At 37.8% G+C, this 115,343-nt stretch carries 88 protein-coding genes, 1 other RNA gene and 1 pseudogene (2 of these 90 cut by a window edge); 39 read left to right on the top strand and 51 right to left on the bottom strand.

Going from position 1 to position 115,343, the window contains the following annotated elements; all coding sequences use genetic code 11:
* The 6 genes from B9O19_RS10935 to B9O19_RS10910 all read right to left on the bottom strand — a co-directional run.
* On the bottom strand, positions 1–69 hold the 5' end (the start) of the coding sequence (locus B9O19_RS10935) for an HD domain-containing protein (RefSeq protein WP_353964140.1). Its footprint begins 555 nt before the window's first position; only the first 69 of its 624 coding nucleotides appear in the window; the start codon lies at positions 67–69; the stop codon falls past the left edge of the window.
* 148 nt (positions 70–217) lie between these two features.
* Positions 218–1,594: a thioether cross-link-forming SCIFF peptide maturase gene (gene scfB, locus B9O19_RS10930; RefSeq protein ID WP_102366447.1), complete on the bottom strand. Its 1,377-nt coding sequence runs from the start codon at positions 1,592–1,594 to the stop codon at positions 218–220.
* Between the two features lie 120 nt (positions 1,595–1,714).
* Positions 1,715–1,861: a six-cysteine ranthipeptide SCIFF gene (gene scfA, locus B9O19_RS10925; RefSeq protein ID WP_102366446.1), complete on the bottom strand. Its 147-nt coding sequence runs from the start codon at positions 1,859–1,861 to the stop codon at positions 1,715–1,717.
* Between the two features lie 59 nt (positions 1,862–1,920).
* The gene (locus B9O19_RS10920; RefSeq protein ID WP_102366445.1) at positions 1,921–2,400 is read right to left on the bottom strand and encodes a TIGR04086 family membrane protein; all 480 of its coding nucleotides are present in this window, start codon (positions 2,398–2,400) and stop codon (positions 1,921–1,923) included.
* A 79-nt stretch (positions 2,401–2,479) separates the two neighbouring features.
* Positions 2,480–2,818 carry a preprotein translocase subunit YajC gene (yajC, locus tag B9O19_RS10915; RefSeq protein WP_245862931.1) on the bottom strand — a complete coding sequence of 113 codons (339 nt, stop codon included), beginning with the start codon at positions 2,816–2,818 and terminating at the stop codon, positions 2,480–2,482.
* Positions 2,819–2,953: 135 nt separating this feature from the next.
* Positions 2,954–4,123: an iron-containing alcohol dehydrogenase gene (locus B9O19_RS10910; protein ID WP_102366444.1), complete on the bottom strand. Its 1,170-nt coding sequence runs from the start codon at positions 4,121–4,123 to the stop codon at positions 2,954–2,956.
* A gap of 399 nt (positions 4,124–4,522) precedes the next feature.
* Here B9O19_RS10910 and B9O19_RS10905 point away from each other — a divergent pair, with 399 nt between their 5' ends.
* Genes B9O19_RS10905 through B9O19_RS10885 form a run of 5 tightly spaced genes read left to right on the top strand, consistent with a single transcriptional unit; the run spans position 4,523 to position 11,261 of the window.
* Positions 4,523–5,011 carry a MarR family winged helix-turn-helix transcriptional regulator gene (locus tag B9O19_RS10905; RefSeq protein WP_102366443.1) on the top strand — a complete coding sequence of 163 codons (489 nt, stop codon included), beginning with the start codon at positions 4,523–4,525 and terminating at the stop codon, positions 5,009–5,011.
* A 12-nt stretch (positions 5,012–5,023) separates the two neighbouring features.
* Complete coding sequence (locus B9O19_RS10900; RefSeq protein ID WP_102366442.1) at positions 5,024–7,012, top strand: efflux RND transporter periplasmic adaptor subunit; 1,989 nt, start codon at positions 5,024–5,026, stop codon at positions 7,010–7,012.
* Positions 7,012–7,764: an ABC transporter ATP-binding protein gene (locus B9O19_RS10895; protein ID WP_102366441.1), complete on the top strand. Its 753-nt coding sequence runs from the start codon at positions 7,012–7,014 to the stop codon at positions 7,762–7,764. The genes B9O19_RS10900 and B9O19_RS10895 overlap by 1 nt, the downstream gene beginning before the upstream one ends.
* Positions 7,754–8,932, top strand: coding sequence for an ABC transporter permease (locus B9O19_RS10890; RefSeq protein WP_102366440.1), 1,179 nt, complete (start codon positions 7,754–7,756; stop codon positions 8,930–8,932). Before B9O19_RS10895 ends, B9O19_RS10890 begins: the two co-directional genes overlap by 11 nt.
* A 28-nt stretch (positions 8,933–8,960) precedes the next feature.
* Entirely contained in the window at positions 8,961–11,261 is a 2,301-nt protein-coding gene (locus B9O19_RS10885) for an S-layer homology domain-containing protein (protein ID WP_158648992.1), read from the top strand.
* Between the two features lie 64 nt (positions 11,262–11,325).
* Here the strand turns inward: B9O19_RS10885 and B9O19_RS10880 are convergent, their stop codons facing one another.
* Positions 11,326–12,006: an ATP-binding protein gene (locus B9O19_RS10880; RefSeq protein WP_102366438.1), complete on the bottom strand. Its 681-nt coding sequence runs from the start codon at positions 12,004–12,006 to the stop codon at positions 11,326–11,328.
* Between the two features lie 185 nt (positions 12,007–12,191).
* Here B9O19_RS10880 and B9O19_RS10875 point away from each other — a divergent pair, with 185 nt between their 5' ends.
* Both B9O19_RS10875 and B9O19_RS10870 read left to right on the top strand, forming a co-directional pair.
* Positions 12,192–12,857 carry a Crp/Fnr family transcriptional regulator gene (locus tag B9O19_RS10875; RefSeq protein WP_102366437.1) on the top strand — a complete coding sequence of 222 codons (666 nt, stop codon included), beginning with the start codon at positions 12,192–12,194 and terminating at the stop codon, positions 12,855–12,857.
* A 98-nt stretch (positions 12,858–12,955) separates the two neighbouring features.
* Positions 12,956–13,513 carry a manganese efflux pump MntP gene (locus B9O19_RS10870; RefSeq protein WP_102366436.1) on the top strand — a complete coding sequence of 186 codons (558 nt, stop codon included), beginning with the start codon at positions 12,956–12,958 and terminating at the stop codon, positions 13,511–13,513.
* Here the strand turns inward: B9O19_RS10870 and B9O19_RS10865 are convergent.
* Positions 13,510–14,292: an amidohydrolase family protein gene (locus B9O19_RS10865; RefSeq protein WP_102366435.1), complete on the bottom strand. Its 783-nt coding sequence runs from the start codon at positions 14,290–14,292 to the stop codon at positions 13,510–13,512. The two genes, B9O19_RS10870 and B9O19_RS10865, sit on opposite strands and share 4 nt — an antisense overlap.
* A gap of 459 nt (positions 14,293–14,751) precedes the next feature.
* Here B9O19_RS10865 and B9O19_RS10860 point away from each other — a divergent pair, with 459 nt between their 5' ends.
* Complete coding sequence (locus tag B9O19_RS10860; RefSeq protein ID WP_245862930.1) at positions 14,752–16,032, top strand: HlyC/CorC family transporter; 1,281 nt, start codon at positions 14,752–14,754, stop codon at positions 16,030–16,032.
* Positions 16,033–16,116: 84 nt separating this feature from the next.
* Entirely contained in the window at positions 16,117–17,604 is a 1,488-nt protein-coding gene (locus B9O19_RS10855; RefSeq protein ID WP_102366434.1) for an L-fucose/L-arabinose isomerase family protein, read from the top strand.
* Between the two features lie 187 nt (positions 17,605–17,791).
* Here B9O19_RS10855 and B9O19_RS10850 read toward each other — a convergent pair whose 3' ends face one another.
* Together B9O19_RS10850 and B9O19_RS10845 are read right to left on the bottom strand one after the other, a co-directional pair.
* Positions 17,792–21,229 carry a pectate lyase family protein gene (locus B9O19_RS10850; protein WP_102366433.1) on the bottom strand — a complete coding sequence of 1,146 codons (3,438 nt, stop codon included), beginning with the start codon at positions 21,227–21,229 and terminating at the stop codon, positions 17,792–17,794.
* A 1,162-nt stretch (positions 21,230–22,391) separates the two neighbouring features.
* On the bottom strand, positions 22,392–22,739 hold the full coding sequence (locus B9O19_RS10845) for a helix-turn-helix domain-containing protein (RefSeq protein WP_102366432.1): 348 nt from the start codon (positions 22,737–22,739) through the stop codon (positions 22,392–22,394).
* A 320-nt stretch (positions 22,740–23,059) separates the two neighbouring features.
* On the opposite strand from B9O19_RS10845, the gene B9O19_RS10840 reads away from it, so the two are divergent.
* The gene (locus B9O19_RS10840; protein ID WP_102366431.1) at positions 23,060–23,383 is read left to right on the top strand and encodes a helix-turn-helix domain-containing protein; all 324 of its coding nucleotides are present in this window, start codon (positions 23,060–23,062) and stop codon (positions 23,381–23,383) included.
* A 547-nt stretch (positions 23,384–23,930) separates the two neighbouring features.
* Here the strand turns inward: B9O19_RS10840 and B9O19_RS10835 are convergent.
* The 10 genes from B9O19_RS10835 to B9O19_RS10790 all read right to left on the bottom strand — a co-directional run bounded on the left by B9O19_RS10835 (position 23,931) and on the right by B9O19_RS10790 (position 32,213).
* A complete protein-coding gene (locus tag B9O19_RS10835) occupies positions 23,931–25,673 on the bottom strand; it encodes an NADH-dependent [FeFe] hydrogenase, group A6 (RefSeq protein WP_102366430.1) in 1,743 nt (580 codons plus the stop codon).
* A gap of 12 nt (positions 25,674–25,685) precedes the next feature.
* Positions 25,686–27,482, bottom strand: a complete 1,797-nt coding sequence (gene nuoF / locus B9O19_RS10830; RefSeq protein ID WP_102366429.1) for an NADH-quinone oxidoreductase subunit NuoF — start codon at positions 27,480–27,482, stop codon at positions 25,686–25,688.
* A gap of 3 nt (positions 27,483–27,485) precedes the next feature.
* A complete protein-coding gene (locus tag B9O19_RS10825; RefSeq protein WP_102366428.1) occupies positions 27,486–27,866 on the bottom strand; it encodes a (2Fe-2S) ferredoxin domain-containing protein in 381 nt (126 codons plus the stop codon).
* A 42-nt stretch (positions 27,867–27,908) separates the two neighbouring features.
* A complete protein-coding gene (locus B9O19_RS10820) occupies positions 27,909–28,469 on the bottom strand; it encodes an ATP-binding protein (protein ID WP_102366427.1) in 561 nt (186 codons plus the stop codon).
* Positions 28,470–28,505: 36 nt separating this feature from the next.
* A complete protein-coding gene (locus B9O19_RS10815) occupies positions 28,506–29,201 on the bottom strand; it encodes a PHP domain-containing protein (RefSeq protein WP_102366426.1) in 696 nt (231 codons plus the stop codon).
* Positions 29,194–29,535 (bottom strand): DRTGG domain-containing protein, encoded by a 342-nt coding sequence (locus B9O19_RS10810; RefSeq protein ID WP_102366425.1) that lies wholly within the window; start codon positions 29,533–29,535, stop codon positions 29,194–29,196. The genes B9O19_RS10815 and B9O19_RS10810 overlap by 8 nt, the downstream gene beginning before the upstream one ends.
* Before the next feature lie 4 nt (positions 29,536–29,539).
* Positions 29,540–30,832 (bottom strand): [Fe-Fe] hydrogenase large subunit C-terminal domain-containing protein, encoded by a 1,293-nt coding sequence (locus tag B9O19_RS10805; RefSeq protein WP_102366424.1) that lies wholly within the window; start codon positions 30,830–30,832, stop codon positions 29,540–29,542.
* 9 nt (positions 30,833–30,841) lie between these two features.
* Positions 30,842–31,252 carry an ATP-binding protein gene (locus B9O19_RS10800; RefSeq protein WP_102366423.1) on the bottom strand — a complete coding sequence of 137 codons (411 nt, stop codon included), beginning with the start codon at positions 31,250–31,252 and terminating at the stop codon, positions 30,842–30,844.
* Positions 31,236–31,604 carry a hypothetical protein gene (locus B9O19_RS10795; RefSeq protein WP_102366422.1) on the bottom strand — a complete coding sequence of 123 codons (369 nt, stop codon included), beginning with the start codon at positions 31,602–31,604 and terminating at the stop codon, positions 31,236–31,238. Before B9O19_RS10795 ends, B9O19_RS10800 begins: the two co-directional genes overlap by 17 nt.
* A 129-nt stretch (positions 31,605–31,733) precedes the next feature.
* The gene (locus B9O19_RS10790; RefSeq protein ID WP_102366421.1) at positions 31,734–32,213 is read right to left on the bottom strand and encodes an NADH-quinone oxidoreductase subunit NuoE family protein; all 480 of its coding nucleotides are present in this window, start codon (positions 32,211–32,213) and stop codon (positions 31,734–31,736) included.
* Positions 32,214–32,504: 291 nt separating this feature from the next.
* Between B9O19_RS10790 and B9O19_RS10785 the strand changes: the two genes are divergently transcribed.
* The gene (locus B9O19_RS10785; protein WP_102366420.1) at positions 32,505–32,909 is read left to right on the top strand and encodes a hypothetical protein; all 405 of its coding nucleotides are present in this window, start codon (positions 32,505–32,507) and stop codon (positions 32,907–32,909) included.
* Positions 32,910–33,135: 226 nt separating this feature from the next.
* Here the strand turns inward: B9O19_RS10785 and B9O19_RS10780 are convergent, their stop codons facing one another.
* Both B9O19_RS10780 and adhE read right to left on the bottom strand, forming a co-directional pair.
* Positions 33,136–33,885: a phosphotransferase gene (locus tag B9O19_RS10780; RefSeq protein WP_102366419.1), complete on the bottom strand. Its 750-nt coding sequence runs from the start codon at positions 33,883–33,885 to the stop codon at positions 33,136–33,138.
* A gap of 278 nt (positions 33,886–34,163) precedes the next feature.
* On the bottom strand, positions 34,164–36,746 hold the full coding sequence (gene adhE, locus B9O19_RS10775; protein WP_102366418.1) for a bifunctional acetaldehyde-CoA/alcohol dehydrogenase: 2,583 nt from the start codon (positions 36,744–36,746) through the stop codon (positions 34,164–34,166).
* A gap of 980 nt (positions 36,747–37,726) precedes the next feature.
* Here adhE and B9O19_RS10770 point away from each other — a divergent pair.
* The 5 genes from B9O19_RS10770 (at position 37,727) to B9O19_RS10750 (ending at position 45,367) form a co-directional block, all read left to right on the top strand.
* Positions 37,727–38,245 (top strand): hypothetical protein, encoded by a 519-nt coding sequence (locus B9O19_RS10770; protein WP_102366417.1) that lies wholly within the window; start codon positions 37,727–37,729, stop codon positions 38,243–38,245.
* A gap of 23 nt (positions 38,246–38,268) precedes the next feature.
* On the top strand, positions 38,269–39,693 hold the full coding sequence (locus tag B9O19_RS10765) for a hypothetical protein (RefSeq protein ID WP_102366416.1): 1,425 nt from the start codon (positions 38,269–38,271) through the stop codon (positions 39,691–39,693).
* A gap of 85 nt (positions 39,694–39,778) precedes the next feature.
* Positions 39,779–40,795: an MraY family glycosyltransferase gene (locus tag B9O19_RS10760; RefSeq protein WP_102366415.1), complete on the top strand. Its 1,017-nt coding sequence runs from the start codon at positions 39,779–39,781 to the stop codon at positions 40,793–40,795.
* A gap of 604 nt (positions 40,796–41,399) precedes the next feature.
* Entirely contained in the window at positions 41,400–44,519 is a 3,120-nt protein-coding gene (gene ileS, locus B9O19_RS10755; RefSeq protein WP_102366414.1) for an isoleucine--tRNA ligase, read from the top strand.
* A gap of 86 nt (positions 44,520–44,605) precedes the next feature.
* A complete protein-coding gene (locus tag B9O19_RS10750) occupies positions 44,606–45,367 on the top strand; it encodes an SDR family NAD(P)-dependent oxidoreductase (RefSeq protein ID WP_102366413.1) in 762 nt (253 codons plus the stop codon).
* Between the two features lie 288 nt (positions 45,368–45,655).
* Here the strand turns inward: B9O19_RS10750 and B9O19_RS10745 are convergent, their stop codons facing one another.
* From B9O19_RS10745 to B9O19_RS10700, 11 genes are all read right to left on the bottom strand, one after another.
* Complete coding sequence (locus B9O19_RS10745) at positions 45,656–46,060, bottom strand: secondary thiamine-phosphate synthase enzyme YjbQ (RefSeq protein ID WP_102366412.1); 405 nt, start codon at positions 46,058–46,060, stop codon at positions 45,656–45,658.
* 107 nt (positions 46,061–46,167) lie between these two features.
* Complete coding sequence (locus B9O19_RS10740; RefSeq protein ID WP_102366411.1) at positions 46,168–48,255, bottom strand: polyribonucleotide nucleotidyltransferase; 2,088 nt, start codon at positions 48,253–48,255, stop codon at positions 46,168–46,170.
* 169 nt (positions 48,256–48,424) lie between these two features.
* On the bottom strand, positions 48,425–48,688 hold the full coding sequence (rpsO, locus tag B9O19_RS10735; protein WP_102366410.1) for a 30S ribosomal protein S15: 264 nt from the start codon (positions 48,686–48,688) through the stop codon (positions 48,425–48,427).
* A 106-nt stretch (positions 48,689–48,794) separates the two neighbouring features.
* Positions 48,795–50,795, bottom strand: coding sequence for an NAD-dependent DNA ligase LigA (ligA, locus tag B9O19_RS10730; protein WP_102366409.1), 2,001 nt, complete (start codon positions 50,793–50,795; stop codon positions 48,795–48,797).
* A 124-nt stretch (positions 50,796–50,919) separates the two neighbouring features.
* Positions 50,920–51,783, bottom strand: a complete 864-nt coding sequence (locus B9O19_RS10725; protein WP_102366408.1) for a YitT family protein — start codon at positions 51,781–51,783, stop codon at positions 50,920–50,922.
* 103 nt (positions 51,784–51,886) lie between these two features.
* On the bottom strand, positions 51,887–52,288 hold the full coding sequence (locus tag B9O19_RS10720; RefSeq protein WP_102366407.1) for a Mini-ribonuclease 3: 402 nt from the start codon (positions 52,286–52,288) through the stop codon (positions 51,887–51,889).
* 287 nt (positions 52,289–52,575) lie between these two features.
* Positions 52,576–53,979 (bottom strand): cysteine--tRNA ligase, encoded by a 1,404-nt coding sequence (gene cysS / locus B9O19_RS10715; RefSeq protein ID WP_102366406.1) that lies wholly within the window; start codon positions 53,977–53,979, stop codon positions 52,576–52,578.
* A gap of 37 nt (positions 53,980–54,016) precedes the next feature.
* Positions 54,017–54,700 (bottom strand): serine O-acetyltransferase EpsC, encoded by a 684-nt coding sequence (gene epsC / locus B9O19_RS10710; RefSeq protein ID WP_169925284.1) that lies wholly within the window; start codon positions 54,698–54,700, stop codon positions 54,017–54,019.
* Between the two features lie 677 nt (positions 54,701–55,377).
* Complete coding sequence (locus B9O19_RS10705; protein ID WP_102365211.1) at positions 55,378–56,550, bottom strand: IS110 family RNA-guided transposase; 1,173 nt, start codon at positions 56,548–56,550, stop codon at positions 55,378–55,380.
* Between the two features lie 934 nt (positions 56,551–57,484).
* A complete protein-coding gene (locus tag B9O19_RS12130; protein WP_281254327.1) occupies positions 57,485–57,619 on the bottom strand; it encodes a hypothetical protein in 135 nt (44 codons plus the stop codon).
* Positions 57,620–57,719: 100 nt separating this feature from the next.
* Positions 57,720–57,935 carry a helix-turn-helix transcriptional regulator gene (locus B9O19_RS10700; RefSeq protein ID WP_158648991.1) on the bottom strand — a complete coding sequence of 72 codons (216 nt, stop codon included), beginning with the start codon at positions 57,933–57,935 and terminating at the stop codon, positions 57,720–57,722.
* Between the two features lie 152 nt (positions 57,936–58,087).
* On the opposite strand from B9O19_RS10700, the gene B9O19_RS10695 reads away from it, so the two are divergent.
* The 12 genes and pseudogenes from B9O19_RS10695 (at position 58,088) to B9O19_RS10635 (ending at position 78,402) form a co-directional block, all read left to right on the top strand.
* Complete coding sequence (locus B9O19_RS10695) at positions 58,088–58,450, top strand: helix-turn-helix domain-containing protein (RefSeq protein WP_102366403.1); 363 nt, start codon at positions 58,088–58,090, stop codon at positions 58,448–58,450.
* Positions 58,443–59,108 carry an ImmA/IrrE family metallo-endopeptidase gene (locus B9O19_RS10690; RefSeq protein ID WP_158648990.1) on the top strand — a complete coding sequence of 222 codons (666 nt, stop codon included), beginning with the start codon at positions 58,443–58,445 and terminating at the stop codon, positions 59,106–59,108. The genes B9O19_RS10695 and B9O19_RS10690 overlap by 8 nt, the downstream gene beginning before the upstream one ends.
* 69 nt (positions 59,109–59,177) lie before the next feature.
* Positions 59,178–59,795, top strand: coding sequence for an ImmA/IrrE family metallo-endopeptidase (locus B9O19_RS10685; RefSeq protein WP_102366401.1), 618 nt, complete (start codon positions 59,178–59,180; stop codon positions 59,793–59,795).
* 835 nt (positions 59,796–60,630) lie between these two features.
* Complete coding sequence (locus tag B9O19_RS10680; protein ID WP_102366400.1) at positions 60,631–61,704, top strand: DNA adenine methylase; 1,074 nt, start codon at positions 60,631–60,633, stop codon at positions 61,702–61,704.
* 12 nt (positions 61,705–61,716) lie between these two features.
* Complete coding sequence (locus B9O19_RS10675; RefSeq protein WP_102366399.1) at positions 61,717–62,580, top strand: type II restriction endonuclease; 864 nt, start codon at positions 61,717–61,719, stop codon at positions 62,578–62,580.
* Positions 62,580–63,329 carry a TRM11 family SAM-dependent methyltransferase gene (locus B9O19_RS10670; protein ID WP_102366398.1) on the top strand — a complete coding sequence of 250 codons (750 nt, stop codon included), beginning with the start codon at positions 62,580–62,582 and terminating at the stop codon, positions 63,327–63,329. The genes B9O19_RS10675 and B9O19_RS10670 overlap by 1 nt, the downstream gene beginning before the upstream one ends.
* Before the next feature lie 928 nt (positions 63,330–64,257).
* The gene (locus B9O19_RS11765; protein ID WP_158648989.1) at positions 64,258–64,584 is read left to right on the top strand and encodes a hypothetical protein; all 327 of its coding nucleotides are present in this window, start codon (positions 64,258–64,260) and stop codon (positions 64,582–64,584) included.
* Between the two features lie 580 nt (positions 64,585–65,164).
* A complete protein-coding gene (locus tag B9O19_RS10660; protein WP_102366396.1) occupies positions 65,165–68,965 on the top strand; it encodes an RCC1 domain-containing protein in 3,801 nt (1,266 codons plus the stop codon).
* A gap of 1,707 nt (positions 68,966–70,672) precedes the next feature.
* Positions 70,673–74,395: an RCC1 domain-containing protein gene (locus tag B9O19_RS10655; protein WP_102366395.1), complete on the top strand. Its 3,723-nt coding sequence runs from the start codon at positions 70,673–70,675 to the stop codon at positions 74,393–74,395.
* Positions 74,396–74,760: 365 nt separating this feature from the next.
* Positions 74,761–75,462: pseudogene (locus B9O19_RS12065) on the top strand (IS3 family transposase); the annotation flags it as partial.
* 284 nt (positions 75,463–75,746) lie between these two features.
* Positions 75,747–77,399: a S8 family peptidase gene (locus B9O19_RS10640; RefSeq protein ID WP_102366392.1), complete on the top strand. Its 1,653-nt coding sequence runs from the start codon at positions 75,747–75,749 to the stop codon at positions 77,397–77,399.
* Positions 77,400–77,496: 97 nt separating this feature from the next.
* Complete coding sequence (locus B9O19_RS10635) at positions 77,497–78,402, top strand: polysaccharide deacetylase family protein (RefSeq protein WP_102366391.1); 906 nt, start codon at positions 77,497–77,499, stop codon at positions 78,400–78,402.
* A gap of 720 nt (positions 78,403–79,122) precedes the next feature.
* On the opposite strand, the gene prmC is transcribed toward B9O19_RS10635, so the two are convergent.
* From prmC to B9O19_RS10605, 6 genes are all read right to left on the bottom strand, one after another.
* A complete protein-coding gene (gene prmC, locus B9O19_RS10630; RefSeq protein ID WP_102366390.1) occupies positions 79,123–79,971 on the bottom strand; it encodes a peptide chain release factor N(5)-glutamine methyltransferase in 849 nt (282 codons plus the stop codon).
* A 35-nt stretch (positions 79,972–80,006) separates the two neighbouring features.
* Complete coding sequence (locus B9O19_RS10625) at positions 80,007–81,116, bottom strand: DUF1385 domain-containing protein (RefSeq protein WP_306560509.1); 1,110 nt, start codon at positions 81,114–81,116, stop codon at positions 80,007–80,009.
* A gap of 88 nt (positions 81,117–81,204) precedes the next feature.
* Positions 81,205–81,921, bottom strand: a complete 717-nt coding sequence (locus tag B9O19_RS10620; protein WP_102366389.1) for a YoaK family protein — start codon at positions 81,919–81,921, stop codon at positions 81,205–81,207.
* 5 nt (positions 81,922–81,926) lie between these two features.
* Positions 81,927–83,033 carry a S1C family serine protease gene (locus tag B9O19_RS10615; RefSeq protein ID WP_102366388.1) on the bottom strand — a complete coding sequence of 369 codons (1,107 nt, stop codon included), beginning with the start codon at positions 83,031–83,033 and terminating at the stop codon, positions 81,927–81,929.
* Positions 83,034–83,042: 9 nt separating this feature from the next.
* Positions 83,043–84,044: a biotin--[acetyl-CoA-carboxylase] ligase gene (locus B9O19_RS10610; protein WP_158648988.1), complete on the bottom strand. Its 1,002-nt coding sequence runs from the start codon at positions 84,042–84,044 to the stop codon at positions 83,043–83,045.
* Positions 84,045–84,080: 36 nt separating this feature from the next.
* Positions 84,081–87,584, bottom strand: coding sequence for a DNA polymerase III subunit alpha (locus B9O19_RS10605; protein WP_102366386.1), 3,504 nt, complete (start codon positions 87,582–87,584; stop codon positions 84,081–84,083).
* Between the two features lie 350 nt (positions 87,585–87,934).
* Between B9O19_RS10605 and serC the strand changes: the two genes are divergently transcribed.
* From serC to B9O19_RS10580, 5 genes are all read left to right on the top strand, one after another.
* A complete protein-coding gene (serC, locus tag B9O19_RS10600) occupies positions 87,935–89,017 on the top strand; it encodes a 3-phosphoserine/phosphohydroxythreonine transaminase (protein WP_102366385.1) in 1,083 nt (360 codons plus the stop codon).
* Entirely contained in the window at positions 89,017–90,177 is a 1,161-nt protein-coding gene (locus B9O19_RS10595; RefSeq protein ID WP_102366384.1) for a phosphoglycerate dehydrogenase, read from the top strand. Before serC ends, B9O19_RS10595 begins: the two co-directional genes overlap by 1 nt.
* A gap of 26 nt (positions 90,178–90,203) precedes the next feature.
* An RNA gene (rnpB, locus tag B9O19_RS10590) (RNase P RNA component class A) lies at positions 90,204–90,541 on the top strand.
* 117 nt (positions 90,542–90,658) lie between these two features.
* Positions 90,659–92,599, top strand: a complete 1,941-nt coding sequence (locus tag B9O19_RS10585; protein ID WP_102366383.1) for an RCC1 domain-containing protein — start codon at positions 90,659–90,661, stop codon at positions 92,597–92,599.
* 313 nt (positions 92,600–92,912) lie between these two features.
* Positions 92,913–94,187: a hemolysin family protein gene (locus tag B9O19_RS10580; RefSeq protein WP_245862929.1), complete on the top strand. Its 1,275-nt coding sequence runs from the start codon at positions 92,913–92,915 to the stop codon at positions 94,185–94,187.
* Between the two features lie 172 nt (positions 94,188–94,359).
* On the opposite strand, the gene B9O19_RS10575 is transcribed toward B9O19_RS10580, so the two are convergent.
* Positions 94,360–94,602, bottom strand: coding sequence for an AbrB/MazE/SpoVT family DNA-binding domain-containing protein (locus B9O19_RS10575; protein WP_102366381.1), 243 nt, complete (start codon positions 94,600–94,602; stop codon positions 94,360–94,362).
* 165 nt (positions 94,603–94,767) lie between these two features.
* Here B9O19_RS10575 and B9O19_RS10570 point away from each other — a divergent pair, with 165 nt between their 5' ends.
* Complete coding sequence (locus B9O19_RS10570; RefSeq protein ID WP_102366380.1) at positions 94,768–95,103, top strand: hypothetical protein; 336 nt, start codon at positions 94,768–94,770, stop codon at positions 95,101–95,103.
* 56 nt (positions 95,104–95,159) lie between these two features.
* On the opposite strand, the gene B9O19_RS10565 is transcribed toward B9O19_RS10570, so the two are convergent.
* Positions 95,160–95,405, bottom strand: a complete 246-nt coding sequence (locus B9O19_RS10565) for an AbrB/MazE/SpoVT family DNA-binding domain-containing protein (protein ID WP_154058662.1) — start codon at positions 95,403–95,405, stop codon at positions 95,160–95,162.
* A 120-nt stretch (positions 95,406–95,525) separates the two neighbouring features.
* Between B9O19_RS10565 and B9O19_RS10560 the strand changes: the two genes are divergently transcribed.
* Positions 95,526–95,738, top strand: coding sequence for a helix-turn-helix domain-containing protein (locus B9O19_RS10560; protein WP_102366378.1), 213 nt, complete (start codon positions 95,526–95,528; stop codon positions 95,736–95,738).
* Between the two features lie 961 nt (positions 95,739–96,699).
* Here B9O19_RS10560 and B9O19_RS10550 read toward each other — a convergent pair.
* The 8 genes from B9O19_RS10550 to B9O19_RS10515 form a co-directional block, all read right to left on the bottom strand.
* Complete coding sequence (locus B9O19_RS10550) at positions 96,700–97,617, bottom strand: RluA family pseudouridine synthase (protein ID WP_102366376.1); 918 nt, start codon at positions 97,615–97,617, stop codon at positions 96,700–96,702.
* Positions 97,604–98,329 carry a tRNA threonylcarbamoyladenosine dehydratase gene (locus tag B9O19_RS10545; RefSeq protein ID WP_102366668.1) on the bottom strand — a complete coding sequence of 242 codons (726 nt, stop codon included), beginning with the start codon at positions 98,327–98,329 and terminating at the stop codon, positions 97,604–97,606. The genes B9O19_RS10550 and B9O19_RS10545 overlap by 14 nt, the downstream gene beginning before the upstream one ends.
* A gap of 146 nt (positions 98,330–98,475) precedes the next feature.
* Positions 98,476–99,870, bottom strand: coding sequence for an MATE family efflux transporter (locus tag B9O19_RS10540; protein ID WP_245863050.1), 1,395 nt, complete (start codon positions 99,868–99,870; stop codon positions 98,476–98,478).
* Between the two features lie 194 nt (positions 99,871–100,064).
* Positions 100,065–101,249, bottom strand: coding sequence for a coproporphyrinogen dehydrogenase HemZ (gene hemZ / locus B9O19_RS10535; protein ID WP_102366374.1), 1,185 nt, complete (start codon positions 101,247–101,249; stop codon positions 100,065–100,067).
* Between the two features lie 15 nt (positions 101,250–101,264).
* Complete coding sequence (locus tag B9O19_RS10530) at positions 101,265–101,888, bottom strand: MBL fold metallo-hydrolase (RefSeq protein WP_102366373.1); 624 nt, start codon at positions 101,886–101,888, stop codon at positions 101,265–101,267.
* Positions 101,889–101,911: 23 nt separating this feature from the next.
* On the bottom strand, positions 101,912–104,101 hold the full coding sequence (locus tag B9O19_RS10525; protein ID WP_102366372.1) for a RelA/SpoT family protein: 2,190 nt from the start codon (positions 104,099–104,101) through the stop codon (positions 101,912–101,914).
* Between the two features lie 118 nt (positions 104,102–104,219).
* Positions 104,220–105,932, bottom strand: coding sequence for a single-stranded-DNA-specific exonuclease RecJ (recJ, locus tag B9O19_RS10520; protein ID WP_102366371.1), 1,713 nt, complete (start codon positions 105,930–105,932; stop codon positions 104,220–104,222).
* Positions 105,933–106,094: 162 nt separating this feature from the next.
* On the bottom strand, positions 106,095–108,464 hold the full coding sequence (locus tag B9O19_RS10515) for an endonuclease MutS2 (RefSeq protein ID WP_102366370.1): 2,370 nt from the start codon (positions 108,462–108,464) through the stop codon (positions 106,095–106,097).
* 637 nt (positions 108,465–109,101) lie between these two features.
* On the opposite strand from B9O19_RS10515, the gene B9O19_RS10510 reads away from it, so the two are divergent.
* Positions 109,102–110,529 (top strand): glutamate synthase-related protein, encoded by a 1,428-nt coding sequence (locus tag B9O19_RS10510; RefSeq protein WP_102366369.1) that lies wholly within the window; start codon positions 109,102–109,104, stop codon positions 110,527–110,529.
* Positions 110,530–111,289: 760 nt separating this feature from the next.
* On the opposite strand, the gene B9O19_RS10505 is transcribed toward B9O19_RS10510, so the two are convergent.
* Positions 111,290–111,601, bottom strand: coding sequence for a helix-turn-helix domain-containing protein (locus B9O19_RS10505; protein WP_102366368.1), 312 nt, complete (start codon positions 111,599–111,601; stop codon positions 111,290–111,292).
* A 108-nt stretch (positions 111,602–111,709) separates the two neighbouring features.
* On the bottom strand, positions 111,710–112,018 hold the full coding sequence (locus tag B9O19_RS10500) for a helix-turn-helix domain-containing protein (protein ID WP_102366367.1): 309 nt from the start codon (positions 112,016–112,018) through the stop codon (positions 111,710–111,712).
* A gap of 159 nt (positions 112,019–112,177) precedes the next feature.
* Here B9O19_RS10500 and B9O19_RS10495 point away from each other — a divergent pair, with 159 nt between their 5' ends.
* The 3 genes from B9O19_RS10495 to B9O19_RS10485 all read left to right on the top strand — a co-directional run.
* On the top strand, positions 112,178–113,317 hold the full coding sequence (locus tag B9O19_RS10495) for an MBL fold metallo-hydrolase (protein ID WP_158648987.1): 1,140 nt from the start codon (positions 112,178–112,180) through the stop codon (positions 113,315–113,317).
* Positions 113,318–113,408: 91 nt separating this feature from the next.
* Positions 113,409–113,732, top strand: coding sequence for a hypothetical protein (locus tag B9O19_RS10490; protein ID WP_158648986.1), 324 nt, complete (start codon positions 113,409–113,411; stop codon positions 113,730–113,732).
* A 1,240-nt stretch (positions 113,733–114,972) separates the two neighbouring features.
* A protein-coding gene (locus B9O19_RS10485) for a MarR family winged helix-turn-helix transcriptional regulator (protein ID WP_102366364.1) crosses the window boundary here: on the top strand, positions 114,973–115,343 show its 5' portion. It continues 166 nt past the right edge of the window; only the first 371 of its 537 coding nucleotides appear in the window; its start codon is at positions 114,973–114,975; its stop codon lies beyond the right edge, outside the window.

Raw genomic sequence — 115,343 nt, 5'->3', positions numbered from 1 at the left:
CGCTACTCTTTGAGCGTGAAGCAGTGAATGGTTTGTGTATCCTAAAGTTCCTAGATATTTATCTCCCATTTCAAGATATGTCTTTATTTCTTTATCCTTAACAATATCCTGAAACGTAATCAAATGTTCTTCTTCCTGTATATTCTTTAGATTATTGTTTATATTTTCATTTTGACCTGACACACCCATTCACCTCATTCTCAAATTTATTTTAATATCAATCCGCCAGTGCCGCCTTAGCATATAAACTGCATTCAACTCTCTTTTTCATCATTTCACAGCTTAATTTATGAGGCTTATTCATATCACCGTTAATCAAACAAGCGTTAGCAATACATCCTCCGCTGCAGAAAAATTTAGCAAAACAACTGTCACAGTCAGGTTTTGTATAAACATTGCATTTTTCAAAAGTCGAACGCAGTTCTTTATTTAGCCCGTTGGAATCGTAGAGACTTCCCATCTTATATTCCTCGCTGCCAACAAACTGATGACAGGGATAAACATCTCCGTTCGGCGCCACAGCTAGGTATTCACAGCCGCAGCCACAGCCTGACAGCCTCTTTATAATACAAGGGCCTTCTTCAAGGTCAATCATAAAGTGGAAAAAGTTAAATCCATTTCCTTCCTTTATTCTCTTTACATATTCTTTTACTAAACTTTCATACTCATTAAAGATTTTCGGCAAATCTTCTTCTCTTAAAGAATAATCAGTCTCTTCGCCGCAAACAACAGGTTCTATAGAAATCTGCTTAAAGCCCAAGTCAGCTAAATGAATTACGTCTTTTGAAAAATCCAGGTTTTCTCTGGTAAAAGTTCCTCTGACATAATAATTATCCTGGTTTCTGCTTTCAGCAACTTTCTGAAAAATAGGAACTATTTTATCATATGAACCGCTTCCGTCAGCCCGGTATCTCATTCGGTCATTTACTTCTTTTCTTCCGTCAATACTGAGTACTATGTTTGACATATTTTCATTAATATATTCAAGTTTTTTCTCATCAAGAAGTATTCCGTTAGTTGTTACTGTAAAACGAAAAACCTTGTTATGCTTTTTCTCCAATTCCCTGGCATATTCCACAACTTCTTTTACAACCTCAAAGTTCATTAAAGGCTCTCCGCCAAAAAAATCAACTTCCAAATTCCTCCGGTGCCCGGAATGCTCAACCAAATAATCCATAGCGCGTTTTCCGGTCTCTGCAGTCATAAGTTCACGTTTTTCAGTGTGATATTTACCCTCGTCGGCAAAACAATATTTGCATCTTAAATTACAGTCATGGCTGACATGAAGACACATCGCTTTTACCGGTGCATTTTCTTTTAGATTTGAAGCGATTTCAAAATCGTCCTTTGCCCACAGCATACCGTTTTCATATAATTCAGCAATATCTGCAAGTGCGTCACTGATTTCACCGCGGTCGTAATCATATTTCAAGTCGTCAATCAGCTTAAACTTTGCTTCTGAAGAAGTTGGAGCAAAATTCTTCACATTCAAAAAATTAATTATATCATAAGAAAGTTTGTCCATATCGTGAACACAACCGCTGTTAACATCAAGAGCTATATATTTGTCAAACATTTTAAAAGTATGTACCATAATAATCTCCTTGTAAATAAACGTAAATCGGACGTCCTATGTTAAACAAGGACGCCCGCAATGCTATCTTTATTTGATAATTCAGAATATCGGCAAATACTAGACTTGCCTATTTATATCCTATTTATTATCGTTCTCGCATTTTTGGTTGGCAACTGTACAAGATGTCTTGCAAGCTGATTGGCAAGATGTCTGGCATTCGCCGCAGCCGCCCTTGCATGCGCTGTTTTTCAGTGAAGCACTGTTTAATGTCTTTATTCTCTTCATTAGTAACCTCTCCTTTATATAAACTAAAATTATTAATTTACTATTATAACTTGTATGTATCAGCGTTTGCGTTTTTTCTTGGTATATCTGTTTATACCAACAACTCCGCCTAAACCGCTGACAGCTCCCCCTACCGCAAAGTTAGCGATAGCCTCGGGGGAAAACGAAATACTTTTAAATCCCAGCCAGCCAATCAAATATACGATTACCGCATAGACTACACCGGCTATCACACCTATTAAAAGACCGTTTTTACCATTATACCCGGCGGCTTTAAAGCCAACCATAAATAGGCAGATAAGAGATACAGCAATAACAATATAGTTTAAAACAAATTCCGGAATATCATAAAATGAAGCCGCAACCGAAGTCAGAAACAGCAAAATTAAAGCCGCTCCAAAACCTATGCAGATACTTTTTATGAGAGAAGAAATTGTTTTATCTCCTCCTGACGTTTCACCGCCGGATTGCTCACGCTTAAATCCCCCGGGAGAAAATCCTCCCTGCCTCTCGCTTTTTTGAAAAGCACCGCTTGTCATACAGCACACACCCTTTGCAATAATTTAAAGTTATTAAACTATATGCAAAGAGTGAATACTAAATGTCAAATTTTAAAAACTACTCGGCATCAGCAGCTTCTTCCAAAGGAGCGACATCGCTTTCCTTGGATGTTCCTTCGCTGATAAGACGCGCTATAGCGCTTTTCTCAATAGTAACATAAGACTTTGTTGTTCCAACGCCTGTCTCCAAAATGAAAAGATTGTCTTTAACTCTGTTAATCTTTCCATGGATACCGCCGATTGATGCAACTTCATCTCCAACTTTTAATGAAGAAATCATGTCCTTCAATGCCTTTTCCTTCTTCTTCTGCGGTCTAATCAAAATGAAATAGAACACAACAAGAATCAAGGCCATCATAAGAAACGGATAAAAGTTCTGTAATTGACTTGCGTCCATTGCTTAACCTCCTATTAAAGTATAATGACGTTATTATAACCTTATCAAAATCAATTTGCAATAGTTTTTTAAAAATTTATCAAAAATGTAACAAACTGGATTAAAATATATGTCTAAAACCTTACAACTTTGTCTTTATTTCGCCATTCTTAATATTTCAAGTATATCGTTCTCTTTTAATTCAACAAAATTTCCCTGTTTGCCTCCGCCTATTTCAACAGCTTGTTTTGCCATAAGCTCAAACTTTTCATCTCCAATATTCACTTCCGATAAAGTTTTCGGCAGACCTAAAGACTGCAAAAACCTCTCATAAGCTTCTATTCCGTTCATAGCAGTTTTGGTCGGATTAAAAACATCGTTTTCAACATTAAATACTCTTGTCGCAAACTGAACAAATCTGCTTACATCATGTTTAAGCACATATTTCATCCATGCCGGAAATACAATCGCAAGCCCTGCACCGTGAGCAATATCATAGTGAGCGCTCAGCTCATGTTCAATGTTGTGTGAACCCCAGTCTCCCACTCTGCCGGTGTTTAATAGATTATTGTGTGCAATAGTTCCGGCCCAAACGACCTGTGCCCATGTGTCATAATCTTTGCTTCCGTCAACCATTGCTTTCGCATTATTTATCACTGTCTTCATTGCAGCTTCAATCATTCTGTCCGTAAACTCAACGCCTTTTGTATTAGTAAAATACCTCTCAGCCAAGTGTGCGAATATATCTGAACAGCCGTTTGCTATCTGCGTCTTCGGCAATGTATACATAAGTTCAGGATTGATAATTGAAAATGTCGGATACATACAGCCGCTGTGAAGCCCTCTCTTTATCCACCCATCCTCATTGGTTATAACGCTTCCGTCACTGGACTCGCTGCCTGCCGCCGGAATAGTCAGAACTGTACCTACCGGAAGCATTCTTTCAGGAATAGCCTTACGCGCATGAAAGTCCCAAGGGTCACCGTCATACAACGCACCTAATCCGATAGCTTTTGCAGAGTCAATTACGCTGCCGCCACCAACAGCTAAAATTGCTTCAACATTTTCACGCTTACAAATATCGACTCCTTTTTTTACAAGACTTAATCTGGGGTTCGGCTGAACTCCGCCTAGTTCAATATACTCTACGCCGGCAGAATTAAGAGAAAAAATTATTTTATCATACAAACCGCTTTTCTTTATACTTCCGCCCCCATAGTGGAGTAAAATTTTACTGCCGTATTTCTTGATTTCTTCGCCGACGGTTTCTTCCGTCTTTTTACCAAATATTATTTTAGTATAATTATCAAATACAAAATTATCCATATACTTTAGTCTCCTTACAAATTATTTCTATGTAACAGTCATTATATCATAATGTTAATAAATATCAAGTATATATTTATATTTAAGGCTTATCAATATAGGTTTAGGTTTATTTATCAATGAAATTATTAAAGTCAGTTATGCGAGTGAAAATATAAAATTAACGCTTTATAACTTGTAAAAACTTTTAACAATAGTTTTATTCATGCCTTTAACCCACGCTGTTGCAGCATCTTCTGCTATTATTTATTACGGTTATTCAAAATGTCAATAAATATCTAGTATATTTTGGGGCTTTTATATATAAATTACATTGACACCCTTTTTTAGCTCTGCTATAATGTTTGTTAAGTTGCTTAACCATTAAGCCGCTGTTAAATTTTAAGGAGATAGGAGTATATGTCTAAAATTGGCTCAAACCCAAAAATAAGCCAGGATACATATGTAAAAAAGACACAGATATTAATCTTAAAGATAAAAGAAGCGCTTAATTGTCTTTTATCTGTATTGCCGATATCCAACAGAGAATATTTTATCTTAAAAACAATAGACGAAAGTATGTCTGAAGGAAATAAAATAACTTCCAGTGATATCAGCAGACAATTCGGCGTCTCACGCGCGGCGGTCTCACAATATATCTCTTCTTTAGAATCTGAAGGGTATATTCTCAGGTATAACAGTGAAAACGATAGACGCAGAACTTATCTTATCACCACCGAAAAAGCTAAAGACATAACTAGAAAAATAGATTCTTATCTTAATAAAAATTGCATCACAGTTAAAGACACCATGGGTGAAGAAAAATTCCGAACAATGCTTGAATTAATTGAAGAATCCATAGTTATTATAAAAAATATTTCAGAAAAAGACAAAGACATTTTCAGTTAAGAGGCTCAGAACATGAACAAATTTATTTTAGTACGTAATAAAATCAAAGATTTCACTTTTTTCATCGGAGGCAAACTTAAAATATTTTTTGCCGCCTTATGGAAACTGATGAAAAACCATAAAATTTGGAGCGCTGTCATCTGTATTGTATTAGCGCTTGTATTATTTATTGGGATAAGTACAGTCAGGCTAGGGAAAAAATTAGAAGACAGCAATCTTTTAATTAAAGTTGAAAAGCGAGATATTGAAGAAAAAATAAATGACAGTACTGTTGTTGAACCGAATAACGAGTATTCAATCACAGCAAATGTAACAGGTGAAATTTTGGATGACCCTTTCGAAGAAGGCGACACTGTTCAAAAAGGCGATTTAATGTACACAATTGACGCCAGTACTATCGAAAACAGTATTCAAAGCGCCGATATAGCTATAGCTAAAGCCAAAAAGAACTATGACGACGCAATAAATGAAAATTCTAAAACTGTACGCGATACAGCTACCAGCGCCAGTTCCGTTGAAAGCGCCAGAATTGCCGTTGATAAAGCACAGCAAGCGTATAATGACGCACTGAAAGCAAGAGATGATTTGTCTCTCAAATCAAACCACACAGGCATAGTTACAGAGATTCACATCTCTGAGGGGGACACCATTGCTGCCGGTACAAAAATTGCTGATATAATTGATAATTCAAAACTAAAGATAAAAGTTCCGTTTAATACAGCTGATGCGGATAATGTGCATGTCGGCGAAGCGGCAGATCTTACTTTAACTAAAAACGGCTCGTCTGTACGCGGAGTTGTCACCGAAATCGGCGCTTTAGTTGAAAGCGGAAGCGGTTTTACTTCATATAAAAAGGTCACTATTGAAGTAGATAATCCGGGAGCCATATCATCTGGAGATACTGCTACAGCTATGGTTGGAGATATAGCTTGTAACGATGCCGGAACTTTTGAAAACCTTACCGAAGATAGCATTACAGCTTCGTCAGGCGGCAAAATAAGCTCTCTGTACATATCGGAAAACAGTCATGTTTATAATGGTGAAAAAATTGCTATGCTGGATTCTGACTCTGTTGAATCACAAATCTCATCCGCACTGTTGTCTTTAAATGACGCAAACCAGGCTCTTGAACGCGCTAAGATTCAGCAGAATACTTCAAACGCAACTACAAGTCTCGGCGATGACAAACTGAATTCCGCTGTTAAAACTGCGAAAATGACGTACGATGATGCTGTTCTGTCAAAAGAAAAGCTTCTGAAACAGCTTGAAGACTACACCATTAAAGCGCCGATATCAGGAACAGTTGTTACCAAAAACAAAAAGAAAGGCGACAATCTCGGAAGCGGTTCATCTTCTACTTCTTCTTACAGCTCATCGGGAAGCAGTTCATCGTCCTCTCAGTTGACTTCTGCCAGCGCTTCCAGTTCAGCTATGGCGGTAATTTATGATATGAGTGAACTTAAATGCACTTTAAACGTTGATGAACTTGATGTTAAAAATGTTAAAACCGGTCAGAAAGTTACAATCACTACCGACGTCACAGATAAAGAATATACCGGAGTCGTAGAAAATATAAGCGTTAACGGAACTGCAGGTTCAAACGGAGTAACCACATACCCTGTCAAAGTAAATATTATCGACTTTGATGACGCGCTTCTCCCCGGAATGAACGTTGAAGCCAACATTATTATATCCAGTGTTCATAATGTTTTGGCTATACCTGTCAGCAATCTTAACCGTGGAAACACTGTATATGTTAAGGGTGACAAAACTGAAGAAAACGATAAAGCTCCTGAAGGTTATAAGACTGTTTCAGTAACCACAGGTTCCAGCGACGGCGAATATATACAAGTGTTCAGCGGGGTTGAAGAGGGTGAAATTCTATACTCCACGGCAGGAACCGGAAATTCTATGGAAGAAATGATGCAGCAGAGCCACGAAAGAATGAAAGACAGCGCCGGCGGCGGTTCAGGCGGCGGACCCGGCGGAGGTGGAATGTAATGGAAACGCCTCTTATAGAATTTCAAAATATTTACAAAATCTATATTGTGGGAGATTCAGAAGTTCATGCTCTTGACGGAGTTTCGATGAAAATATATAAAGGTGAATTTGTCGCTATCGTAGGTCAGTCAGGAAGCGGCAAATCTACATGTATGAATATTATAGGATGTCTTGACGTTCCAAGCAGAGGAAAATATTTTCTCCGCGGAACTGACGTCAGCACCATGAAAGATGATGAACAGGCTGAAATAAGAAATAAAGAACTTGGATTTATATTCCAGCAGTATAATCTTATCCCCAAAATCAATGTTCAGCAAAACGTTGAACTACCTCTGATGTATGCCGGACTTTCTGAAAAAGAGCAGGAACGCCGCGCTCTCATTTCACTTGACAGGGTTGGGCTGAAAGCAAAAGCCAAAAATATGCCTCAGCAGCTGTCAGGAGGACAGCAGCAGCGTGTGTCAATTGCAAGAGCCCTGGCCGGCGACCCGTCCATAATACTGGCCGACGAGCCGACCGGCGCTCTTGACTCAAAAACCGGTAAAGAGGTATTGAAGTTTCTGAAAAAGATTCACAGCGAAGGCAATACAATCGTGCTTATCACTCATGATAATACAATTGCCGCCCAAGCCGAGCGAGTTATCCGGATACAGGACGGGCGCATAACATACGACGGCGCGCCTGAAATAGAAAAATTTGCAACAGTAGCCCATGCCGGAGATGACGAGGAGGACGACAACAATGACGCTTAAAAAATCTTTCGGGCTTGCCTTCTCTAATCTTATGTTTGATAAAATGCGTTCACTCCTTACAATGCTCGGTATAATAATAGGAGTTGGAGCAGTTATTATACTTATCAGCCTCATGGACGGAATGATGGGAATGATGACAGATCAATTTTCAAAGCTGGGAACAGACACAATAACTGTCAGCGTTCAGGACAGGGGCGGAAGCCGAACAATTGACGAAAATGACATGTATACTTTTGTTGACCAAAACCCTGAGTTTTTTAAGGCTGTCAGCCCTAGCGTTATGGTTGCTTCCGCTAAAGTTAAAGTTGGGCGCGATGATTTATCTACCTCCGCAACAGGAGTTGACGAGAGCTACTGCAGTATAAAACAGCTGGAGCTTGAACAAGGCAGGTTCTTACAATTTGTAGATGTAGAGAAAAAACAAAAAGTTTGCGTTATCGGTACATATATTGAAAAAGAAATGTTCGGACGCGGAAACGGACTGGGACAAAAGCTTAAAATAAACGGAGATACTTTTTCCGTTATAGGAGTGCTGACAGAAGAAGGCGATTCAACCAGCGGAGGACAGGATGAGGTAATCTATATACCTTATACCACCGCTGTATCAATGTCCAACAGTTCATTTATCAGTTCCTACACTGTTCAGACAAACAGCGTTGATATAGTAGATGATGCAATGACAAAAGTAAAGCAGTTTTTGGCTAACAAAATTGGTGACAGCGATTACTATAATGTTACAAGCATAAAGCAGATAATGGATATGGCAAGCACCATGACAAGCACTATGAGTACTCTTTTGGTTTGTATTGCCGGTATTTCTCTTTTAGTCGGTGGTATTGGAATAATGAATATAATGCTTGTGTCAGTAACTGAAAGAACTCGAGAAATTGGTATACGTAAGTCTTTGGGCGCCAAATCAAGGGATATAAAATCTCAGTTTGTTATTGAAGCTGCAACCGTAAGCGGTGTTGGAGGTCTTATTGGAATTGTGGTCGGGTCAATCCTCGCCGTTTTATTTGGACGGCTCTTAGGTTTGACCGCGCTACCCTCACTGACAGCAATAGGAGTTTCATTCGGCGTTTCTGTAGGTATCGGAATCATGTTCGGTTATCTGCCTGCTAAAAATGCCGCTAACCTTAATCCTATTGACGCTCTTAGACATGAATAAGATAAAACCACAGAGATTGGAGGAAATTATGAACTATAAATCTGAAAAAAATTTTAGGCCTATACTTTCACTTTTTTTAGCTATATGCCTTGCTGCTTCTGCTTTTTCAATAACGGTTTTCGGCAGTGATAATTCTCAGCAGGATGTTTTGGGATTATTATCTGAACTTAAAATTATGAACGGCGACCCTGACGGGAACTTTAGACTGGATGACTTTGTAACAAGAGCGGAATTCACAAAAATAGCTGTAGCGTCTTCTGATTACCGCAACAGCGTAGCGTCAAACCTTGCAATTTCTCCGTTTTATGATGTTCCATATTCAAACTGGTCTGCTCCATACGTTCGTGTTGGAGTTACAAACAATCTTGTATCAGGATACCCTGACGCTTCTTTTAAGCCTGATGATATAGTTACTTTTGAAGAGGCTGTAACAATTATGCTCAGGGTTTTAGGATATTCGGACAGCGATTTTGGCGTAGCCTGGCCAAGCGGTCAAATAGGAATGGCTGATAGTCTTGATATGACAGATAACCTAACAGATATCAGTATCGGTTCCAGCATGACAAGAAAAGACGTTTCTACATTAGTATATAATACATTAAGAACCAAAAAGAAAGATTCATCCTCAAAACTTATATCTATTTTCGACGTCGCTTTTGTTGAAGATGTGACGCTGATTTCCACTTCAAAGGAGGACAGTTCTATCCCCGGCGATGAGGTTTTCACCGACAACGGTACATATAAAATAAGGTCTGATTTTAATTATTCATATGTTGGAATGAAAGGAGATATAGCTTTAAAGGACAACAAAACTGTTATAGGCTTCTTTCCTAAGGCGGACAGCTCTCCCAACGAAAAATACGTAGTATATTCTGTACTGAACGACAACATAGTGGTATACAAAGGCGGCAATATGACAACTTTGGATATTCCTGCCGGCACCGTCGCTTATGACGGAACAACTAAAACCACCTACGGAGCTATAAAAACATCTTTTGAAATGGGAGATGTTCTTAATATTAAAAAGACTAATGGAAATATAGATTACATAGTATACAAAAAAGGTAATATGCAAGGTCCTTACACAATAAACTCAGAGAATAACTGGGCTGAAACTCTCGGAATTAATTCATCTACTACTATCATGAGAGGCGGAGTTGCCTGCACAATTTCAGATATAAAAACCTACGACATACTCTACTATATACCTGAACTTAATATGGCCTTTGCGTATACTACCAAAGTCACAGGTGTGTATGACAAAGCAAACCCAAATAAAGATAACCCTACTGAAATTGTTGTCTCAGGTGTAACATATAAAGTTGAGGGAGCAAATGCTTTTAATAAGCTGTCTTCAAGCGGAAACCTCGCACTGGGAGAAACGATAACTTTGCTTTTGGGAAAAACAAATGAAGTTGCAGACGTTGTTACCTCAACAGTAACTGATTCGGAAATAGTCGGATATGTATTTGAAACGGGAACCAAGACTTATACATCAGAGGACCTAAAGGATTATTCAAATTATTATATCAAAGTAGCTGCGGCAAACGGTGAAACCTACGATTATACGTGCAGCCAAAATTATGAGGATTATAAAAATTCTGTAGTCACGGTTAGTATAAATGAGGGAATAGCTAAAATTTCCAGAACGGACAGCGCAAAGGTCAGCGGTTATTTCCGTTGGGACACAAAACGTTTCGGCGACGATTATTTGGCAAGCGATGTAGAAATTTTGGACGTGGGAACAACAAATAAAAATGACCCGTCATTATATAAAAAGATTTATCCTACCCGTCTTAATAATGTGAATATTAATTCAAACAAAATTCTATATTGCCACAAAAATTCAAGCGGAGAAATAGATAAGCTTATTTTAAATGATGTAACCGGAGATTCTTATACGTTTGGAGTAATGACCTCAGCACAGAATATGAGCTTTGGAACATCTGTCAGCGGCTCATATTCATATATAGTAAACGGCAGCAGTTATTCATTTACAAGTCCGTCAACAATATATTCAGTGAACAGCGGTCAGGGAGTAAGGCTTTCATCCGCAAGCAATCCGTCAATAATGTCACCTCTGAGCGAAGTAAAGGGCACAGTAACAGTTACAAGTGCCGGAAGTCTTACAGCTGACGTAAAGTGCTATGATATATCTGCTGACGTTCAAGTATATGAAAAGGAATACTCCTCTTCTACTTTATATAGGCTGAAGCCAATCAGCGACATTATAGGCAGTGACAATTATACACTGTATGCGTACTACGATAAACTGCCCTCAAGCGGCGGACGGATACGTATAATAGTAGCAGTAAAGAAGACTGTATAAACAAAAAAACTGAAGGGTTTTGCCCTTCAGTTTTTTTATGTCACATTTTATTGTATAAGACGTTTTACATCACATGTCCGTCAACCGAAATTGTAATAACTTTTAAAGATATATCTTTATCGGAGTTTGACAGAGCTACCTTAACAGCATTCTCCAATCCTCCGCAGCATGGTACCTCCATTCTTACCACAGTTACACTCTTTATTTGATTCGCTTTAAAAATCTCGCCAAGCTTTTCGGAGTATTCAGTCATATCAAGCTTAGGACAGCCTATTAATGTCACCTTATCTCCCATAAATTCCTGATTAAAATTTGCATGTGCATATGCGGCGCAGTCTGCGGCAACTAAAATGTCAGCGTCATTAAAATATGGTGCGTTGACCGGAACTAATTTAATTTGTACAGGCCACTGCTTTAATTTGGACTCATAATCAGATTCGGAATAATTACTCTCACTGCGCGCAAATTCTTTTAATGCGCTGCCCGGACATCCGCCTGTATGTACCGGCTTTTCCATGTTCTTTTTAACCAATTCTTCATTATATTCTGCCGCTTCTCTCTTCTCAATTGTTATCGCGTCAACCGGACATACAGGCAGACAATCACCTAAACCATCGCAATAGTCATCACGTATTAATCTAGCTTTACCTTTAATCAGTTCTATAGCTCCCTCATGACATGCTGAAACACAAAGTCCGCAGCCATTACATTTATCTTCATCAATTTTTACAATATTCCTTATCATTATATCTTCCTCCTATATTTTTTGCATAATTCTACATATAAAAAGATTATCATTGAATTTCAAACATATTTTAATTTATTTCGTATTCAAACTATATCATTTTTTTAAATGTATGTATGTTGCGATTGCAACAAATAATAAACTGTGTTAAAATATTTATAGTTTAATTAACGGAGGACGATTTTATGGAAATCACTCAATACACAACTGAGCTTCCACTGTTTGAAGGAATAAAAAAAGATGAAATAAGTTCGGTTTTAGTCTGTGTAGGAGCATATAAAAAGACTTTTAAGAAGGACAATATTATAATGGCTCAGGGTGATAACGCTTGTCTTGTAACAGTTTTAAGCGGCACAATACATATGACAATGTGTGATATTAATGGCAATCACACTCTAATAAGCGTACTTTATAAAGGCGACTTTTTTGGTGAAAACAGTCTTTGCTCAAACAGTTTTTCTGATTCTATCTCATTCTACAGTGAAACTGACTGCGAAGTCTTGTTTCTCCCATTTGCAAAAGTATTAAATTCCTGCTCAGCTGCGTGCGAATTTCACCACCGATTAATAGAAAACGCTGTAAAACTTATGGCGTCTAAAAATATTGAGCTTGTTCAAAAACTTGAGATAATATCTAAAAAAACTTTGCGTGAAAAGATTCTAACCTATCTATCAATTATTGCAAATAACTCCGGAAGCTATTTTAAAACTGATATGAACCGTTCTGATCTCGCTGATTATCTCTGTGCTGACAGAAGCGCTCTTTCAAGAGAACTTTCAAAGATGAAACAAGACGGGTTAATAGATTTTGATAAAAATACCTTTCGGCTGCTTAAAAAGAATATAAATTAAATTTACTTAATTACATTTTTAAGACAAAACACACTAAAACCAAAATTCGGCATATCCTGATACTAACAGCAGAACTTTTTGTTGGGAGGTATCATGATATGCTGTTTTGTTTTTTGCTTGCGTTTATACTTAGTTTCGATTCCCTGGGCATTGGAGTTGCCTATGGTGTAAAAAAAATATATGTACCTAAGACAATCCGTCTGATAATAAGCTTAGCGTCTTTCACATTATCCTTCATATCCACAGCGGTGTCCCGTTTGGCTATTTCAGTAATATTTTCGCCATTTGTCTCCGACTTAATTGGAGCCATAATATTTTTTGTTATTGGAATTTATATGCTTTTGTCGCTGAACAAATCTGATCTTAGCTTCGGCGACACGGATAATTCACTTGATATTGACAGAAAAGAAGCTCTGTGCATAGGAATCGCGGTTTCTATGGATTCATCGGCAACTGGGCTTGGACTTGGCACAAACGCCTCGTTCTGGTTTCCTGTAGCAATATTTTGTATGCAGTATCTTATGCTTAGCCTCGGAATCTTTTTAGGCGGAACAGTCAAAAAATTTCCAAAGATAAATGATAAGTTTCTCACTGCAATACCCGGAATAATACTTATAACTTTAGGACTTTTGAGACTGTTTAATATAATATTTTAAATACCTAAAATTCTTTCAGTGTTTTTATGAAGTATAAGTTCTCTTTCTTCATTTGTTAAATCAAGTTTCTCTATGTATTCAAGTTCGGTTCCAGCATCCCACATCGGATAATCGGAACCGAAGAGTACATGATCCGTTCCATACTGTCTTATCAGCTCATTAATATGTTCAGGAGGCACACTATACATAGTGCTGGACGTATCAACATAAATATTTTTTCCTTTAAAAACTCTTGCCGCGTCGTCCCATTCAGACCAGCCGCCAAAATGTGCTCCTATCACTGTCATTGCCGGAAATTCATCCATCACTTTTGCCATTCTTTCAGGTTTGCTCCATTGGTATCTAAAATCACCCGTATGCACTAAAAGAGGCAATCGTCCTGAAATTGCTTCGTATATACAAAATGCTTTATGATCGTCGATATGAAACCTTTGAAAATCCGGATGCAGCTTAACGCCTTTTAATCCCATAGAGATACATCGCTCAACTTCATCATTTATATTCTCAAAGTCTGGATGCAAAGTCATAAATCCTATAACTCTGTCGGGATATTTTTGGGTACAGTCATATATAAAATTATTCACTGATTGAACCTGATGAGGAGTTGTTGCAGGAGAATGAATAACAACTTTATTCACTCCGGCTTTGTCTGACAGTTCCAGCAGTCTTTCTATTGTCCCGTTATTAGGCACGTCTATGTTATAAAAATCTTCTATTCCCTGTGACGCTTTTTCTGCAATTTTATTCGGAAATACATGCGCGTGTATATCTATTATCATTTTTTATCCCCTATCTGTTATTGTTAATGTTTCAGATAAAATTATAGCATTATCTATTTTAAATGTCCAGTCACTTATTTGTTATCAATAAAATAATTTTACAGTTTTAAATAGAGTATTATAATTATATTATTTTATTTATGAAAACTCTGTCATGAGCAAAATAAAATTATATTATAAAAAAACAAAATAATATGCAAAATTTATATAAATTTCAAATAAAATCACCCGTTAATCAGGTGTTCTATAACTATCTCATAATTCATATTACTGTACAATAAGAACATCGGTAATAAAAAACATTCTCAGCCGAGTTTTTATTTTGCTGATTTAGTCAATATTAAACTTATTAAAGATTTATTCCCCATTTTGCTATTGCTTTTTATTGCCAATTATGATATACTATTTAGGATTATTCTTATGTAACAATTATTATATTTTTTATCAAGGAAAGGAGTTGTGCCGAAGGCAAAAGCCTCCGCGCACAAAAAAATTATGGACAGTTCTTTTGGACTTGTTATTATTCTTGTACTACTTATTGGCTGCTCGGCTTTTTTCTCTGCCACTGAAACAGCCTATTCTTCTCTGAACCGTATCCGAATCAAAAATCTTGCAAAAGAGGGCAATAAAAAAGCTCTTTTAGTCGAACGTTTATCCCTGGATTATGACAAACTTTTATCTACAATTCTAATAGGAAATAATATTGTTAATATACTCGCGTCTTCTTTGGCGACAGTTCTTTTCGTCCAATATTTCGGAAACGCCGGAGTTACTATATCCACTATTGTTATGACAATATTAGTCCTTATATTTGGCGAAATATCACCAAAAAGCCTTGCAAAAGAACAGCCTGAAGGCTACGCGATTGCTGTTTCCAAAATAGTTGTGGTTCTGCAGTTTATTCTAACTCCAATAAATTATTTGTTTGGATTGTGGAAAAAACTTCTTGGCAAGCTTTTTAAATCAAAAAATGACAGCGGTATTACCGAGGAAGAACTTTTGACTATAGTCGACGAAGCCCAAAGCGGCGGTGAAATTGACGCTGATGAAAGCGACCTTATAAAAAGTGCTATTGAATTTAACGATTTGGAAGCCGGAGATATTTTAACCCCGCGTATTGATGTGTGCGCGCTTGAACTAAATACGTCAACTGAAGAGATTATTGAAATGTTTTTGGAATCCGGATTTTCAAGACTTCCTGTTTACCGGGATACAATAGATAATATTATAGGTGTTGTTCATCAAAAAGACCTGTTTCATCTAATACAAAAAAACAGCGGCGGAAATATTGAAGAAATAATTTCACCGGTTATATATGTTTCCCCTTCTATAAGCATTTCCGAATTAATCAGGGTTCTGCAGAATTCAAAAAGTCATTTTGCTGTAGTAATTGACGAGTATGGCGGAACAGACGGAATTCTTACCTTGGAAGATATACTTGAAGAGCTTGTAGGAGAAATATGGGATGAGCATGACAAGGTTGTAGAAAACATTTCTGAACTGTCTGACGGGATTTATGAAATACTCGGAGGTACTGATTTGGATGACTTCCTTAAACTGATGGACGAAAAACCTGGTGACGACGACCCAAATACTGTTTCGGGCTGGGTTATGGAGAAACTCGGGAAAATGCCGGAACTCGGGGACACTTTTGAATATAACGGACATCATATTTATGTCATAGAAATGGAAAACCGGCGTGTAGCTAAGATAAAAGTGAAAATATTGCAAAATAAATAATTTTTATGTTGACGGCGCTGTGTTTTTATATTAAAATAGTCTATGGAAATTGAATTTTATATTATAAATGTGGAGGTATTATAAATGTTTAACAACATCCCGGAAGTTAAGCTGGGTATCGTTGCGGTGAGCCGTGACTGTTTCCCTATTGAGCTTAGCAAGAAAAGACGTATAAATGTGGTAAAAGCTTGTGCGGACAAGAATATTGACATATATGAAGCACAGACTATTGTTGAAAATGAAACAGACATGCTTGAAGCTATTGACGAAGTAAATAAGGCAGGAGTTAACGCTCTTGTTGTATATCTTGGCAACTTTGGTCCTGAGGGTCCTGAAACTTATCTTTGCAAGAATTTTGACGGTCCCTGCATGTATGTTGCAGCCGCTGAAGAAACACAGGAAGATTTAATAGACGGCAGAGGCGACGCATACTGTGGAGTTCTTAACGCTTCCTACAACTTAGGCCTAAAGAACTTAAAAGCATACATACCTGAATATCCTGTTGGTCTGCCTGATGAAGTTGCAGATATGATTGCTGAGTTTGAAAATATTGCTCGTGCCATTATTGGTGTAAAGAGCTTAAAAATAATTGGATTTGGTCCGCGTCCTTATGACTTCCTTGCATGTAACGCTCCAATTAAACCATTGTTTGACCTTGGTGTTAATGTTCAGGAAAATTCTGAACTTGATTTACTGGCTTCATTTAATGAACATGAAGGCGATCCTAGGATAGAAGCTGTTGCTAAAGAAATGGCAGACGAACTTGGTTCAGGAAACAACTATCCTTCACTGCTTACTAGACTTGCTCAATATGAAATTACTTTGCTCGATTGGGCTGAAGCTAACAAAGGAGCTTCTAAATATGTTGCGTTTGCTAACAAGTGCTGGCCTGCATTCCAAACTCAGTTTGGATTCTGTCCTTGTTACGTTAATTCCCGTCTTACATCAAAAGGTATTCCTGTTGCTTGTGAAACAGATATATATGGAGCATTAACTGAATTTATTATTGCCTGCACAACCGGCATAGCTCCTACTTTGCTTGATATTAACAACTCTGTTCCAAAAGATATGTTTGAAGATAATTCAGATAAATTCAGCGGTTATACATTAAAGGACACATTCATGGGCTTCCACTGCGGAAATACTGCTTGTGATTTATTGACCGATTATGCTTTAAAATATCAGTTGATACAAAAGAGAAATCTAGAGCCTGAACTTCCTGAGCCTAATGTATCAAGAGGAACATTAGAGGGTAATATTCGTCCCGGAGACGTAACTTTATTCAGACTTCAAAGCACAGCCGGCGGTCAGCTCAGAAGCTACATTGCCAATGCTGAGATAATAGACGTTGACCCGAAATCATTCGGAAGCATTGCAGTATTTGCTGTAAATGAGATGGGTAGATTCTACCGCAACGTTTTAATCAATAAACAGTATCCTCACCACGCAGGTATAGCATTCAAACACGCCGCTAAAGACTTGTTTGAAGTAGTAAAATATTTGGGCGTTACTGATATAGAATGGAACCGTCCTGCAGGATGTTATTACGAGGGCGAAAACCCATTTGCTTAAATTATTACTGCTTTGTAATTAAAAATTGCTATTGTTATATATTTAAAGACTGGATTCGTGATAGTAACGAGTCCAGTCTTATTTTTATTTAATCAAGATAGTATCTTAATATACATTATATAAAAAAGCCAAAAGTCACCAATAGGTGACTTTTGACTTATAAACAATTTAAAATATAACTAAACTCTTATTCTGCTGTAAGATTAAACACAGAACAATAAGGATTTAAATTTTCGTCCCATACAAACACTTTTGCTCCATCCTGTAATAATCCGTCAAAAGTAATTGTTTGCTCTGCTCCGCCGTCTAACACTGCGGTTTTCGTCTTAGCATTTTTAATAATTTTACCATTCGCTTCATACTGAGCGACAAACACCTGAACAGATTTCGGCTCATTAGAATTGTTCTTTAAGTTAACCGAACCGGTTCCATCAACAATTTTCTGGTACCCATTTACAATTACGTCTCCTGCCAATTTTGTCTCTACTGCCATATTTGCAAAATAAGGCTGAGCACTTCTGGCAATCAGACGAATTTGCTTTAATCCGGAATCAATTCCGTCTATAGCGGGCATTGAAGTATTTACTACTTCCTCTCCCGCCGCATTTTTAATTATAACTGTAATAAAGTTATCAGATGTGCTTTCTTTAGTATAATCCAAAGTGATGTCAATATTGAACCACCCTGCCTGTTCATTTGAAAAGTCATAGACAGCATTTGCGGCTCCCATAGCAGGACCTACGCACAAAGAACCATTTGAGGAATTTAAAACCTCTGCAAACACTCCGCCTAAACTATTTGAACTATCCTGATAATTCTTTGCTTTATCATTTTCAAGATATATTCTGAATCCATTTTTATCAGACGAACTGAGATACATATCAGTATTAAAAGTTACTATATCAGAATTTTTCACTTCGCTGAGAGCTGTATAAATATTTCTGCTGTTAATTTTTACAGCCGTTTTACCTTCATACTCAATTTGTACAGCGTCTCCGTCAGTTCCCGCTGCACTAACCTGACCAACATTCCAATCAGGATAATCGGTGAGACCTGCGTCAGGAGTCGGAACCGGCTCATCTGTAGCGCCCGGGTCAAAATTCGACTGGTTTTCAAGCTTTAAATTACTGAATTTCGCCATCGAGTAATATGCCTGCGGCGATGCGTCAGACTGTCCCTGCTGTGAATCAATAGCAACCCCGACATAAAGTTTATTTGCCAAACCGCTTATTTTCATTGTATACGGCTGTCTGGCATTATCTTTCCAGTCAGTTCCGCTGTCCGAAACTGAGAACAAAAGATTATCTCCGCTTCTTTGTATTCTCAGATAGTTTGGCAAATGATATTTTCCGTTTTCAGCTGTATCATAAGGGTGTTCACCCAAAATGTTACCGGAAACTATCTCGCCTTCCTTGCCTCTCATAAATATTCCCATTTTATTATCAGTAGAATTGGAGTTTTCACTATCGGTGGCTATATTGGCGTTTTTAGTAGTGCGGGCAACAATACGGTCATTTCTGCCATATTTTATCCAGCCGTCTACCAAAGCAGCCATTCTTGAACCGGCATCAAGAGATTCGCGGAGCATCAGTCCCAAAACTGCTCCATTCTCATTTGCCATTATATCTTCCATTTTTAAAGATATGTCAAAGTCGCCTGTAACCTCTTTATACATAAAATCAAGCTTATCAGACTTTCCGCCTATCTTACCGCTGCCGCCCATAGTATAAATATCTGTATCAGCATCATATGAAACTATTCCTTTTCCCGAATATGCAGGCGGCCCGATTTGTTTCTGAGTCCAGCCCTCAGGCTTGTTTGTGCCTGTTACATAAACAATTGAAATAGTGCTTCTAGTCTTCTCACCTTTATCATTATGCGCAACGCATGACAGATAATGTGTGCCTATACCGAGAGGAAGTGAATCATCTATTGAAGAAACTCCGTCATATGTTTTAATCAATGACTCGTCATCGTAAAGTTCCATTTTTGTTATATTTGTTCCGTCAGCAGCTTTTGCAGACGCTTTATAACTTAATGTATCCGTGTCTTTTATAACAGTCCAGTTTCCCTTTTGAACAGTCTGACCATCAACGGTGCTGTTTATAGAAGCGATAACCGGGCTTGTAACAACTATTTCAGGATTTGTCGGAGCCTGAGCGCTTTGCTGCTCAGTCCAATCATTGACATAAGCTTCAACCCATGTATATCCTGCCCATACACCGCTTGTCACTATATCAGCTTCAGCGGCGCCGGCTCCCATACCATTTGCAGCTTTCCAATCTGCAGGGATTTCAAAGGTTCTCTGTGAACTTTCGATATCGGAGAGTCCTCCGACCTCCTCTTCATTGTTAATAATTCTTCCGGTCTGATTTAAAACATCGGCAATAACACGAGCGTCAGTTGCGTCTCTTTTTGGAAGATTAGCTCCAACGTCAGGCAAAAGATTTGACATTACGTCTTTTCCCAGCAATATATTTCCTTCTGTAATATTCAAATCCGGATACAAATCATCGCCTAAAGAAAATGGCGTGTCAACCTTTTCCACCTGGTCAGCCGCACTGTTGGTGCCGTCGTTAGACCAGTTATTATTAGTAACCGTTGAGCTTCCAACCACATAGTTATCAGTCATATAGAATTTGCTTTTATAAGTCACTCCGTCAATAACTTTAGCCATCTTTGCAAAATCATATATACGGTATCTCTTGCCTGAAACTGTACTCGGACCGTACTTATAATAATTATTTGAATAATTAACCTTTGACGGATTTATAACCTTATTATGCGGTGAAGTAGGCTCACCGCCATAGGCTGAGTTGGTTACACCCCAGTTATAGACAACATTATTTCTAAAGTCTGTGTTTTGCAGAACTCTGTCAAGTCTCGGCGAACGGCTGTCGTGATGAGCAAACAAGTTGCGGTAATATGTGGCGTTGGTTCCTCCAATAATTGCGCCATAACCGTGTGCGCCTTTAAAATGCCCCGACATTCTCATACTTTCAGATGTGATAGTATTTTGAACAGTCAAACGCTTTCCCTGCTCATATGTATCAGATTCAGCCGAACCTGCATAAAGGGTTAATCCCTCGTCAACACACCAGCTTGTTGAGCAATGGTCAATAATAATATCCGAGTTCCATTGACCGCCTAAGCCGTCAACTTCCTGACCATTTTTATTCGTCGGTCTAACACGCATATATCTAATAATAACATTTTTCACGCCATTGCCTATACGCAAATCACCGCCTGTAAGTGTGATTCCATCACCAGGGGCTGTCTGACCCAGGATAGTTATGTTATCGTTATTGATATAAACGGTACTAGGAACGTCTATAACTCCGCCCACATCAAACACAACAATTCTTCCTGACTGGCTTATTGCGTCAGTAAACGAACCTGGACCCTCGCTGTTTAAATTTGTAACATGATAAACCTCTAATTTACCTTCACCGCTATCCAATACGCCGCGTGCGCCTTTTGTAAACTTACCGCCGCCCTCTGCTCCGGGAAAGGCTGGCAAAGCGTTACCCTGCAGTTCCGCATTATCCGCAAAAACGGACACACTGACGAAACAAACAGACAGAACCATACAGATTGCTACTGCAAATGATAATATCCTTTTCATAAAAATTCTCCTTGCTCCAAAAATTTAAGAACTTAATATTATACCGTCAACTGTTATTCCCCTCTATAAAAACAGCACCTCCAATATAATTTGTATGCCGGTACAATTAAAATCATATAGATATATTACCATAAACAAATGTTTTTTTCAACAAGAATTATTGCTATTTTACATAGATAAATGACTATTTTTAAGCTAAAAGGTTAATTATTGGCAATATAACAGTATGTTGCGCAATTAATCTGTATAATATTTCCGTATATTAAAATAAAATAATGTCATCCATTGACATAATATTTTGATATGAAAACATAAGGGATTTATAAATATTGCCTGGGTCAGGCTTGATTGGAATTATAAATAAATAGAATTTTGAAATATATAATGTATGCTTTTGTGCTCTAATATACATCATCTATTGACCGAGATTTACATATATATCTCTTATTTAAGACATTAATTATGATTCATAAAATTATTGATTTTGCGCCATTCTCTATTACAAGTTTATATCAAACTCAAATTTTTATAACAAATATACTCTATTTATCGACAATTGTTAATTAAAATATTATTTATTATACTATGTATATAACCCCATATAATATTTATATTTTACTTATTGAAAAAACTGAGTTTTCCTTTTAAATTAATATATAAAAATGTGGTTTTCAGTGAACTTCGGTAGGCTTGTGTTAACAAGCGCGTTAGGTGAGCTATCATCTGAACACGCAGTGTTCATTATATAAAGAAAACATTCATTAAAATCAACTTTGTATATGACCCCATATAATATTTATTATTTTACTTATAATAGGTGTTTGAAACATTTCTTTTTCTCGTAAGAAAAAGAAACGCTTCACCAAAGAAAAAGTACTGCTCGCTTAGGTCGCCTACGGCTCCAATGGGCGCTCGCCCACGCTCATTTCACCATGAAGCATGGCTTCATGATGAAAAAAGCCCTACTACTTTCCCGTTGACTTTGTGTGCTACCGTGAAAAAAGATTTTTCGAGTTCATATTAATTTAATGCATAAAAAGCAGAGTTTTTAGCGAACATCGGTAGGGCAAACATAGTTTGCCGCGTTAGGTGAGCTATCATCTGAACACGCAGTGTTCAATATATTAATTACCTGTTTTTATAACAGTATAAAATATAGTTTTTATTCAGCATCATATTTTTGCTCTTTATTTACAAATTCATTTTGTATTTTTAGAAGTTCTTTGATAATACACAATAAATGTTGTTGAGTCTCTGTTGTTAACTTGCTGAATATTTTAACAAACTCTTGTTCATATGGAGAAGAAATAAACATCTCTCCTTCTCCTGTGCGCAACCACGTTTCATTGACATTATATGCCAGACAAATAACTTTGATATGTCTGTTTGATAAAGGATTTATTCCATTTTCAATCATTGAATACGCCGTTTGAGTTATCCCTATTTGTTTCGCAAAGTTTGTTTGATTCATTTTAAGAGATTTACGTAATTCTTTAAGACGTTCTGACATTTTATCACCTCGTTTTATTTTTATATATTATCATATTTTAAATAAACTATCAATAAATAATATTATTTTTTTAATAAAACACACTAAATTTTTATCAAATTATAATATTACCACAAATTGATATTCAGATTATAAAGTAAATTTATATTGAAGAAACAACTAATATTTTCAGACAATTATCAATTGAAAATCAAAAACATATTTTATATTTTTAAAAATATTAAAAAATAATGAAAAAAATTAGAAAATGAATCAAATATACATCAAATTATTATGAATAAATTTTATAATATATATAATATATAGGAAAGGGAATATAAATGTTTGAAGATTTTGTAAGAAAAAGAATAACAGAATTGCGAATGAGAAAAAACATATCAGAAAGATGTATGAGTTTAGATATGGGACGTTCGGAAGGATATATAAATCATATATCATCAGGAAAAGCAATGCCGTCCATGAGCGAATTTTTTGAAATATGCAGATATTTTGGAATAACGCCATATGAATATTTTAATGAAAATATGAAGTATCCTGAAAAAATACATAAAATAATAAAAGGAATAAATAAACTAAATGAAAAAGATACAGAACTGATAATTAATCTTATAGAAAGCTATAAAGAAAATAATAAAAGATATTAACAATTCCGCTACTGCGCACCTCACGCGCTTGCTATCGCAAGCCTACCGATGTTCACTGAAAAACCTTCTTTTTTAGTAAATTAAATAAATAGAAACTCAGAATATCTATTTTCACGGTAGTACACAAAGTCAACGGGAAAGTAGTAGGGCTTTTTTCATCATGAAGCCATGCTTCATGATGAAATGAGCGGGGTGCGAGCGCCCCTTGGAGCCGCAGGCGACCTAAGCGAGCAGCACTTTTTCTTTGGTGAAGCGTTTCTTTTTCTTGCGAGAAAAAGAAATGGTTCAAACACCCTATTATGTAATAATAAATTTTTTATATGGGGTCATATACATAGTATATAATTTTATTATTTTAAAAATTAATAAATATAAAAACATTATAATATACACGCAAAACAAAATAAAATTTTTATTATAAAAAACTCAATTATACAGTATATATAACTTTCCACTTTAATTAAATTATTATAATATAGCCATATTAATAAAAACAATAATCCAACAAAAATGCCCTTCTGAATTCAGAAGGGCATTTTTATAATAATTAAAATCTCCCGCGCTCTTTGTACGTCGTGTGCAGCAGCTCATGCGCAAGATGTGAACCCGGTTTTTCAAAAAAGTCCTCATACAGCAATGTCATATCAGGATTTTCATGGCTCTTTCTAATCTTGCTGTCTCTGTCTTCCGAATATAACGCTTTTGCGCGCTCCGTTCTGACATCAATATCCATTTTCAGTCTCGACGGAACTATAGGCTGTCCTCCGCCATTTACACAGCCGCCCGAACAGGCCATTATCTCAATAAAGTGATAATCCGCCTTGCCTTCACGAATATTGTTTAAAAGCTTTCTAGCGTTTCCTAAGCCATGAGCAACAGCAACCTTAACATCAATACCGCCCATATTTACTGTGGCCTCTTTTATTCCTTCAACGCCTCTTACGTCATTATATTCAATCTCTTCAACAGATTTTCCGCCTAACGTATCTGCCGCCGTTCTCAGCGCCGCTTCCATAACTCCGCCGGTTGCGCCGAATATAACTCCGGCTCCGCTGGCACGTTCAAACGGAACATCAAATTCCTCATCAGGCAGTCTGTCAAACATTATACCAGCCTGCTTTATCATTCTCGCAAGCTCTCGAGTTGAAATAACCGCATCAACATCTCTAAGTCCGTCAGACTCCATCTCAGGACGTCCTGCTTCAAACTTTTTAGCCACACAAGGCATTACTGATACAACAAAAATCTTTTTAGGGTCTATATTGTTTTTCTTTGCGTAATAAGATTTTATAACTGCGCCGAACATCTCATGCGGTGATTTGCATGATGATAAATTATCCAAAAAGTCCGGGAAGTTATGCTCACAAAACTTTATCCAGCCGGGACTGCACGACGTTATCATCGGCAGCTTTCCTCCGTTTTGTATGCGCTCTAAAAGCTCGTTTGCCTCTTCCATTATTGTCAAGTCCGCACCGGTATCTGTATCAAACGTCTTGTCAAATCCCAAACGCCTTAGTGCGGCTGCCATTTTTCCTGTCACCGGAGTGCCTATCGGGAATCCGAACTCTTCGCCGAGACCGGCTCTCACAGCCGGAGCTGTCTGAACAACAACATATTTGTCATCGTCCGCAATTGCGTCCCATATTTCTTGTGTATTATCTTTCTCTCTCAAAGCCCCGGTTGGACATGACACTATACACTGGCCGCAGTTTACACAGGCCGTATCTGACAGCGCCTTTTCAAAAGCTGTGCCAACCCTGGTATTAAATCCGCGCTGCATGGTGTCAATAACTGCAACAGTCTGTACGTCTTTGCACATATTAACACAGCGGCGGCATAGAATACATTTATTATTATCCCTCACAATTGACGGTGACACGTCGTCTATTTCAAAACTGTTCATATCGCCTTCAAACTCTATTGAATCTACTCCCAGCTCTTCTGACAACGACTGCAGTTCACAGCTTTTGTTCCTTATACAGCTGAGACATTTTTTCTCGTGAGTTGACAACAAAAGTTCAAGTGTGACGCGTCTTTGGTCTCTGACCTTTTTAGTGTTTGTCATAACCTCAAGCCCTTCCGACACCGGATAAACACATGCCGCCTGAAGAGCCCTTGCACCTTTAATCTCAACAATACACATTCTGCAAGAACCGGTTTTGCTGATGTCTTTCAAATAGCACAGAGTAGGTATATCAATGCCATTTTCACGTGCCGCTTCAAGAACCGTATAGTCGGCAGGAACAGATAGTTCTATTCCGTTAATTTTTATATTTACATTATCTGCCATCTCTATCTCCTCCTATTTGGTTATTGCCTTAAAGGGACACTTCTCAAGACAAGCGCCGCACTTAATGCATTTTTCACTGTCGATTTTAAAAGGATTTTTAACCTGTCCTGAAATTGCTCCCACCGGACACTGTCTAGCGCAAAGCCCGCAGCCCTTACACTTTTCAGGGTCAATTTCATATTTGGCAAGCCCCTTACAGACATGCGCTGGGCAAGTCTTATCAATAATATGAGCCTCATACTCGTCTCTGAAATACTTCAAAGTTGAAAGCACCGGATTTGGCGCCGTCTGTCCGAGACCGCACAGCGAACCGGCTTTAATAGCTTCAGCCAGGCTTTCAAGACGATCTAAATCTTCCATTGTTCCGTTGCCGTCTGTAATCTTAGTCAAAATTTCAAGCAGTCTCTTGGTTCCGACACGGCACGGAGTACATTTACCGCAGGATTCGTCAACTGTAAACTCAAGGAAAAACTTAGCTATATCAACCATACAGTTGTCCTCATCCATAACGATAAGTCCGCCCGATCCCATCATTGAACCAATAGCTATCAGAGAATCATAGTCGATTGGAGTATCAATCAATTCTGCCGGAATACATCCGCCGGATGGTCCGCCGGTCTGTGCCGCCTTGAATTTCTTACCGTTTGGAATTCCACCGCCAATATCTTCAACAATTTCACGCAGTGTTGTGCCCATAGGCACCTCAACCAATCCTGTATTATTGATTTTTCCGCCCAGAGCAAACACTTTTGTGCCCTTGCTCTTCTCGGTACCAATTTTTGAGAACCAGTCTGCGCCTTTTAATATAATTCTCGGTATATTAGCGTACGTCTCAACATTGTTAAGTATAGTAGGCTTTCCGAACAAACCTTTAACGGCCGGGAACGGAGGACGGGGACGCGGCTCGCCTCGATGACCCTCGATTGAAGTCATCAGAGCAGTTTCCTCACCGCAGACAAAAGCTCCGGCGCCCAATCTAATTTCTATATCAAAATCAAAGCCGCTGTCAAATATATTCTTTCCAAGCAGCCCATATTCACGGGCTTGTTTTATGGCTATATTAAGTCTCTGAACCGCAATCGGGTATTCGGCTCTGATATATATGTATCCCTGGTTTGAGCCTATCGCATAGCCGGCTATAGCCATAGCCTCCAAAACCGCATGGGGGTCTCCCTCCAAAACGCTTCTGTCCATGAATGCACCCGGGTCGCCTTCATCGGCATTACAACAGACATATTTCTGCTCGTTTACCGAGTTAGCCGCAAACTGCCACTTCAGCCCGGTCGGAAATCCGCCGCCGCCTCTGCCGCGAAGTCCGGAATCTTTTATAGTATCGATAACTTCCTGAGGCTTCATCTCGGTAAGCGCTTTACCCAGAGCTTCATATCCGTCTCTTGCTATGTATTCATCTATATTTTCAGGATTGATGACGCCGCAGTTTCTCAAAGTTATACGGTGCTGTTTTTTATAAAAATCAACTTCATTCAGCGACTTTATTTCGTCAGTGCCCTCATGTACAGACTCATCATACAAAAGTCTTTGCACTATTCTACCTTTTAAGAGATGCTCTTCAACAATCTCTTTTACATCTTCCTTTTTTACCATGCTGTAAAATGCGCCTTCAGGATAGACAATAACTATTGGTCCCAGCGCGCACAAACCAAAACATCCTGTCTTAACAACTTTTACCTCATCATATAAGCCGTTTTCTTTCAGCTGTTTTTCAAACTCGTCTATTAGCAGTGCACTGCCTGAAGAAGTACAGCCGGTACCTCCGCAGACAAGCACTTGCGATCTATATATGTTCATTGGTTATTTACCTCCAGTCTGTGCCGCACCAATAGTATATTCCATGACCGGCCTGCCGTTTACTATATGTTCTGTCACTACCTTAGCCACCTTATCCGGCGTCATTTTAACATATGTGACCTTCTCCTCGCCGGGTTTAAATATTTCAACAATCGGCTCAAGTCTGCACATACCGATACAACCCGTTTGGGTAACGGTAACGCCGCTTAATCCGCGCTTGTTTATTTCCTGCAAAAATTCATTCAGCACCGGTCTGGCTCCTGCTGCGATTCCGCAGGTTGCCATACCAATAACAATCCTGGTATCATTATCATTGTCATTACGCATATCCATCTGGTTTTGAACCCTGTCACGGATTGCTTTCAATTCTTCCAAACTCTTCATTTTTTGACCTCCTACTGTCAATAAATCTATATATGGAATTTATTATTTACTTATTTGTTTGTCTTCTCTTATCTTTCCGAGACCCTCTGTAATATAATCCATTATCCAAGACAGAACCTCTGTTGAATCCAGTGGAACATCGCCTAAAATTTCTTTTATTTCCTGGGTGTCAAACACAAACTCCGAATTATTTACCCTATGTATATAAATAAAATTAATCTCCGGATTAACAGACACTAAAGTAACCATTGTTCCTGCCATATCGCCGACAGGCGCTCTGTCGATATGATTATACTGAAATCTGGCAGTGACACAGGTGCCAACGCCCTCGTCGGAAGTAATCTCAAGGCTTCCGCCTGCCTGCTGTGCGGCAAGTTCAAAAAGCGGTATTCCCATACCAACCCTTCGTGTAGTTCTTGTCGTTGTAAACGGGTCTCTGACACGGCTTAAAAACTCAGGACTCATTCCGCATCCGTTATCAGACACAACAATCGTCAGTTTATCATCATCAATATTTTCATCAATAATTATTTCAATCAATGTCGCTTCCGCTTTTACTGAATTCTGAACAATATCCAAAATATTAAGAGATAGTTCTTTCAATCAGCTCACCACCAATCAATTATTTATCAAATAGTTCTATTTATTAAACAGTTCATCAACACTGTTAAGTTCAAGAAAATTCTTTTGTCCCGGCATGCTCTCAAGATAGTGAGCGTCCGAGTTTCTAAGTATTTTATACTTTTTTAGATCGGGACGTATACTCAGATAGGCTTCCAAATCCTCGACATTCTTTGAAACTTCTATCCACTCCACAGGTATGTCTTCCGGGATAAATCCCAGGTTAGACAGCACGCTATATGAATCCCTATCGACATGGGCCGGCGAAAACAATCCGCCCGCTTCATTAACAATATAAAAAAGCTCGCTTATAGATATAGAAGCCGACGATATGAGCAGTTTTTTCTCATAGTCAATAATATTGTCGTTTTCATCCATATAAGCCTGAATTCCAAAAATCTCCGGCTTATTTTCTATATCCGGAAGCCGGCTGTATACAAAATTCGAAACTTCCCTAGCACGCTCCATATTCGGATACAGAGTAAGCACATGAACACCCTCGGAAGTTTCCACCTCCATACCCGGAACAACAGATACGCCTATACTTTTTCCTGCCTTCATAACAGCTTCAGCATTTCCAATAGTGTTATGGTCAGTTACAGCTATGGCGTCAATCTCTAAAAGCTTAGCCATATTAACTATATTGCCCGGAGTCATATCCATACTGCCGCAGGGCGACAATGCCGAATGAATATGAAAATCATAGCTAAACATTTTTACTGCTTAATTTATAATAATCAACAGCCGCTTCATAACTCGTTTTTGCTGTCTTCAAAATAACAACGTTTTGGGAATTGGCCTTATCTATAATTCCGCTTTCAACATCCACATCCTCGGCAAGAACAATACATGAAGCGTCTGACAATGTGGCAACAGCAACAATATTTATATTGCTCATAACTGTAATCCACATATCTCCGCTGTTAGCTCTGCCCATTACCCAGCTAAGCAAATCACCTATATAACAGCCTGTGATTTCTTTATCCTCATAGTCAGGATTGGTTAAAATCTCATACTCGCCAAATTTAACTAAATCTGATATTTTCATAGAGTTACTCCTCCTCTTCACGGTTATCTTTATCTGACGCCAAAAGCTCAGTAGCAAGTTCCTGAACCTTAGCTTTCATATTTACTATACAAAAACTCTCATCGGCAAAACCTCTCACTATATCCTCGGCCAAAGCTTTACAGGACGGAGCGCCGCATGATCCGCAGTCCAGCTGAGGCAGAGAATCATATATTTTCTCAAGCTCATCCATCATTTCCATAGCCTTGTCAAAATCATCATCCAGTTCCATAACCGGCTCATACTCCAGCTTTTTTGAACATGACAGAGAACCCAAATCTATATCTTTTGTTTCGCATGGTCTGTTGTGTAAAGTTTTTGATATATTCTTTATATGATTTTTAGCTACATAGCTATTGACAACATTCAAAACGCCGCCCACACATCCGCCGAGACAAGCTGACAGTTCAATAAAGTCAATACCGGAAACCTTATCGTCTTCGATTTCCTCAAGTATTTTAATAACATTTTCAATTCCGTCAACAGCTATATAATTTTCTATAGCCGCGCCGTCCGCTTCCCCTCCGCTTCTGGACCAATATACTCCGCTCAGGGAAGATTTCATAAGAGCTTTTGGCTCCTTTATATCTCCTATAATCGGAAAAAGCTTTGCAAACACATCATTAACTGATATTGCCCCGCTTATTTCAGATTTATCCAAAGTCAACGGAGATTTTATACTGGTCATTTTGGCTGGACATGGGGTTATAAAAAACACCCCAATTTCTTCATTTTTAAGTCCGGTCTTTTGGACGGCTTCTTTCCTTGCTAAACGGCCGGCAGTTTCCATTGGTGAAATAAGGTCAATAATGCTGTCAATCAGATTAGGGAATCTGACCCTGATAAGCCTTATAACAGCCGGACACGCGCTGCTTATAAACGGCTTTGAACCGCTCCGGTTTTTATATATCTCTTTCGTCGCCGCGCTTATATACTCAGCGCCCCTGGCAACCTCAAAAACATCGTCAAATCCTATTTTTAAAAGGCCGGTGAGTATAACGTTTATATCGCTTATGTCGCTGAACTGTCCGTATAAAGAAGGCGCAGGCAAGGCGATATTATATTTATAATTTTTCAGTTCCTCAAAATCATCTGTTACCGCCCGTTTTGCATGGTATGGGCAAACCCTAATACATTCGCCGCAGTCGATACAGCGGCCTTTTATTATCTTGGCTTTTCCGCCTCTGACTCTGATAGCTTCAGTAGGGCAGCGCTTTATACAATTTGTACAGCCCCTGCACTTATCTTTATCAAGTGTGACGGAATGAAAGTATGACATACCCTCACCTCATATATTTATAATAAGTTCTACCGTTGTACCTACCCCAACTTTTGAATCTATATTCATGCCGTCCGTATATTTTTTTATATTAGGAAGCCCCATTCCGGCGCCGAAACCCATTTCACGAATTTGGTCGCTGGCGGTTGAATACCCTTCCTGCATGGCTAAATCTATATCTTTAATTCCGGGACCATGGTCTCTGAAAGTAATCGTAATTCTGTCCTTTGACACCTCGGCGTCGCATATTCCGCCGCCGCCGTGTATTATTGTATTTATTTCAGCTTCATACATCGCTATGGCAACTCGGCGTATAACCTCAGGCGCTATACCCAGCTTCTTAAGATAACTTTTAAAATTGCTGGAAGCTTCCCCTGCTATCGAAAAATCATGGCCGTCTACATCATAATGTTTCTGCATCTTTCCTGCCCTCCAAACCCTTTCTGTAAAGTCTGCCGCATGCGGTATACATAGGCAGCTTTGTGCTCAGAAGGACTATTCCCTGCTCTTTCGCAAGCTCAATAAGACTTTCGGGCGGAGTTTTTCCTCTAACAAAACATATAGCTATGATATCCATCATCTCTGCAGTTCTAACGACCTGTGGATTAACAAGCCCGGTAAGCAAGAGACTTTGGTCTTTAACAAAAGCCAACACGTCGCTCATCAAATCACTGCCGCAAGCGTTATGTATATCAACCGCTCCAAGGCTTTCATCATTTTCTCCGGTCAAGACCTGAGCATTTATTTCCGCTTTAACATCAGATAATAGCATAAGCCACCCCTTTATACTTGGTTATAAACAGAGTTCAAAAATTTGAACAAATATATTAACTTAATGCACAACTCACAACTCATAATTCATATATAAAAATGAATTATAAATTATGCATTAACTTTTATTCTACTGATACTGTTTTAATATATCCTCAACCTGGTCGGCGGTCAATCTGCCGTGAACATCGTCACCAATAGTAATAACAGGAGCTAAGCCGCACGCTCCTATACACCTGGTAGCGTCCAATGAGAACTTGCCGTCAGCTGTGCATTCTCCAACATCTATGCCTAATATTTCCTTCATTTTATCAAGTATTTCTCCGCTGCCCTTGACATAACAGGCTGTTCCAAGACAGACTCCTATAGGATAAACCCCTTTAGGATTAAGAGAAAATTGGGTATAAAAAGTAACGATTCCATATATTTCTGCAAGAGGCACGTCAAGACCCTCAGAAATCATTTCCTGAACCTCAATAGGAAGATAGCCATATATCTCCTGGGCTTCGTGAAGCACCGGAATAGTGGCACCTTTCTCTCCCTTATGAGATTCAATCACCGCTTTCAGCTGTTCCTCTTGTTCCTTTGTTCCCTTAAATGGTATAGCCATTTTATGAGACCTCCCGTATGTAATATTTACTGTATTTCCTATATTTAGAATGGTCTGAAAACCACATTCACAACATAGCCCAGACTTTATAAGTGTATCACAAAAAATTACCTTTTGCAACACTGATTTTTAATTATATGTTATATATTTAACACATTACTTTTTATAAATTAAAATAATATATATACCTTCAATACAAATAATATAACTAAAATATAATTAAGGTTGACAAGCTTTTGCCTTGATGTTAAAATAATCTCACATGATGTATTATGAAATGGAGAAAACAAAATGGAAACAAGATATAAATCACATTTATACGTATATTTAATAATCTGCGGAGCATTGTACGTAGTCTTTTCTACTCTCAGAAGCGGCGGAGATTTACAAGGATGGTTTAAAGGCGTTTATTTCTTTTTATCATTAATGGTAATGGTGTTTGCATATTTTGACATCGCAAAAAAAGGGGATAAATACATAAAGACTTATCATCACGACCTATATGACAGATATTATAACGTTCTTGTCACCGGAAAGAAAGAAGTTAAACGTCCTATTTTCATTGGTCTTCAAACTTTATTTAATACGGATTATGAAAACGACCCAAACTTAAAGGCAATACGAAAAGAAGCTAAATTATATATCTGTGCTTTGATAATAATATTTATACTAACGTTAATGAATGTTGCACTGTAACAAAAAATATTATTGAATCTGTTATTATATTAAAAAATATAATAAATTAAAAAGAACCAAACAGAATATAAAAAGACTATAATCAGATTGTCATACAGCACAATAAAATATATAAATAATAAAAAACCATTGTATTTAGACAATAAAAGTCTTTTTACAATGGTTTTTATTGTTTTTCTTAAAAATGACTTTTTACAGTCCTTTTAGAGTTTCCAAAACTTATTTCTTATTCGTACTCTACCACGTTAACCCATCTGTCTAAAAATTCCTTTTCTTCAGGCTTGCCCTTTACAGACTGCGATGCCGCAACAACAGGCATCCATTTCTGAACATACTGTTTTGCTGTGTCGCTCTTTTTGCAGAACAAATCAAGATATTTGTCAGCAAGCTCCTCTTTGCCGTCTAAACAAAACAGCAAGTATGTTCTTGCAACATCAGCGCTGGCATTTCCTTGTGTAGCGTGTGACCAGTCAAGAATATATGGGGTTCCGTTATCGGTGACAATAATATTGCTCGGGTTAAAATCACCATGGCAAAGCTTTGTATGCTTTGGCATACTCTCAAGGCGGGTGTGCAGCTCATATCTCGTAGTAGCGTCGTACCCGGACTCGCTTATTTTTCTGTTCATCTTATCTTTTAACTTGTTCAAAAGAGGAACAGTCTCCTTATTCATTTCCAGCTGCAAATCAACAAATAAGTTAAGATATTCATCAAGTTTCTCAGGATTCTCATCCATTAACTGGGCAAGCGTTTTTCCTTCAATAAATTTTGTGGAAATAACCCACTGTCCGTCAATCATTGTAACCTGGTTCAGCGCAGGTATATTTAATCCAGTTTCCTCAACTCTGGCCTGATTCAACGCTTCGTTCAATATATCTGCTTTAGAATAATTGGAATTAAAAACTTTTAAAGCATTTTCGCCGTCTTTATAAATAACCTTATCGGGTCTCTCGGCAAGAATTTTTTCGTACTTCATAATTGTTTGCTCCTTTCAGAATCAACGTGACCTATTGTTAACAATATCAAATAATGGGTTTTGCCCTTTATCCAATGTATCAGCGGCGGTTTGCGGCGCTGAAAATTTAAGCGGAGCTGCCAACGGCAGGATACTCTTAAATTAATTCAATAAGGGGTTTTGCCCCGTTATTCAATGTTTCAGCGGCGAATTTTCGACGCTGAAAATTTAAGCGGAGCCCGCCAACGGCGGGATTCTCTTAAATTAATTATAACAAACCAACAACGGTTAATCAATATTTATTTGCCGTAGTAAGCCCTTAAATACATCTCTTTAATTTCTTTCATAAGCGGATATCTCGGATTTGCTCCGGTGCACTGATCATCGAATGCCTGCTCTACCATTTCGTCAAGCGTATCCAAAAATACTTTTTCGTCCACTCCATAATCTTTTATTGTCTTCTTGATTCCTATTTTCTCTTTCAGTTCATTTATGCCTTTGATAAGATTCTCAAGTTTTTCTTCATCAGTCTTTCCGCCAAATCCCAGATAATCAGCAACTTCTGCATATCTTGCCAAAGTATGAGGGTGGTCATACTGCGAGAACGTTCCCATCTTTGTAGGAACTTCACTAGCATTAAATCTCATAATCTCTTCAAGCATCAATGCGTTTGCAACACCGTGCGGCAGATGATGGAAGGCTCCAAGCTTATGCGCCATAGAGTGACAGATACCTAAGAAAGCATTAGCAAACGCCATACCTGCCATAGTAGCGGCATTTCCCATTTTTTCACGCGCTACCGGGTCATTTGGACCATTATCATAGGCTCTCGGCAAATATTCAAATATCATTTTAAGACTGCGCAGAGCCAAACCGTCAGTATAATCAGTTGCCATAACCGAAGCATAAGCTTCAAGAGCATGTGAAACAGCGTCAATACCTGACGCGCTCGTTAAACCTTTGGGCGCATTCATCATCATATCAGCATCAACAATAGCCATATTCGGCATAAGCTCGTAATCAGCAAGCGGATACTTAACACCGCTGTCGCCGTCGGTTATTACTGCAAAAGGAGTAACTTCACTTCCGGTACCGGCAGATGTCGGAACTGCTACAAACATAGCCTTTTCTCCCATTTTCGGGAATGTGTACACACGCTTGCGAATATCTATAAATCTCATTGCCATATCCATAAAGTCAGCCTCAGGATGTTCATACAGAACCCACATAATTTTACCAGCGTCCATTGCGCTTCCGCCTCCGATTGCTATAATACAATCAGGCTCAAACGCCGTCATAGCTTTGGCGCCGTCGATAGCGCAGGCAAGGGTCGGGTCAGGCGCTACATCTGAAAATACGCTGTATTTAATCCCCATTTCATCCAACTTGTTTGTAACCGGGTCGGTATAACCATTGCTGTACAGAAAACTGTCAGTAACAATAAACGCCTTTTTCTTACCCATAACGCCTAACTCTTCAAGAGCTACCGGCAGACAGCCTTTCTTAAAGTAAACCTTCTCAGGAGCCCTGAACCAAAGCATATTCTCTCTCCTCTCAGCAACAGTTTTTATATTAATAAGATGCTTAACTCCTACATTTTCGGACACAGAGTTGCCGCCCCATGAACCGCATCCCAACGTTAGTGACGGGTTTAAATCAAAGTTATACAGGTCTCCTATACCTCCGTGAGATGACGGGGTATTAACCAATATACGGCAGGTTTTCATAGCGGCCTGGAACTTGTTGAGTTTATCTTTTTCAGTAACCGCATTCAGATAAACGCTTGAGGTGTGTCCATATCCGCCGTCAGCAATCAAATGCTCCGCCTTTCCTATCGCTTCATCAAAATCTTTCGCTTTATACATCGCAAGAACAGGAGACAGTTTCTCATGCGCAAACTCTTCGCTGAGTTCAACACTGCTGACCTCACCAATTAATATCTTAGCAGTTTCAGGAACATCAACTCCTGAAAGTTTCGCTATTGTATAAGCAGACTGACCAACAATCTTTGAGTTAAGCGCTCCATTTATCAAAATGGTCTTTCTAACCTTGTCAATCTCATTCTTTTTGAGGAAATAACATCCTCTGTCGGCAAACTCTTTTTTAACCTTTGAATATACGGAATCAAGTACGATAACCGACTGCTCAGAAGCACAAATCATACCATTGTCAAAAGTCTTTGAATGAATTATTGAGCTAACTGCCAAAAGAATGTCGGCAGTATCATCTATAATCGCAGGTGTGTTTCCGGCTCCGACACCGAGCGCCGGCTTTCCTGATGAATATGCGGCCTTAACCATTCCAGGACCACCGGTTGCCAAAATAGTATCAGCTTCTCCCATAAGCATGTTTGTGAGCTCAAGCGACGGAACATCTATCCATGAAATAATATTTTCAGGCGCACCCGCTTTTACAGCGGCTTCATATACAATTCTCGCCGCGTCAATAGTACATTGCTTTGCTCTGGGATGAGGGCTTATGATAATACCGTTTCTTGTCTTTAAAGAAATCAAAGTCTTAAAAATAGCTGTTGAAGTCGGGTTAGTAGTCGGTATTACTGCAGCTATTACGCCTATTGGTTCAGCTATTCTCTTTGTACCATAAGCGGAATCTTCTTCAATAACACCGCATGTTTTTGTGTTCTTGTATTTATTGTAAATATACTCGGCTGCATAGTTGTTTTTTATTACTTTATCCTCAACTACTCCCATTCCGGTTTCTGCAACCGCCTGCTTTGCAAGCGGCAGTCTTTGTTTATTGGCGGCTATAGCAGCAGCCTTAAATATTTCATCAACCTGTTTCTGTGAGAACTTCGCAAACTCCTGCTGAGCTTTCCTTACCTTTTTTATTTCCTGCTCAAGTTCCTGAACTGTACTTACCATAAGTTCTTACTCCTCTCAGATATATAAATTAATTAATTTTCTTAGTGAAGCCTAAATTAGGCCTAATAACAATTATATCCATAATATGCTAATCATAAATCACTTTTCTGTAAATATTATAAAAACTTAACTTTTACTATAAATAATTAATGAGATTCACAGACTAAAGTGTTTTGCTTTTATTCTTTATTACGGAATAAATTGTTAAATATTTATCAATCTCTTTACAATACACATTATACACACTTGTTAAATATTTGTCAATCCAATTTAAAAAACATTTTTCACAAAAAATAATTATGACAAATCAGCCGCTTTGTTAAACTTTTATCTAACTTATTGTTTAGATAAACTATCTTATAAATTCTGAAATTTAACAATAGATGACATATGTTTTTATGATATAGAAGTTAACTATAATTAAAATAATTCCCGTTACCACTCATCTTTCACGACACTTATCAATTTCTTTTAAATACGCAGTGCGAAAGCAGTTTGCTGCGTAAAGTACTCAATATCGGAAAAATTTATTAGTAAAAATATTTATAACAAATAGTTTTAAATATTTTCACGCTAAGCGTGATATTATAGCTCACCTAACGAGGTGTGCTTACGCACACCCTGCCGATGTTCACTAAAAACACCTTCTGATACTAATCTTTCGTTTTAAATTTAATATAATTGAAAAAGTATTGTATTTATACAAGCATTGTCAGATCAAAATTGTTTGTCGCAGTTGAAATGTAAACAATTTTTTCTAATATAAAACTTTATAAAACATCTACCGCCGCTTCTTTCTGTAATCGGAATGATAAAATCTTCAAATAAATCATATAAAGATTTTAAAATTCTATCTTAAATAATATTAGTAAATATTTTGTAATATTAAAACTAAAAATATGGATTGAAAAAAATATCAAAAAGCGATATAATATATAATGTATTAATGTGGCAATTTAAACATATATAGGAGATAAATTATGCTTTCGAAAAAAATAATCTGGAAATTAAATATAATAGATATCTTGCTGCTTGCAATCATTATTCTCAGCGTCGCCGCTCTTATATACAAATCAGCTTGGGGCAGGGGAAACAATAAATATGAAACCTACACTATTACCTATGTATGTGAAAGCTCGCCAATCGACCTGTTAAACAAAGTTGAATACGGCGACATTTGCATTGACGGAAGCTATGGTAATGAAATAGGTGTGCTTGATAATATAAATCTTACTCCAATAACTGAAAATTATTCCGTAGCCGCAATATCAAACGGGAGCGCTGAAAATAATGAAAACGATGATGAAGACCAGCCGTCTCCCACACCTTTTCCAACGCCTGAGCCTGTTCGGGCTAAAGCAGAATTTGTTACAACGGTTGAATGTATGAAGACAGACCACGGTATAAAAATTGATAAAAACATTTATTTGATGGGTCAATCTGCTCAAATCATTATTGGTGACGTAATTTTTGATGTCTATATCAGCGATATTCGTTAATGAGATTTTTGGAGGATATAAATGTGAGACAAGAGATAATAGACATATATAAAAACAGTTTTTTATATGAGATAATTATGTGGATCACAAATATTCTGATTCCGCGTCTGAAATACGATTTTATTCATAGTAAGACTTTAGCAATTATAACTTGGTTTGAAAAAAAAATTATGAATAATAAGTATCTTGAAATATTTTTTAATACTAAAGTTGTCGGCGAAGCCTGGTATGCAAGTGCGTTTTACAGATATACCACAATAGGCATACGCCGGTTTGCTTTTTATATTCCCCGTTCAAGGCTCAAGTTTCATCCTATATATATAGGTGTGTTTCTGCTGTTTGTGCTTTTATTCCCATCATCTCTATGGGATAATTTTTATATGGTCCCGGCTTTCATGCTCGTATCGCTGATTTATATTTCTCATAACTCCACTCAGCGCACAGGCGTTATATTTATTCTGATAAACATAATTATATTCATGTTTATAGCTATGATGAGCATGTCAATACCGATTGCGGCTTGCAAATCCCTTTCATACTTTTTATTGGCTGTTGATTTATTTTTTCTGATATCATTCACAGTCAGAACTCAGGATGATTTAGAATTAATTTTAATGTCTCTTTTCCTGGCAATGGTCGTTTTGTGTATAACCGGGATAGTTCAGGCTTATCATGCCGACAATCCGAGCATAGCTATACAAGGCGTTTACGGGGATTCGACAATTTTTGCCGAAATATTGGTGCTGCTTTTTCCTTTCGCATTTGTTTATCCCATAACTTTAGAATCTAAAATCAGACGGTTTATATATTCAATACTGGTTATGGGAGTATCTTTTTGGGTTATCTCGGCCACACAGTCTAAAGCCGCGTTCATTGCTTATTTTATTGAGCTTGTTATCGTAATCATTTTGACTGACAGACGTTATATACCAATGATTCTGTTTTTGACGCCGTTCTTTTCAGGACGCGTACTCAACAACATTATATTAATGTGGCAAAACGGCAGCAATAACGGAAATATTATTGAAAACATTGTCTATACTTTGAGAAATTTCTGGACAAATGGATTTGGAGTGAGTACAGACAACTTTGTCAACATATATAATTCCACAGCTCAGCATTACGGGGAAGGCGGCACTTTGATAAACATACCCAACCTTCACATCAGCGCTGTGTACTTTAACATTCTCATAGATGTCGGCGCTGTATTTATGATTGGATTTATGTATTATATTTTAAGAATTGCACACTCTTCCATAACATGTATGTTCAGAGCCACACCGCGCCAAAAAATTATATTTGCCGCCGGACTTGCCGCTCTGCTTGGAATTTCTATTTCTTCACTGCTGGATTCTAACTTGTTTGAACCTCGTATTCTTATAATGTATTGGGCTATGCTGGGGCTCCTTCGCTCCGGAAGAATTATAAAACTTGGGGTATTAGACTAAAAACCGACAAAATTTCTAATTATGTATTGACGAAACAAGTTATTTTTATTATAATAAAACATACGTAGGCAAGGAGGGTTAACGAATGAAAACAGAAAAGCTTTTCATAACAGCTTTGCAGAAAGTTAGTTTTAAAGCATTTGCGATTGCTGCCTATATTTTATTGTTTATCTCACAGCGCTTGCCGATGTTTGGAATAAATTCGATTGAACTGAATGATGTAACTGAAGGGTTCAGCATTTCATCAATCGCTTTTGGTATGGTTTCAAAGTTTTTTGACTTTTTTGGTGTGACTACTCCGCCTGAAATACAGCTTTTGATGATAGGCTGTATAGTGCTCCTCGTCTTTGGTCTTGCTGCTCTTATAATGTCTTTATTTGGATTTAGACTTATTCAGGTTATAAACTTTTGTGTATCGGCCGTTGGAACACTTTTGAGCATAGGATTTTCTGTATTGGTTACACTTGGTATTTCAAGCATAAATTCATCTGAAATTGGTGAAATTTTAGAGTTTCAGCCATATGCGTCAATTTGGCTGCCACCGATATTTTTCTTAATCGGAACGCTGTTTACATATGCTTTTGCCAAAATGCCTGACTACGCTTTGGCTGAGGGAAGATTTTTCAGAACTATCGGCGCCGCTCTGAATCCTAAATACTTTTTGAGAACTTTTAAAAAGGATGATAACACAGAAGCATTATTCCGTGCCAAAACTCCTTTAAAAAAGAAAAAGTATGTTACTGTCTCGGAGCCAAAAATCTTGAAAAAAGCTAAAAAAGCTGAAAAAGCCGTAAAGAAAAAAAAGAGAAAGAAAAAAACTGAGCCTGTTACAATAACACCGCCGACAAAAAAGCTAACAGCTTTAGAGCTTGCTTTAGCCAAACGAGAACATGCTGAAGCGCTTGCAAATATGCAGGCGGATGAGGAGAACAAGGCGTTATTTTCAAAAAGAAATGCTGCTCCAGATTATAGCAAAACATATTCAAGTAAAAATCAAATTCAAAACAGAAAGCAAGTTAAAAATAAAAGAGCGCTGGAACTGGCAAAGTTAAAAGCCTCCCACGCTGAAGAGATTGCAAGCAGAAACGAAGATTTATTTTAATCAAAAGCACCGAACTATATATGTTCCGGTGCTTTTAATTTATATATTCAATTCAAAATTATTATATCTATATTTTAATTTCTAAAAAGATACGTAAAAAGTTTAAGTCAGACAATAATAACACCTTCATCTTAAGTGTATTATATACACTAATTTTCTTATATTACTACTAAAATATCTGTAACCCAAACACAAAAAATATTATATATATTTTAATGGACACTTTGAACTTTAGATTGGAAATGCAGTACAGTAGATTTTTTAGGTTTTTTACCCTTTTCATTTTTATATTAACGCTGTTCATGTTATAATATATCATAAAAAAATATTATTTCGTCTTCAAAATATTAGCCTTAAAGATATAATACAATAAACTAAATTGTAAAATACACATTCCAGTATTGTCCGCAAACATTTGAAAGTCTATAATAAATTAAGCGGCTTTTTATCTAATTTAATTCAAATTTCAGAGGCTTAAAAAACCTCTTTACAGCCCTTGACACATCCTTTAAATTAGTATACAATATTAAGGTTAATTATCGAAAAAATTAATGAGTATATATTTTGTTAAGAATTAATTTATTATAGAATTGGAGGGATTTAAATGTATCGCAAAGTATCAACCGACCTTTCTTTTGTTGACAGAGAGAAGGAAATCGTTGACTTTTGGAAGAAAAACGATATATTTAAAAAGAGTATAAAGAATCGTGAAGGAGCCGAAATCTTTACTTTTTTTGACGGACCGCCTACCGCAAATGGAAAACCTCACATAGGTCATGTTCTTACTCGTGCAATTAAGGATTTGATTCCAAGGTACCGCACGATGAAGGGATACTTGGTTGAGAGAAAAGCCGGCTGGGATACCCACGGTCTGCCAGTTGAACTCGAGGTTGAGAAAAGCCTTGGCATCAGCGGCAAGCCTCAAATAGAAAATTATGGCGTTGAAGACTTTATCAAAAAGTGTAAAGACAGCGTCTTTGTTTATCAAAGCGATTGGGAAGAAATGAGTGACCGCGTTGGCTTTTGGGCCGATATGGACAACCCATATGTAACATACCACAATGATTATATTGAGTCGGTTTGGTGGGCTCTCAGACAAATCTGGGATAAGGGACTTCTCTATAAAGGTCATAAAATCATGCCTTATTGTCCTCGCTGCGGAACCGCTCTGTCCAGCCATGAAGTTGCACAGGGATATAAAGACGTTAAAGAAAATTCTATTATAGTAAAGTTTCAAATAAAAGACGCTCCTAAAGGCGAGTATATTCTCGCATGGACTACCACGCCATGGACCCTTCCCTCAAATGTTGCCCTATGCGTGAATCCGTCAGAGAAATATGTTAAAATCGAATGCGGAGATGAAAAGTATATTTTGGCAAAAGCCCTGCTTGAAAAGGTTCTGCCTAAGGACTGCGAATATAAAATTTTAGAAGAATATATTGGCACAGACCTGTGCGGTATGCATTATGAACCATTGTTTGATTTTGCAAAGCCTGAGGGAGACGGATATAGGGTTGTTGCTGATAATTATGTCACTATGGAAGACGGTACCGGTATAGTACATACAGCGCCGGCTTTCGGTGAAGATGATAACCGCGTCGGAGTTGAAAACAACCTTCCTTTTATAAATCTTGTTGACAGTCAGGGTAAGTTTGTTGACGGCACAGGAGACCTTAGCGGACTTTTTGTTAAGGATGCGGATAAGCTTATAATTCGTAATCTAAAGGACAGAAACTTAGCTTTTTCAGTAATACCTTTTGAACACAGCTATCCGTTCTGCTGGAGATGTGACACCCCTCTTCTGTATTACGCTTGCGACACATGGTTTATAAAAATGACTGCCGTACGCGACAGACTTCTCGCTAATAATGAGACCGTAAACTGGATGCCTGACAATATTAAACACGGACGTTTTGGTAACTTCCTGGAAAATATTATTGACTGGGGTCTGTCACGCTCGAGATATTGGGGAACCCCACTGCCTATTTGGGAATGCGGATGCGGACATAAACATGTTATCGGCTCAATAGAAGAGCTTAAAGAAATGGGAATAAACTGCCCTGATGATATTGAGCTTCATAAGCCATATGTTGATGAAGTTAAATTAAAATGCCCGGAATGCGGCGGTGAAATGACCCGAGTTCCTGAGGTTATTGACTGCTGGTTCGATTCCGGCTCTATGCCGTTTGCACAGCTGCATTATCCATTTGAGAATAAAGAGCTGTTTGAAAAGCACTTTCCGGCTGATTTTATCAGTGAAGCTATAGACCAAACCAGAGGATGGTTCTACACATTAATGGCAATAAGCACATTGCTGTTTGATGAATCTCCTTATAAAAACGTTGTTGTAATGGGACATGTTCAGGACGAACACGGAAAGAAGATGAGCAAGCACCTCGGCAATGTTGTCGCTCCGATGGATGTTCTAAATCAGCAGGGCGCCGACGCTATACGCTGGTACTTCTATTCCAACTCTGCTCCTTGGCTGCCGAACCGTTTCTCAGAAAAGAACGTGTCTGAGTCACAAAGAAAATTCCTGGGTACTCTATGGAACACTTATGCTTTTTATGTTCTCTATGCAAATATAGATGAATTTGACCCGACAAAATACACACTGGATATTGATAAACTTTCAGTGATGGATAAATGGATTCTTTCTAAATTAAGCGGTGTAATAAAAGAGGTTGACAATAACCTTGCCAATTATAAAATTGTTGAGTCAGCCAGGGCTATAACACAATTTACAGACGAGCTGTCCAATTGGTATGTCCGCCGCAGCCGTGAAAGATTCTGGACGGTTGAAATGACTCAGGACAAAATTAACGCATATATGACGCTTTATACTGTCTTGGTAGAATTTTCTAAAGTGTGCGCTCCTTTTGTACCGTTTATGACTGAGCAAATATATCAGAACCTAGTATTGTCGGTTGATAAAAACGCTCCAGAAAGCGTTCACCTTTGTGATTATCCGTCTATGGATGAAAAGCTGTCTTTCCCTGAAATTGAGAAAGATATGGACGCTGTCAGAAAGGTGGTAATGCTTGGCCGCGCATGCCGTAATGAAGCTAACATAAAAAACCGTCAGCCGCTTAAAAAACTGTATATTCAATCAAATACTGAAATTAATCCGGACTATATTTATATAATTCTCGATGAACTCAATATTAAAGAAGTTGAGTTTGTTGAAGACGCCAGCGGATTTATATCATACAAATTTAAGCCTCAGATGAGAACAATGGGTCCGAAGTATGGTAAGCTAATGCGTCCTATATTTGACGAGGTGGCTAAGATGGATGGAGCAGAGGTTATGTCTGTTCTAAATTCAGGAAGCCCGCTGAAGCTCAATGTACAAGGCACTGACGTTGAAATAACAAAAGATGACGTTTTGATTGAAACCCAGCAAATGAATGGGCTTGTTTCAGACAGTGACGGTGGATTTACCGTAATTCTTGACACAAATCTTGACGACGCTTTGATTGAGGAAGGCTTCCTTCGTGAGATAATAAGCAAACTTCAGACAATGCGTAAAGATTCCGGATTTGAAGTAAAAGACCGTATAAATATCTACTTTAGCGGAAGCAATAAAATAAATGATATATTCGTTAAATTTGCTGATGAAATAAAAACACAGACTTTAGCTGATGAAATTCAAAATCAAGAAAATGACGGAAAAGAATGGGATATTAACGGTGAAAAAGTTATAATCTCAGTTGAAAAAGTATAATATAATAGTATAATAAATAATCTAAGGGTCACCGATAGAATTTTTTCTATTATGTGACCCTGATTTTATACTTTAGGAGGAGTTTTATGAAAGCGTTGGTTACAGGTGCAAGTTCCGGTATAGGACGTGATATAGCCGAGAAATTAAGTGATTTAGGTTATGATATTATACTTGTCGGAAGAAATAATGAAAGACTTCAAAAAACAGCGGATTCGCTTAAAACGAAATCATATATAATATCCTCTGATTTGTCGGACAAAAACGCTTGCCTTGAATTATATCAAAATGTTCAGGGAATCGCTAATGAAGACGATTTGGAAATAGTCATTAATAATGCTGGATTTGGTTTATTCGGAGAGTTTAACAATACAAATATAAATACTGAACTTAATATGATAGATACCAATATTACCGCACTTCATATACTAACAAAATTATTTCTAAACGATTTTATAAAAAAAGACAGGGGATATATTTTAAATGTGGCCTCTTCTGCTGCTTTTATGCCGGGACCGCTGATGGCAACTTATTATTCAACCAAAGCATATGTGCTCAGACTTACCCAAGCTATAGCTATGGAACTCAGGCAGAGCGGTTCAAATGTTTACATTGGCGCGTTATGCCCCGGTCCGGTAAACACAAGTTTCAACAACACCGCCGGAGTAAAATTTGCTATTAAAGGACTTAAGAGCGCTGACGTGGCTTCGTACGCAGTTAAGAAAATGTTTAAGAAAAAGACTGTCATAATACCCGGAACCACAATGAAACTAGGAAAATTCGGCCTTAGGTTTTTATCTGACAGGCTCGCCGCAAAAGTCGCATACAATATTCAAAGAAGCAAAGGTTAAATTTTTATATAGCATTTATACTAATAATTAATTTGCAATAATAGCTTGCTTATCAGCAATCTCAGACTGAAAACAAACGCCATTGCGGAATATTCCACAATGGCGTATTAGACTGTTATTAAAGTATAAAAGTTTTTGTAATATGCGCAAAAGCCAATTCTTTAGACCTCTAGTCATAGTAGTAAAAGAACGTTCCCTTAACATCAATGACAGAGTTTTTTAACATATAAAAATATTAAGATAAACATCTTATATCCATTACTCATTAGTAATTCTTAGGATAACTGTTTATCCTTCCATTATTTTCACATATACCGTTCTTGAAGTCTTAACCCTTTCAAACTCACATAGATAAATCCCCTGCCAAGTTCCAAGAAGCAGCCGTCCGTTTTCTATAATAATATTCTGTGAAAAGCCAAAAAGCCCTGACTTAATATGAGCTGCTGAATTTCCTTCATAATGATGAAAGTTGGGGTCATCATATGGCACAAGCCTATCTAAAGTCATCAAAATATCCCTTTGCACATCAGGGTCGGCATTTTCGTTTATAGTCAATCCACAGGTGGTATGAGGAACATAGACGGTGCAAAGACCTGAATTAACGCCTGAATCCTTAACCGATTCCTGAACCTTTCCGGTAATATCTATCATTTGGTCTCCTCTTCCTGTGTGTATATTTATCTTATATAGCATAAAATCCACCCCTAAAACAAAATATATTTATTGTAATTGTATCACAATGACAAAAAGCGGTCAAGTATAACAAAGATGTTAAACTCGACCGCTTAAATATTTAAAAACTAATCTTCAATCTTTCTCAGATTTATTTTACCATTCGGCTGAATCTCAATAACTTCAACTTTAATCATATCGCCCTCGTGAACGACGTCAGTCACTTTTTCAACTCTGCCTTTTGCCAGCTTTGAAATATGGACAAGACCGTCAGTTCCGGGAAGTATTTCAACAAATGCGCCAAAGTCCATAATCTTAACAACCTTACCGTCATATATTTCTCCGACTTCGGGTTCCCTAATTATATCCTCTATCATCTTTTTAGCCAGCTCGCCGGCTTTTGTGTCAACGGCTGCTATATAAATACGACCGTCTTCTTCAATATCAATTTTTGCTCCGGTATCGGCAACAATACCCTGTATAACTTTACCGCCGCTGCCTATTACCTCACGGATTTTGTCAACCGGTATAGCCATATTAATGATTTTAGGAGCATACTCTGAAATATTTTCTCTAGGCTCAGCTATAGCTTTAAGCATAACTTCATCAAGAATATAGAATCTGGCATTTCTTGTCTGTTCTAATGCTGTTTTGATAATAGCAGGTGTAAGACCGTCAACCTTAAGATCCATCTGAATTGCGGTTATACCTTTCTTAGTGCCGGCAACTTTAAAGTCCATATCGCCGAAAAAGTCCTCTAATCCCTGAATATCTACCATTGTAATAAAATTATCATCATCTTCAGGATCGGTTATCAGACCTACAGAAATACCGGCTACAGGTGCCTTTATCGGAACGCCTGCATCCATTAATGATAATGTAGAACCACAAATACTGCCCTGTGAAGTTGAACCGTTTGAACTCAAAACCTCAGATACTACACGAATAGCATACGGGAACTCATCCACGCTAGGCAGTACAGGCAAAAGCGCGCGTTCTGCCAAAGCGCCGTGTCCGATTTCACGTCTTCCCGGACCGCGTGACGGTCTGGTTTCACCAACGCTGTATGACGGGAAGTTATACTGGTGCATATAACGTTTTGATTCTTCAAGACCAACACCGTCAATTGTCTGAGCGTCTCCGATAGGAGCCAATGTGGTTACAGACAAACACTGGGTTTGTCCTCTGCTGAACAAACCGCTTCCGTGCACTCTAGGCAAAAGACCAACTTCTGATGAAAGAGGTCTAAGTTCCAGGATTCCCCTGCCGTCTACACGTTTCTTTTCATACATTATCCAGTTTCTAACTATTGTCTTCTGGAGCTTATAAAGAGCTTCATCAATTTGGTCTTTATATTCTTCCTGCGGATATTTATCCTCAAAATGAACATAAACATCTTCATATACAACAAGAAGTCTTGCGTCTCTGACAGTCTTATCATCCGTGTCAAGCGCCTGTTTAACCTGCTCCTCTGCATAGTCTCTTATATCGTCAAACAAAGCCTGATCAACTGTAACATGCTCATATTCAAATTTCGGCTTTCCGATTTCGTCAACTATCTTTTGCAAAAAGGCACAAATCTTCTTGATTTCTTCATGAGCAAACATAATAGCGTTATACATATCAGTCTCAGAAACCTCATTGGCGCCGGCTTCTATCATAACAACTTTCTTAGCGCTTCCTGAAACAACAAGGTTAAGATCGCTTTCTTCTCTCTGCTCAACATTCGGATTTATAATAAACTCACCGTCTATCATTCCGACATATACAGCTGCAACAGGACCGTTAAACGGTATATCTGAAACGCTGACAGCTATAGATGAACCTATCATAGCACAGAATTCCGGCGAATTATCCTGGTCAACCGAAACAACTGTTGAAACAATAGAAACATCGTTTCTCAAATCCTTTGGAAACAAAGGACGCATAGGTCTGTCTATAACACGCGACGTCAATATAGCGTGGTCTGACGGCTTTCCTTCACGTCTGTTAAATCCTCCCGGAATTTTTCCGACAGCATACATTTTTTCTTCATAATCAATGCTGAGAGGGAAGAAATCAATACCATCCCTCGGCTTGTCTGACGCAGTAGCACATGAAATAACAACTGTGTCTCCGTATCTTACTATTACTGAACCGTTAGCCAGACCAGCAACCTTGCCAAACTCCAAAGAAAGGGGTCTTCCGGCAACTTCTGTTTCATAAATCTTTGACATAAATAAACCTCCTAAATATTTTAAAAGAGAGGCCCGTTTAGCACTTAAAAACAGGCATTATCAGCGCCAATGCATATTTTTAACTGCTAAAGTGAGCTCACCTCTTTGTTTACAAAATAAACCAAAGGCAACCCACGCTGAAAAATGCGCAGGCTGCCGTCAATTGTTTTTAATGTCTCAAGCCAAGCTTTTCAACGATAGCACGATATCTTGTAATATCTTTCTTTTCAAGATACTTCAAGAAGCTACGTCTAACACCGACCATTTTAAGCAGACCACGTCTTGAATGATGGTCCTTCTTATGAATCTTCAAATGCTCATTTAAGTGATTAATTCTTTGTGTAAGAAGAGCAATCTGAACTTCAGGCGAACCAGTGTCGCCCGGGTGTGTAGCGTATTTTTCAATAATCTCCTGCTTTATGTCCTTATCCATGTTGTGTCACCTCCATATTATATTAGCCCCTTAAAGCTTAGTAGAGGGCGGTGAATCCATATCCCAAAACTTAAGCCATAGGTTACCGCAGGTTATAATAACACAATTAGAAATTGTTGTCAAGCATTTTTTCCAAATCTTCTTCAGATATAACATTTATTCCCAGCTTATTTGCCTTGTCTAGCTTACTGCCGGCTTCGTCGCCTGCCAAAAGGTAGTCTGTCTTTTTTGATACGCTTGACGATACCTTACCTCCGTTGTCCTCAATAAGTTTCTTTGCCTCGCTGCGTTTCATTCCAGGCAAGGTGCCGGTTATCACAAACGTTTTTCCTGAAAATATACCGCCTTTTTCCACTGCTTCATAAGTCATATCCACCCCGCATTTGCGCAGATGTTCAATTAACTCAATACTTGCAGATTCAGAAAAATAATGTTCTACACTTCCAGCCATTTTTTCACCTATATCAGGGATTTCTGCAATTTGCTCGGCGTTTGCTTCAGCTACACTTTCTATGGTGCCAAAACGTTCTGCAATCAGCTTTGCAGCTCTGGAACCAATAAGCCGTATTCCCAGCGCAAACAAAAGTCTGTCAAGCCCCCTGGACTTGGAGTTTTCAATAGACTCTATAAGATTTGAAGCGGATTTCTCAGCGAATCCCTCCAAACTTACTATATCGTCTTTTTTTAACTCATACAAATCAGCACAGGTCTTAACCAAACCCTCATCAATAAGCTTCTCAACTATTGCCGGACCTAAGCCGTCAATTTCCATAGCTCCCTTAGAGGCAAAGTGAATTATGCTTCTAAGCTGCTGTGCCGGACAGTTTGAATTAGTACATCTTGTAGCCGCTTCATCATCTATTCTCTCAAGAGGTTCGCCGCAAACCGGACAATCATCCGGCATCTCATATTTGGCAGCGTCAGGCTTCCTCTTATCTTTTATAACCTCAACGACCTCAGGTATTACGTCTCCGGCTTTTTGAATTATTATATGGTCGCCTATTCTTATATCTTTTGAATGAATAAAATCTATATTATGAAGAGTAGCCCTTGATACCAACGAACCTGCAACTCTCACAGGTTTAAAAACAGCGTTAGGCGTCACCGCTCCGGTTCTCCCAACTTGAAGCACTATATCAATTAACTCAGTTTCCTGACGCTCAGGAGGATATTTATAAGCTGTTGCCCATTTGGGCGTTTTAGAATTTGACCCAAGTAACAAACGCTCTTCCAAACTGTTTACTTTTACAACCGCTCCGTCAATTTCAAAGTCTAAATTGCCGCGCATTTCACCAAGCCTCATTATTTCATCATAGACCTCGTCAATCCCGTGCTGAATCCGCCTGTCAGGAATAACTTTAAATCCCAATTTCCGCATATAATCAAGACTTTCGCTGTGAGTGACAAACTCCATTCCCTCAACAGCCTGTACGTTAAAAATAAAAATATCAAGGCTTCTCTGCGCCGTAACACTGCTGTCCAATTGTCTGAGCGAACCGGCGGCGGCGTTTCTCGGATTTGCGAAAAGCGGCTCCTCCGCCACTTCCCTCAACTCATTTAAACGAAGGAACGCGGGTTTTGGCATAAACACCTCTCCCCTTACCTCTAAATATGGAATTTGTTCCGTCAGCTTTAGAGGGATACTTTTTATTGTCCTGAGGTTATTAGTTATATCCTCGCCAATATTTCCGTCGCCTCGGGTAGAACCACGAAAAAACATTCCGTCCCTATATTCCAGTGAAACCGAAAGTCCGTCTATTTTAAGCTCTGTTACATATTCAACAGTATCTAAACCGAGAGATGACTTTGTTCTATTGTCAAAATCAAAAAGTTCCTCTTTATCAAACACATCAGTAAGGCTTTGCATCTGAACGGCGTGAGTAACCTGTTCAAATCCCTCAAGCACGCCGCCGCCCACTCTCTGACTGGGTGAATCCTGAGTTTTATACTCCGGATATTCTTCCTCCAATACAATAAGCTCTCGTATGAGCTTATCATATTCAAAGTCACTGATTTCAGGAGCGTCTAGAATATAATAACTTCTGTTCGCTTCATTCAGTATTTCTTTCAGTTCGTCAATACGCTGTTTAGCTTCTGTTTTTTCCATTTTTTCACCTTTATAAAGTTAAATTATATATTTGATATTATAACTCAAAAATCTTTTAGATTCAAGATGTATAATAGCACAATAAAATCCCGCATAACAAGTCACAGGATTTTATAATCTTAAATTATATCAATTTGTTTCTTATTCTAAAGCCTTGTCCTATTACTTCCTTTGCGTCAGTTACAATCACGAAGGCGCCTTCATCTATATTCATAACCATTTTTTTCAACGGCGGAAGCTGATATTTTCTCATTACACACATTAAAACGTCTCTGTTTTTTCCGCTGTACATTGAAAATCCGGAAAGCGCCGTTGAACCGCGGTTAAGTTCAGACGCAATCATTTCGGCTATTTCCTTATTATGGTCAGAAATAACGTACACAATCTTTGCAAAATTTACGCCCTCGAGCATTGTATCCAAAACATACGAGCAAACAAACAGCATAACTATTGAATACAAAATCGTGTCTAATCTCTGAAATGCCAATCCTGCCGCCAGTATTACTATACCGTCAATAGCTATAATAAATTGACCTACAGACATTGACGGAAACCATTTTTTCAGCACAAGAGAAAGTATATCCGTACCGCCAGTTGTACCGCCCGAACGCATAGCTATACCAAGACCAACGCCATATATTGAGCCGCCGAATACCGAACAGAGCAGCATATCATTTGATATTGGCTGAAAGCTCCTGAATATTTCAAGTTCAAAAAATTGAGCTGATACTGAAAGCGCAACTGTTCCTATCAGAGAAGTGATTAAAAATCTAGAATTAAATGTTATAAACCCTAAAATAAAAATAGGAATATTGAGAACCAATACCATTAATCCAATAGGCAGGTTAAACAAATAATACAATACTGTTGATACACCGCTGACACCTCCGGCAGTGACCTGAGACGGAACAAGAAAAAAATCCAGAGCAAAACCCATAATACTTCCGCCAAGCAATATTAACAATATATCCTGAACTTTTTCTTTCAATTATACCGCCCCATTTGTTTTATAATAATTGCTTTAATTTTATTGTTATGTAAAATCCTACGCAAATTGTTCATTGCGTTATAAAAACAAACAGGCAAATCTATTAATCAAAAATATGTTTAAGTAATTCGCATATCCGCTCTTCTTCTCCCGAAAGATAAAGAAAACCAAACAGCGCTTCTACTCCGGTTGCCACACGGTAATCCGACATTTCAGAATTTTTTGGCACATGTGATTTTGTATTTCTTCCGCGCTTAAACACTGACATTTCTTTTTCTGACAGCAAACTTTCTACTTTCCTGAAAAACTCCGCCTGTCCCTTGCAGCAAACATATGTTGTAGCTGATTTATGAAGCTTGTTTACATTCTCATTTCCATCCTTAACTAAATAGCTCCTAACATATAACTCATATATACAATCACCCAAATAAGCTAAGGTCAATGGTGAATACTGCTCCGGCGGCAGCTTATCTATACCTAAATTCTCTAAAATAACATTTATCATATCTTTTAATTTTTACAAACCGAGACGTAATAATATTTTGTGCTATATTACAAAACTTATTCACTTATATCTCACTCTGTATCCCCTATAAGAGATGGTTCCTCCAAATCGTATTTTAATTTCTTATTTTAACAAATACCGCCTCAAAAAGAGGCGGATATAATAATATTTAATTAGTTAAACAGGTTTTACCGCACAGCTATTCTATCATTCAGCTAAAACAGCAAATCCGATTTTATTATAAAACTAATTTATTTAAACTTTCCAAAAGCAGTAATTTAAATTAATTATAACTTAATCAACTGCTGCCCCTGAGCTGTATCCTTAACTGAATAGCCAAAATCTTTCAGCTTATCCCTGATTAAATCAGACTTTGCCCAATCTTTATCGGCTCTCGCATTTTTTCTTTCTTCAAGCATCTCTTTTACTTCATCCGGAACCGTTTCCTTCTCTTTGCGCCCAAGTATTCCCAAAACGCTGCCAAGCTCGTCAAAAACTGACAATATATATTCTATAAGATATTCGCTCGGCTCAGAAGCGGAGGTAATATTTTTGTTTACTTCTGATACTATCTCAAATATAGCTGATATGGCGTCCGCTGTATTTAAATCATCATCCATAGCGTCTATAAATTTCTGCTTATAACCATTGACCGCTTCAAGCACGGGAATCTCTTCCGGTCTCGCGTCTTCTCCGCTTGCTGTCTCCTTTAAGAATTTTAATGTGTCCATACATGTATAAATTCTCTCTAGAGCAGAACTTGCCGATTCCATTAAATCTTTACTGAAGTTTATCGGACTTCTGTAATGCGCTGAAAGCATAAAGAAACGAATAACTTCATAATCAAATTCTTTGGCAACGTCTCGTACGGTAAAAAAATTGCCCAATGATTTAGACATCTTTCTATTGTCAACGTTTATATAACCGTTATGAACCCAATAATTCGCAAACTGACAGCAATTTGCCGCCTCGCTCTGAGCAATTTCATTTTCATGATGCGGGAAAATAAGGTCCTGACCGCCGCTGTGAATATCAATAGTCTTGTCAAGATATTTGTTAGCCATAGCGCTGCACTCAATATGCCATCCCGGCCGTCCCATCCCCCACGGACTTTCCCATGCAGGTTCTCCGGGTTTTTGCTTCTTCCAAAGAGCAAAATCCATAGGTTCGTGCTTATCCTCATTAACTTCTATTCTTGCTCCGCTCTCCAAATCCTCAAGCGGCTGGTGCGATAGTTTTCCATATGATTTAAACTTCTTTGTGCTGTAATACACATCTCCGTCAACATTATACGCATAACCGCTGTCAACCAATTTTTGAATTATATCTATTATAGCGTCAATATTTTCAGTAGCTCTTGGATGAACTGTTGCATGGTGAATTCCCAGTCCCTTTGCGTCAATAAAATATTCTTCTATATATTTATCAGCCAGTTCTTTAACAGTGATTCCAAGCTCATTGGCTTTGTTTATCATCTTATCATCAATATCAGTAAAATTCTGAACGAATCTAACCTTATATCCCTGATACTCTAGATAACGTCTTAACGTATCAAATATTATAAACGGACGCGCGTTTCCTATATGGAAATAGTTATAAACCGTCGGACCGCAGGAGTACATCTTAACCTCCCCCGGTTTTATAGGAACAAATTCCTCTTTTTCTCTAGTAAGCGTATTAAATAATTTCATATGTAGAAAACCCTTTCATCTAATTTATTATATCCAATCAATCGGTTTCATCTTCTTTATAATCACCGCACTCAATATTCTCAACTTTCCTATACAAACGCTCTATAGAATTTCTCAAACTGCACAAGTCCATAGATACCGGATCGGGAAAATGAATTTGGTCTAGGTCTGCGACATAAACATGCTTTGCAGGAGCAATTTTAACTCCTTCTCTTTTTACAATATGCGCCGGAACGCCAACACATGTGCTGTTCGGCGGTATCTCGTTGAGAACCACCGCATTTGCGGCAACTTTTGAATTATCCCCAACGGTAAATGGTCCTAAAATCTTAGCGCCGCTGCCTATTGTAACATTATTACCTATCGTTGGATGACGTTTTCCTTTGTCCTTACCGGTTCCTCCCAGAGTAACACCCTGATATATGGTACAGTTATCACCGACAACAGCAGTTTCTCCAATCACCACACCCATACCATGGTCAATAAACACATTCTTACCTATTTGGGCGGCGGGATGAATCTCAATACCGGTAACTTTTCTAGCGTGCATAGATACCCAGTCAGCTAAAAAATATCTTCCCATACCATGCAGCTTATGTGCAATTCTATGGTATATAATCGCCTTAACTCCGGGGTAAAGAAAGAATATTTGAGCTTTGGAACGAGCCGCAGGGTCACGTTCAAAAGTCAAATGTATTTCATTCTTGATTAACTTAATAATTCCCATAAACATACTCCATTATGCCAAACAGGGCAATTTTTTGATATAATATATTTATATTGAACCTGGCAACAATTATAACACTAATCTTCTTACCGCACAATAGTTATTGGATAAAATTTTCCGTTTTTTTCTCTGTAGTATTTATAAATTATATCAAATTACTAATATATAGACAACGTAAAATGCTATAGTTTAGAAACTCAATTAAAGAAAATATAAAGAACAAAGATTTATTATGTTATATTGCGTGTACATTTAATACAGGCATAATATTTAATTTGGAAATTCAACAGAAAACTAGACAAAAAATTAAAGGTGTGGATAGGATACAATAAATTGGACGAAAAAATTATGGGTGTATAAAATAAAAAAATTATATAAAATATAATATAACAATCATCGAAAATGTAACTATTACCACACTTGTAAGAAGTGTATTATACAAAGCAACTTGTTTTTGTAAAACTAAAATTCAATATAAAAAATAAAGGGGCGTCTTAGTGAACGTCAGTAGGGTGCGACTCCACCTGAAGACTAACTATTAAAAGTCAATAGAAAAATAAAAAAAGTTAAAATCTTTTCGGTCAAATAAGGAAACTAGAAAATTGTATGTCAAATAAAGCAATAGTAAATTGCTTAAAAAAATAATATTAAAAATACAGTATTACATAAACTCAAACGGCTTGGTAACTCTGACCCGTTTTCTGTAAATGATAGATTACTCTCACTAGCTTTTTTACTGCATGAGATATTGCAACATTGTAATGTTTTCCCTCAGTTCGCTTTTTTGCTAGATAATTCTTGAAGGTTTCATCCCAATGACATACATATTTTGCTGCATTGTATAATGCGTACCGAAGGTAACGCGATCCTCGTTTCTCCATGTGTGAATAGCTATTGGTTATTTGTCCTGACTGATACGTTGATGGTGACATTCCTGAATACGCAAGTATTTTATCAGGAGATGAAAACTTACTGAAATCACCTATTTCTGCTACTATCATAGCTCCCATTGTGTAACTGATACCCGGGATAGACAGAATAGGCGTGTTTATGTTATCCATAATATGCTTGATTTCTGCTTCTATCTCCTCAATTTCTGCTGTAAGTTCTTGTATTAGCTTTATGGTATGCTTTAGCTCAAGAGATTTTGCTGGCATGTCTGAACCGATTGAGTTTTTTGCGGCTTCCCTAAAACCAATTGCAGTATCTTTGCCATATCTGCCTCTAGATGCAGTATGCAGCAGGTTTGTAAGCTTCGTTAAGTGGGCTTCTGCAATATGATGGGCTGACGGGAACTCTGAAAGCATAGTATAGACAGATTTTATATGCAGCGAAGGAACAAGTTTTTCAAGTTCCGGGAAAAGTATGTTCACAAGCCGGGAAACAGTGGTTTTGAGTTTTGCTCTTTCAGAAACTTTATAAAATCTGTATCTGGTTAGTGACTTTAATTCTTCGTTGTGATATAATATATCTGAGTAGGACTTTAAGTCTACATTAGACATTAACATCATAGCGATTGTATGGGCATCAATTTTATCCGTTTTAGTCTTTCTGAGGCTGAGAGACTTTCTGAAGAGATTGGTATTTAATGGATTGATAACAAAGGTAGTCAAACCTTTATCAAGAAGATAACCCAAAAGATTGTATGAGTAATGTCCTGTAGCTTCAAGCCCTACTTTTACTTTGTTAAAATCTTTTGAAACAGATTCAATTCTTTGATAAAGAGAATTAAAACCTTCTATAGTGTTCTGAATAGTAAAAGCATTAAATAAAACCTCGCCGTCAGAATTGCAAATGAAGCAGTCGTGCTTGTCCTTTGCAACATCGATACCAACAAAAATCATACTAAAAACTCCTTTGAAAAATATTTGATACTGTTTTTAGACCACAGATACTCTTTACGATTGTAACCTCGTTCTAAATAAACCGTCGTGCGGTATCTAACTAATTAACAAATGTATAAAGAGACTGTGGTTAGAGCCTTCAAGAAACCATCAAGTGGTAGGTGGGTGTAACTAATCCACAGTATCTAATAACATTATAGCACATGCCCTTAAAATCGAACAATATTAACTACTACTTTATTATACGAGGTGGGTGTGATGCAAAGTAGTTTGTATTGATGAACCTGCAAGGCCTGTGACCCCACCTTTCAGGTGGGTGTGATACTAAATAACTTGTTTTGCCATTATCTACAGTGTCAATTGTGGCTACACTTTTGTTTAAAAGTGTATGTTATATAAGCCATATAATGTTATACAAACTATAAACTCCAATAATTAACTTAGGTGTCATATAATAAATTGCTTAGTTGTGATATATTTACTTGCACACCGCGTTAGGTGACTACCATCTCACGCGAAACGTGAATATACATAGAAAACAGACAATAAAATGGACAGCAAATTTCATTACTCATTTTAAGTATTGTTAATATATTTAATTAGCAATATTTTTAAGACAACTGTTTAATGAAACTATCCCTATTTTATATATACTCTTTTTAAAAATTGACTAAATAAAACTATAGCAAAAAGGGGTGTGCGGATTCCGCACATCCCTTTACGAACGCCCCAAAAGGACGTCTGCACAAATATAATTGTGTAAAAAAGTTATATATATTGAGTCAAGAAATATATATACATAATAAAAATATACTGTGAACTAATCAAATCTTTTAAACCGAAAAACTGCGGCCGGCTTAATATAAAAAGACAAGTGAATAACTCAGCTTCTTATTGGCTGCTGAACTATTTTCACTTCCGATTTATTCTATACTTAACTGTTATCTTTTCTACTGTTATCTTTTCTACTGTCTTCTTTGCTAACAGACACAGTCACGAATTTAATATCCTCAAGAAGCTGTTTAAGTTCTTCCGCAGCGGCTTTAGCTTCTGAAATACTCTCCTGCATATGGTTCAGTCTTTCAACAGCTTTATCAATTTCACTGAAATCAACTTTTAAGCACTTTCCCCGTCTTCACTGGGTTCAATAAAAACATCCAAATCCACTGTCACGCACCTGCTTTATCTTTCGCTTCTTCTATTGTAACATATAAGTCATTGATTTGACAATGCAAAATTTCAGCAATATCCGGGAGTTTACTCGCCCGCGGCATTGCCATGCCGGTCTCCCATTTTGTAACAGTAGATCTTTCTATTGAAAGAGCGTCGGCAAGTTCCTGCTGCGTTAAACCCAGCTTTTCTCTAAAAGATTTTATACTGTTCAAATTTATCACCTCTATCGTGCAATTTATTCACACCCTTATTATAAGTGAAATTTTTGCACTTGTCAATAGTTTTTTTGGAAATAAGTGGATTTATTGCACACCGCTTTGAAAGGTGATTAATATTCACTTATAATAGGGTAGAGGTGATAAAAATGACCGTGTTAAAAGAATTGAGAATTTCTATGAAGAAAACACAGAAGGAAGTCGCCGATTTTCTTGGTGTCGACAGAACAACTTATGTCAAATATGAAAATGGAAATACCGAACCTAATTTAGATAATATAAAAAGACTTGCGGAGTATTTTAACGTCACTACCGATTATCTGCTTGGAAAGTCAGAACCTCCCGCCTCTGAGTCTTCCGAGTCAAAAAATGACAACGGATTAATATTCAGCTTTGAAGGAAACAATGAAAAAATCGACCTGACTTCCGAACAGCTGCAAAGAGTCAGAGAAATGCTGAGACTGGCTATGCCTGAACAGTTTGACAAAAATGACGGTGCAAAAAATGAATAATTCTTATGGTCTATACAGAAATGTTCGTAATGCTTCATGGAAGTTTCTGATTGACTTCAATATATGCGAGCTGCCAATTGATGTTTTTAAAATCTGCGAACAGCTAAACATACAAATTAAGTCATACGAAGAACTTCCGGAGATAATCTCAATAATCGGTCAGCAAGGACGAACTGTTGATGAAGAGGGTTTTTGTATGTTATTCGACAAAAACTGGTTTATATTTTACAAAAACGATTACCGTTCGTATGCAAATATAAATTTTGTTATTCTTCACGAGCTTGCACATATCTTATTGGGGCATAAAACGAGGATTGAAAGCAATAACGGTAAAATTCTTTACACAAACAAAAAGAATATGAATTCCCAGCTTGAAAAAGAAGCGGATATGTTTGCAATCCGCATAATGTCTCCCGCATGCGTTCTTAAAGAACTTAACCTCCACACTCCTGAAGAAATTATGGAAGTGTGCCGTCTGCCATATATTTATGCAGAAAAACGCGCTCAGCGGATTGAAGAATTATACAAACGGAATATGTTTTATAAACAGCCGCTGGAAATAAAAGTTCGCGAACAATTTTCACCTTTTGTCAGCCGCCTTAAAACTAACTGGCAGACAGAATCTATACAAGAATTTATATCACCTGAAAAATTTTAATACTTTAAATCCTTAAACAAAGTAATAATTAATGTATGAAAGCTGATAATAACCTATGAGGTGTTATCAGTGGAAAAATACTTTGATTATTATGATAATAAAAGAACTGCATATCAAAAAGCTCTTGAAATTTTATACCGTTATAAAATTTCTAAACTGCCTATCAATATATCACGACTTTGCAGTTTAATGAAAGTTCGGCTCGGCAGCTATAAAATATTTGAAAATTTAATAGTTAGCCTGCGTCTTGAAAATTTTATGATTAACGACGGTTTTACAGCAATAATCAATGATTCATATTATACTTTTTTTAATTCCGATAAAACAGAAAGACGTCATTTAACAATTTCGCATGAACTTGGACATATAGCTATGGGGCACCTTGAAACAGAAAATTTAGCATGTATGGACGGCGTCACAGTTTGGAACCGCAGCGATAAAGCTGAGCCAAGCGACCTGGAAATGTTCGCTAACATTTTTGCCTCAACCTTACTGGCGCCCGACTGCGTTTTGTATGATACAAACATTAATACTCAGAAAAAACTTATGGAGGTTACAGGGCTTGATAATGAAGAATCAGAAAAAAAGCTTATACATCTAAAGAGTTTTAATCATAATCATTCTATAACATTTCTTGAAAAAGCAGTATATTATAATTTTCGTGACTTTATTCAAAGTTTTGAATAGTGTATATTGAAAGTTTAAGTATTTGGTCAATCGTGGTAAGGCTTGACACTCTTCTGTAAGATGTGCGATAACAGTTTATATTGATTTAGGTATTGGTGAATTATTGTGAATTATCGTACCGCCTTTTCAAGGCGGGGTGGGCTCGCCTCACGATGCAGATTTCATCTGCACTGCCGTTGTTCGCTTTAACCGCTTTTATTTCGTTTTAAATATTTTTTTATGACCCATAATTTAATATTACTTTTTATAAGTTATTATATGATATTGTTTAAAATAGCGTAAAATAAAGGTTTTTAAAAATAATATAATTTTTTTGTTATAAGTTTATATAAATTGATTTTGTAATGCTTGTCACCATTTTATCACCATGACAGATATAAAAAACATTTTATTTGTAATCAAATTTATATAAAAAGCAAAAAGACTATACTTCTAAAAATATGCTGTATAAATGTGCGTTTTTGATGATTTTTTAATTTTAAGACACAAAAAAATAAATTAAATATGAATTAACATTTTATCAAAATTAAACATTTTAAACTGAATTTTGAAATAAAGGGGATTAAGTCAAAGTATGGAATTAATTCCCCCTCAACTGACATATTGAATGAAAGAACAGATAAGTCAAGAGTAAATATACAAGCTACGCCCGCTCTTGACTTATCTGTTCTTTTTGTGCAAAACATATTTTTCGCAAACGGGTACTCATTTGCTGTGCTTGCAATTAAACAAAATTTATATTTTTGTACAAAACTGAGAAAACGCAAAAACAATATTGCTTTTGTTCTAGTTTTAGAATATAATATTATTTATAATAAACAAGGAGTGTCTAGATATGGAAGTTATGTCTGCAAAAGAAGCCGCCGATAAGTGGGGTATATCTCAAAGACGAGTGGCTGTTCTTTGCTCTGAAAATAGAATAAAAAATGTGCAAATGTTAGGCAACATGTGGCTTATACCAATAAATGCTGAAAAGCCTGTTGATGCAAGAAGCGCAAGATATAATAATAAAACAGATGAGAAAAATGTTAAGCCTTTTCTTAAATGGGCAGGCGGCAAAGGGCAGTTGTTAAAAGAAATAGAAAGTTATTATCCTTTTGATAATGGTGTTATTACAAAATACGCCGAACCATTTGTAGGTGGCGGTGCGGTGCTTTTTGATATTTTAAGCAAATACAATTTAAGTGAAATATATATCAGTGATATAAATACGGAACTAATAAATACTTATGTTATTATAAGAGAGCATATTAAAGAACTGCTAGAGTTTCTTAATAAATATCAAAACGAATATGTGCCTCTTGAAACTGGAAATAGAAAGTCATACTATATATCAAAAAGAGAAAAATTTAACGATTTGAAAATAAATGGCAGTGAAGTTGAAAATATCGAAAAAGCAGCATTGATGATATTTCTTAATAAAACTTGCTTCAATGGACTCTACAGGGTTAATAAAAAAGGACTTTTTAATGTACCTATGGGAGCGTATAAAAATCCCCTTATCTGTGATGAAAAAAATCTTCGTACAGTATCGGAAAAACTGCAAAATGTAAGAATTATATGCGGAGATTATCGAAAGTCCGCTGAATTTATAGATAAGCATACTTTTGTATATTTTGATCCTCCATACAGACCTTTAACCGAAACGGCAAGTTTTACGGCATATACAGAAAATTTATTTAATGACGAAGCACAAATTCAGCTTGCTGAATTTGTGAAGTGTATGCACAAAAAAGGTGCTAAAATCGTTGTGAGTAATTCAGATCCCAAAAACACTAATACAGATGACGATTTTTTTGACAACATTTACTCTGCACATACAATTAAAAGAGTTGAAGCTACTCGTATGATAAATTGTAATGGCAAATCAAGAGGAAAAATAAAAGAACTATTAATATCAAATTTTTAAGGAGTTTCTAATATGAGAAACAGAGATTTTACAACTTGGTTATCCGATTTTCGTGATAGTATTACAGATTATAAATACTATATTGATTTTGAAAAGGTACACAGAAATGTTGAGAGTATAAAAGTTGAGCTTAATATATTAAACTCCCTTATAGGCTCAAAGAATATCGAAGCTGATTTTGAAGCGTTAATTGAAAAATATCCCGAAATATTAAAATGTATTCCGTTACTTTTAGCGGTTAGATCAAATGAAATTTATGCTATTGACAGTGACGGAGAATTTACATATAAGTTTAAGAAACCAAATATGTCGGCAGAACAGTATAAAGTATTTATGCGTAAAACAGGATTGTTTGATTTAATGGCTAATCATATTATAAATAACATTGTTGATTATGTAACAGGAGTTGAAACTGGACTTGACTCCAATGGCAGAAAAAATCGTGGTGGTCATTTGATGGAAAACTTGATCGAGAGCTTTATAAAGAAAGCCGGTTTTACTAAAGATAAAACATATTTCAAGGAAATATATATCCATCAAATTACTGAAAAATGGAATATTGACTTATCAGCTATTTCAAATCAGGGAAAGATGGAAAAACGCTTCGATTTCGTTATCAAAACAGAAAATATGATTTATGGTATAGAAACTAATTTTTATGGTAGTAACGGTTCTAAACTAAATGAAACAGCTCGAAGTTACAAAACACTTGCTATGGAAGCCGATACAATAAACGGTTTTACATTTGTTTGGTTTACAGACGGAAAAGGTTGGACAAGTGCAAGAAACAATCTTGAAGAAACTTTTGATGTTATGGAGTATATTTATAACATCAAAGATTTAGAAAATGGTATAATCAATGAGGTTTTTAAATAATGGCGGAAAAGAAAATAAAAAAATGGGAGCCTGAAGATTTTGAGCTTGAAATGACAACACATTGGTCTTTTCCGCAACGTGGAGATTGGGCAACTCACGATGCGAAATGGCGTGGCAATTGGTCGCCGTACATACCAAGAAATATTATATTAAGATATTCCCAAGAGGGCGATTTGGTTTTAGATCAGTTTGCTGGAGGTGGCACTACTCTTGTAGAAGCAAAACTATTAAATCGTGATATAATTGGAGTAGATGTAAATGATGTTGCACTCCAGCGATGTAGAGAAAAGACGGCTTTTGATTACAAGACTGCAAATGGAAAAGTATATATTAAAAAAGGTGACGCAAGAAAACTTGATTTTTTGCCTGATGACAGTATTGACTTGATATGCACTCACCCACCATATGCTAATATTATCAAGTATAGCGATGGCATAGAGGAAGATTTATCACAACTAAAAGTAAAAGACTTTCTCAAAGAAATGAAAAAGGTCGCAACAGAAAGTTATCGTATACTTAAAAAGGACAAGTTTTGTGCTGTGCTTATGGGAGATACAAGACAAAAAGGTCATATGATACCAATGTCTTTTGATGTAATGCGTATCTTTGAAAATGCAGGCTTCAAATTAAAAGAACTTATTATAAAAGAGCAGCATAATTGCAAGGCCACCGGGTATTGGAAAACCAATAGTATAAAATATAATTTTTTATTGATTGCACACGAATATTTATTTGTATTTAAAAAATAACTCTATATAACTCTATAATAAGTTGTTATAATTTATTTTGAAGTTTTGTTACCATTTTGTCACCAAAACAACCGTTTTATCCAATTATTTCTATTCGACACAAAAGCCGCAAACGCTGATTTAATCGCTGTTTGCGGCTTTTTATGATTTTTATAAAAATATTTTCTTATAAATTTTTATTTAGAATTTTGGGTTATTATATTTGATAATATTTTTTGAATCGTTATATATGAAGACGTGCAATAAAGGTCTATGTTTGCTTAAACATTGGTGAATTATGGTGACTTATCATACCGCCTTTTCAAGGCGGGGCGGGGCTCACCTCACGATGCATATTATATCTGCACTGCCGTTGTTCGCTTTAACCGCTTTTATTTAGTTATTATTTAATTGTAATACTTATAATTAAATTATGATTATTTTTTATAATGGCTGTATATATAAACGTGCGATATGAAATATTTGATTATTTTATAAACCATTTAAAAATTTTTTATTTCCCTAAAATTATACTTAGATTATTTTTAATTCTCTTAAAACTATCTTTAATTTTCTAAGATTTTTGTTTAAAAAGTAAATATTAATTTGTATATATAAGACTGCCAAAGTACTTATGCGGTACTCACAGACTGCACGCTATATTAAAAGAACGTCAATTATTTGATTTTATTTTTATATATGATATAATTGTTTCGGGGTGTGAAAAATGAATTCAAAAATATTGAAATATTTATCATTTATATTAATAATAATCATCAGCGGCGGTATTTTATTATCAACATTTGTTTTCATTCGATTTAATAGTATAGTTCAAAATTTTGAAAACGGAATATTAATATATTCATTTTTTACCTTATATATATGCGCTGTTATGTTACCGATATTGTTCAGAAAAAAATTAAAAATAAGCCGGACAATACCTTTAATTTTGATATTTTGCATTCTTTCTGCAGCACTTATTAACGCAGGGGCTTACAATATAGTTAAAAATTCTGTTTCAGCATACAGCAGACAAAATTGGGATAACAATGCAAATCTTAGAATTTATATGATTGAAGATCTCGAAAAACAATACCAATTTTTTGGAAAAACCGAAACGGAAATAATTGATTTTCTTGGTCATCCGTCAAATGTTTCATATTACAGCGGCAAAAGATTAGAATACTATATTGGAGACGGCTATATAGATCCATATACATATGATATCATAATCGAAAACGATGTTGTTTCAGGTACGGCTATAGTGCAGCATTAAGATAATAGAATTTATGCTTAACCCAGCCTTGCCAACTTAAAACAATCTGTCTTATTATAATATGGATAAAATTTTGATACATAAATTCAATTTGTTTATCACCTTTAAATTTTAGTTCTTTAAATATAAAAATTATTTTTATTACATTATTTTCTATCTATTAAATCATACAGTATTATTTTATTACAACAAAACTTTTATAATCGGAGCCGCAGTATATATCTTATATGAATTTCTATACACTTTTCTTATAATATTTCTCTTTTGATTAATATTTTACAATATCTATTTTATCGTGATGTATAACACTCTTCCGTTATTCGTTTTTTATAAATATATATTTATATTTACGTTTATACTTTTATATGCAATAGTATGAAACACATCGCACATTTCATATTATATAATACTTTTGTATAATATTTTTATTAATATTTACCAATAATTTATTAATATATTTATCTATAATTCAACATTGTATTTAAATTAATAATATGATATGATTTTTATGGTAATTCAATATTTGACAATATTTTGTAATATTTGAATTATCAATAAAAATTAAAAGGAGAATGTACAAATGAAAAAAGTACGAAAGCATCTAAGTTTACTTTTAGCGGCAGCCCTGCTGCTCAGCACTGTTATTTTACCTATTAACTCTTTTGCTGAAGAAACTATTCCGCAGGAAGAAACAACCATTGATAGCTCCATTGGTAAATCCCCAATTCCAACGGCAGAAGACAATATTTTAACTGCCGAAACTTCCGTTCAGACGGCAGATCCTTCTGTTCCAACTGCGGAAAGCCCGATACTGGAAGAAAACAATAACGCCGGCTTAAATGATGAGATTCCGCCGGATTCCGCCGGAACCTGTGATGATATTCTGCCCGGCAAAGTTATTGTCACTCTGAAACAAAATTCCGCCGGCAAATATAAAGCGCCGTTTTCAGTTGATAGTAAAACCGCAGTATTAAACAGCTCTATTTTTGACAACATTGATATAGCGGATATTGAGCTGATTTCACCCGCGTCTGAAGAAGACGAAATAATGACTTTAAGTGATGATACAGCAGACTCGCCCGGTGATATATTCCTTATTGAATTAAATAATCAATCCGAACAAGGTGTTTTTGACGCCATTAAGCAGCTTCAAGCAAATGAAGACGTTCTATGGGCGGAACCCGACTACATACAATATTTCTATGATACCATACCTAACGACGAGTTTTACAATGAACTGTGGGGAATGGAAAGAATAAACGCACCGAAAGCATGGGATAAATTTACCGGAAGTTCAGATGTTGTTGTCGGCGTTATCGACGGCGGCGTTGATTATAATCATCCTGATTTGGCTCCCAATATGTGGGTAAATGAAGACGAGATTCCCGGCAATGGTGTTGATGATGATCATAACGGATATATAGACGATATTAACGGCTGGAATTTCACTTTCAATCATAACGACCCAATGGATATTGCCTATCACGGCTCACATGTGGCCGGCATCATCGCCGCTGCCGGAAACAATGGAATCGGCGTAACCGGGGTTGCCTGGAAAACAAAAATTGCCGCTCTGAACGTAGGGATTGATGAAAGGAGAATCAGCTCAGCGGCAGTTATTAAAGCCATTAACTATGCCACAGATAATCATTTTGATATAATAAACGGAAGTTTCGGAGGAACTTCAAGCAGCCTTGCCCAAAAAACAGCTATTGAAAGATTCCCGGGACTATTAGTTTTCGCCGCTGGAAATGAAGGAGTTGACACTGACGTAGTTCCGAATTATCCATCCGGCTTTGAATGTGAAAACATAATATCTGTAGCTAATTTTGATGAGAGCGGTTCTTTAAACAGCACCTCCAACTATGGTGTTGTATCAGTCGATATTGCCGCTCCCGGCACAGGTATTTACAGCACTGTTCCCGGCGGAGAATATAAATATTTAAGCGGAACTTCTATGGCTGCTCCATGTGTTGCGGGGGCTGCCGCCCTGTTAAAAGGATATAATCCGAGCTTAAGGGGCGCAGAATTAAAAGATATAATCTTATCTTCTGTATACACTTCGTCCGAATATGATAAAGTTTCCAGCGGAGGCCGCCTTGATCTGACAAACCTTCTTTCAACGGCGGACGGGACCGCAAACGATGGGGTTGTGAATCCCGGAAAGCTTGAGTGGTGGACAACATCCATAGAATGGAGACAATATTCCGGTATAGATGAAAATGAACCGTATTTTCAAAAGTGCAGATTTAACATTGAAAGTGTTAACGTTATATGCAAAAACAAAACTTATACTGTCCCGGCAAAAACATTGAAATATGATGTTATCGAAGCAAATTATGACTATGAGATAAACAGCAGATACGAGCTCTGCGCCAAAGTTAACTATGACGGTTCCGCAGAATACTATCTTGACCCGGGAGACCGCCAGCTTGAAATGGGGCAGGATAACAAAGATATTGCATATTTTGATGATTATGCGCTTATTTGGATTGCAGATGTTTATTCCGACCAAAACGGACAATTGTTTTCAGACAGCGCTAAGCTTATTGTTCCTAACTATACCTGGTGGAATAACAGCGTAACCTATGACCCTGATAATAATCTGAATGCCGCTTTTAAAATTGACAGCATACAAGTATATGCAAATGGTAATTATTACAATGTTCCGTCCGAAACAATAAATTTGAGACCGGCACTTTCTGCTCCTCCTCTCAGACCTGAGCGTGACTATTCTCTCGGGGTGCAAATTAAAAACAACGGCACTGCGGAGTATGGAATATATGCGCCATGGGCAGACCGCGAAACAAAAGGACCGATTTATAACAACGACGGAATTCTTATTCCTGTCTTTGATTTTAAATATGATTCAAACTATAACCTTATAGTTTCACAGCTTTGGTTTGAAAACGATATCTATTATCCAAATGACGGGATCGTTTATCCCGGAAAAGATTCGTGGTGGGAAACAAAAATTGAATGGGAAAAATACTGGATGGATGAAGAATACTATTATCCCAGCTGTGAATTTACCCTTGAAGGCATTGATGTAACTTGTAAAAACACCAAATATACTGTGCCGGGCAAAACTTTCGTATACCGTGAGGTCGCCGGAATCTACGACTATAATGCAAAAAGCGAAAAATATCTTGCCGTAAAGGTTGACTACAACGGTTCAGCGTCATATCAGCTGTATGATTACATCAATGAAAATAACAGCAACAGTCCAGCGGTTGTATATAATGATACATACGCGGTTATCCCCATTTGCCGGGTATTCTCAGACAAAAACGGACAGATGTTTTATAAATCTAAACTCAATAATTTCACTTACACTAATGGGCAAAATATAACACAGCTGCTATTTCCGTCACAAATTATGTCCATGAAATTTAAAGACATTGCCGCTGAACGTGAAACCGCTGTCGGTTTAACATATAACGGCGAGGTCTATGTATGGGGAGACGGTGCATACTATGACCTGGGTCAGGGACAGGTAAAGCTGAATCAATATACGCCGCTGAAAGTTGAAGGTCTTCCTGAAATCGTTAAAATTGCCAAAGGCAAACACCATGTTTTGGCTCTCGATGTAAACGGAGAAGTATGGGGCTGGGGCAACAATTCCAGCGGTGAGGTTCATGGTGCATATAAAGGCAAAGTGTATGTGCCTTCAAAAATTTCAGGCCTGAATAATATAACGGATATAGCGGCAGGCACCGGATTCAGCGCCGCTATAAAGAGCGACGGAACTCTTTGGACATGGGGCAGCAACACAGACGGCAAGTTAGGCGACCGCGGAACAAGCGCAGCAAACGTTCCTGCGCCGGTAACAGGTCTCAGCAACGTATCAAAAGTTACATGCGGAGAGAAGTTTATGGCGGCTCTCTCAGGCGAAACAGTTTACACCTGGGGCAATAATGAAAGCGGACAGTTAGGCAGCGGAACCAACGACAGCACTTCAACACCCACCGCAATCACGGGCAGCTATAAGGACATTGCTGCCGGCAACAGTCATATGCTCGCAATATCCACATCAGATGAGCTGTTCACATGGGGATATAACTCAGTAGGACAGCTGGGGCTGGGCGATAAGGTAAGCAGAAACGTTCCGACCTCAACCGGAAAAACCGCCGCAGTTATTGGAGCCGGCTATAACCACAGCTTCTATACCGACGGCGAAAACACCTACGGCTTCGGAAGCAACAGCAAAGGTCAGCTTGGTATAGGAACACAAAATACCGCTCTTACTCCCACTCTTATTGCCGGACTAAAAAATATTGTCAAGATAGACGGCGGATTCGATTTTACAATCGCTAAAGATAAGGACAACAACATATGGGTATTCGGTAATAATAACGTTGGACAGCTGGGAATATACTAATCGTTTAAGAATCTTTAAATAAAATTGTGCTGTATAAACGTTCTGTAATAAAACAGTATAGTAACCGATTATTAACAAATCATCAAAACAGAATAGAAAAAGACAGGCGCGTACTCGTAAAAGAGCACCGCGCCTGCCTTTTTATTTAGCCGCTTCGATATAGAAGCTATATTCGTATGTGTGCACCCGCCTAAAGGGTGGGGCACACCTACCGATGTTCACCATAAACACCGTATTAGATAGTAAATTATATAAAAATGTAGTTTCGCAAGCTTCGGTATGGCAAACGTAGTTTGCCTCGTAAGGCGCGCAGTCATGGGAAAATTTGTAATAAAAAAATTATGATAATCTGCCATAAGTAATTCACGCTTCGCGTGAGATGACAGCTCACCTAACGCGGCAGACAAAGTCTGCCCTGCCGATGTTCACCATAAACACCTCCTTATCAGATAAACTTTATATAGTAAATTATAAAAAATGTGGTTTTGCAAGCTTCGGCAGGGCTGTGACTACACTTTTTTAAAGTGTATGTAATACAAATTCCTTTGTATTGTTAAACCTTCAATGTCAATTGTGGCTACACTTTTGTTTAAAAGTGTATATTATAAAAACTATATTGTGTTATACAAACTATAAACGCCAATAATTAACTTAGTTGTTATATAATAAATCACTTAGTTGTGATGTTTAAACGTAGTTTGCCTCGTAAGGCGCGCAGTCGCGGAAATGTTTTTTATAAAAATGATTATAACAAACTGTTCTAAACATATTCACGCTTCGCGTGAGATGATAGCTCACCTAACGCGGCAGACTTTGTCTGCCCTACCGATGTTCACCATAAACACATCCTTATCAGATAAATATTATATAGTAAATTATAAAAAATGTAGTTTCGCAAGCTTTGGAAGGGCTGTGACTACACTTTTTAAAGTGTATGTTATAAAAACTATATTGTGTTATACAAACTATAAACGCCAATAATTAACTTAGTTGTTATATAATAAATCAGACTTAGTTGTGATGTGCAAACAGAGTTTGCCTCGTAAGGCGCGCAGTCGCGGAAACGTTTTTTATAAAATGGATTATGACAAACTGTTCTAAATATGTTCACGCTTCGCGTGAGATAATAGCTCACCTAACGCGGCAGACAAAGTCTGCCCTGCCGATGTTCACCATAAACGCCTCCTTATCAGATAAACATTATATAATAGATTATAAAAAATGTAGTTTTGCAAGCTTCGGTAGGGCTGTGACCACACTTTTTTAAAGTGTGGTCACACCATACCAATGTTTATTCAAAAATCTCCTTGACTTTTCTGTCCGGTTTTCTGTTAGGTTTCCATTATTTTTGATAACATCGGCCTCATAAACAAACTTTTAGTTTTACTATTCGTTTAAAATATATTTTAAACTATTAAAACAACAAACTATAAACAGACAAAAAATAATTTATAGCATATTTTTATAGCGTCCGCAGCATTACGCTCGAATGCAAACAATACGCGATACATTTCATATTAAATATTATAAAATAAAATATATATTTTTATTTTATTAATGTTTAATAAAAAATTAAATGTATTTTTATGTATAATTCTGTATTGTAATTATTTTATTTATATGATACCATGTATATAATGATTTAATATTAAAAATTTATTTTTTTAATATTTGATTATAAATAATAATTAAAAGGAGAAAGTACAAATGAAAAAAACAAAGAAGTATCTAAGCTTATTGCTTGCAGGCATGCTGTCAATCAGCACTGCGGTTTTGCCGGTCAATATCTTTGCTGAGGAAATATCCTCAACTGAAATCAATATTGAAGAACCGGCCGAGACTGCAGTCAGCGCCGAAAACAGTGATAACACTCAGTCTTCATCCGACGTTATTCAGGAAACAATTGAAGAAGATTTTTTACCGGGACGGGTTGTGGTCACAATGAAACAAAACCCTGCTTCCGCTTACGGAATCGCTCCATTTTCAAATAACGAAGATTCAATTTTAAGCAATCCGATTTTTGACGGAATTGATATTGCAAACGCTGAAGTTATTTCTTCGGCAAACAACAGCTCTTCATCAGCGGAAAATAATATAATGACGCTCGGCGATACCACTGAGGACGAAGCCGGCGACATTCTTCTGCTTGAATTATCAGACCAGTCAAAACAGGCGGTTTTGGACGCTGTTAATCAGCTTCAAGCAGATGAAGCTGTATTATATGCTGAGCCTGATTATTTATATGAATATTGCGAGACAATTCCAAACGATGAGTCATATTATGACCAATGGGGTCTGCACCGATTACATGCTTCCAAAGCGTGGGATACATTTACCGGAAACCCTGAAATCGTTGTAGGCGTTATAGACAGCGGCATTGATTACACACATCCTGATTTGGCTGACAATATCTGGGTAAACACAGGAGAAATTCCCGGCAATGGAATTGACGACGACCAGGACGGATACATAGATGATACTATCGGCTGGCACTTTTACAAAAACACTAACGACCCAATGGATAACGAATACCACGGCACTCATGTATCAGGAATCATTGCAGCCAAAGGAAACAATGAAATAGGAATAAGCGGTGTAGCCTGGAACACCAAAATTGCTCCGTTAAACGCAGGCGCCGGAAATAGTGAAGTAGACACCATATCAGTTATAAAAGCCCTTGCATACGCTACATTCCATGGGTTTGATATTGTTAACGCAAGCTTTGGCGGCACCGCTTATGGCGGCGGTATGAAAACCGCAATAGAAAGATATCCCGGTTTATTTGTTGCCGGAGCCGGAAACGAAGGCACAGACATTGATGTACATCCTTTCTATCCGGCAGCTTATGACTGTGACAACATACTCTCTGTAGCAAATATGAACGTAAACGGCAATCTCAATTATGACGCATGCTACGGCGCTGTATCAGTGGATCTTGCCGCTCCCGGCACTGATATATTAAGCACATTCCCCGGAAATGATTATTCACCACTGAGCGGAGCGTCTATGGCAACTCCTTTTGTTTCAGGAGCCGCGGCTCTGCTGAAAGGATATAATACAAGCTTAAGTACCGCCGAATTGAAAGAGCAAATTTTATCCAGCGTACAATCTTTTAATGACCCCGACAAAGTATCCAGCGGCGGATGCCTTGATTTGGCTAACCTGTTTACTTCCTCAAACGGAACTGCAAACGACTGTATCCTTGACGCGGGTAAGGATGAATGGTGGACAACTTCCATAGAATGGAATCAATATTCAGGTATTGATGAAAACGAGCCATATATGCAGCAGTGCAGATTTAACATAGACAGTATTGATGTTAGATGCAAAAATGAAACCTACACAGTTCCGTCCAAGACATTCAAATATGACGTGATTGAGGCGAATTATGACTATGAGCCAAACCACGAGTATGAACTCTGTGTAAAGGTAACCTATGACGGCACGGCTGAATATTTTATCGACCCCGGACACAGACAGCTGGAAATGGGTCAGGACAACAAAAAGACAGCATATTTTGATGATTATGCGCTTTTCTGGGTTGCTGATGTTTATTCCGACAGCAACGGTCAGTTATTCTCACACAGCGCTAAACCGGTTGTTCCAAACTACACCTGGTGGAACCACAGCCTGACTTATGACCCGGAGAATAAGCCGAATTCAACTTTGAATATAGACGGTATGCAGGTTTATGCTGACGGAAATTATTACACTGTACCGGCTAAAACAATAAATATGAGACCGGCTGCTAAAACACCTACTATTGCACAGGAACGCTACAACGCACTTGCAGTTAGAATCAGCAAGGACGGCACTGCTGAATACGGAACATACCTTCCATGGTATGACCGGGATAATCCAAAACCTATTTTTGACCAATACGGAATCACAATTCCTATTTTTGATTTTATGTATGGTCCTAACTATGAGCTTTTGGTAACAAAACTTTGGTTTAATAATAATATATATTATCAAAATGACGGAGTCGTATATCCAGGAAAAGATATATGGTGGAATACAGGTATAAACTGGGAACAGTATGCTCCGGACGAAGGTCCTTATTTCCAAAAATGTTTATTTAAAGCGGACTCTATAAACGTTGTCTGCAAAAATCAAACCTATACCGTACCAAGCAGAAACTTCCGTTATGATGTTATTGAAGCCATATACGACTACGAACCCGAGCGCGAATACTATTTAACCGTTAAGGTTAACTATAACGGCGCAGCACAGTATCAGCTGGAAAATAATGTTAACGAGTATAACAGCAACAGCGCAGCTGTCGTTTATTATGACGATTATGCCGTAATGCCAATCGGACGCGTATATTCAGATAAAAACGGACAATTATTCTTTAAGTCTATACTTAATTTTTCTGTCTATACCAACGGACAGTGTATAACACAGATGTCTGCCCCGGTATTAAATACAAATTTAAAATTTAAAGATATTGCCGCGGAGCGTGAAACAGCTGTTGGTTTAACAGCTGACGGCGAGGTTTATGTATGGGGAGACGGCGCATATTATGACCTGGGTCAGGGACAGGTAAAACTGAACCAATATACACCGGTCAAAGTTGAAGGTCTTCCTGAAATCGTTAAAATTGCCAAAGGCAAACACCATGTTTTGGCTCTCGATGTAAACGGAGAAGTATGGGGCTGGGGCAACAATTCCAGCGGTGAAGTTCATGGTGCATATAAAGGCAAAGTGTATGTGCCTTCAAAAATTTCAGGGCTTAGCAATATAACGGATATAACGGCAGGCACCGGATTCAGCGCCGCTATAAAGAGCGACGGAACTCTCTGGACATGGGGTAACAACACAGACGGCAAGTTAGGTGACCGCGGAACAAGCGCAGCAAACGTTCCTGCGCCGGTAACAGGTCTCAGCAACGTATCAAAAGTTACATGCGGAGAGAAGTTTATGGCGGCTCTCTCAGGCGAAACAGTTTACACCTGGGGCAATAATGAAAGCGGACAGTTAGGCAGCGGAACCAACGACAGCACTTCAACACCCACCGCAATCACGGGCAGCTATAAGGACATTGCTGCCGGCAACAGCCACATGCTCGCAGTATCCACATCAGACGAGCTGTTTACATGGGGATACAACTCTGTAGGACAGCTGGGACTGGGTGATAAGATAAGCAGAAACGTTCCGACGTCAACCGGAAAAACCGCCGCAGTCATAGGTGCCGGATATAACCACAGCTTCTATACCGACGGTGAAAGCATCTACGGTTTCGGAAGCAACAGCAAAGGTCAGCTTGGAATAGGAATACAAAATACCGCTCTTACTCCCACTCTTATTGCCGGTTTGAGAAATATTGTCAAGATAGACGGCGGATTCGATTTTACTATCGCTAAAGATAAGGACAACAACATATGGGTATTCGGTAATAATAACGTTGGACAGCTGGGAATATATTAATAAATTTTTAATATTACGTAAAACTATAAAGACAATTACATTTATACGATAAAAACAGCAGACTGAACAATAGAAATAGGCTATTATAAAAAACAGCTGTAGATTATGTGATAGTACAGTACATAAAAATAGGACTTCAAATAATAATGAAGTCCTATTTTTTATCTCTTATATTATTAGAAAATAAATAATTTTCATTATTCTGTTTTAACACAACAGCATTCTTCTAAAATTAACAATTCGTCATAATACTTTTCCGCAGCTGCTCGCCTTACGCGGCAAACTACGTTTGTATTGAGTATACAAATTATTTTTTGAATATTTAAATTAGTGTTGAGTATCCACAAATACCAAAATAAAATGGTTTGACAACAGAAATTCGGGAAATATTCCGGCAAAGTAGGAATAATTATGGGACCCAAAAAATCAAGGTGAAGCTTTGTGAAAAGGGTTACACGGTATCCCGCAGACGGATTGGATGGATTATGAAGCAGGAGGGATTCGTATCTACCTCAATACAAGCAGCACATAGACAAATGTAATGAATCCAAAGAGGAAAACAAAGTAAATAGGGAATTTTCCAACCAACCACAATACAACATAGTAGTCAGTGACTTGACGTATGTAAGAGCAGGAAACAGGTAGAATTACATATGTGTGCTAGTCGACCTGTTTAATTAGGAAATCATAGGTTACAGCGCAGGAAAGAACAAAGATGCTGCATTGGTAGTCAAGGCGTTTAGCAGAATAAATATAAATCCGGAGAAAATACAGATATTTCACACAGATAGAGGAAACGAGTTTAAAAACAGAACACTGGATAAACGCTTGAGATATTCCAAATCGACCGCTCACTGAGCAAGAAAGGCTGTCCCTATGACAATACGGTAACGGAAGCCACATTTAAAATCATAAAGACCGAATTTGTAAAAGGTAAAGAATATGAAACATTAGAACAATTGCAATATGAATTATCGGATTTTGTAAACTGGTTTAACAATCACAGGATTCACTCATCACTGGGCTATATGACCCCGAAAGAATATCGGCTTACTAACCTTAAATAAGTTGTCTAAATTAGTGTTGACTATCCATATTTTAATTTTTTAATTTAGTCGATGCTATCAAGTATCCTTCCTCCAATGAAAGTGTGGTTCGTGTATCTTCTCTTTCGTTGGCAAATAAAACTCAATCTAATAATTTATAAGCCTAAATTCCCCGAAATTTCCTATTATATATTTATGAAAATAATTGAATTTGAAAAAAATATATGTTATAATTTTTGCAATTGGTTTTATATCAAAATATTACAAATATTTAAGAAAGTTTACAAATTTTGAGGTGCCTGCTTATGAAAATATTTTTTAACAAAATATTATATTCGGCTGTTCTTACATGCCTGCTGATAATTGTATTTCAAACAGTATGTTTTGCAGAAGACGGCACGTCTTACGATGGATACATAGTAAAGTTCAAATCAGCTCCCGTAATGCTAGCTGAAGAAAGTGACGTCAATCAGCTCTCACCTATAGTAAAAGATGAGAATATATACACAGTTACAAATGAATCTAAAGAGTTTGTAGACAGCCTAATGCAAGACCAAAACGTTGAGTATATAGAGCCTAATTATATCATCTCGCTGCCGGACAACGAGGAAATAACTGATATCAACGTTCTTTCTGAATCAAACAATTCAAATATTGCAGTTTTAAACAGTCTCAGTTCATTCACTCAGCCAAATGATACATACTATTATAATCAATGGAATATGGAAATGATAAAGTCGCCATACTGGTGGCAATATGGATTGGATACAAAAAACATTAAAATAGGAATAATAGACAGCGGGTCACCTGACAGACATCCTGACATAACTCAAAATATTGCGCCCGGAGTTGACTACACCGGAACCGGAATTTATGATACATATGGGCACTCGACATTTATATCGGGAATATTAGCCTCTGACACAAATAATCTTATGGGAACTGCCGGTATTCTTCCAAGTTCCACTGTTATACCCTTCAAAGTGTTTACAGAGAAAAAAACTGACAGCGCTATAGTTATCAAAGCCTTTTATGACGCCGTTGATGTTTATCAATGTGATGTAATTAACCTAAGCCTGACATTTGACAGCTATATAGAATCTTTTAAATATGCTATAGAACATGCCGTGTCAAAAAATATCATAGTAGTTGCTGCGGTCGGAAATGACGGAAATAAAGAAACAGAAATAGCTACTACAATAAAATATCCTGCCGGCTATGATAATGTAATCGGAGTTGGTTCACTTACATATTCCAAAAAGAGGGCTTCACACAGCCAATATAACTCTTCTGTAGATGTTATGGCTCCCGGTGAAAGTATTTACAGCAGTTCTTTAACTAAAGACGGTAAAAACAATCTGATACATTCCTATTCCCGCGGCACCGGCACATCATACGCTACACCTCATGTGACTGCGGCCGCAGCAATAGCAAAATATTTTAATAAGGATATTACCCCCGCAGAATTTCTTGAATTAATAGCTGAAACTTCAGACCATCTAGGCGACGACGGCAAGAATCCTGAATATGGATACGGAGCTCTCAATATACAAAATATAATTGAAACTTTAAGTCCAAGTTTTGCCCCGGCTCCTACCTCTGCCCCTGTAAGCTCACCCGAATTGCACACCGAAATATATCCTTTGGTATTTGACGCTGATTTAAATTCATTAAAGAGTTCTATTCAGCTTTATAATGATACCGATAAAAATAAATTTGTAGACTGCTATGTAGTTTCATACACGGAATCCAGCGACGCTGATGGTGAATTGGTTGAACATGTGACAGGTTCAATAGTTAAAAACGACGTTGAAATTCCGGCAAGCGGTCATAAGACTCTTCCATCGCTTGTTCTGCCTGTAGATAAGACAGGTTTGCGCTCATTAATAAGGGTATTTATATGGGACGATAACATGCAGCCGCTGATGGCTCCTTATGAATATGAAGTAAAATATTAATATTTAATATGTTTGTCCAAAATTCCATTATTTGACATTAAAAATCTGAATAAAATACAATCACCTCTAATACTATCTATATATGAGGTGATTTTTTATGTTTGTTGTCAGACTGAAGACGCTGGTATTTTTTTCAGTTATATTTATTATTTCAGTTGTAGTCGGTATAGTGGGATTCTCATCTTTGAGAAATAATGATTCACAATTTGGTTTCGCCGAAAGTTTTTCTGAAGATGACCGCACATCAGTTGAACTGCCTATAATTATGTACCATGGATTGACCAAGAACCCATCTAAAGTAAACGCTTACGTTATTCCCATCTCTTCATTTGAAGAGGATTTAAAATATTTGAAAGAAAACGGATACACTACTGTTTTGATGGAAGATGTTATAAATTACGTCGACGGGAATGAAGCTTTGCCTGAAAAGCCAATAGTTTTAACTTTTGACGATGGGTTTGAAAATAATTTAGAATACGGCCTTCCTCTTCTTGAAAAATATGATATGAAGGCGGTCGTTTCAATCGTTGGTCAATATGCTGAAAAGTTTTCCAGTATTGACGACAGCAATCCTGAATACGCATATCTTACCTGGGACAATATAAAAGAGCTTGTGGACAACGACAGGCTTGAAATAGGCAATCACAGCTATAATATGCACATGCTTCCGGGTGATAAAAACAATAAAGACAACAGAAAAGGCGTGGGGCAAAAAAACGGCGAGTCTGACGAAACATACAGGGAAAAATTTATAGCCGACACAGAAAAAAACCAACAGCTGCTAAAAGATAACTGCGACATCACACCAGTGACATATGCTTATCCATACGGTGAGATGTGCAAAAATTCCGAGGCGATATTAAAAGAGCTGGGATACAGAGCCACGCTTAGCTGTCTTCAAAAAGATAACTATATAACACAAGGTAACCCGGATTCATTATATTGTTTATCCAGATATTTGAGAAGCAATACTAAATCGGTTGCTCAGTTATTACAAAAATAAAATGCAATAGTATTCTAATCATTGATTGCAACGGAAGACAGCTTTATTGATTTAAGGTAAATGCTACATTTCTTAAAATCATTAGATTTAATAGATATATTATAATTTATACTTTCCCTATAAAAAATTTAAATAATTTTAAACTTATTAATTAAAAAGGGTTCAATCGAACCCTTTTTAATTTGACATCAACGCATTTATTAAAATATCAATTCTATAATATTTTTTAAAACCGTTTTAATTTTTAATAAAAACCTACAATTTTCACAATTATTACCTGCAATGTTTTATATTTTCTCTCTTTTCAACTTTTTTACTGTCGTTTACAATAATTTTCACAATATCGGTTTCTTTGCTATAATAAAATCACATTATCACAACTGTTGATTGCTGTAAATTTCCACTAAATTTTTTATTTTCCAAAATAAGTTTAACAATTTTTCTGATATTATCGTGCTAAGTCTCTCGGAGCCTTTTTACTTTTCATTAATTTTATATCTGTTGGCAGAAACGTTTCTCAAAATCTTTTTTGATTATAGACAACGTTTAGATGTTGCTTATAACTAAAAATTACAGAGACAGCTTCGTAATAATTTTCTACATAACAAAAAACGGTTCCGCCCATATTATTAGACGAAACCGTATCATGCTAAATAACAAATACTTTTTTAAAAATTTTCATAATATAATCATTGCTAAATATTATTTTAACACGTATTTTTAAGCCGCATATCCCAAAACTACCCTTTCTATTCCACCTAAATCAGGAATAATCTCTATATTCCTATATCCCGCCTTAAACATTAAATCGGCGACGTCACCGGCTTGACCTATCCCAACTTCAAACGCTGTCATTCCGCCTTTTTTAGGAACCGCTTTTTTAATTATAATACGGTAAAAATCAAGACCGTCATCTCCGCCGTCTAATGCGGCAACAGGCTCGTATTCTATAACCTCCTGCTGAAGCTCAAGTAAATCATCCGTCTTAATATACGGCGGATTTGAAACTATCACATCGAATTTTGGCTCTAAATCCGAAATTCCATCACGAATATCTCGGCAGACAAAATTCATTTGCTTTGTCACCAAATTTTTTTCAGCATTCAGCACAGCAACTTTTAGCGCCTCTTCTGATATATCAAGTTCAGTCACAACGGAGTTTGGCAAATATCTTGCCATACTGATTCCAACACATCCGCTGCCGCTTCCTATATCCAAAATCCTGATTTGCTCAGATACGTTCTTATACCTCTCAATCACTGTTTCTACTAAAATTTCTGTATCCTGTCTCGGTATCAAAACATTTTTGTTAACGATAAAATCAAGAGACATAAACTCAGTTTTTCCAACTATATACTGCACCGGCATACCTGCCAGTCTGCGGTTCAAATACGCGTTCACCTCTATAGCCAGCGCGTCCGGCACAGATATATCCTTAGTTAATAATTCATCCTTTTTTAAATCCAAAACGAACATAATTATCAAATCCGCATCAAGCTCAGGAGATGATATATTGGGTTGTTCTTTTAATCTATTATGCGCGTTTCTGCGCAATTCCTTTAATGTCATAAAATCACCTTCTGTCTAACTATGCGAGTCAGCCTTTACCACACATCCGCAGTCTTATCCTCCGGTATCACAGCTTTCAGCGACCTTATAGCAACCTCTATCTGGTCATCCTCCGGCTCATTGGTAGTTATAAGCTGAAACCACATTCCAGGAGCGCTTATAGCGCGGGTAAACCAATTGTCATGCCGTCCCGCAAACTTTATAATTTCATAAGAAATTCCGGCTACTATCGGGAGTAAAAGCAGTCTTAATATAAGTCTCCAAATTGCCCACGGCATAGCTGAAAACATTACGCCAATCACAGGGATATGAGTAAAGCTTTCCTGCTGCCACGGTATAATCGAAAACACCAATATACTTATCACCATAACTATCAGCAAAAAGCTGGTACCGCAGCGCGGGTGCAGTCTTGATTGAATACGAACATTCTCAACCGTCAGCGGCAGTCCGCTTTCATAGCAAAATATAGATTTATGTTCTGCACCATGATACATAAACACACGTTTTATATCTTTCATCTGTGCAACCAATGATAAGTAAACTATAAAAATAGCAATTCTTACAATACCCTCTATAAGGGTCAAAACCGTATTATTATGCACCTGCATAAAATCAGTCAAAAAACCAGCTATCAATGTCGGCAGCAAAATAAACAAACCAATTGATAAAAACATGGAAAAGATAACAGAACAATAAATTATAACATTCATTGCTTTTTCTGAATCCAGCTTTTTCTCCAGCCAGGCCTCAAACTTTCCCGGCTCCTGCTCAACTTCGTTTCCATCGTCATCCACGTCAAAAAACTTAGCCGAAAACATAAGTGATTTTACGCCGACAATCATTGAGTCAAAAAAGTTAACGCACCCACGGATAATAGGCAGTTTTACAAACTTGCTTTTTCTGCCTTTTCCAAGAGGCTGTTCATCAACAACTATTTCTCCGTCGGGCTTCCTTACCGCAGTAGCAATTTTTTCGGGACCTCTCATCATAACTCCCTCAATCACAGCCTGTCCGCCTATAGACGTCTTTTTTGCTATACCGCATAAATTTTGAACGCTGTCAGTTTTATTCTGATCGACCTCATCTAAAACTCCGCTCATTTGCGAAGATTTAATCTCATTTTTATTATCATCAGATAAATTCATATACACACCATCTCTTTCTAACTCTATCACCAAACAAAATAATAATATCACATTAATAACAAAATTTCAATGAACATACTGTTAACAATCAATGTCCCAACGGTTTTTCACTAAGCAAATCACGCTCGCAGGTTAAGTCGGCATGAAGCAGGTCCAAAAATACGATTAGCAAGATTATTGTGGCTCCCCATATGGCTTTGCCTAAGAATAATCTGCATAAAACAGTAGAAATTATACCAAAAAGCACAAAGGTTCCTAACATACACAAATGCTTAACACTTCTGCCCAAACTATCCGACTTTCCCTTCCTCAGCCATTTGACAAAATTTATACCAACCTGTCTTAAATGATTGGTACAGAAAGTTGTCGACATTGGCGTTCCCTCCGCCTGTCTAAACGTATTATACTGCATTGAACAGATAAAGTTTACAGCTACCTGCGTTATCTGATATGGGGCGGTTTCAGGAAGCAGACCAAGCATAAATGTTACTAAAACCTCTATACCTACAAGCAGAGTATCCCAGCGAACCAAACCAAACTTTTTAACATGAATTGGCAGCGCCTCTGAGAGCACGGCTCCTAAAAAATATGCAGAAATAGGTATCAGCAAATATGCCGCACCGCTCAAATCCCATTTTCCGATCGCCATAGCCAGCAGTACAAAATTAGCCGTTTGAGCATTGCAGAACACTCCGCCGCGGATTGAGTAAGTATACGCTCCCAGGAAACCTCCAACGCCCATTAGACCAATAAATATAATCAATCTCTCACATTCTAAAAATCTTTTTTGACCTTTATTTATCATAATCTCTAATACAGCCTCTTTCTATACTTTTTCTGCTGTTCCTCTGAACGTTTCCTCGGCATTCTTGATACAAACGCACTCCGGATTTCAGGTACAGTTTGATATTCACCGCAGTTTCTATCAGACGCTGAATTTGTACCGGTTTCGCTTTCTCTGCTTTGATTTGTAAATCTGATTCTCTGCATCATTTTCATCTGCATTCCCTGCTTTTTCAGTGCCTCTATGGCTCTTTCAAAGTTATCCTCAGAACGTTTCAATTTTTCCTTTTGTGAAAGCATGACAAGCATAAATACAAAACAAAGAACCGCAATAATAATTAGTCCCAAAACAAGTATTTTATTTTCATTCTGAACCGTCTCTAATATTTTAGTATACTGATTTCTCAAACTGTTTGAATACTGTTCATATGACTGTTCAATCCCGCCCGATACGGCAGAACTTTGTATCACTACACTGCCCGGAGCCTCAAGCTCAGCGTCAGGAGTATCAGAAAGCTGAACGTTTATTCCGTTGTTCTCCAAAAACGTCACAACTGAACTCATGGGTATCGCCAAAGATATACGGTCAGCGTCTTCAACCTTCATATTATTGACACCAATAACCTGACCTTTTTGATTGAGCAGAGGACCACCGCTGTTTCCGGGATTTATAGCCGCGTCTGTCTGAATATAATGCACTCCGTTTAACTGCCTGTCTGTTGTTGATAAGATACCTCGGCTTACCGTAAATCCCATTCCCTGCGGAGAGCCTACAGCGTATACGTCGGTGCCCAAAGGCGGAATATCCTCAGTCATAGGTATTGTCGGAAGATTGCCGCCCAAAACCTCTATCAGGCTCAAGTCTTTAGCCTCATCAGAAGCTATAAGACGGCCGTTGTACAAACCTCCGTCCCTTGTCTCAATTGTATAAGTTGTTGTAGTACTCACAACATGCTGGTTTGTCACTATCTTATCCTTTGAGATAGCAAACCCTGTTCCAACTGAATTCATAGAGTGAACAACCACCACAGAATCGCATATCTCATCCATATCAAACTCTATCGCGTATCCGCAAATAGGAAAACAAGAGAGCAAAACCAAAAATAACAATACTGCCGTTCCGATTTTCTTCATAAAATAACCTCATTTTTCTGTTCCGCTGACCCTTATACTTACTTCACCGCTGTCCAAAATCCTGCTTTCGCCGCTGTCCAGCTTTAGAACCAAAGCACCGCTTTCGTTTATATCCTGAACTAATGCAAACTCTCCCGTGTTTAATATTTTTATTCTTTCACCAAGTACCATAGAACGACTTTTATAATCTTCAATATAATCTTTGATTACACAATCACCGTCGTCACAACGGACAAAATCCAACATCTGATTAATAATTTCGGCGGCAATCACATTTCTGTCAATGTCCGTGCAGTCCTCAGAATCAGACAAGGCTCCTGCAACTTTGGCGAGCTCATAAGGAAATCCGCCGCCAAACACATTAACTCCTATGCCAATAATCACGCTGTCTACCATACCTGTCTCAAGGTCGGTCAGCGCTTCGGTCAATATGCCGCATATTTTTTTGCCATTAAAAAACACATCATTTACCCATTTTATCTGAGGTTCCAGCCCAGTGGATTTTTCTATAGCCTTCGATACCGCAACCGATGTGACAGTTGTAAGCCGTACGGCGTCTACAGCCTTTATCTGAGGGTGAAACAGGAAGCTTATATATATGCCTGATCCCGGTGGTGAATAAAAACTTCTGCCCCGTCTCCCTTTTCCGCCGCTCTGCTCCTCAGAAATAAATATACGCACATCAGTAGTTTTATCATTTAAAGCATATTCTTTGGCCACGTTATTAGTCGAGCTGACCAATCGATGGATTTCTATACTATCAGCAATCTTAGGATTATTTAAGTGTTTTTTCATTTCAATTACCGACAACACATTGCTTTTATTCAAAATATAACCTGAATTTCTTTTTGCGGATATATTATATCCATCTTCTTTAAGAGCGGTCACAGCTTTCCAAACCGCATTTCTTGATATTCCCAAATTTTCCGCCAAACGTTCCCCTGATACGGGCGTTTCTCCGGAATTTAAAAGTATTTCAAGAACCTCTGCTTTTGTGTTTCTTTTTTCCAAAATTTTCACCTTAGTTCATATAGATAGATTTTATATTTACGACTTATTTACAAGCTTCACGTTATCCTCGCCGAGCATATTTTTAAGTATTCTTATCTTTTCGCTTTCAGGACTCACCTTCATACTATCCGGCGCCTTTAACGTCTTTTTTGTATCTTCAAAATATATTATAACTTCAATATTGCCGCCCGTGCCTGACAGCACATTTTTAACATCACCAAGAGCTTGTCTGTCGTTTGATTTTAATTTTATATATAACTTGCTTTCACTGTATTTTCTCTCTTTCAAATTTTCCGCCGGAAGCAGTCTTTCAATACTCTGAACCCTAACTTTAGGCGCCGAATCTTCACTTATATCCAAATCTCCTCTGACAATAATTTTACTGTCCTTATCCAACATGTCGTCATACTTTTGCACCAGGGTCGGAAAAACCAAACATTCAATACTTCCTGTCAAATCCTCAATAACAATATACTTCATTATATCATTCCGTTTTGTCCGCCTAACCCTGACGCTTGTTATAATACCAAACACTGCGGTCTGACTTCCGGGAAGAAATTTATGCTCTTCATCCTCCAAAATATTTAATATTGGCGATACTCTGCCGCTGAACTGAAACTCTCTGTATTCGTCAAGAGGATGCCCGGACACATACATGCCGATACTCTCCTTTTCCATGGCTAGCAGCTGTTCTATAGGCAGTTCAGGTCTATCCTCAAAATTATCTGCCTCAACAGTTTCTTCCTGCCCGTCTTCTTCGCTTTCTATATCAAACAGACTTATCTGACCGGGAAGCTCATTCTTTGCAGACGCCGCCAGCTTGTCTATCAGTGTCTCATATTCATATAACAAAACGCTTCTTTTTATCTTCAAACTGTCAAAGGCTCCGCTTTGTATAAGATTCTCAACCACTCTTTTATTCAGCTTCTTCCCTGACATTCTGCGGCAAAAATCAGTAAAAGAGCCAAACTCTCCGTTCATTAGACGCTCTGACTCTATAGCAGCCACAACCCCATCGCCAACGTTTTTTATTGCTCCCAAACCAAAAACTATATTTCCGTTGACAACGGTAAATTTTCTTCCGCTTTTGTTTATATCCGGAGGAATTATATCAAGACCGTTCTTTTTTGCAATCAGTATATATTTAGCTATTCTGTCGCCGCTGTCAATAAACGAATTCATAAGGGCTGCAAAAAATTCAGCCGGATAATGACATTTCAGCCAGGCGGTCTGATATGCCACAACTGCATATGCTGCGGCGTGGGACTTATTAAAAGCATATGACGCAAAATCCATCATCTCATCAAAGATAGAAACCGCCGTCTCCTCATCTATTCCACGCTTTATAGCTCCGTCCACCTTGCTTTCACCGTCATCAATCCCATAAACGAAGTTATGCTTCTCCTCAGCCATAACATCAGCTTTTTTCTTAGACATAGCCCGTCGAACCAAATCCGCTCTGCCCAGCGAATATCCGCCAAGCTCCCTAACAATCTGCATAACCTGCTCCTGATAAACTATACAGCCATAAGTTACGTTTAGTATAGGCTCAAGCATTGGATGTTTATAGGTGACACTGCCATGATTGTTTTTATTAGCGACATACCGCGGAATAGACTCCATAGGCCCCGGACGGTAAAGAGAAATCCCGGCTATAATATCCTCAGGATTTGTAGGTTTAAGTTCAGTCATAAACCGCTTCATTCCTGTGCTTTCAAGCTGGAACACCCCATCGCTGTCACCTTTTGAAATCATTTTATAGACCTCTTCGTCATCCAGCGGAACAGAGTTCATATCCAGCTTTATCCCATATGATTTTTCAGCCATATCAGCCGCGTCACGTATTACAGTCAACGTCCTGAGACCCAAAAAATCCATTTTCAGCAGTCCCAGTCTCTCAATGGTTGTCATCGTAAACTGTGTTGTTATAACATCGTCATTTTTTTGAAGCGGAACATAATTATATACCGGCTCCTTTGTAATAACCACGCCAGCCGCATGGGTGGACGCATGTCTCGGCAGACCCTCAAGCGCCTTTGCAGTGTCGATAAGCTTTTTTATATTTTCATCGCCGTCATACATCTGCTTTAGCTTTGGATTTAAGATAAGCGCCTTTTTCAATGTCATATGCAGTTCAAACGGTATTTGCTTAGCAACGCTGTCCACGGACGCATACGACATATTCAGAGCACGCCCAACATCTCTGATAGCCTGCCTTGCCGCCAAAGTTCCGAACGTTATTATCTGACACACTCTGTCGCTTCCGTACTTGCGGTTGACATAGTCAATCACTTCCTGTCTCCGCTCATAGCAGAAGTCAATATCAATATCCGGCATACTGACCCTTTCGGGATTCAAAAACCGTTCAAAAATCAAATCATATTTAATCGGGTCAACGTTAGTTATTTCAAGACAGTAAGCCACAACGCTTCCTGCGGCGCTTCCTCTTCCGGGGCCTACCATTATATCATTATCTCTGGCGTATTTTATAAAGTCCCAGACTATCAGAAAATAATCTACATAGCCCATGGTCTTTATAGTCTCAAGTTCATATTCAAGCCGTCTGTATACCTGACTGTCTCTATCTGCTGCCTCTTTTGGATATCTTTTCTTATATCCGTCCAAACATAATTTTGTTAAATATTCATACGCGCTATAACCCTCGGGCACATCAAACTCAGGTAAATGCAGTTTTCCAAACTCTATCTCCACATTGCATCTCTCAGCAATTTCAGCAGTGTTTTGTATTGCTTTAGGAATGTATGAAAACAGTTCGTTCATCTCATCCTCTGACTTAACATAAAGTTCAGAAGTAGACATCTTCATCCGTTTATCATCATCGACTGTTTTTCCCATCTGAACGCACATTAACACGTCCTGATACTCGGCGTCTTCTTTTTTCACATAATGAATATCATTAGTGCAGACTATGTCAAGCCCCAGTTCTCCGGCAAGTTTTATCAAACCGACATTAAGTTTTTTCTGATCATAAAGACCATGGTCCTGAACCTCAACAAAAAATCTATCTCTGCCAAAAATATCAATAAACTCTTTCGCTGTCTCTATAGCCGCGCCATAATTGCCGGCAAGAATCTTTCTCGAAAGCACTCCAAACATACAGCCGCTAAGAGCTATAATTCCCTCGCTGTACTCTCTCAGCAGCTCCATATCTATTCTGGGCTTATAATAAAATCCATCTATAAAACCCATAGACACAATTTTCATCAAATTTTTATAACCGGTGTTACTTTCGGCAAGCAAAATAAGATGATACCGCTCCGAATCAAGCTCATAGGTTTTGTCAAACCTAGTTCTGGCGGCAACATAAACCTCACAGCCCAAAATAGGCTTTACCCCAATTTTTTTTGCATACTCATAAAATTCAATAACACCATACATATTTCCATGGTCAGTTATTGCCATTGCTTCCTGTCCAAGCTCTTTAGCTCGGTCAAGCACCTTTTCAACCGTGCCTTCTCCGTCCAAAAGGCTGTAGGCCGTATGCGTATGCAAATGCACAAAACCATTTATTTCCGCCATATTCATCACCCTTATTGTCAACCGTTAATTACTGTCAAGTATAACATTTTAGTATTTCAATGTCAATAATATTGCGGATGTTAAACCGCCTGATTATACGACCGGTACGCAAGCCGTTTAAGTCTTATTGATGAAAATTGTCGGATTGTTAAAAAAATTGCGAATTCATATTGACGATTTAAATTTTTAGTTATATAATGTAATAGTTAATTATTTAGTTAAGTTTTACTTAGAATAGATGTTGAGGTTTATAAATATAATTATATGGTGAAACCTATGACCAAATAATAATTTATGAAATATTAATATAAAAATAATAAAAGAATATATATATTGTGGAGGAGAAAAAAATGAGTAGAGTTTACAACTTTTCAGCAGGCCCGTCAATGCTTCCGCTGGATGTGCTGAAAAAAGCCCAGGAAGAAATGCTTGATATGGGGGGAAGCGGTCAGTCCGTTATGGAGATGAGCCACCGCAGCGGCGAATATCAAGCTATCATTGACAAAGCAGAAGCTACTTTCCGTGAAATCATGAATATACCTGACAATTACAAAGTATTGTTCTTACAGGGCGGCGCGTCAACACAGTTCGCCATGGTTCCTATGAATCTCGGAAACAAGTCTAAGGTTGCTGATTATGTGACAACCGGACAGTGGGCAAAGAAAGCGCTGGCTGAAGCAAAACGCTATATTACAGCCAATGAAATTGCTTCAAGCGCTGACAAGACATTTTCTTACCTGCCGGATGTTGACAAAAGTATGCTTACTCCCGGCGCGGATTACGTACATATAACTTATAATAACACTATTTATGGCACCCACTATAACACGCTTCCCGACTTTGGAGACGCCACAATCGTTACTGATATGTCTTCATGTATTTTATCTGAAGAAGTTGACTTTAACAAGTTTGGTCTTGTGTATGCGGGAGCTCAGAAAAACATGGGTCCGGCCGGTGTTACCGTTGTTGTCGTACGTGACGACTTAATCGGAAACGCTATGGACATCACTCCTACAATGCTTAATTATGAAACACACGCTAAAAACGGCTCTATGTTTAACACTCCGCCGACATATGCTATTTATATTTGCGGTCTGGTATATGAGTGGATAAAAGACATGGGCGGCGTTAAGGTTATGCACGAAAAGAATGTTGAAAAGGCAAAGATTCTTTATGACTTCCTTGACAACTCAAAGATGTTCAGAGGTACTGTTGTTCCTAAAGACCGTTCTTTGATGAATGTTCCGTTTGTTACTGATTCTGATGAGCTTAATGCAAAATTTGTTTCAGAATCAAAGGCACAGGGCTTCGTTAATCTTAAAGGTCACAGAACAGTTGGCGGCATGAGAGCCAGCATATATAACGCAATGCCTATCGAAGGCGTTAAGGCATTGGTCGACTTTATGACTAAGTTTGAAAAGGAGAATTCATAATGTATAAAATTAAAACATTAAACAAAATCTCAAAAAAGGGTCTCGGAATCCTTGGAAAGAATTATGAAATTTCTGACGACTGTGAAAATCCTGACGGTATCATCTTAAGAAGTTTTAAGATGCACGATATGGAGCTTCCGGAAAGCCTGAGGGCTGTTGCCAGAGCCGGCGCCGGAGTTAATAATATCCCTCTTGATAAGTGCAGCGAAAAGGGTATTGTTGTTTTCAACACTCCCGGAGCTAACGCAAACGCTGTTAAAGAGCTTGTTATCTGCTCGCTCCTCCTGTCCTCAAGAAAAGTTGTTCAGGGTATCAACTGGGCAAAGACATTAAAAGATGAAGGAGATCAAGCCGCTTCTTTGGTTGAGAAAGGCAAGTCAAACTTTGTCGGCCCTGAAATTTACGGAAAAACTCTCGGAGTTGTAGGTCTCGGCGCAATCGGCGTTAAAGTTGCAAACGCAGCTCACCACCTGGGAATGAATGTTGTGGGCTACGACCCTTATCTCTCGGTTGACTCTGCATGGCACCTTACTAGATTTGCTGAAAAGGCAACCAGCTTTGACGACCTTTTGGCTCAGTCGGATTATATTACTATCCACGTTCCGGCTTTGCCGTCAACAATTGGCATGTTTAATTCCGAGGCTTTTGCAAAAATGAAAAAGGGTGCAAGACTGCTTAATTTCTCACGTGACACCTTGGTTGATACAACCGATATTCAGGCGGCTTTAGAAGACGGTACTGTTTCATGTTACGTAACAGACTTTGCCACGGCCGACCTTCTCAATAACGACAAGGTTATCTGCATGCCGCATCTCGGCGCTTCTACTCCTGAAAGTGAAGAAAATTGTGCTGTTATGGCTTCTAATGAGATAAAAGACTTTTTGGAAAACGGAAATATTATAAACAGCGTAAACTATCCTAACTGTGACATGGGCGAAAAGAACGGCGAGCGCATGACTGTGGCTCACAAAAACGTTCCTAATATGCTGAAGCATATTACTGACCTGATTGCAGCAAAAGGAGTTAATATAGACACCATGCTCAACAAGAGCCGCGGTGACTACGCATATACAATGCTTGACCTTCAGGGCAAAATTGACCCGGCTATCGCAAAAGAGATTGAAGATATTGACGGGGTTATAAAGGTTACACTTCTGTAAAACGCAGAATTTATTCAGTTAATTATTGAGTATACCAGATGGTTGCGCGGCCTAATCGGCCGTGAGGAAAGTCCGAGCTCCATAGGGCAGAGTGCAAGCTAACGGCTTGTGGAGGCGACTCTAAGGACAGTGCAACAGAAATATACCGCCTGTTTTAAACAGGTAAGGGTGGAAAGGCGAGGTAAGAGCTCACCCATTGATATGGCGACTTATCAATGCTGTAAACCCCACTCGGAGCAACACCTGAATCGAAGGCTAAGCCGGCCCGGCATCTTCGGAGATTGGTGGCTAGAGGCGTGTGGCGACACACGTTCGAGATAGATAATCATCATTGACAGAACTCGGCTTATTGTATGCTCAATTAATTTAAAAATCAAGACTGTGGTTTATACCGCAGTCTTTTTTGTATACAGCTTTCAATTTTGACTAGCAGTATTTTATATGTTATAATAATTTTATTATTAATTATAAGGTGATGAATATGAAAAAAATAATATCCATAGTTATTATATTAACAATTCTATTATGCAGTTGTGTTAACGCTCCTGTTTCAGCCTTTGAGAAGAACGGCGACGTCTACACTACAGATATCGGAGCGTTGATTGACGAGCAGCCAATCAAGTCATACAATTATCAGGACCATACCTATATATGCGCGGAAGATTTGCGCGGTTACGGCTTTGATGTGGATTGGAACAATGAACTCAGAACTTTGAGTATCGAGAAAAACAACAGCATCGACCGAACATCGCTAAGCAAAGATGAAATAAACATTTTAAAGTCTGATATTCCGTTATACACTAAAATTGCAGAGGTATATTCAACCGATATAAAAACTTATTTAAGCGGCGAACTTACCGAAGCCTGTAATATAGACGGTAAAACTCTGATACAGCTTTCGGCTTTAAATAAATATGGTTATGTTGAATACGACGACAACAGCCGTCTTGCTAAATTAAACACAGTAAAGTATCAATTGGATAATGCTTTTGAAACCGCTGAAAATAAAACCGAACTTGTATTGGGAAACGGAATTACTTATTACGGACAAACCAAAAACGGTGTTCCTCACGGTATAGGAAAAAGATTTGATAAGAGCGTAATGTCTGAATTTCCGGGTACAATTTCTGACATGGAATATTTGGGCTATTTTACTGAAGGCACCGAAAACGGATTTTATTATGAATCCGGTACCGAGGAATACACAATCGGAAGTTATATTGCTAAAGACGAATATATTACATTCGGCAATAAGGAGCTTGGTGATAATTTAGGATTCCAGCATTCATACAGCACATATCATTTTCGGCCTACAGTCAACGATTCAACCACTTCAACCATTGACAGGCGCGATGGTTTTATTCGTTCCGCTGTTATTGACAGCAGCTATCTGTATGGTATAAACGTTTCAGACCTTAGCGTTATAAACAACGGTGATTTAAATGTTTCAAAATGCGATTATTTGCCCAAGTTTGACAGATTCGGAACAAACAATTATTCAGAAATATCTGTAATAGATGAAAATGATAATTTATATACCGCACCGTTTTCTACTGACTCATATAAAAACGCCGTATACAGACGAAGAAATATACTTGACGGAAACTACAGCGAAAACTGGCTGCTGGCTAAAGACAATAAACTGTATATAAAAACATCGAATGATGATACTGAAGACGTGTGCACTGTTGAAAACGCCGTCTCCGCTTCATACCAAAATTACATTGATACCGACGGAACACTTTGGGAAGATGTTGGATACGGATATAAAAAAATAGACAGTAATGTAAAACAATTTTCCGGCCAAAGCTATGTTATTTATCTAAAAAATGACGGAAGCGTTTGGACATATAGAAGCGCGCCCGGTCCGGGAAGCGAATGGATAGACAAAAAGGACTACTCAGCTCCGGTAAAGCGTGCCGACAATGCTATGTCAGTTGCGACTGACGGCAACACATACTACTACATAAAGCAAGACGGCAGCTTATGGGGATTCGGCGCAAGCTACGGCGGACAACTGGGATATATTGAAACATACAGTTTCGAGACATATGATTATTTATCATCGATGTACAACTACACCTCTCCTGTCAAGCTGGGAGACGGATTCATCAATGTCAAGGCAGCAAACAATGTCTGTTATGCGTTAAAATCTGACGGTTCTCTTTGGGGAGCAGGAGAAAATGAATATGGTCACATTCTCACCGGCAGTGATGAAAAGAATGTGCTAAACATGGTCAAAATCGCAGATGATGTTAAAGACTTTGCGGGAGGGAGTTCGATTATATATATTATAAAAACAGACGGTTCTCTCTTATACCGCGGCAAACCATACTACCGGTCAATGGTAAACGGAGAATACAAAAATACTATATTCTCAGATTTTACCCGATGTGACGCTGTATATGAACCTGTGCAATAAATTTTGTTATAATTATTTGAATTAGTACATATTATTTTTATATCCTAGATTTAAAAAAATTTATAAAAATGTTATTGACAAATTTAATTATATATGCTATATTGTGCTTGATAATCTGCCGGAAAGGAATATACATAAATGTCAGACGACGACAGTGACAGTAGTAATTTAATTAATTTAATATGAATATAGGACACATCCGTATTGATATAATTGATACGGTTGTGTCCTTTTGTGTTTTTAAGTTCTTACCGGCAGACAATCAAAATTTTATATGTTCAAAATAACTATATTAAAAAAGGAGGATTTAATTTTGAACAGCAATTTAACAGGACAAATCATTTTACAAGCAGTGCTTATCGCCATGAACGCCATATTTGCCTGCGCCGAAATAGCGGTTATATCAATGAGCGGCAACCGTTTGGATAAACTGGCCGGAGACGGCGACAAGCGCGCTCTCAGACTGGCAAGGCTGACAAACCAGCCGGCACGCTTTCTGGCCACGATACAAGTCGCTATAACACTATCAGGATTTTTAGGAAGCGCCTTCGCCGCCGACAACTTTTCCGATATGCTTGTAACAGCAATAATGAAGTTAAACCTGCCTGTTTCCGAAAAAACACTCGATACTATTTCGGTAGTATTGATTACAATAATATTATCATTTTTCACACTTGTGTTTGGCGAACTTGTTCCCAAACGTTTGGCGATGCGAAAATCTGAAAGTATAGCGCTGGCAATCTCCGGTTTAGTTTCTGTGATTTCAAAGCTTTTTGCGCCTATAGTATGGCTGCTTACCGCATCTACAAACTCTATCCTGAGACTGCTGGGCATTGACCCGAATGCGGAGGATGAAGAAATAACGGAAGACGAAATAAGAATGATGGCAAACGCCGGAAGTGAGAAAGGCGTTATAGACCATGAAGAAAATGAGATAATACAAAACCTGTTTGAGTTTGACGACATGCACGCCGACGAAATAGCAACTCACAGAACCGAGCTCGATGTGCTGTGGACTAAAGACGGTATTGACAAATGGCATGAAACAATCACCGGTTCGGAACATTCATATTATCCGATATGCGATAAAACCATTGACAATATTATAGGGTTATTAGACGCCAGGAAGTATTTTATACTGAAAAACCCTACAAAAGATATAATAATGGAAAAAGCCGTAGTAAACGCGTATGCTGTACCCGAAAGTATCAGAGCTGACATACTTTTGCAGAATATGAAAAAAAGTCACAATTATTTCGCTGTCGTAACCGATGAATTCGGCGGAACATACGGGGTTATAACCATAACCGACCTGCTTGAAAAACTTGTGGGAGATTTATATCAAGAAGATGATGAGTTTAAGCGGCTCCCAAGCGGTGAGGTTATAATTATGGGAAAGACCGATTTAGACAAGTTTGAAAAGAAATACAATCTCAAGCTGAGTTCAGACTCTGCTACTGTTGGAGGCTGGGTAACTGAGCAGTTAGGGAGGCTTCCGCAAAACGGAGATTCGTTTGAATATGAAAGTTTATCAATCACTGTGTCAAAAACAGACAATAAAAAGGTTATTGAAATAAACGTGAAGTAAGTTATATTTTAATATAACAAATATATTATATAGGTTAAGTCATCATATAAATAGTTTTATAGAATCTGTGACGGTTTTTATTCCGTCACAGATTTTTTATTTATCATATTGTTACGCTTTCAGCTATGATAGTTTTTATAATAAAGTGTGGTTTTGTAAATTTATTTCTTAACTATAGTTTTTTAATATTTGCTATACAGTCATGACATATATATTTATTTTGGTATTTTATAAGATTTTCGGTTTCGCAACATGCAATACAGAAATTTTCTGTCTTTCTGATTCTTATTTCTTCACCTCTCATAATTATAGATACTTCGTCTTTTTTTCTAATTTGCATTTCGTCCCTCATGTCCTGTGGTATTACTATTCTTCCTAAAGAATCAATAGTTTTTACATTCTCTAATATTTTCATTTTTGCCCCTCTTCCTCTTATATTTAATTAACTAATAATAAAAGTATAACAAAAATATTTAAATTTTTCAAGACTTATATACAACATAAATATTGTATTTATAGACAATTACTTAAATGTATAAAAATCTTGTAAAATATAGATAATCTAATCAAGGAGGACAAAATGAGTTATTTAGATTCAAGACACAATAAAAGAGAAAAGAAACTTCGTCGAAATTATGAAATTGATAGCTCGCTTTACGAAAGTTTAGAAGAATTAACATTAATATATCAAGCAACAGTTGCAGATTTAATAAACACCGCTATTGAATATTTAATTAAGACAGAAAATGTTTTACTTTATGAAAAACCTAAAAATGAGATAACAACTATACATACTATTAATATTAGAGAAAGTAATATTGCTGGTATGGATAAACTAAAAGACAAATATGGTATTAGTATTTACAAGCTCGTAAATATTGCAATTCGCAATTTATTAGATGACTATCATAAATGAGGGATACATTGACAATTTTATTTATCAGTATCCCTCTTACTAGTATCGCATAGACATTATATATCATTTTTAATATTATTAATACAAGTTGGACAAATTAGGATCTCTTTATATTTTCTGAGATTTTCTGTATCATTACAAAAAACACAGCTTTCTTTTTCTTTAGTGACAATTATTTTATCATCTAACATTGTAAAAACTAATGCAATGTCTGATTTAATACCCATTTTTTCACATATTTCTTTAGGTATAGTAACTCTCCCTTGTTTTTGTACTAACCTTTTAATTTGTAATATTTCCATATTTTTACCTTTCAATTTATCATTTATTTTGTCACCGTCATCTAGAATGACGCTTTCGCTAAAATTATACAAAAATAATATATAATTGTCAATAATAAATTTTGCTTTAGGGGGATTTTCATGGAAATAAATTTAAGTAACTATGATAATAAAGACATAATAAAAATATTACGAGAATGGACAGAGCTAACTCAAAAAGAATTTGCCGAAAGCATAGGTCTAAAAGAAAGAACTATCAGAAGCTATGAAGCTGGAGACACTATATATAATATAAACACTTTAAGAAAAATCTCTAAAGTCCATAAAATTAAAATAATATTTGAAAAAAAATAAATAACACTAATAATAAAGGTTTAAAAACTTTATATTTTCTTTGTATATGACCCCATATAATATATATTATTTTACTTATAATAGGTGTTTGAACCATTTCTTTTTCTAGCAAGAAAAAGAAACGCTTCACCAAAGAAAAAGTGCTTGCTCGCTTAGGTCGCCTACGGCTCCAAGGGGCGCTCGCCCCCGCTAATTTCATCTTGAATCTGCGCTTCAAGATGAAAAAGCCTTGTTACTTTCCCGTTGACTTTTTGAACTACCGTGAATAAAGATTTTCCGAGTTCTTATTAATTTAACTCATAAAAAAACTGGTTTTTCAGTGAACTTCGGTAGGGCGCATTTATGCGCCTCGTTAGGTGAGCCAACATCTGAACACGTAGTGTTCAATATATAAACTAATTATTTATTTTCTAATCTATTGATAAGTTTTATAATTATTCTATATTTTTTTATATTCGTTTTAATTTAGTACCTACTTTTTGCTCAAATCTATCTTAATACTAACTCGGAATATCTATTTTCACGGTAGTTTACAAAGTCAACGGGAAAGTTACAAGGCTTTTTTCATCATGAAGCCATGCTTCATGGTGAAATGAGCGGGGGCGAGCGCCCATTGGAGCCGCAGGCGACCTAAGCGAGCAAGCACTTTTTCTTTGGTGAAGCGTTTCTTTTTCTTGCGAGAAAAAGAAATGGTTCAAACACCATTATTATGTAATAATAAAATTTTTTATATGGGGTCATATACATAGTATATAAATAGTTTTTTATAAGTAAAATAATAAATACTATATTATTCCGCGGCTTCGCACCTCACACGGCAGACTGCGTCTGCATTGAATATACATATTAACGATATTGCAGGTAATGGCAAAACAATTTATTATGTATAACACACAATTAAAAAAGTGTGGTCACACCTGCCGATGTTAAATAACCACTACTTTTTATTAAAAAAACATCATTACACATTGGCTTCAATGCTTATTTCTTTTCCGGTTAAGTATTCAAGACCGCCTGACTGTGACTTGAATCCAAACACCAGCTTATATGCGGAAAGGCTCTGATATTTTCCTCCGCCGTCAGATTTTGCCCCATATTTTTTATCACCAACCAACGGATGCCCGTAATGAGCCAGCGTTGCCCTGATTTGATGGGTTCTGCCGCTTAGCAGCTCCACTTCTAAAACAGACGCGTTTCCCTCATATTTTATAACTCTATATTTAAGCGCCGATGGTTTCGCTCCGTCAATCCGATTCTCACTGAATTTTACCCTATCGTTTCCGCACTTTAGTATATATCCCTCAAGTTTTCCGCTCTCAGGCGTAACTCTTCCCTCCGCCCGGCAGATGTAAAACTTCTTAATTTCCCTGGTCTTAATCTTTTCGGTTATTATCCTATGCGCCTTTAAATTTTTTGCGCCTATAACTAATCCCGAAGTGTTTCTGTCTATCCTATGGCAGAGCGACGGAAGATAAGTCCCGTTTAAATCCAGTTCGCCGCGCTTATATAAATACGCCCGAAACTCGCTTTCAAGCGAATCCGCATCATCGCCGCTGTCCTGAGACTTCATACCTGACGGTTTGTTCATTACAACTATATTTTCATCAGTATATACAACAGAAATATTTCCGTCACAGCCTAACCACTTATCGTCATTATCTGCGCCTTTTTCAAAAAATTCGTCGTTAATATAAAGTTCCAATACGTCTCCGCCGTCAAGCTGAACGGTACCGTCAGTTGTCCTTTTGCCGTTTACCTTTATCCGCTTTTTCCTCAGAGACTTATAAATAACGCCCGAAGGTGCATCGGGCATTATCTTAAATAAAAATTTATCAAGCCTTATACCGCTGTCGGCTTTGGATATTTTAACTGTTTTCATACTCTTCCTCTTTCGCTCTGAGCGCCAAATCTTTTATTACCTCTCCTGCAATAATCAGACCTGCAACCGACGGCACAAAGCTGACGCTTCCCGGAACCGGTTTATTATTTTCACTGTCATACAACTGTATTTCCGGCTTCTTTGCCTTTTCCTCTGAATATACCACTTTCAGCGACTTAATATCCCGGCTTTTAAGTTCCCGGCGCATCACTTTTGCCAGCGGACACATCTTAGTCGAATATATATCCGCAACCTTAAAAGCTGTCGGGTCAAGTTTATTTCCGGCTCCCATGGCGCTTATTATAGGAACACCCATCCTGTCACACCTGCATATCAGTTCAATTTTGGCTGATACGGTGTCTATAGCGTCAACAACATAGTCATATTTATCAAGCGGATAGTCGTCAGCATTTTCAGGAAGATAAAACACCTTATAGGCATTGACCTCAGCACAACTGTTTATATCGAGTATACGCTCTTTTATTACATCAGCCTTGTATTTTCCCACAGTGCTGTGAAGCGCCGCTATTTGACGGTTTATATTGCTCAGCGACACCCGGTCGCTGTCATATAAATCTATGCTTCCAACGCCTGAACGGGCCAGCGCCTCGGCTGTGTATCCTCCAACTCCGCCAACCCCAAACAGAGCCACTTTTGCATTTTTAAGGTTTTCAATCCCGTCATATCCAAGCAGCATTTCGGTTCTTTGCATCTCTTCTCTTTGTATCTTGATTCCCTGAGTCTTGGTTCCTTGATTCTCGATACTTTGATTCTTGATACTTTGATTCTCAATTCCTTGATTCTCAGTTCCTTGATTCTCAGTTCCTTGATTCTCGGTGCTTTGCATCTCTTCTGACATTATACTTTCTCACATCTTTCATTGCCTGATAATATCTTTTTAAACTTCAGAGCAAACATCAGCGCGGTAAACACCACGGCCAAGAAGTCTGAAATAGGCTCCGCTAAAAATACCGCGAAAACTTTTACTATATTCCCTCCGCTTTCCAAAAGAGGTGGAATATTATCCGGCGTAAATATACCGGCAAATCCGGGAGTTATAATATTCGGCAGTATAAAAATTAACGGTATAAGCAGAACGATTTTTCTGAGCAGCGCCAAAAATATTGAAACTCCGGCTTGGTTTAATGCTATAAACGTCTGCTGACACGCTATTTGTATACCAAAAATACAAACAGAAGCTATATAAATCCTGAGCGCCCATTCAGCAAACATAACAAGATTCGGGTCATTGCTGAACATTCCTACCAGGAATTGAGGGGCAAACATACACACCGACCAGAATAACAATGAAAAAATAAACGAGAACAAAAGCAATAATCCGAATGCTTTTTCAACCCTCTTTTTGTTGCCGGCTCCATAGTTATAGCTAATTATAGGCTGCGCGCCCTGCGTAAGTCCCTGAAGCGGCATCATAGCGAACTGCATTGCGGTTGCTAGAATAGTCATAGCCCCAACCGCTATATCTCCGCCGTACTGAGCCAGCGAGAAATTAAAACTGACCGTCAGAATACTCTCGGTAAACTGCATTATAAACGGCGACAGTCCCAGCGCCAGCACCGGGAGCATAATTTTTTTATCAAAGCCCAGGCAGGATTTCCTTATTTTCAAAACGCTCTTTTTACCCGACAAGAACTTTATTACCCACACCGCTGAAACGGCCTGGGAAATAACTGTAGCAATAGCTGCTCCGCTGACGCCCATATTGAACCCGAAAATGAAAATCGGATCCAGTATTATATTAATAACCGCTCCGATTACTATTGTCAGCATTGCCTTTGTAGAAAAGCCCTGTGTTGTGATAAACACATTCATTCCCATAACACATTGGACAAAGATAGTTCCAAGCGCATAAATCCTGATGTAACTCATTCCGTAGCTTAAAGTTGTGTCCCGGTTTCCGCCGAACATCAAAATAAAAGGCTCCGCAAAAATCAAGGTCAGAACTGTTAATATCACCGCTATTATTACCAGCGTTGTCAAACAGTTACCCATGATTTTTTCAGCTGTTTTATTATCTCCCTGACCCATGCTTATAGCGGCGCGAGGTGCTCCGCCCATTCCGACCAAAGCTGAAAATGCCGTTATGATAACTATTATAGGAAATGTTACGCCAACTCCGGTCAGCGCTATTCCGCCCACGTCGGGAATATGACCTATGTACATTCGGTCAACCACATTATACAGCATATTAATTATCTGCGCTATAATAGTCGGTATCGCCATTTTGAGCATAAGCTTTCCTATACTGCCGGTTCCCAAATCATGTCCGCCTTTTGCCGGCTCTGTATTTTCTGTATTCTCAGTGTTTTCAGTAGTTTCAACAGACTCAGTATATTCAGTGCTCTCAATATTCTCAGTGCTATTTTCTGTGTTTTCAATAGATTCGTTATTTTTATTTTCCATTATTTCAAGTCCTATCAATTAATTTATATTCGTCTTAAAACATCTTTTCTATGAAGCATTTCATCCAGGCGCTCAATATAGTCCTTCGCTTCTTTAACGTTAAATATCCGCTCTATACGGTTTGTCTCAAGGTCAACAGTTTTGGTCACACCGCCGCAGCCCAAAGAGATTATAGTCTGTATCTCCTCCATAATATAAAGATTATAGAGAGACTCGAACCCGGGTTTTGAATACCCGACGTTTTCCAGGTTTCCAAGCTGATTTTTCTGTCGGTACATATAATACGGAAACTTTCCTCTCTCCGCCAGATACTTTCTGGCATATGACACCATTTCCGCAACCAACTCGCCTTTTGCCAAATCGTACTCGTCCAAATACTCATTCAGCCTTGACGACCGCTTTATACTCATTGTATGTACCGTGGTATCCTCGGGTTCCAGCTTCTCAACCTCGCTTAAGGTATACTTAAACATTTCCATATCCTCACCCGGCAGACCTGCAATGACGTCCATGTTTATATTATCAAATCCGCAGTGCCTTGCCATTTTCATAGCTTCACGTATATCATCGGCGCTGTGTGCCCTGCCGATTATTTTAAGTGTGCTGTCATTCATAGACTGTGGGTTTATGCTTATCCTGTCCACATTATACTTCTTTAAAACCTTTAGTTTTTCTTCCGTTATGGTATCAGGACGACCTGCCTCAACAGTGAATTCCTTCATTTTTGAAAGGTCACAATTGTCATAGAGACAGTCTATCATCTCTTCAAGCAACCTGGGCGTAAGAGTTGTAGGAGTTCCGCCGCCGATATATACGGTTTCAACCGGGGTTCCGTTATGGCTTATTATATCAGCCGTATACTTTATCTCCTTTTTCAGCGCCTCTATATACTCAGGCATAAGAGCCGCCGCCTGCTTTGTGCCGTTGGTAACAAAAGAGCAGTAAAGACACCTGCTCGGGCAAAACGGTATACCTATATAAATGCTCACCCCGTCTCGATACATATCATCACGTATCGGACGCAATGCTCTCGCCGCCTCTAAGGCAAGAGACGCTTTTTCATATGTGGTACCGCACTCATTTATAAAATAACTTATTACCTCGTCATCGCTCATGCCCTCGTCAAGAAGCTTAGTGGCAATTTTAGCCGGACGTATACCCGTCAATATTCCCCAAGGGGATTTTGTTTCATCTGTAATTTCTGACATAATGTGCTCCTAATCCTATCTCAAGTATGGGTTTCCGCGGCGCTCGTCTCCAACTGTAGTAGGTTCCCCATGTCCCGGATACAGACGAACGCTGTCATCAAACGGCATTATCTTTGTCTTAATCGACTGAACCTCCTGGCTCATATCCCCCGTAGGGAAATCGGTTCTGCCAACGCTGAATCTAAATATGGTATCGCCGCAGAAAACTTTTCCGTCTATAACCAAACAGATTCCGTCTATTGTATGACCAGGTGTATAAATAACTTTAAACTCATCTTTTCCAAACGGAATAATATCTCCGTCTTTTAACGCAATATCCGCCTTAAAAGTTTCTTCTTTTCTGCCAAGCTCACCGGATAGGTTAACGCGCGGCTCGCCAAGAACCTCAGCGCTTTTTTCATGGGCGTAAACCTTAGCCTCAGGCTCCGCTTCTAATAACCCGGACAGTCCTCCTATATGGTCATAGTGACCATGGGTCAGGAATATTTTTTTAAGCTTATAGCCATTTTCTTTTATTAAATTCAAAATAGACTCATGGTCGGCTGACGGATCTATAACCGCCGCCTCTTTGCTGTCTTCATCCAAGAAAATATAACAGTTTGTTGCAACAGGTCCTAAAATCAATCTTTTTATTATCATAGCACCATATCCTTTATATTTATTTACTGTCTGCTCCTGCTGACCGATATAACTCCGCTGAGAGCTTTAAGTTTCCTCTTTATAGTGTCAAGCTGACTCGTATTTGAAATTTCGGTCGTTATTTCTATTATAGCCAAATCGTTTCTGCCGGTTCTGGCGTTAACATTAGTTACAGGCGCTTTTGCATCGTTTATAACAGTCAGTATATCAACCAGCAGATTAACCCTGTCTGAAGCGGTTATCGTAATCATCGACTGGAACGAAGACGGCGGAGTATCGCCTGCCCAATGAACAGAAATCAATCTGTTCCGCTCCTGCTCAGACGCAGCGGCATGTATCATATTCAGACAGTCCGCTCTATGAACGGCAACGCCTCTGCCGCGAGTAACATAACCGACTATTTTATCTCCCGGAACCGGGTTGCAGCAGTGTGAAAACCTAACCATGCAGTTATCTATACCCTCAACCACAACGCCGCTTGTATTGGGTTTGGCCGTGGTCTTCACCTTCAGCGGAACATTGAGCTCTGCAGGAGTAAGCTCCATTTCCTGAAGCTGTTTATTTTTGCATTCGGTCAGAAACCTGGTTACAAATCGATTAGCATTTGTGCTTCCGTATCCCACAGCCGCATACAAATCCATTATACCGTTAAATCCGTATTTCTTTAGTAACGGGCTAATAAAGGATTCATCATTTATATATTTGACAGGAATACTGTTTTTAGACAGTTCCTTTTCTATAGTCTCTTTTCCCTTTTCTATATTTTCCTCACGGTTTACCTTTTTAAACCATTGGTTTATCTTGTTTCTAGCCTGAGACGTCTTGCAGATTTTAAGCCAGTCAATTTTCGGTCCATGCGGAACCGAACTGGTTATGACATCAATAAAATCACCATTTTTAAGCTCGTGCGAAAGCGGCACAATCTTTCCGTTGACTTTTGCACCGGTCATTCTATTGCCGACTGCGCTGTGTATCCTATAGGCAAAGTCAATTGGGGTTGAGCCTGCAGGAAGACTGACAACGTCGCCCTTTGGTGTGAAGACAAACACTTCGTCGCTGAACATATCAATTTTTAAGGTGTGCATAAAATCTTCAGGACTAGTGCTGTCCTTTTGAATTTCCAGCAGATTTTTAATCCATTCCAGCTTATCATCCATATCACTGGAACCGCTTTTCCCCTCTTTATACTTCCAGTGAGCGGCGATACCGTTTTCAGCTATTTGGTGCATTTCCCATGTTCTGATTTGAATTTCAAACGGGGTGCCGTTAGGTCCAATAAGCGTTGAATGAAGCGACTGATACATATTCGGCTTAGGCATAGCTATATAATCTTTAAACCTGCCGGGCATCGGCTTGAACAGTTCATGAACCATACCCAGCACCGCGTAACAGTCTGAAACTGTATCAACTATAACACGAACCGCAAATAAGTCATAAAGCTCGTCAATAGTTTTATTCTGCATAAACATCTTGCGGTATATACTATAAAAATGCTTTGCCCTGCCTACAACATGAGCCTTTATATGAAGTTCATCCAGCTTCTTTTGAAGTATTTCGATAATCTCACCGATATACTTTTCTCTTTCTTCACGCTTCTGAGCTATATTGTCAACTATCTCATAATATCCTATAGGGTCTATATACCTGAGCGACAAGTCCTCTAGCTCCATTTTTATCTTTGACATACCAAGCCTGTGAGCCAGAGGGGCATAAACCTCCAAAGTCTCTCTTGATATTGCCCTTTGACGCTCCTCAGGCATATATTTCATCGTTCTCATATTATGAAGCCTGTCGGCCAGCTTTATAACTATCACCCTAACGTCTTCCGCCATAGCGAAAAACATTTTTCTCAAGGTCTCAATCTGCTGTTCCTCTTTAGAAGAGTATGGTATTTTATCAAGCTTTGTAACACCGTCAACCAGCAGAGCCACAGTCTCCCCAAATTCTCGGACTATATCCTCTCTGGTGGAGTCGGTATCCTCCACAACGTCATGAAGCAGCGCGGCAACTATAGACTCCACATCAAACTCCATTTCAGCAATTATTGAAGCGACTTGAATCGGGTGGTTAACAAAAGGCTCGCCGGATTTTCTTGTCTGCCCGTCATGCTTTTCGACAGCAAAATTATACGCCTTTTCCACCATGGACAAATCGCCTGTTTTATTATATTTTCTTATTAACTCTATAAGAGTAGAAAGCTCGTTACCTTTCATAATTCATCACTCGCCATATAGCAGTTTGAACCGGTCTCATCAAAAAAGTATGCTAAACGCGATACATCTAAGATACAGCCGGTTCATTCCATATTTATTTATATAATTAGTATTTCTTTTATCTTGCGTCTTTAAACTCCGTTTTTCTCATATCTTTCAAAATAAGCTGAACATTTTGGAATCCTTTATAGTCGTTAATGTCAAGAGCAAAAGCAACGTCAATATAGTCGCCTTCTCTAAACATACTATAATAATCTCCCATTCCAAAACCAACGGTATCCAAATACTTTCCGTCCTTATAAAGGGTCATGCGCAGATGCTTGCCCTCGCTCATCACACTGATTCTGTGAATCTTTATATTGCGGACAGAAAACGACGGCGTTGGGTTGTTTACTCCAAAAGGCTGAAGCTTATTTATATCATGAACAGTATCTATCGTTATATAAGGAACCTTGATTTGAGCGTCCAGAGATATAGTAGGAACAAGAGTCATATCCTCAATTCTTCCCTTTGCATATTCGTTAATCTTTTTTCTAAAAGCCTCAATATTCTCAGCCTTAATAGTAAGTCCTGCCGCCAACTCATGACCGCCGAACTTTTCTAAAAGACCGCTGCAGTTTTCCAAAGCGCCAAACAGATTAAATCCCGCAATACTTCTGCCGCTGCCCTTTGCTGAATCTCCATCAACCGCAAACAAAATAGACGGTTTATAATATTTTTCGGTAATCTTAGATGAAACTATACCGACAATACCATGGTGCCAGTTCTCATGAGGAATAACCAAAATATCATCATCCTTAATTTCAGGATGCTGTTCAATATATTCCAGCGCCTCTTTAAACATCTTCTGCTCGGTCTGCTGTCTCAGCGTGTTTTCATGACAGAGAGAATCAGCCAGCTTAGCCGCCTCCTCTTCATCTTCTGTAAGGAACAATTCCACACTTGTGGAAGCACAGCCCAAACGTCCGCTCGCATTGATTCTAGGAGCTATAGTATATCCGATAGTTGAGGTTGTGATTGCCTTGCCATTTGTAGACACGTCAATCAGCGCTTTTAAGCCTATATTTTTAGTGGTCTTAAATCTCTTTAATCCTTCGGTTACAATCACACGGTTCTCGTCTATAAGCGGTGAAATATCAGCAACCGTGCCGAGACACATTAAGTCCGCATATTCATCCATCAGATTTTCGATTGGTTCAGAACTGTCAAGCGCCTGTATAAGCTTAAACACAACGCCAACGCCGGCAAGACTTTTAAACGGATACTCACAGTCTTTCCTCTTAGGGTCGATAGCCGCATATACGTCAGGAATACTTTCCTTACACTCATGATGGTCGGTTATTATAAAGTCAATACCAATAGACTTAGCATAATCGGCTTCCTCAATGGCGGTTATACCGGTATCCACGGTTATAATAACAGCGGTGCCGTCAGCCTTTATCTTGTCAAGAGCGTCCCTGTTTACGCCGTATCCTTCAACCATTCTGTCCGGAACATAAAATCCCACTTCCAAACCCATGTTTTTAAGATACTTATAAAGAATCGCTATAGATGTGATTCCATCAACATCATAATCACCATAAATAGTGATTTTCTCATTATTCTTTTTAGCTAAAAGAATTCTTTCAACAGCCTTATCCATATCCTTCATCAGGAATGGGTCGTGCATACCGCTCAGGTCACGGGCAAGAAAATCTTTTATCTGCCCATCTTCACGGATACCACGGTTATAAAGGATAATCGCGGTTAAAGGTGAAATATTGAAATTCTTAGAAATTTCAACCACCCTTGCCTTATCAAATTCTTTAAGTATCCATTTCTTCTTTAACATACAAATTTATCTCCTAAATAAAATTAGTTTACTAATTTAAACAGTCATTTCAATATTTTATCATTACTTTCGAAAAAATACAACAATTTTTTTACAAAAAACAAAAATTTTAGGAATTTGGTCAATATAATACTTTTATATCACTGTTTTACAGATAATCGGCTATTTGAGTTCCACTATCGTAACGCCGATATCGCCCTCGCCGAACCTGCCTAAGCGGTATTTTCTGACATGCGGATGATGCCGCAGATATTCATGAATCCCTGCCCTCAGCGCGCCTGTGCCCTTTCCGTGAATAAGGCTGACTTCACTGAGGCCGCTCAATACAGACTCATCCAAAAACTTATCAACTTCAAGCTCCGCTTCGCCTATTGTCATACCTCTTAAATCAACTTCGGTCTTTCCGCTCATTGCAGTATTGATTCCTGTCGACCTCTTTGGAGCCACATAGCTTTCAGGCTTTGAACCCTTTTCATCTTCAAGCACCACTAGATTTGAAATCTTAGCAGTGATTTTCATTATGCCAACTTGAATTACTGCTGTCTGATTATCTTTATTTATCGAAAGAACAGTTCCCTTGTCATTTAGGTCTATAATCAGAACATTGGAGCCAAGTTTCAAAGTGTTTAAATTAACGTTCGACTTTACGCCGCCGCTCCTGCGATTTTTGGGGCGTACATTAGATTTTTCCTTGAGTTTCAGCTCTTTGCGAACCTCTTCCATTGCCCTGACAGCTTCCTTATTCCGCTTTTCCTTTTGAAGCTGTTTTATCTCTTCAAGCATTCTCTCCGTATCTTCCTGAGCCTGCTTTATTATTTTTTCTGCTTTCGCTCTCGCGTTATCATATATTTTATCCTTTTTCTTATCTATCTTTTCGCGCTCTCTTTGCAGTTCATCTTTGAGCTGCTCTATTTCACGGCGCATCCGCTCCTGCTCTTCTCTAGCTTTTTGAGCGGAAACCCTGTTTTCTTCAATACTGCCGAGAACATCTTCAAACTTTATATTCTCATCTGACAATTTCTCTTTTGAACGCTCAATTATACTATCCGGCAAACCCAATTTTTTAGATATGGCAAACGCGTTGCTCTTGCCGGGCACGCCAATCAACAATTTGTAAGTAGGGCTAAGGGTTTCAACGTCAAACTCGCAGGAGGCGTTTTCTATACCGTCGGTCGAAAGCGCGTATAGCTTCAGTTCACTGTAATGAGTGGTAGCCACAATCTTTGCGCCAATAAGCCTGATACTTTCAATAATAGCCGTGGCAAGAGCGGCTCCCTCAACCGGGTCGGTTCCCGCTCCCAGCTCGTCAAAAAGCACAAGCGAATTCGGGCCTGCATTCTCTACTATATGAACTATATTCTTCATATGTGATGAAAATGTTGAAAGGCTCTGCTCTATGCTCTGCTCGTCGCCGATATCAGCGAAAATATCATCAAACACAGGCATCTCGCTCTCATCGTTGGCCGGTATGTGAAGCCCCGCCTGAGTCATAATACAAAACAAGCCTATAGTTTTAAGCACAACAGTCTTACCTCCGGTATTGGGTCCCGTAACCACCAAAACGTCAAAATCATCGCCCAGCCGAACATCTATCGGAACTATTTTCGACTTGTCTATAAGCGGATGTCTTCCCTTGACAATTTTTATTTTGCCGTCAGTATTCAATTTCGGACAGACGGCTTTCATATCAAGAGCCAACTTCGCCTTGGCAAAAATAAAGTCTATTAAAATCAAAGTCTCATAGTTATACTTGACCTGCTCTGATATTTCAGCAACCTTGTTTGACAGCTCATATAATACCTTTTCTATCTCCGCCTTCTCTTTTATCTCCAGTTCGTGCAGTTCATTATTGGCGTTTACAACGCTCGACGGCTCTATAAAAACCGTGCTGCCCGAGGCGGACATATCATGAACTATACCGGGCACCTCACTGCGGTGCTCGGCTTTAACCGGAACAACATACCGGTTATTACGCATAGTTACTATATTATCCATCAAAAACTTTTGATAGTGACCGGAACGAACCATGCTGTCAAGGCTGTCCTTTATTTTGGCACCTGCATTTTTCATCTTTCTTCTGACATTAGCCAGAGCGGGACTGGCCGCGTCCGCAATTTCATCCTCAGAAACAATCGCTCTGTTTATCTCGTCCTCTATAGGTTTAGCGGAGACAAGCTCAGAAAAATATTCCTCAAGCACCCCTGTCTGTTCCTTAGTATATCTCTTTAAATTTCTGATACATTTTAAAAGCCTGGCCACATTAAGAAGTTCGGCCGCCGAAAGTGCGCCGCCCACATCAAGACGCTTTATCGCTCCGTCAACCGGCTCTACTCTTAATATTTCGGGCGAGCCAAATTTAAGCGACATAGTAACCGCAGCATCTGTCTCTGCAAGCGCCCTTTCCACCTCGCGGAAATCTGACGACGGCTTCAATTCTTCTGCCATTGTTTTTGCGTCGTCATTTTTAGCACACTCTGAAAGCGACTTTAAAATTTTTGTATATTCAAGAGTTGATAATGATTTCTCTTCCATCTCATATCTCCCAGATTTAAATTCAATTTTGAAAAGTTCCGTTACAGCTTATTATCCCGGAACCAACAACTTAATATTATACACAAATAACAGCGGATAGTCAACACGCACCCCGAATAGTATAAAATTAATATATTAAAAGTAATAAAAATTGTTGAAAATTAATAAAAATAGTATTATAATAGATTTACAGTGTGTCGAAAAAGATAAAAAACAAAAGGCGTTTAACTTTTAAATTAATTTTATAATTTAAATAAATCTATTTATTATAACACAAAAGCAAAGTTAACTTCTATATATAATAGGAGCTACAATGCGTAAAAAAGTGGTTTTGAGAAAAAAACTGCATAAACATAATAAGCTCCTCAGATGAGTTAACTGTTATCTAAACTGAGCCGAAGGATGAAAAACGGCTCGAAAACGCTGCTTACTCTCCTTAGACCACTCCGCAGATGAGAAGATTAAAACATTAACTTTTGTCTATCTGCAATATATACACAGATATTTGTGTTGTAAATATAATTAATTAAAGAAAACCAGGTCATATAAAACTAGTAATAATTAAATTAAAAAATAATAAGCAGTCTTGTCTATAAATTGAAATTGTATCATAAATATAATAAAAGGAGTGAATTTTATGGCAAAATACAAATGTCCCATATGCGGATTTATTTTTGATGAAGAGGCTGAGGGAAAAACAATTGATGAAATCGAGTTTTGTCCGGTCTGTAAACATCCGGCCTCAGATTTTGAACTCATTGAAGAATCATCAGATGAGCCAACTGAAGCAAACGAACCTGACGAACTTGAATCGTTTAAAACTAAACAGGAAAACAAAATTGACCTTTCATACCCCAGAGAATATGAGCGGCACGATAAAACAATCAGATATATGGATGAGATTCACCAAATGGCGGTGACCGGAAAATCCATTATATCAGCTATGGGTACAAGCCGTCCAATGCCGAATTGGGATGATATACTTATACTCGGAGCACAGCTCAATCCTCCGCCGCTTGACGAACACGCCCATGTCTATACCACAACAGTAATAGGTAAAAACGCTAAGCGCCCAATGGTCATAGAAAACCCGGTCTACATATCGCATATGTCTTTCGGAGCAATGTCAAAAGAGACTAAAGTTGCGCTGGCAAAAGGGAGCGCGCTGGCAAAAACGGCAATGTGCAGCGGCGAGGGCGGAATTCTGCCTGAGGAAATGCAATCCGCTTATAAATACATATTTGAATACGTTCCTAACCTTTACAGCGTTACGGATGAAAACCTTAAAAATGCTGACGCAATAGAAATAAAAATCGGACAGGGAACAAAACCCGGAATGGGCGGACATCTTCCGGGAGAAAAAGTAACCCCTGAAATTGCCGAAATCAGAAACAAACCGCTGGGTCAGGATGTTATAAGCCCTTCCAAATTTTCAAATATCAATACAAGGGAAGACTTAAAAGATTTAGTTTCAGAACTTCGCGAACGCAGTGACGGCCGTCCGATAGGGATAAAAATTGCGGCAGGGAAAATAGAAAAAGATTTGGAATACTGCGTTTTTGCCGAGCCCGACTTTATAACGATTGACGGCAGGGGCGGAGCAACCGGAGCCAGTCCTGCAATAGTCAGGGATTCGACCAGTGTTCCGACCGTATTTGCTCTATATAGGGCAAGAAAATATCTTGATTCTGTCAAATCAGATATTTCATTGGTAATAACAGGCGGGCTGAGAGTATCGTCCGATTTTGCGAAAGCGATAGCAATGGGCGCCGATGCGGTTGCTGTAGCGAGCGCAGGTTTGATTGCCGCCGCCTGCCAGCAGTATCGGATATGCGGAAGCGGTATGTGTCCTATGGGAATGGCAACCCAGGACGAGGAATTGAGAAGCCGGTTTAAAGAGGAACCGGCAGTATTAAGGGTTGCTAATTTTCTCAACTGTTCTTTAGAAGAGTTAAGAACGTTTGCGCGCATAACAGGTCACGAAAATCTTCACGATATGAGTGTGTCAGACCTCTGCACCACCAGCAGGGAGATTTCAGAATATACAAATATTCTGCACTGCTGATATGTATTATTATATTTAAATTTTATTAAAATTGAAAAGGGCACAGTTTTTCAAGCTACGAAAACTGTGCCCTTAAATTATTTTATTTATATGGAATCAGAATCTAAAGTAAATATCTGTGCCGCCCGGGTTCGGCGGGCGGAACCGGGTCTGGCTCAACAAACTAGCTATTAGAATTATAGTTACCGGATTGTCTAATATACAAGGTATTTATATTTTAAATTATTCTTCTTCCAGTATCAGTTGATGCTTTCATTGGTATGCAGCCTATCCCGGTTGCGCTCGCCGGACCCGAGCGCGTAAACTATTTTTTTGACTTACTGTTTGTAAGTTGAATAACCAATATATATAATTATATTATTTTGTTTATAAAAAAACTATCCTATATACTTTGTATATGACCCCATGTAAAAAATTTATTATTACATAATAGGGTGTTTGAACCATTTCTTTTTCTCGTAAGAAAAAGAAACGCTTCACCAAAGAAAAAGTACTGCTCGCTTAGGTCGCCTGCGGCTCCAAGGGGCGCTCGCCCCCGCTAATTTCATCTTGAATCTGCGCTTCAAGATGAAAAAGCCTTGTTTTTTCCCGTTGACTTTGTGTACTGCCGTGAATAAAGATATTTCAAGTTCCTATTTATTTAATTCATAAAAAAAGTCGGTTTTTCAGTGAACTTCGGTAGGGCGGTATAACCGCCCTACGCCCTCATAAAATAAAAACCGTCATATGCTTGCCATTCTCGGTAGCTGTATGACGGTTTTTATATTTTATTTCTCATTTCTTTTATTAATTCTAAAACTAAATTTTTTTGTTTTTGTGTTAAGAATTTCCATTCATCATGTAGTTCCATAAGCTCTGGAGAACACTCAATCATATCATCTTCTGCAAAAAATTCTGAAAGAGAAATATTTAACCCCTTACAAATCATTTCAAGTGTTGGAATTGTTGGAATACTTCCACGCTTAAAAATATTTGTCAATGTTTCCTCTGGTATTCCGCTGTTTTTAGCAAGCCTATACCGTGATAAATTTTGTTTTTTAAGCAGTTCATTAAGTCTATCCTGTACATTCAAAAAATATCACCTCTTTCGATTTAATATTTTATAACCACGTGGAGTTTTTGTATACTCGTTAAGTTAAACCGCATACACAGTCTTCAAAAACTGTATATGCGGTTTAACTTATTTATTTTTCATTTCCTTTACAAATTGCTTAGTTAGCTCTTTCTGCTTTGGTGTTAAAAATCTCCAATCACTGTATAGTTCTTTTAGTTCTGGCGTAAGTTCAATCATATCATTTTCAGCAAAAAATTGAGACAAGGTAATATTTAAACCTTTACAAATTGCTTCAAGAGTAACTATCGTTGGAATACTTCCACGATTAAATATACCCGTTAGTGTCTCTTCGGGTACATCACATTTTTTAGAAAGTCGATAACGAGTTATACCTGCTTCTTTTAATACTTTATTTAATCTTTCAAGAATATCCAATAAATCACCTTCTTATCGTTCTATTTTACATTTATTTTCAAATTTTTAATAGATATGTACTTGAAACGTAAATACAGTTGTGCTAAACTGTATTGTAAACAAATTATGCGTAAATATGCTTTCCAAAAGAAAAAGTAAAAATGAAACGGAGAAATGGACATGAAAAAAATCCTATCTCTATTCTTAATATTTATAATAGTATTTAATATTTCCGCTTGTGGTACGATAACGCAAACTGATGTAATTACTAATCCTGCTACAGATACCACGTACGCAACAGCTATGCCGGAAATAAATGAATCAGCAATAATTCCGGAAAACTCTACCTTTGCAGTTCATTTTATAGACGTAGGACAAGGTGACGCCGCATTAGTATTATGCGACGGAAAATCAATGCTGATTGACGGCGGTAGACCCAAAGCAAGTGATGTAATATATACCTATCTCAAAAATCAAGGAATTAACTGTTTGGACTATATTATCTGCACCCACCCTGACGAGGACCACATAGGCGGACTTTCTGCTCCGCTTTCCACAATCACAGTCAATAACGTGTATGCACCCAATATTGAAGCTGATACAAAATCATATCAAAGTTTCAAGCAAAAAACAGAGGAGCAGGGCTTAATAATAAAACACCCTGTCTGCGGCGAGAGCTTTCAGTTTGGCAGCGGCACCGTTAATTTTTTCGGCCCGGTCACAGAATCGGAAAATGATAAAAATAACAGCTCTATTGTTATGAAAATTATATACGGTGAAACTTCGTTTTTGTTTACCGGAGACGCGGAGCGCGAGGAAGAACAGCAGATTTTAGATAAAGGCTATGATTTATCCGCGACGGTGCTTAAAGTAGGACATCACGGCAGTCGTAACTCTACTACCTACCCGTTTCTGCGTGAGATAATGCCGGAATATGCGGTTATTTCTGTCGGTAAAGACAATACCTACGGACACCCTACGGAGGACGTGTTGAGCCGGCTTGGGGACGCCGGAGCAAAAGTTTACAGGACGGATATTCAAGGAGATATAATTGCTGTAAGCAACGGTCATACCGTAACTATAACACCAGCCAAAAATGCGGACGCTGATACACTATCAGCGCAAAGAGACGTTACAACGCCAAAGACGGAAGCTAAAGGAGATACAGTGGAGGCAGGTTATATCGGCAACAGTAAAACTAAAAAATTTCATCTGCCGTCATGTAAAACTCTCCCGGCAGAACATAACAGAATGTATTTTGATACCCGTGACAATGCAATACAAGCAGGGTATACCCTTTGCGGCAACTGTCACCCATAATTTTAAATTTGGAGGTTTATATATGCTTTATTGGATTAGTTTTATTATTTTATTTGTTAGCTCATTAGCTGTCTTATTGTGCCTTTTACATATGTTGAAAAATAAAAGAAAACATGATTATATGGAAAAAGAGACTTTTGTAGTGTTTATAATTATTTTTTGCGTTATACTGTTTTTCTTGATTTATATGAGTACAGATATACCCAGCGCATTAAGCGGCGGTCAGGATTTATATGTAAATGAATTGCCGACACGCATTGTCTTTGGTCCACATGTTTCATATGTCGATACAGACAATAAAGAACTGAAACATCTAAACGGCTGTGACTGGAATGCTTACGAAAAATACGGGAATTATCATATTCGGTACACTAAACATACTAAGTTTGTACTTGATATAGAAAAACTCGATTAAAAATAAAAAGGACAATAATTTATGAAAGTATCAATTTAAATGCGAAAAGAAGATAATATAAAATATAAATACTTGATTTATTAGATATTTCGGTAACTATAATTCTAAGAGATAGTTTGCTGAGCTAGACCCGGTTCCGCTCGCCGGACCCGAGCGCGTAAACTATTTTTATGTAATAATAAAATTTTTGTATATGTGGTCATATACATAGTTAATTTTAATAAGTAAATTGTATATTGAACACTGCGTGTTCAGATGGTAGCTCACCTAACGAGGCGGCTATGCCGCCCTACCGAAGTTCACTGAAACCTCTGTTTTTTTGTGTGTTAAATTAAACTGAACTCCAGCTTTTTTGATAAGTAAATAAATAAAGAACTCGGAGTATCTTTATTCACGGCAGCACACAAAGTCAACGGGAAAGTAACAAGGCTTTTTCTTTTGTGCGTGGAGCGCAAAAGAAATTAGCGGGGGCGAGCGCCCCTTGGAACCGCAGGCGACCTAAGCGAGCAAGCACTTTTTCTTTTATTTGAGTATTCATATTATTGACATTGTAGGTTATTCAAAACAAGTAACCTTGTATTACACACACCTTGCAGGTGTGGTCACAGGTGAAGCGTTTCTTTTTCTTGCCAGAAAAAGAAATGGTTCAAACACCTTATTATGTAATAATAAATTTTTTTATATGGGGTCATATACATAGTATATAGATAGTTTTTTTATATATTGAACACTGCGTGTTCAGATGGCAGTTCACCTAACGAGGCGGCTATGCCGCCCTACCGAAGTTCACTGAAAAAACCGCTTTTTTAGTGTAATAATAAATGATTCAAACACCTCATTATGTAATAATAATATATATTATATGGGGTCATATACAAAGTACATAAATGGTCTTATTAAATAATATAACAGTTTTTAAAAAAGTTAACGTATAGGCTTGGTCACAATCTTAGTCTTCGTTCGAAATTACAGATTTTATTCTTATATACTTAAAAACTTCAAAAATCAAGCAGTAATATCCTTTAAATTATTACATGTAACTCACATTAAAAGGTGCTAAATATTACTAACAAACTTTTTCTCTTATTCCTCTTCCTTATTATATAAAAAAACTATTGACTTTATAATTGTTATATTCTATAATAGTTAAACGCTTAACTATTAAGCGGTTTAAACAAGCTTATTATACTAAAGTATGTGGCTGAAAGCCAAATCAAGCTAAAGTCAGGAGGTGAAATTTATGATTGATTACCGTGAAGTTAATGGGCGTATCGACAAATTTCAGATTTTAAAAAGAAGCACCCTTTTTAGTCTGTTTGAGGACAACAAACTGCATATCCGTCAGCTCCCGGTGCTTGAATACATAATCAAAAACGACGGATGCAGCCAAAACGAACTCGCTGAATTTTTGTGCGTTTCTCCTGCCAGCATCGCTGTTTCTACCAAACGTATGCAAAAAGCCGGATATTTAGAAAAAAAGGAAGATGAAAATAACCTCAGGAAAAAGAACCTTTATGTGACTGAATTAGGAAAAGAAACAGTTGCAAAATGCAGAAAAATATTTGACTCATTTGATGAAAAAGTGTATTCGGGAATTTCAGATGATGACCT

The organism is Monoglobus pectinilyticus (genome assembly GCF_002874775.1).
Taxonomy (GTDB): Bacteria; Bacillota; Clostridia; order Monoglobales; family Monoglobaceae; genus Monoglobus; species Monoglobus pectinilyticus.
The sequence above is the reverse complement of the archived record's forward strand: the minus strand, read 5'-3'. Positions and strand labels throughout refer to the sequence as shown.

Bases quoted from the DNA above. Each gene is read 5' to 3' on its own strand.
- scfB (WP_102366447.1), bottom strand. From the start codon at position 1,594: ATGGTACATACTTTTAAAATGTTTGACAAATATATAGCTCTTGATGTT.
- scfA (WP_102366446.1), bottom strand. From the start codon at position 1,861: ATGAAGAGAATAAAGACATTAAACAGTGCTTCACTGAAAAACAGCGCA.
- B9O19_RS10920 (WP_102366445.1), bottom strand. From the start codon at position 2,400: ATGACAAGCGGTGCTTTTCAAAAAAGCGAGAGGCAGGGAGGATTTTCT.
- yajC (WP_245862931.1), bottom strand. From the start codon at position 2,818: ATGGACGCAAGTCAATTACAGAACTTTTATCCGTTTCTTATGATGGCC.
- B9O19_RS10910 (WP_102366444.1), bottom strand. From the start codon at position 4,123: ATGGATAATTTTGTATTTGATAATTATACTAAAATAATATTTGGTAAA.
- B9O19_RS10905 (WP_102366443.1), top strand. From the start codon at position 4,523: ATGTCTAAAATTGGCTCAAACCCAAAAATAAGCCAGGATACATATGTA.
- B9O19_RS10900 (WP_102366442.1), top strand. From the start codon at position 5,024: ATGAACAAATTTATTTTAGTACGTAATAAAATCAAAGATTTCACTTTT.
- B9O19_RS10895 (WP_102366441.1), top strand. From the start codon at position 7,012: ATGGAAACGCCTCTTATAGAATTTCAAAATATTTACAAAATCTATATT.
- B9O19_RS10890 (WP_102366440.1), top strand. From the start codon at position 7,754: ATGACGCTTAAAAAATCTTTCGGGCTTGCCTTCTCTAATCTTATGTTT.
- B9O19_RS10885 (WP_158648992.1), top strand. From the start codon at position 8,961: ATGAACTATAAATCTGAAAAAAATTTTAGGCCTATACTTTCACTTTTT.
- B9O19_RS10880 (WP_102366438.1), bottom strand. From the start codon at position 12,006: ATGATAAGGAATATTGTAAAAATTGATGAAGATAAATGTAATGGCTGC.
- B9O19_RS10875 (WP_102366437.1), top strand. From the start codon at position 12,192: ATGGAAATCACTCAATACACAACTGAGCTTCCACTGTTTGAAGGAATA.
- B9O19_RS10870 (WP_102366436.1), top strand. From the start codon at position 12,956: ATGCTGTTTTGTTTTTTGCTTGCGTTTATACTTAGTTTCGATTCCCTG.
- B9O19_RS10865 (WP_102366435.1), bottom strand. From the start codon at position 14,292: ATGATAATAGATATACACGCGCATGTATTTCCGAATAAAATTGCAGAA.
- B9O19_RS10855 (WP_102366434.1), top strand. From the start codon at position 16,117: ATGTTTAACAACATCCCGGAAGTTAAGCTGGGTATCGTTGCGGTGAGC.
- B9O19_RS10850 (WP_102366433.1), bottom strand. From the start codon at position 21,229: ATGAAAAGGATATTATCATTTGCAGTAGCAATCTGTATGGTTCTGTCT.
- B9O19_RS10845 (WP_102366432.1), bottom strand. From the start codon at position 22,739: ATGTCAGAACGTCTTAAAGAATTACGTAAATCTCTTAAAATGAATCAA.
- B9O19_RS10840 (WP_102366431.1), top strand. From the start codon at position 23,060: ATGTTTGAAGATTTTGTAAGAAAAAGAATAACAGAATTGCGAATGAGA.
- B9O19_RS10835 (WP_102366430.1), bottom strand. From the start codon at position 25,673: ATGGCAGATAATGTAAATATAAAAATTAACGGAATAGAACTATCTGTT.
- nuoF (WP_102366429.1), bottom strand. From the start codon at position 27,482: ATGAACATATATAGATCGCAAGTGCTTGTCTGCGGAGGTACCGGCTGT.
- B9O19_RS10825 (WP_102366428.1), bottom strand. From the start codon at position 27,866: ATGAAGAGTTTGGAAGAATTGAAAGCAATCCGTGACAGGGTTCAAAAC.
- B9O19_RS10815 (WP_102366426.1), bottom strand. From the start codon at position 29,201: ATGTTTAGCTATGATTTTCATATTCATTCGGCATTGTCGCCCTGCGGC.
- B9O19_RS10810 (WP_102366425.1), bottom strand. From the start codon at position 29,535: ATGAAAATATCAGATTTAGTTAAATTTGGCGAGTATGAGATTTTAACC.
- B9O19_RS10805 (WP_102366424.1), bottom strand. From the start codon at position 30,832: ATGTCATACTTTCATTCCGTCACACTTGATAAAGATAAGTGCAGGGGC.
- B9O19_RS10800 (WP_102366423.1), bottom strand. From the start codon at position 31,252: ATGCAGAAACATTATGATGTAGACGGCCATGATTTTTCGATAGCAGGG.
- B9O19_RS10795 (WP_102366422.1), bottom strand. From the start codon at position 31,604: ATGCTATTATCTGATGTTAAAGCGGAAATAAATGCTCAGGTCTTGACC.
- B9O19_RS10790 (WP_102366421.1), bottom strand. From the start codon at position 32,213: ATGGCTATACCATTTAAGGGAACAAAGGAACAAGAGGAACAGCTGAAA.
- B9O19_RS10785 (WP_102366420.1), top strand. From the start codon at position 32,505: ATGGAAACAAGATATAAATCACATTTATACGTATATTTAATAATCTGC.
- B9O19_RS10780 (WP_102366419.1), bottom strand. From the start codon at position 33,885: ATGAAGTACGAAAAAATTCTTGCCGAGAGACCCGATAAGGTTATTTAT.
- adhE (WP_102366418.1), bottom strand. From the start codon at position 36,746: ATGGTAAGTACAGTTCAGGAACTTGAGCAGGAAATAAAAAAGGTAAGG.
- B9O19_RS10770 (WP_102366417.1), top strand. From the start codon at position 37,727: ATGCTTTCGAAAAAAATAATCTGGAAATTAAATATAATAGATATCTTG.
- B9O19_RS10760 (WP_102366415.1), top strand. From the start codon at position 39,779: ATGAAAACAGAAAAGCTTTTCATAACAGCTTTGCAGAAAGTTAGTTTT.
- ileS (WP_102366414.1), top strand. From the start codon at position 41,400: ATGTATCGCAAAGTATCAACCGACCTTTCTTTTGTTGACAGAGAGAAG.
- B9O19_RS10750 (WP_102366413.1), top strand. From the start codon at position 44,606: ATGAAAGCGTTGGTTACAGGTGCAAGTTCCGGTATAGGACGTGATATA.
- B9O19_RS10745 (WP_102366412.1), bottom strand. From the start codon at position 46,060: ATGCTATATAAGATAAATATACACACAGGAAGAGGAGACCAAATGATA.
- B9O19_RS10740 (WP_102366411.1), bottom strand. From the start codon at position 48,255: ATGTCAAAGATTTATGAAACAGAAGTTGCCGGAAGACCCCTTTCTTTG.
- rpsO (WP_102366410.1), bottom strand. From the start codon at position 48,688: ATGGATAAGGACATAAAGCAGGAGATTATTGAAAAATACGCTACACAC.
- ligA (WP_102366409.1), bottom strand. From the start codon at position 50,795: ATGGAAAAAACAGAAGCTAAACAGCGTATTGACGAACTGAAAGAAATA.
- B9O19_RS10720 (WP_102366407.1), bottom strand. From the start codon at position 52,288: ATGATAAATGTTATTTTAGAGAATTTAGGTATAGATAAGCTGCCGCCG.
- cysS (WP_102366406.1), bottom strand. From the start codon at position 53,979: ATGAAATTATTTAATACGCTTACTAGAGAAAAAGAGGAATTTGTTCCT.
- B9O19_RS10705 (WP_102365211.1), bottom strand. From the start codon at position 56,550: ATGATTTTTGTTGGTATCGATGTTGCAAAGGACAAGCACGACTGCTTC.
- B9O19_RS12130 (WP_281254327.1), bottom strand. From the start codon at position 57,619: ATGCAGGAGAGTATTTCAGAAGCTAAAGCCGCTGCGGAAGAACTTAAA.
- B9O19_RS10695 (WP_102366403.1), top strand. From the start codon at position 58,088: ATGACCGTGTTAAAAGAATTGAGAATTTCTATGAAGAAAACACAGAAG.
- B9O19_RS10690 (WP_158648990.1), top strand. From the start codon at position 58,443: ATGAATAATTCTTATGGTCTATACAGAAATGTTCGTAATGCTTCATGG.
- B9O19_RS10680 (WP_102366400.1), top strand. From the start codon at position 60,631: ATGGAAGTTATGTCTGCAAAAGAAGCCGCCGATAAGTGGGGTATATCT.
- B9O19_RS10675 (WP_102366399.1), top strand. From the start codon at position 61,717: ATGAGAAACAGAGATTTTACAACTTGGTTATCCGATTTTCGTGATAGT.
- B9O19_RS10670 (WP_102366398.1), top strand. From the start codon at position 62,580: ATGGCGGAAAAGAAAATAAAAAAATGGGAGCCTGAAGATTTTGAGCTT.
- B9O19_RS10660 (WP_102366396.1), top strand. From the start codon at position 65,165: ATGAAAAAAGTACGAAAGCATCTAAGTTTACTTTTAGCGGCAGCCCTG.
- B9O19_RS10655 (WP_102366395.1), top strand. From the start codon at position 70,673: ATGAAAAAAACAAAGAAGTATCTAAGCTTATTGCTTGCAGGCATGCTG.
- B9O19_RS10640 (WP_102366392.1), top strand. From the start codon at position 75,747: ATGAAAATATTTTTTAACAAAATATTATATTCGGCTGTTCTTACATGC.
- B9O19_RS10635 (WP_102366391.1), top strand. From the start codon at position 77,497: ATGTTTGTTGTCAGACTGAAGACGCTGGTATTTTTTTCAGTTATATTT.
- prmC (WP_102366390.1), bottom strand. From the start codon at position 79,971: ATGACATTAAAGGAATTGCGCAGAAACGCGCATAATAGATTAAAAGAA.
- B9O19_RS10625 (WP_306560509.1), bottom strand. From the start codon at position 81,116: ATGAATTTATCTGATGATAATAAAAATGAGATTAAATCTTCGCAAATG.
- B9O19_RS10620 (WP_102366389.1), bottom strand. From the start codon at position 81,921: ATGATAAATAAAGGTCAAAAAAGATTTTTAGAATGTGAGAGATTGATT.
- B9O19_RS10615 (WP_102366388.1), bottom strand. From the start codon at position 83,033: ATGAAGAAAATCGGAACGGCAGTATTGTTATTTTTGGTTTTGCTCTCT.
- B9O19_RS10605 (WP_102366386.1), bottom strand. From the start codon at position 87,584: ATGGCGGAAATAAATGGTTTTGTGCATTTGCATACGCATACGGCCTAC.
- serC (WP_102366385.1), top strand. From the start codon at position 87,935: ATGAGTAGAGTTTACAACTTTTCAGCAGGCCCGTCAATGCTTCCGCTG.
- B9O19_RS10595 (WP_102366384.1), top strand. From the start codon at position 89,017: ATGTATAAAATTAAAACATTAAACAAAATCTCAAAAAAGGGTCTCGGA.
- B9O19_RS10585 (WP_102366383.1), top strand. From the start codon at position 90,659: ATGAAAAAAATAATATCCATAGTTATTATATTAACAATTCTATTATGC.
- B9O19_RS10575 (WP_102366381.1), bottom strand. From the start codon at position 94,602: ATGAAAATATTAGAGAATGTAAAAACTATTGATTCTTTAGGAAGAATA.
- B9O19_RS10570 (WP_102366380.1), top strand. From the start codon at position 94,768: ATGAGTTATTTAGATTCAAGACACAATAAAAGAGAAAAGAAACTTCGT.
- B9O19_RS10565 (WP_154058662.1), bottom strand. From the start codon at position 95,405: ATGGAAATATTACAAATTAAAAGGTTAGTACAAAAACAAGGGAGAGTT.
- B9O19_RS10560 (WP_102366378.1), top strand. From the start codon at position 95,526: ATGGAAATAAATTTAAGTAACTATGATAATAAAGACATAATAAAAATA.
- B9O19_RS10550 (WP_102366376.1), bottom strand. From the start codon at position 97,617: ATGAAAACAGTTAAAATATCCAAAGCCGACAGCGGTATAAGGCTTGAT.
- B9O19_RS10545 (WP_102366668.1), bottom strand. From the start codon at position 98,329: ATGCAAAGAACCGAAATGCTGCTTGGATATGACGGGATTGAAAACCTT.
- B9O19_RS10540 (WP_245863050.1), bottom strand. From the start codon at position 99,870: ATGCTCAAAATGGCGATACCGACTATTATAGCGCAGATAATTAATATG.
- hemZ (WP_102366374.1), bottom strand. From the start codon at position 101,249: ATGTCAGAAATTACAGATGAAACAAAATCCCCTTGGGGAATATTGACG.
- B9O19_RS10530 (WP_102366373.1), bottom strand. From the start codon at position 101,888: ATGATAATAAAAAGATTGATTTTAGGACCTGTTGCAACAAACTGTTAT.
- B9O19_RS10525 (WP_102366372.1), bottom strand. From the start codon at position 104,101: ATGAAAGGTAACGAGCTTTCTACTCTTATAGAGTTAATAAGAAAATAT.
- recJ (WP_102366371.1), bottom strand. From the start codon at position 105,932: ATGTTAAAGAAGAAATGGATACTTAAAGAATTTGATAAGGCAAGGGTG.
- B9O19_RS10515 (WP_102366370.1), bottom strand. From the start codon at position 108,464: ATGGAAGAGAAATCATTATCAACTCTTGAATATACAAAAATTTTAAAG.
- B9O19_RS10510 (WP_102366369.1), top strand. From the start codon at position 109,102: ATGGCAAAATACAAATGTCCCATATGCGGATTTATTTTTGATGAAGAG.
- B9O19_RS10495 (WP_158648987.1), top strand. From the start codon at position 112,178: ATGAAAAAAATCCTATCTCTATTCTTAATATTTATAATAGTATTTAAT.
- B9O19_RS10490 (WP_158648986.1), top strand. From the start codon at position 113,409: ATGTTGAAAAATAAAAGAAAACATGATTATATGGAAAAAGAGACTTTT.